Annotated in this window: 117 protein-coding genes, 5 pseudogenes and 3 riboswitches (1 of these 125 running past the window's edge); of the genes and pseudogenes, 21 read left to right on the plus strand and 101 right to left on the minus strand. The window is 37.2% G+C overall.

Annotated elements, in window-relative coordinates; translation table 11 throughout:
• On the minus strand, window positions 1-828 hold the 5' portion of the coding sequence (locus JFV29_RS16985; protein ID WP_201185391.1) for a YncE family protein. It extends 135 nt beyond the left edge of the window; only the first 828 of its 963 coding nucleotides appear in the window; the start codon lies at window positions 826-828; its stop codon lies beyond the left edge, outside the window.
• A gap of 109 nt (window positions 829-937) precedes the next feature.
• Window positions 938-1,252: a hypothetical protein gene (locus JFV29_RS16990; protein WP_242486041.1), complete on the minus strand. Its 315-nt coding sequence runs from the start codon at window positions 1,250-1,252 to the stop codon at window positions 938-940.
• A 76-nt stretch (window positions 1,253-1,328) separates the two neighbouring features.
• Here JFV29_RS16990 and JFV29_RS16995 point away from each other — a divergent pair, with 76 nt between their 5' ends.
• Entirely contained in the window at window positions 1,329-1,574 is a 246-nt protein-coding gene (locus JFV29_RS16995) for a hypothetical protein (protein WP_056520764.1), read from the plus strand.
• Between the two features lie 37 nt (window positions 1,575-1,611).
• On the opposite strand, the gene JFV29_RS17000 is transcribed toward JFV29_RS16995, so the two are convergent.
• From JFV29_RS17000 to JFV29_RS17030, 8 genes are all read right to left on the minus strand, one after another.
• A complete protein-coding gene (locus JFV29_RS17000) occupies window positions 1,612-1,779 on the minus strand; it encodes a hypothetical protein (protein WP_201188176.1) in 168 nt (55 codons plus the stop codon).
• A 63-nt stretch (window positions 1,780-1,842) separates the two neighbouring features.
• Entirely contained in the window at window positions 1,843-2,769 is a 927-nt protein-coding gene (locus JFV29_RS17005; RefSeq protein WP_201185393.1) for a CobW family GTP-binding protein, read from the minus strand.
• A 124-nt stretch (window positions 2,770-2,893) separates the two neighbouring features.
• Window positions 2,894-3,427 carry a cupin domain-containing protein gene (locus tag JFV29_RS17010; RefSeq protein ID WP_056520768.1) on the minus strand — a complete coding sequence of 178 codons (534 nt, stop codon included), beginning with the start codon at window positions 3,425-3,427 and terminating at the stop codon, window positions 2,894-2,896.
• A gap of 24 nt (window positions 3,428-3,451) precedes the next feature.
• The gene (locus JFV29_RS17015; RefSeq protein WP_201185395.1) at window positions 3,452-4,081 is read right to left on the minus strand and encodes a methylthioribulose 1-phosphate dehydratase; all 630 of its coding nucleotides are present in this window, start codon (window positions 4,079-4,081) and stop codon (window positions 3,452-3,454) included.
• Entirely contained in the window at window positions 4,078-4,737 is a 660-nt protein-coding gene (locus tag JFV29_RS17020; RefSeq protein ID WP_201185397.1) for a 2-hydroxy-3-keto-5-methylthiopentenyl-1-phosphate phosphatase, read from the minus strand. The genes JFV29_RS17015 and JFV29_RS17020 overlap by 4 nt, the downstream gene beginning before the upstream one ends.
• Before the next feature lie 6 nt (window positions 4,738-4,743).
• Window positions 4,744-5,976 carry a 2,3-diketo-5-methylthiopentyl-1-phosphate enolase gene (mtnW, locus tag JFV29_RS17025; RefSeq protein ID WP_201185399.1) on the minus strand — a complete coding sequence of 411 codons (1,233 nt, stop codon included), beginning with the start codon at window positions 5,974-5,976 and terminating at the stop codon, window positions 4,744-4,746.
• 45 nt (window positions 5,977-6,021) lie between these two features.
• Window positions 6,022-6,153, minus strand: coding sequence for a hypothetical protein (locus JFV29_RS31195; RefSeq protein WP_274607022.1), 132 nt, complete (start codon window positions 6,151-6,153; stop codon window positions 6,022-6,024).
• Window position 6,154: 1 nt separating this feature from the next.
• Window positions 6,155-6,307: riboswitch (SAM riboswitch) on the minus strand.
• 124 nt (window positions 6,308-6,431) lie between these two features.
• Window positions 6,432-7,610 carry a pyridoxal phosphate-dependent aminotransferase gene (locus JFV29_RS17030; protein ID WP_274607024.1) on the minus strand — a complete coding sequence of 393 codons (1,179 nt, stop codon included), beginning with the start codon at window positions 7,608-7,610 and terminating at the stop codon, window positions 6,432-6,434.
• 274 nt (window positions 7,611-7,884) lie between these two features.
• Here JFV29_RS17030 and JFV29_RS17035 point away from each other — a divergent pair, with 274 nt between their 5' ends.
• The 3 genes from JFV29_RS17035 to mtnA all read left to right on the plus strand — a co-directional run bounded on the left by JFV29_RS17035 (window position 7,885) and on the right by mtnA (window position 10,842).
• Window positions 7,885-8,220, plus strand: coding sequence for a nitrilase-related carbon-nitrogen hydrolase (locus JFV29_RS17035; protein WP_201185401.1), 336 nt, complete (start codon window positions 7,885-7,887; stop codon window positions 8,218-8,220).
• A gap of 123 nt (window positions 8,221-8,343) precedes the next feature.
• Window positions 8,344-8,498, plus strand: a riboswitch (SAM riboswitch).
• A gap of 80 nt (window positions 8,499-8,578) precedes the next feature.
• The gene (gene mtnK / locus JFV29_RS17040) at window positions 8,579-9,781 is read left to right on the plus strand and encodes an S-methyl-5-thioribose kinase (protein ID WP_201185403.1); all 1,203 of its coding nucleotides are present in this window, start codon (window positions 8,579-8,581) and stop codon (window positions 9,779-9,781) included.
• Between the two features lie 14 nt (window positions 9,782-9,795).
• Window positions 9,796-10,842 carry an S-methyl-5-thioribose-1-phosphate isomerase gene (mtnA, locus tag JFV29_RS17045; RefSeq protein ID WP_201185405.1) on the plus strand — a complete coding sequence of 349 codons (1,047 nt, stop codon included), beginning with the start codon at window positions 9,796-9,798 and terminating at the stop codon, window positions 10,840-10,842.
• Window positions 10,843-11,037: 195 nt separating this feature from the next.
• On the opposite strand, the gene JFV29_RS17050 is transcribed toward mtnA, so the two are convergent.
• From JFV29_RS17050 to JFV29_RS17155, 22 genes are all read right to left on the minus strand, one after another.
• Complete coding sequence (locus tag JFV29_RS17050; protein WP_201185407.1) at window positions 11,038-11,925, minus strand: LCP family protein; 888 nt, start codon at window positions 11,923-11,925, stop codon at window positions 11,038-11,040.
• A gap of 114 nt (window positions 11,926-12,039) precedes the next feature.
• Window positions 12,040-13,524 (minus strand): lmo1851 family serine protease, encoded by a 1,485-nt coding sequence (locus JFV29_RS17055; protein WP_201185409.1) that lies wholly within the window; start codon window positions 13,522-13,524, stop codon window positions 12,040-12,042.
• A 280-nt stretch (window positions 13,525-13,804) separates the two neighbouring features.
• A complete protein-coding gene (gene deoD, locus JFV29_RS17060) occupies window positions 13,805-14,509 on the minus strand; it encodes a purine-nucleoside phosphorylase (protein WP_053346597.1) in 705 nt (234 codons plus the stop codon).
• 247 nt (window positions 14,510-14,756) lie between these two features.
• Window positions 14,757-14,927 carry a YozD family protein gene (locus JFV29_RS17065; RefSeq protein WP_064505166.1) on the minus strand — a complete coding sequence of 57 codons (171 nt, stop codon included), beginning with the start codon at window positions 14,925-14,927 and terminating at the stop codon, window positions 14,757-14,759.
• A 201-nt stretch (window positions 14,928-15,128) separates the two neighbouring features.
• Window positions 15,129-15,836 (minus strand): hypothetical protein, encoded by a 708-nt coding sequence (locus JFV29_RS17070; protein ID WP_053346598.1) that lies wholly within the window; start codon window positions 15,834-15,836, stop codon window positions 15,129-15,131.
• Between the two features lie 189 nt (window positions 15,837-16,025).
• Window positions 16,026-17,792, minus strand: coding sequence for an ATP-binding protein (locus tag JFV29_RS17075; protein WP_201185411.1), 1,767 nt, complete (start codon window positions 17,790-17,792; stop codon window positions 16,026-16,028).
• A gap of 28 nt (window positions 17,793-17,820) precedes the next feature.
• Window positions 17,821-18,048, minus strand: coding sequence for a YozE family protein (locus JFV29_RS17080; protein WP_053346600.1), 228 nt, complete (start codon window positions 18,046-18,048; stop codon window positions 17,821-17,823).
• A gap of 662 nt (window positions 18,049-18,710) precedes the next feature.
• Complete coding sequence (qoxD, locus tag JFV29_RS17085; RefSeq protein WP_056520796.1) at window positions 18,711-18,998, minus strand: cytochrome aa3 quinol oxidase subunit IV; 288 nt, start codon at window positions 18,996-18,998, stop codon at window positions 18,711-18,713.
• A gap of 2 nt (window positions 18,999-19,000) precedes the next feature.
• Window positions 19,001-19,597 carry a cytochrome aa3 quinol oxidase subunit III gene (gene qoxC / locus JFV29_RS17090; RefSeq protein ID WP_056520798.1) on the minus strand — a complete coding sequence of 199 codons (597 nt, stop codon included), beginning with the start codon at window positions 19,595-19,597 and terminating at the stop codon, window positions 19,001-19,003.
• Window positions 19,588-21,543 carry a cytochrome aa3 quinol oxidase subunit I gene (gene qoxB, locus JFV29_RS17095; RefSeq protein WP_201185413.1) on the minus strand — a complete coding sequence of 652 codons (1,956 nt, stop codon included), beginning with the start codon at window positions 21,541-21,543 and terminating at the stop codon, window positions 19,588-19,590. Before qoxB ends, qoxC begins: the two co-directional genes overlap by 10 nt.
• A gap of 50 nt (window positions 21,544-21,593) precedes the next feature.
• Window positions 21,594-22,535 carry a cytochrome aa3 quinol oxidase subunit II gene (qoxA, locus tag JFV29_RS17100; RefSeq protein ID WP_201185415.1) on the minus strand — a complete coding sequence of 314 codons (942 nt, stop codon included), beginning with the start codon at window positions 22,533-22,535 and terminating at the stop codon, window positions 21,594-21,596.
• 365 nt (window positions 22,536-22,900) lie between these two features.
• Window positions 22,901-23,182 carry a YokU family protein gene (locus JFV29_RS17105; protein WP_201185418.1) on the minus strand — a complete coding sequence of 94 codons (282 nt, stop codon included), beginning with the start codon at window positions 23,180-23,182 and terminating at the stop codon, window positions 22,901-22,903.
• A gap of 1 nt (window position 23,183) precedes the next feature.
• Window positions 23,184-24,587, minus strand: a complete 1,404-nt coding sequence (kamA, locus tag JFV29_RS17110; RefSeq protein ID WP_057216788.1) for a lysine 2,3-aminomutase — start codon at window positions 24,585-24,587, stop codon at window positions 23,184-23,186.
• 120 nt (window positions 24,588-24,707) lie between these two features.
• Entirely contained in the window at window positions 24,708-26,090 is a 1,383-nt protein-coding gene (locus tag JFV29_RS17115) for a sigma-54 interaction domain-containing protein (protein WP_201185420.1), read from the minus strand.
• Between the two features lie 84 nt (window positions 26,091-26,174).
• Window positions 26,175-27,023 (minus strand): putative beta-lysine N-acetyltransferase, encoded by an 849-nt coding sequence (gene ablB, locus JFV29_RS17120; protein ID WP_201185421.1) that lies wholly within the window; start codon window positions 27,021-27,023, stop codon window positions 26,175-26,177.
• Between the two features lie 80 nt (window positions 27,024-27,103).
• Entirely contained in the window at window positions 27,104-28,369 is a 1,266-nt protein-coding gene (locus JFV29_RS17125; RefSeq protein ID WP_242486905.1) for a peptidase, read from the minus strand.
• A gap of 17 nt (window positions 28,370-28,386) precedes the next feature.
• Window positions 28,387-29,052, minus strand: coding sequence for a 3-oxoacid CoA-transferase subunit B (locus tag JFV29_RS17130; protein ID WP_201185423.1), 666 nt, complete (start codon window positions 29,050-29,052; stop codon window positions 28,387-28,389).
• A complete protein-coding gene (locus JFV29_RS17135) occupies window positions 29,019-29,732 on the minus strand; it encodes a CoA transferase subunit A (RefSeq protein WP_057216801.1) in 714 nt (237 codons plus the stop codon). The genes JFV29_RS17130 and JFV29_RS17135 overlap by 34 nt, the downstream gene beginning before the upstream one ends.
• Before the next feature lie 17 nt (window positions 29,733-29,749).
• Complete coding sequence (locus tag JFV29_RS17140) at window positions 29,750-31,102, minus strand: aspartate aminotransferase family protein (protein WP_201185425.1); 1,353 nt, start codon at window positions 31,100-31,102, stop codon at window positions 29,750-29,752.
• Window positions 31,103-31,301: 199 nt separating this feature from the next.
• On the minus strand, window positions 31,302-31,631 hold the full coding sequence (locus JFV29_RS17145; RefSeq protein ID WP_057216807.1) for a hypothetical protein: 330 nt from the start codon (window positions 31,629-31,631) through the stop codon (window positions 31,302-31,304).
• A gap of 261 nt (window positions 31,632-31,892) precedes the next feature.
• Window positions 31,893-32,867 carry a S66 family peptidase gene (locus tag JFV29_RS17150; protein ID WP_201185426.1) on the minus strand — a complete coding sequence of 325 codons (975 nt, stop codon included), beginning with the start codon at window positions 32,865-32,867 and terminating at the stop codon, window positions 31,893-31,895.
• A gap of 328 nt (window positions 32,868-33,195) precedes the next feature.
• On the minus strand, window positions 33,196-33,336 hold the full coding sequence (locus tag JFV29_RS17155; protein ID WP_082527402.1) for a YjcZ family sporulation protein: 141 nt from the start codon (window positions 33,334-33,336) through the stop codon (window positions 33,196-33,198).
• A 314-nt stretch (window positions 33,337-33,650) separates the two neighbouring features.
• On the opposite strand from JFV29_RS17155, the gene JFV29_RS17160 reads away from it, so the two are divergent.
• Complete coding sequence (locus JFV29_RS17160; RefSeq protein WP_201185429.1) at window positions 33,651-34,751, plus strand: SGNH/GDSL hydrolase family protein; 1,101 nt, start codon at window positions 33,651-33,653, stop codon at window positions 34,749-34,751.
• A gap of 46 nt (window positions 34,752-34,797) precedes the next feature.
• On the opposite strand, the gene msrB is transcribed toward JFV29_RS17160, so the two are convergent.
• Both msrB and msrA read right to left on the minus strand, forming a co-directional pair.
• Window positions 34,798-35,226, minus strand: a complete 429-nt coding sequence (gene msrB, locus JFV29_RS17165; protein ID WP_201185431.1) for a peptide-methionine (R)-S-oxide reductase MsrB — start codon at window positions 35,224-35,226, stop codon at window positions 34,798-34,800.
• A complete protein-coding gene (gene msrA, locus JFV29_RS17170) occupies window positions 35,216-35,707 on the minus strand; it encodes a peptide-methionine (S)-S-oxide reductase MsrA (RefSeq protein ID WP_397443435.1) in 492 nt (163 codons plus the stop codon). The genes msrB and msrA overlap by 11 nt, the downstream gene beginning before the upstream one ends.
• 242 nt (window positions 35,708-35,949) lie before the next feature.
• On the opposite strand from msrA, the gene JFV29_RS17175 reads away from it, so the two are divergent.
• A complete protein-coding gene (locus JFV29_RS17175; RefSeq protein ID WP_201185434.1) occupies window positions 35,950-36,693 on the plus strand; it encodes a DUF4397 domain-containing protein in 744 nt (247 codons plus the stop codon).
• Window positions 36,694-36,748: 55 nt separating this feature from the next.
• On the opposite strand, the gene JFV29_RS17180 is transcribed toward JFV29_RS17175, so the two are convergent.
• The 11 genes from JFV29_RS17180 to JFV29_RS17230 all read right to left on the minus strand — a co-directional run bounded on the left by JFV29_RS17180 (window position 36,749) and on the right by JFV29_RS17230 (window position 45,380).
• Entirely contained in the window at window positions 36,749-37,333 is a 585-nt protein-coding gene (locus tag JFV29_RS17180; protein ID WP_053346618.1) for a YpmS family protein, read from the minus strand.
• Window positions 37,330-38,172 carry an SGNH/GDSL hydrolase family protein gene (locus tag JFV29_RS17185; protein ID WP_201185436.1) on the minus strand — a complete coding sequence of 281 codons (843 nt, stop codon included), beginning with the start codon at window positions 38,170-38,172 and terminating at the stop codon, window positions 37,330-37,332. The genes JFV29_RS17180 and JFV29_RS17185 overlap by 4 nt, the downstream gene beginning before the upstream one ends.
• A 298-nt stretch (window positions 38,173-38,470) precedes the next feature.
• Window positions 38,471-39,061: an SCO family protein gene (locus tag JFV29_RS17190; protein WP_116820621.1), complete on the minus strand. Its 591-nt coding sequence runs from the start codon at window positions 39,059-39,061 to the stop codon at window positions 38,471-38,473.
• 165 nt (window positions 39,062-39,226) lie between these two features.
• Window positions 39,227-40,069 carry a DegV family protein gene (locus tag JFV29_RS17195; RefSeq protein ID WP_056520834.1) on the minus strand — a complete coding sequence of 281 codons (843 nt, stop codon included), beginning with the start codon at window positions 40,067-40,069 and terminating at the stop codon, window positions 39,227-39,229.
• 224 nt (window positions 40,070-40,293) lie between these two features.
• Window positions 40,294-40,683, minus strand: a complete 390-nt coding sequence (locus tag JFV29_RS31455; RefSeq protein WP_342366571.1) for a DUF2535 family protein — start codon at window positions 40,681-40,683, stop codon at window positions 40,294-40,296.
• An 11-nt stretch (window positions 40,684-40,694) separates the two neighbouring features.
• Window positions 40,695-41,447, minus strand: a complete 753-nt coding sequence (tatC, locus tag JFV29_RS17205) for a twin-arginine translocase subunit TatC (protein ID WP_201185438.1) — start codon at window positions 41,445-41,447, stop codon at window positions 40,695-40,697.
• 85 nt (window positions 41,448-41,532) lie between these two features.
• Window positions 41,533-41,724 carry a twin-arginine translocase TatA/TatE family subunit gene (locus tag JFV29_RS17210; RefSeq protein ID WP_053346624.1) on the minus strand — a complete coding sequence of 64 codons (192 nt, stop codon included), beginning with the start codon at window positions 41,722-41,724 and terminating at the stop codon, window positions 41,533-41,535.
• Window positions 41,725-41,917: 193 nt separating this feature from the next.
• Window positions 41,918-43,186, minus strand: coding sequence for a threonine ammonia-lyase IlvA (gene ilvA, locus JFV29_RS17215; protein ID WP_201185439.1), 1,269 nt, complete (start codon window positions 43,184-43,186; stop codon window positions 41,918-41,920).
• Between the two features lie 149 nt (window positions 43,187-43,335).
• Entirely contained in the window at window positions 43,336-43,821 is a 486-nt protein-coding gene (locus JFV29_RS17220; RefSeq protein ID WP_201185440.1) for a dihydrofolate reductase, read from the minus strand.
• Window positions 43,818-44,612: a thymidylate synthase gene (locus JFV29_RS17225; RefSeq protein ID WP_053346627.1), complete on the minus strand. Its 795-nt coding sequence runs from the start codon at window positions 44,610-44,612 to the stop codon at window positions 43,818-43,820. The genes JFV29_RS17220 and JFV29_RS17225 overlap by 4 nt, the downstream gene beginning before the upstream one ends.
• A gap of 57 nt (window positions 44,613-44,669) precedes the next feature.
• Window positions 44,670-45,380, minus strand: a complete 711-nt coding sequence (locus JFV29_RS17230; RefSeq protein ID WP_309557831.1) for an anthrax toxin lethal factor-related metalloendopeptidase — start codon at window positions 45,378-45,380, stop codon at window positions 44,670-44,672.
• A gap of 225 nt (window positions 45,381-45,605) precedes the next feature.
• On the opposite strand from JFV29_RS17230, the gene JFV29_RS17235 reads away from it, so the two are divergent.
• Entirely contained in the window at window positions 45,606-45,848 is a 243-nt protein-coding gene (locus JFV29_RS17235) for a hypothetical protein (protein WP_053346628.1), read from the plus strand.
• Window positions 45,849-46,152: 304 nt separating this feature from the next.
• Window positions 46,153-47,511, plus strand: a complete 1,359-nt coding sequence (locus tag JFV29_RS17240) for an IS1182 family transposase (RefSeq protein ID WP_201185441.1) — start codon at window positions 46,153-46,155, stop codon at window positions 47,509-47,511.
• A gap of 149 nt (window positions 47,512-47,660) precedes the next feature.
• Here the strand turns inward: JFV29_RS17240 and JFV29_RS17245 are convergent, their stop codons facing one another.
• On the minus strand, window positions 47,661-48,431 hold the full coding sequence (locus JFV29_RS17245) for a TerC family protein (protein ID WP_201185442.1): 771 nt from the start codon (window positions 48,429-48,431) through the stop codon (window positions 47,661-47,663).
• A 200-nt stretch (window positions 48,432-48,631) separates the two neighbouring features.
• Window positions 48,632-49,249 carry a YpjP family protein gene (locus JFV29_RS17250; RefSeq protein ID WP_201185443.1) on the minus strand — a complete coding sequence of 206 codons (618 nt, stop codon included), beginning with the start codon at window positions 49,247-49,249 and terminating at the stop codon, window positions 48,632-48,634.
• A gap of 438 nt (window positions 49,250-49,687) precedes the next feature.
• Here JFV29_RS17250 and ggt point away from each other — a divergent pair, with 438 nt between their 5' ends.
• Window positions 49,688-51,376, plus strand: coding sequence for a gamma-glutamyltransferase (gene ggt / locus JFV29_RS17255; protein ID WP_242486906.1), 1,689 nt, complete (start codon window positions 49,688-49,690; stop codon window positions 51,374-51,376).
• On the opposite strand, the gene JFV29_RS17260 is transcribed toward ggt, so the two are convergent.
• The 9 genes from JFV29_RS17260 to JFV29_RS17300 all read right to left on the minus strand — a co-directional run bounded on the left by JFV29_RS17260 (window position 51,377) and on the right by JFV29_RS17300 (window position 61,106).
• Window positions 51,377-52,156: a class I SAM-dependent methyltransferase gene (locus JFV29_RS17260; protein WP_201185445.1), complete on the minus strand. Its 780-nt coding sequence runs from the start codon at window positions 52,154-52,156 to the stop codon at window positions 51,377-51,379.
• 71 nt (window positions 52,157-52,227) lie between these two features.
• A complete protein-coding gene (locus JFV29_RS17265) occupies window positions 52,228-52,662 on the minus strand; it encodes a BrxA/BrxB family bacilliredoxin (RefSeq protein WP_201185447.1) in 435 nt (144 codons plus the stop codon).
• 231 nt (window positions 52,663-52,893) lie between these two features.
• Window positions 52,894-54,564: a dihydroxy-acid dehydratase gene (gene ilvD / locus JFV29_RS17270; protein ID WP_098176472.1), complete on the minus strand. Its 1,671-nt coding sequence runs from the start codon at window positions 54,562-54,564 to the stop codon at window positions 52,894-52,896.
• 553 nt (window positions 54,565-55,117) lie between these two features.
• Window positions 55,118-56,254: a conserved virulence factor C family protein gene (locus JFV29_RS17275; protein ID WP_053346633.1), complete on the minus strand. Its 1,137-nt coding sequence runs from the start codon at window positions 56,252-56,254 to the stop codon at window positions 55,118-55,120.
• A 129-nt stretch (window positions 56,255-56,383) separates the two neighbouring features.
• Entirely contained in the window at window positions 56,384-58,261 is a 1,878-nt protein-coding gene (locus tag JFV29_RS17280; protein WP_201185449.1) for an ABC-F family ATP-binding cassette domain-containing protein, read from the minus strand.
• Window positions 58,258-58,902 carry an HD domain-containing protein gene (locus JFV29_RS17285; protein ID WP_057216833.1) on the minus strand — a complete coding sequence of 215 codons (645 nt, stop codon included), beginning with the start codon at window positions 58,900-58,902 and terminating at the stop codon, window positions 58,258-58,260. Before JFV29_RS17285 ends, JFV29_RS17280 begins: the two co-directional genes overlap by 4 nt.
• Before the next feature lie 50 nt (window positions 58,903-58,952).
• Window positions 58,953-59,798 (minus strand): DegV family protein, encoded by an 846-nt coding sequence (locus tag JFV29_RS17290; protein WP_201185451.1) that lies wholly within the window; start codon window positions 59,796-59,798, stop codon window positions 58,953-58,955.
• 175 nt (window positions 59,799-59,973) lie between these two features.
• Entirely contained in the window at window positions 59,974-60,450 is a 477-nt protein-coding gene (locus JFV29_RS17295; protein ID WP_053346638.1) for a glutathione peroxidase, read from the minus strand.
• A gap of 80 nt (window positions 60,451-60,530) precedes the next feature.
• A complete protein-coding gene (locus tag JFV29_RS17300) occupies window positions 60,531-61,106 on the minus strand; it encodes a hypothetical protein (protein WP_201185453.1) in 576 nt (191 codons plus the stop codon).
• A 145-nt stretch (window positions 61,107-61,251) separates the two neighbouring features.
• Here JFV29_RS17300 and metA point away from each other — a divergent pair, with 145 nt between their 5' ends.
• Window positions 61,252-62,160: a homoserine O-acetyltransferase MetA gene (gene metA / locus JFV29_RS17305; RefSeq protein WP_201185454.1), complete on the plus strand. Its 909-nt coding sequence runs from the start codon at window positions 61,252-61,254 to the stop codon at window positions 62,158-62,160.
• Between the two features lie 176 nt (window positions 62,161-62,336).
• Here the strand turns inward: metA and JFV29_RS17310 are convergent, their stop codons facing one another.
• The 5 genes from JFV29_RS17310 to JFV29_RS17330 form a co-directional block, all read right to left on the minus strand.
• Complete coding sequence (locus JFV29_RS17310; protein ID WP_056520866.1) at window positions 62,337-63,032, minus strand: AIM24 family protein; 696 nt, start codon at window positions 63,030-63,032, stop codon at window positions 62,337-62,339.
• Entirely contained in the window at window positions 63,032-63,727 is a 696-nt protein-coding gene (locus JFV29_RS17315) for a class I SAM-dependent methyltransferase (protein ID WP_201185455.1), read from the minus strand. The genes JFV29_RS17310 and JFV29_RS17315 overlap by 1 nt, the downstream gene beginning before the upstream one ends.
• 332 nt (window positions 63,728-64,059) lie before the next feature.
• Complete coding sequence (gene mntR, locus JFV29_RS17320) at window positions 64,060-64,488, minus strand: transcriptional regulator MntR (RefSeq protein ID WP_053346643.1); 429 nt, start codon at window positions 64,486-64,488, stop codon at window positions 64,060-64,062.
• A 102-nt stretch (window positions 64,489-64,590) separates the two neighbouring features.
• Window positions 64,591-66,765 carry a DNA topoisomerase III gene (locus JFV29_RS17325; RefSeq protein ID WP_201185456.1) on the minus strand — a complete coding sequence of 725 codons (2,175 nt, stop codon included), beginning with the start codon at window positions 66,763-66,765 and terminating at the stop codon, window positions 64,591-64,593.
• Window positions 66,766-67,145: 380 nt separating this feature from the next.
• The gene (locus tag JFV29_RS17330; RefSeq protein ID WP_201185457.1) at window positions 67,146-67,283 is read right to left on the minus strand and encodes a hypothetical protein; all 138 of its coding nucleotides are present in this window, start codon (window positions 67,281-67,283) and stop codon (window positions 67,146-67,148) included.
• 112 nt (window positions 67,284-67,395) lie between these two features.
• On the opposite strand from JFV29_RS17330, the gene JFV29_RS17335 reads away from it, so the two are divergent.
• The gene (locus tag JFV29_RS17335; protein ID WP_201185458.1) at window positions 67,396-67,545 is read left to right on the plus strand and encodes a hypothetical protein; all 150 of its coding nucleotides are present in this window, start codon (window positions 67,396-67,398) and stop codon (window positions 67,543-67,545) included.
• A 108-nt stretch (window positions 67,546-67,653) separates the two neighbouring features.
• On the opposite strand, the gene JFV29_RS17340 is transcribed toward JFV29_RS17335, so the two are convergent.
• From JFV29_RS17340 to JFV29_RS17370, 7 genes and pseudogenes are all read right to left on the minus strand, one after another.
• On the minus strand, window positions 67,654-67,797 hold the full coding sequence (locus JFV29_RS17340; RefSeq protein ID WP_201188178.1) for a hypothetical protein: 144 nt from the start codon (window positions 67,795-67,797) through the stop codon (window positions 67,654-67,656).
• 481 nt (window positions 67,798-68,278) lie between these two features.
• Window positions 68,279-68,725 (minus strand): MaoC/PaaZ C-terminal domain-containing protein, encoded by a 447-nt coding sequence (locus JFV29_RS17345; RefSeq protein ID WP_201187920.1) that lies wholly within the window; start codon window positions 68,723-68,725, stop codon window positions 68,279-68,281.
• 199 nt (window positions 68,726-68,924) lie between these two features.
• Window positions 68,925-70,391, minus strand: a complete 1,467-nt coding sequence (locus JFV29_RS17350) for a GntP family permease (protein ID WP_201185459.1) — start codon at window positions 70,389-70,391, stop codon at window positions 68,925-68,927.
• A gap of 147 nt (window positions 70,392-70,538) precedes the next feature.
• Window positions 70,539-70,926: pseudogene (locus tag JFV29_RS17355) on the minus strand (CoA-transferase); the annotation flags it as partial.
• A 61-nt stretch (window positions 70,927-70,987) separates the two neighbouring features.
• Window positions 70,988-71,782 carry an enoyl-CoA hydratase/isomerase family protein gene (locus JFV29_RS17360; protein WP_201185460.1) on the minus strand — a complete coding sequence of 265 codons (795 nt, stop codon included), beginning with the start codon at window positions 71,780-71,782 and terminating at the stop codon, window positions 70,988-70,990.
• Window positions 71,783-71,979: 197 nt separating this feature from the next.
• Window positions 71,980-73,533 (minus strand): acyl-CoA synthetase, encoded by a 1,554-nt coding sequence (locus tag JFV29_RS17365; RefSeq protein ID WP_201185462.1) that lies wholly within the window; start codon window positions 73,531-73,533, stop codon window positions 71,980-71,982.
• A gap of 395 nt (window positions 73,534-73,928) precedes the next feature.
• Window positions 73,929-75,296: a sigma-54 interaction domain-containing protein gene (locus JFV29_RS17370; protein ID WP_201185464.1), complete on the minus strand. Its 1,368-nt coding sequence runs from the start codon at window positions 75,294-75,296 to the stop codon at window positions 73,929-73,931.
• A 1,529-nt stretch (window positions 75,297-76,825) separates the two neighbouring features.
• A riboswitch (cyclic di-AMP (ydaO/yuaA leader) is annotated at window positions 76,826-76,973 on the plus strand.
• Between the two features lie 168 nt (window positions 76,974-77,141).
• Between JFV29_RS17370 and JFV29_RS17375 the strand changes: the two genes are divergently transcribed.
• Window positions 77,142-78,404 carry a cation:dicarboxylate symporter family transporter gene (locus tag JFV29_RS17375; protein WP_201185466.1) on the plus strand — a complete coding sequence of 421 codons (1,263 nt, stop codon included), beginning with the start codon at window positions 77,142-77,144 and terminating at the stop codon, window positions 78,402-78,404.
• 594 nt (window positions 78,405-78,998) lie between these two features.
• Here JFV29_RS17375 and JFV29_RS17380 read toward each other — a convergent pair.
• From JFV29_RS17380 to JFV29_RS17420, 9 genes and pseudogenes are all read right to left on the minus strand, one after another.
• Window positions 78,999-79,349, minus strand: a pseudogene (locus tag JFV29_RS17380) (GyrI-like domain-containing protein); the annotation flags it as partial.
• A gap of 98 nt (window positions 79,350-79,447) precedes the next feature.
• Window positions 79,448-80,455, minus strand: coding sequence for a histidinol phosphate phosphatase domain-containing protein (locus tag JFV29_RS17385; RefSeq protein WP_201185469.1), 1,008 nt, complete (start codon window positions 80,453-80,455; stop codon window positions 79,448-79,450).
• Window positions 80,449-81,237: a DeoR/GlpR family DNA-binding transcription regulator gene (locus JFV29_RS17390; RefSeq protein WP_201185471.1), complete on the minus strand. Its 789-nt coding sequence runs from the start codon at window positions 81,235-81,237 to the stop codon at window positions 80,449-80,451. The genes JFV29_RS17385 and JFV29_RS17390 overlap by 7 nt, the downstream gene beginning before the upstream one ends.
• Complete coding sequence (locus JFV29_RS17395; protein WP_201185473.1) at window positions 81,234-82,238, minus strand: ABC transporter ATP-binding protein; 1,005 nt, start codon at window positions 82,236-82,238, stop codon at window positions 81,234-81,236. The genes JFV29_RS17390 and JFV29_RS17395 overlap by 4 nt, the downstream gene beginning before the upstream one ends.
• Entirely contained in the window at window positions 82,235-83,014 is a 780-nt protein-coding gene (locus tag JFV29_RS17400) for an ABC transporter permease (RefSeq protein ID WP_201185475.1), read from the minus strand. Before JFV29_RS17400 ends, JFV29_RS17395 begins: the two co-directional genes overlap by 4 nt.
• Window positions 83,011-83,847 (minus strand): ABC transporter permease, encoded by an 837-nt coding sequence (locus JFV29_RS17405; RefSeq protein WP_201185477.1) that lies wholly within the window; start codon window positions 83,845-83,847, stop codon window positions 83,011-83,013. The genes JFV29_RS17400 and JFV29_RS17405 overlap by 4 nt, the downstream gene beginning before the upstream one ends.
• A gap of 29 nt (window positions 83,848-83,876) precedes the next feature.
• Window positions 83,877-84,695, minus strand: a complete 819-nt coding sequence (locus JFV29_RS17410) for an alkaline phosphatase family protein (protein ID WP_201185479.1) — start codon at window positions 84,693-84,695, stop codon at window positions 83,877-83,879.
• Window positions 84,685-85,794 (minus strand): ABC transporter substrate-binding protein, encoded by a 1,110-nt coding sequence (locus tag JFV29_RS17415; protein WP_201185480.1) that lies wholly within the window; start codon window positions 85,792-85,794, stop codon window positions 84,685-84,687. Before JFV29_RS17415 ends, JFV29_RS17410 begins: the two co-directional genes overlap by 11 nt.
• A gap of 513 nt (window positions 85,795-86,307) precedes the next feature.
• Window positions 86,308-87,714: a catalase gene (locus JFV29_RS17420; RefSeq protein ID WP_201185482.1), complete on the minus strand. Its 1,407-nt coding sequence runs from the start codon at window positions 87,712-87,714 to the stop codon at window positions 86,308-86,310.
• 603 nt (window positions 87,715-88,317) lie between these two features.
• On the opposite strand from JFV29_RS17420, the gene JFV29_RS17425 reads away from it, so the two are divergent.
• On the plus strand, window positions 88,318-88,488 hold the full coding sequence (locus JFV29_RS17425) for a hypothetical protein (protein ID WP_201185484.1): 171 nt from the start codon (window positions 88,318-88,320) through the stop codon (window positions 88,486-88,488).
• Between the two features lie 360 nt (window positions 88,489-88,848).
• On the opposite strand, the gene JFV29_RS17430 is transcribed toward JFV29_RS17425, so the two are convergent.
• The 8 genes from JFV29_RS17430 to JFV29_RS17465 all read right to left on the minus strand — a co-directional run bounded on the left by JFV29_RS17430 (window position 88,849) and on the right by JFV29_RS17465 (window position 93,743).
• On the minus strand, window positions 88,849-89,358 hold the full coding sequence (locus tag JFV29_RS17430; RefSeq protein ID WP_201185486.1) for a hypothetical protein: 510 nt from the start codon (window positions 89,356-89,358) through the stop codon (window positions 88,849-88,851).
• A gap of 280 nt (window positions 89,359-89,638) precedes the next feature.
• Complete coding sequence (locus JFV29_RS17435) at window positions 89,639-90,082, minus strand: carboxymuconolactone decarboxylase family protein (protein WP_201185488.1); 444 nt, start codon at window positions 90,080-90,082, stop codon at window positions 89,639-89,641.
• Between the two features lie 511 nt (window positions 90,083-90,593).
• Entirely contained in the window at window positions 90,594-91,385 is a 792-nt protein-coding gene (locus JFV29_RS17440; RefSeq protein WP_201187922.1) for a DUF817 domain-containing protein, read from the minus strand.
• 69 nt (window positions 91,386-91,454) lie between these two features.
• Window positions 91,455-91,676: a helix-turn-helix domain-containing protein gene (locus JFV29_RS17445; RefSeq protein ID WP_201185490.1), complete on the minus strand. Its 222-nt coding sequence runs from the start codon at window positions 91,674-91,676 to the stop codon at window positions 91,455-91,457.
• 10 nt (window positions 91,677-91,686) lie between these two features.
• A complete protein-coding gene (locus JFV29_RS17450; protein ID WP_201185492.1) occupies window positions 91,687-92,169 on the minus strand; it encodes a DUF2975 domain-containing protein in 483 nt (160 codons plus the stop codon).
• A gap of 511 nt (window positions 92,170-92,680) precedes the next feature.
• Window positions 92,681-92,962, minus strand: coding sequence for a hypothetical protein (locus tag JFV29_RS17455; protein ID WP_018393056.1), 282 nt, complete (start codon window positions 92,960-92,962; stop codon window positions 92,681-92,683).
• 10 nt (window positions 92,963-92,972) lie between these two features.
• A complete protein-coding gene (locus JFV29_RS17460) occupies window positions 92,973-93,362 on the minus strand; it encodes an SHOCT-like domain-containing protein (RefSeq protein ID WP_201185493.1) in 390 nt (129 codons plus the stop codon).
• A 15-nt stretch (window positions 93,363-93,377) separates the two neighbouring features.
• Complete coding sequence (locus JFV29_RS17465; RefSeq protein WP_201185495.1) at window positions 93,378-93,743, minus strand: DUF2089 domain-containing protein; 366 nt, start codon at window positions 93,741-93,743, stop codon at window positions 93,378-93,380.
• Between the two features lie 148 nt (window positions 93,744-93,891).
• On the opposite strand from JFV29_RS17465, the gene JFV29_RS17470 reads away from it, so the two are divergent.
• On the plus strand, window positions 93,892-94,077 hold the full coding sequence (locus tag JFV29_RS17470; RefSeq protein WP_201185497.1) for a hypothetical protein: 186 nt from the start codon (window positions 93,892-93,894) through the stop codon (window positions 94,075-94,077).
• Window positions 94,078-94,645: 568 nt separating this feature from the next.
• On the opposite strand, the gene JFV29_RS31740 is transcribed toward JFV29_RS17470, so the two are convergent.
• From JFV29_RS31740 to JFV29_RS17495, 6 genes and pseudogenes are all read right to left on the minus strand, one after another.
• Window positions 94,646-95,326: a hypothetical protein gene (locus tag JFV29_RS31740; RefSeq protein WP_446728255.1), complete on the minus strand. Its 681-nt coding sequence runs from the start codon at window positions 95,324-95,326 to the stop codon at window positions 94,646-94,648.
• A gap of 9 nt (window positions 95,327-95,335) precedes the next feature.
• On the minus strand, window positions 95,336-95,551 hold the full coding sequence (locus tag JFV29_RS17480) for a hypothetical protein (protein WP_207205150.1): 216 nt from the start codon (window positions 95,549-95,551) through the stop codon (window positions 95,336-95,338).
• A gap of 8 nt (window positions 95,552-95,559) precedes the next feature.
• Window positions 95,560-95,754 (minus strand): annotated as a pseudogene (locus tag JFV29_RS17485) (GNAT family N-acetyltransferase); the annotation flags it as partial.
• A 163-nt stretch (window positions 95,755-95,917) separates the two neighbouring features.
• Window positions 95,918-96,073 carry a hypothetical protein gene (locus JFV29_RS30650; RefSeq protein WP_242486907.1) on the minus strand — a complete coding sequence of 52 codons (156 nt, stop codon included), beginning with the start codon at window positions 96,071-96,073 and terminating at the stop codon, window positions 95,918-95,920.
• Between the two features lie 131 nt (window positions 96,074-96,204).
• The gene (locus JFV29_RS30655; protein WP_242486908.1) at window positions 96,205-96,348 is read right to left on the minus strand and encodes a hypothetical protein; all 144 of its coding nucleotides are present in this window, start codon (window positions 96,346-96,348) and stop codon (window positions 96,205-96,207) included.
• A gap of 249 nt (window positions 96,349-96,597) precedes the next feature.
• The gene (locus tag JFV29_RS17495) at window positions 96,598-97,047 is read right to left on the minus strand and encodes a DinB family protein (protein ID WP_342366572.1); all 450 of its coding nucleotides are present in this window, start codon (window positions 97,045-97,047) and stop codon (window positions 96,598-96,600) included.
• Between the two features lie 336 nt (window positions 97,048-97,383).
• On the opposite strand from JFV29_RS17495, the gene JFV29_RS17500 reads away from it, so the two are divergent.
• A complete protein-coding gene (locus JFV29_RS17500; protein ID WP_201185503.1) occupies window positions 97,384-98,658 on the plus strand; it encodes an IS110 family transposase in 1,275 nt (424 codons plus the stop codon).
• A 554-nt stretch (window positions 98,659-99,212) separates the two neighbouring features.
• Here JFV29_RS17500 and JFV29_RS17505 read toward each other — a convergent pair.
• The 4 genes from JFV29_RS17505 to JFV29_RS17520 form a co-directional block, all read right to left on the minus strand.
• The gene (locus JFV29_RS17505) at window positions 99,213-100,013 is read right to left on the minus strand and encodes a nucleotidyltransferase domain-containing protein (protein WP_201185505.1); all 801 of its coding nucleotides are present in this window, start codon (window positions 100,011-100,013) and stop codon (window positions 99,213-99,215) included.
• Window positions 100,014-100,660: 647 nt separating this feature from the next.
• Complete coding sequence (locus JFV29_RS17510; protein ID WP_201185507.1) at window positions 100,661-101,935, minus strand: IS110 family transposase; 1,275 nt, start codon at window positions 101,933-101,935, stop codon at window positions 100,661-100,663.
• Between the two features lie 313 nt (window positions 101,936-102,248).
• Complete coding sequence (locus JFV29_RS17515; protein WP_201185509.1) at window positions 102,249-102,905, minus strand: uridine kinase family protein; 657 nt, start codon at window positions 102,903-102,905, stop codon at window positions 102,249-102,251.
• Between the two features lie 233 nt (window positions 102,906-103,138).
• The gene (locus JFV29_RS17520; protein ID WP_242486909.1) at window positions 103,139-103,996 is read right to left on the minus strand and encodes a GNAT family N-acetyltransferase; all 858 of its coding nucleotides are present in this window, start codon (window positions 103,994-103,996) and stop codon (window positions 103,139-103,141) included.
• A 364-nt stretch (window positions 103,997-104,360) separates the two neighbouring features.
• Between JFV29_RS17520 and JFV29_RS17525 the strand changes: the two are divergent.
• A pseudogene (locus JFV29_RS17525) lies at window positions 104,361-104,494 on the plus strand (IS6 family transposase); the annotation flags it as partial.
• Here the strand turns inward: JFV29_RS17525 and JFV29_RS17530 are convergent.
• Window positions 104,490-104,673 (minus strand): annotated as a pseudogene (locus JFV29_RS17530) (Tn3 family transposase); the annotation flags it as partial. The pseudogenes JFV29_RS17525 and JFV29_RS17530 overlap by 5 nt on opposite strands.
• Window positions 104,674-104,924: 251 nt before the next feature.
• On the opposite strand from JFV29_RS17530, the gene fmdA reads away from it, so the two are divergent.
• Both fmdA and JFV29_RS17540 read left to right on the plus strand, forming a co-directional pair.
• Window positions 104,925-106,103 carry a formamidase gene (gene fmdA, locus JFV29_RS17535; protein WP_201185513.1) on the plus strand — a complete coding sequence of 393 codons (1,179 nt, stop codon included), beginning with the start codon at window positions 104,925-104,927 and terminating at the stop codon, window positions 106,101-106,103.
• A 28-nt stretch (window positions 106,104-106,131) separates the two neighbouring features.
• Window positions 106,132-106,404, plus strand: a complete 273-nt coding sequence (locus JFV29_RS17540) for a zinc ribbon domain-containing protein (RefSeq protein WP_201185515.1) — start codon at window positions 106,132-106,134, stop codon at window positions 106,402-106,404.
• A gap of 823 nt (window positions 106,405-107,227) precedes the next feature.
• Here the strand turns inward: JFV29_RS17540 and JFV29_RS17545 are convergent.
• On the minus strand, window positions 107,228-107,728 hold the full coding sequence (locus tag JFV29_RS17545; protein WP_201185517.1) for a DinB family protein: 501 nt from the start codon (window positions 107,726-107,728) through the stop codon (window positions 107,228-107,230).
• Window positions 107,729-108,331: 603 nt separating this feature from the next.
• Window positions 108,332-109,105, minus strand: a complete 774-nt coding sequence (locus tag JFV29_RS17550) for a GNAT family N-acetyltransferase (RefSeq protein ID WP_201185519.1) — start codon at window positions 109,103-109,105, stop codon at window positions 108,332-108,334.
• Window positions 109,106-109,468: 363 nt separating this feature from the next.
• On the opposite strand from JFV29_RS17550, the gene JFV29_RS17555 reads away from it, so the two are divergent.
• The 3 genes from JFV29_RS17555 (at window position 109,469) to JFV29_RS17560 (ending at window position 111,584) form a co-directional block, all read left to right on the plus strand.
• A complete protein-coding gene (locus JFV29_RS17555) occupies window positions 109,469-110,416 on the plus strand; it encodes an IS110 family transposase (RefSeq protein ID WP_242486910.1) in 948 nt (315 codons plus the stop codon).
• A gap of 5 nt (window positions 110,417-110,421) precedes the next feature.
• Window positions 110,422-110,700 carry a hypothetical protein gene (locus JFV29_RS30660; protein WP_242486030.1) on the plus strand — a complete coding sequence of 93 codons (279 nt, stop codon included), beginning with the start codon at window positions 110,422-110,424 and terminating at the stop codon, window positions 110,698-110,700.
• Between the two features lie 353 nt (window positions 110,701-111,053).
• On the plus strand, window positions 111,054-111,584 hold the full coding sequence (locus tag JFV29_RS17560) for an NAD(P)H-dependent oxidoreductase (RefSeq protein ID WP_201185521.1): 531 nt from the start codon (window positions 111,054-111,056) through the stop codon (window positions 111,582-111,584).
• Between the two features lie 72 nt (window positions 111,585-111,656).
• Here the strand turns inward: JFV29_RS17560 and JFV29_RS17565 are convergent, their stop codons facing one another.
• From JFV29_RS17565 to JFV29_RS17575, 3 genes are all read right to left on the minus strand, one after another.
• A complete protein-coding gene (locus JFV29_RS17565) occupies window positions 111,657-112,016 on the minus strand; it encodes a winged helix-turn-helix transcriptional regulator (RefSeq protein ID WP_201185523.1) in 360 nt (119 codons plus the stop codon).
• Window positions 112,017-112,578: 562 nt separating this feature from the next.
• Complete coding sequence (gene cdiI, locus JFV29_RS17570) at window positions 112,579-112,941, minus strand: ribonuclease toxin immunity protein CdiI (RefSeq protein WP_201185525.1); 363 nt, start codon at window positions 112,939-112,941, stop codon at window positions 112,579-112,581.
• A gap of 22 nt (window positions 112,942-112,963) precedes the next feature.
• Window positions 112,964-115,126 carry a PrsW family glutamic-type intramembrane protease gene (locus JFV29_RS17575; protein ID WP_342366573.1) on the minus strand — a complete coding sequence of 721 codons (2,163 nt, stop codon included), beginning with the start codon at window positions 115,124-115,126 and terminating at the stop codon, window positions 112,964-112,966.
• Window positions 115,127-115,343 lie beyond the last annotated feature (217 nt).

Below are 115,343 nucleotides of genomic sequence, written 5' to 3' on the forward strand. Positions count from 1 at the left end.
CATTTCAAAAGGATTGACGCCGACCACTCTGCTTTTCACTTCTTCATACTGATCATTCAATTTATATAAGGAGCTAGTGCCGTGACTGAGGATAAAAATCCCTTCAGCATTCTCAATGAACTTTATCGGCATAGTTGGGGCCTTCAACTTTTGCTTCAACTCTCCCGTTTTTGCCGAATAAATATAGAGATTTTCTTCTACTTGGTCTCCAACACCATGGCCGCCTATCCAAACTTCATCCTTTTCTTCCCTTAATAAGGTGCCTGTGGAAGAACTATGTATCGGAAATTCCATATCCACCTTTTTCGTCTCCAGATTGATTACCGAACATTTGGTATCGCCAAAGTTAATGACATACAAGCGATTCGCTTTCTCTCCTTGAAGAACGGTCAATGGGCTTTTCCCAACCTTGACTATATCCTGCTCCTCACCTTTATCATTTAAAAAATAGATGGAATGATTCGACTGATTGACTGCCACGATGCTTTTTCCGTCATGAAGCAACAGCATATTGACAATCCCTTTCCCTATTTCCCAGCTGTCTATCAGTTTTCCGGCTGATAATGAAAACACCTGGATTTTCTCCATCTCTTTTCCATAAAGAAGTATAGTATCTTTATCTGCTAGGAGCAATGCTCCGGTAAATGGTTCTGAAATATCCCAATTGGCAAAAGGTTGATAGTTTTTATCTATGAATGTAAGGGACGTATCCTTAATATTGACTGTCGCCAAAAAAGATTTATCTTTGTTTATTTTTGTATATGTATCACTTCTATTACACCCACTAAGTAGTATGACGGCAAACAAAAGCGCAACACCCCACTTCATATTTTAGGCTCCTTATTCATAAAATATCTATTTTTTTTAAATTTTAACAATGAGTTGTGAAAAAAGTATGAAACAAAAAAGAATATTAACTAACATTCACTTGTGATATTTACTTCGAGGATGAGAGCCTTTCGAGTTCCGTAACATAGGCCATAACGATTGCGTTCTTTTTCTCATCAGAAAGCGAAGATTCCATCACCCGTTTAATGCTGAGGTAAAACTTTTCAAGTATTGGTTTTCGGGCACGAGGATGGGTGTTTTCATCTAAAAGTTCACGTCGGATAAGTTCTGATAACACTTTTCCCCCTTCCCCATTTGTTATCTTCCGATTATTCCAGATACTTATATATGCTTCCAATAATGCTTCATTCATGACCGTTTCTTTCATAAAATTATCCCTTCCATCCATTACTAATTTATACATATTAAGAATCATTTTCGTAAAGACTACCTTTATAATACGATTACACTTTTAAAAATTCAAAAAAGGAGTGAGTATAATGTCTCAAGTATACCGCTGTCCGAATTGCCGGACAAATAAATCTCGCTTCAATCTCATTCAGCAAATACCAACACCTGTTAAAAAGGATCCGCAATCCGGTGAGATTGTTGAACAATACTCGAACGATTCTCTTCAGCCATTCCATCTAGCTTATAATGGTCCTGAAGTTCGTGTGCAATGTGCAGCATGCGGGTTAATTGAAGATGAGAAAACATTTGCAGCCTTTGGTGGGTTGCAGCAATAAAAATGGTCAGACCCGTTTAATGGGGTCTGACCATTTTTCAATCTTTTTTGACAGCCATTTTGGCCCGGTCAATGGCAATTGGAATAGCTTTTCCATCCTTATAGCCTTCATTAAGTAAGGCATTCGCAATCTCAATTGCTTTTTCTCGGACATCTTTATCAAGATTATTCATTGAATCAGGGTAATCGTTTTTATTCCATGGCACAAATACCGCCTCCTTGAAAAGAAAGTTAACTTTCTTTTCCCCTCTTTCATCGGCAGTAATCGTTTAATGTGGTGCTTTTGCTTCCAAAGCTTTTAACTGACTAATCATCATTTCTTTATCCAATTTCTCACCGATAATAACGATATTTAGTGGCATTTTTATCATTTCATTCATATACATTGGCATTCCGTATGAGTATTGAAATAAATGAGGGTATTGTGAATGTGTGAAGGAAATGTATCCTTTCATTCGATAGACCGTTTCTGGAAGTGCCCTAAGCCAATCTTCAAAGTCGGTTTGTACCACTGCCCCTTCAAATGTATGAACAACTGCCGTTAAATGCAAATGGCTCTGGACATCCAGTTTTTGATGGACTTTATGCTGTTTCCTTTGCATCTGTTGCAAAGATATCAAGGAAACAGCTGCATACTCTGTCAATAAACATACAGCTTCAGGATTCAGACCTTGAATGGAATAAATAAGTTGGGCTGCCTCCATTTCGCTTACTAGATCCGCTTTATTTAATAAAATGAAATCCGCATGATGGATTTGCTCAACAAGCAACTGGCGTAGCTGTGGAGAAAGCTCATCTCGGTCGCGCCACCTCAACAAGTCAACAACTGTTATAATCCCTTTATATTCCAGTTTTTTCGCGAATAGCGGTGACATAATACCATCCAGCACTTCAACTGGATGCGCAGCACCTGTTGTTTCAATATAAACGGCGTCTAAATCATTTTCCGTCAACAATTCATGCAGCTGAACTTCGAGCTTATCCTGAATTGTACAACAGATACAACCGTCAAACAGCTCCTTCAGAGGTACATCATCACCAATCAAACCGCTGTCCACTGAAACACTGCCGAGCTCATTTAATAGCACGGCCACTTTTCTACCCGCTTCACTTTCCTGCTTTAATATATTTCGAAGAAGCGTTGTTTTCCCGCTACCGAGAAAACCACCTAATATGTACACTTCGGTTGTTTTCATTCGTATCTGCTCCTATAATCCAGCTAAATTTAATTCCGTTAAATTTTATCATACTTGCCCTTCTAAAGCACCCGCGAAGGCCATATAAAAAAACCAGCCCGATAGCTGGTTTTTCTCAATTGATTTATGCTTGAACTTCGTCTTTTTCGTAAATTGGAACCCAACCTGCTGCTGTTACGAAGATACGGACAGCTACAGTTTTTCTATCTTCTGCTAACGTGAAGTAATGACGCGTCGATTCTGGTACGCTGATTAAATCTCCAGGATTCAGTCGTACATCAAACCATTTTTGTTCACTGCCTTCAATAGCAAAGATACTGGTTCCACCTGCTATAAAACGTACTTCATCATCTTCATGATGATGTTCCTGCTTAAAGTTTTCAAGCATTTGATCCAAGTTTGGGTTTGCATCGGATAGTGTGATGATATCATGTGCTTTATATCCGCGTCTTTCAGAAATCTCTGCAATCTCTGATTTGAACGTTACAAGGATTTCATCTTTATCGTCATCCGTTAGATCATATTTTTCTACCAGATGGGACGGTAATTTCGATATATCCCATTGTTCGTATATAACACCTTGTGTTTCTAAAAAATTTTTTACCTGTTCACTGTTTTCAATAACCTCATTTGTTTCATGGAATCTAATTGTAGCCATTACCTATTCCTCCTCTATGAGTTTTTATCTTATCGAACCTGCAAATGCCTGTTGCTGATTGAGCAACAGTTGGTATTGAAACAAAAATTCACATGCTTCTAGAATTCTTTTTGCTTCGAGTCCACTTTTCCCCCAAACCGTGATTCCGTGATTGCGAATAAGCACCGCTCCTGAGTCTTCTTCAACATGTGGCTTGAACTTTTCAGTTAACAAAGGAATGTCAGCGTGATTGTATATTATTGGAATTCTAAACTCTGCATCTTCATTCCATCGCCCTGTCGCTTTAATAATTTCATGATTACGGAAAGTCACTTCCCCTTCATCTCCATATAATTCAGAAATCACATTATTTTCTACAGTATGGACATGGAGTACACAGTTCGCATTAGTTTTCTCGTAAATCACTGTATGAAGCAGAGTTTCAGCAGATGGCCTCAGCTCTGTTTTCTCAACTGGGATTCCTTTTAAATCCACTAGTAAAAAGTCCGCATCCGTTTGCTTCCGTTTATCCTTACCGCTTGCCGTAATATAAAAGGAACTGCTTCTAGACTCGCGAATGGATAAATTCCCACTCGTCCCCATAAACCAATCCCGTTCGGCAAGTTCAGCCTTAATTTCCGCTAATTCCTGCCACTTTTTAGTATGGTTCTTCATGCTTTTACCTCCATCTGCTGTTTTAAAATGTGCATCACATCATAAAACGTTTCAAATCCTTGATGGGGAATCTCTTCTGTTCTGCATCTCTCAAGCAGTATGTCACGGGCGATTACAAAATCAGCCTGCTTTGCCGCTTCAAAATCAGTCACCGAATCTCCAATAACAATTTTATAATCATCTGCTTCTGTAATTTCCCTCATTATAGATGGCTTACAGCAACCACAATCATTGTTACATTGTTTATCACAAGTATGCGGCCACTCAATTAAGATCTTTTCCTGATTGAAATAAGCTCTGTTGCAATAAACACGATCTGAAGGCAATATATCATTTAAAAGCGGTTCAATAAAAAAGTCCATACCGCCACTTACAATATACAAAGGTATGTTCGCTTGTTTTGTAAAATCCACAAATTCGTTGAACCCTGGGCGAATGCCGGCTGTATCCTTCACATATTGAATAATGTCTTCCTTTAGACTACTGTCAAGCAGGGAAAACATTTTCCCAACTCCTGTAGATATACTGATTTTTTGCTGAAGAACACCGTCTTTTAGCTCTTCCCATCCCGGAGGTGCAAATTTTTTCATGATAGCGATGATATTATCTGAGTTAGTAATTGTTCCGTCAAAATCACAAAAAATAATCGGTTTCATTATTCCTTACAAGCCTCCCCATAACTCAAGTGCTTTGCTTAGTGCTTCATCTTCATAAGCCGCATCAGATAATGCCTTGCCTGTAAGAACAGCCTCTACAGCAGAACGGAAAGCCTTTGCCCCGCCCTTTGCTCCGTCGGGATGTCCGTGGATTCCACCGCCTGCATTAATTACGCTGTCCTTCCCAAAATCCTTTATTAGATTAGGAACCATTCCCGGATGAATACCTGCTGAAGGAACCGGGAAGGCTTTTTTCCATGACGGCTCATCTTTCGTCAAAGCTTCAGCGATCGCTAATGTTTCCTCTTTCTCAAGTGCCACATTTCCATATGGAGAAGGGAATAGAGATAAATCCGCACCTGATAGTCTTACTAATTTTCCAAGCAATAACGCGTAGCTGACACCATAAAATGACGATGAAGCTACTGCTCCGCTATATGCAGGGTGAGCCATGATCGGTAGATTAATACGATCGTTTTCACGCAAAGCTTGAAGTACATCCAATCCATATGTATGAACGTTAAATAATAAGGCATCGGCACCTGCTTCTGCTGCACGCTCTGCCTTTTCTAATAATTCAAATGTTTTACCTGATAGATTGACAGCATATAAAGTTCGATGGCCCGTTGTTTCATAGACTTCTTTCAAAATTTGTCTGCCCGTTCTTATTCTATCAATGAATGGGGTCTGCTCCTGATCGAAGAGAATCTCATCATCTTTTACCAGGTCGACTCCTCCTAATGCTTGTTGTTTCAGCTGCTCATTATGGAATAAGAGATCCCGTCCTAATACCCCTTTAAAAATACTCATCACCAAAGGCCGGTCCAATACGTTAATCTTTTCTCTTATACCTGTAATCCCAAATTGAGGTCCTGGAAAAGCCTTGTGTATATCGCCAACAAAATCCAAGTCAATCAGTTTGATTTCCCCATCCAATGACAATTTACCGAATACTGTCGTGAGAATAGCCGGTAAATCATTAGAAAAATTTCCCGACGGGTAGGCAATTTTTATCATCGAACGGTACACCTTACGATAGAAAAAACGGTTTGCTCTATCTGCTTCAGGTAGAGGGTTGACGGAAACAACACGTCCTTTATGTTTCTCCAACTGCTTCTGGACCAAATGAGGCAGGTCCGTCCATGTTCCTACTGTCAAACCTAAGGCAATACTCTCGGCTTTTTTCTCATGTTCGCCATTGAAATCATGAATTAAATAAGTAGCGATTATCTCGCTCATCTGATCACTCCTATTAAACGTTAGTAAAGTCTTGAAGTCAGTATTCTAATATCTGGCTAATACGGTTTCTATCCATTTTCCTATTACCTCGATATATGGAGAATGGAATCTTCGACTGTTAATCCATGTTAAAACAATAAAAGCCCCTTCATAAAGAAGAGGCTTTAAAAAAGCCATCTTCTTATCTCCCAGCTTATAGCTGCAAGAATTAGCACCGTGCCTTGTGGATTCCAAAAAAATCCGGCGAAGAATTCCGCCCCATTTCGCAATGGAATTACGGTCGGTTGCTGGGCTTCATAGGGCTAGTCCCTCCACCTGCTCAAAATAAGAAAACGCTGATATATTTAAACTTCAAGTATCAAAAGATTAAGAATTTATTTTGTATTCTGACAGGTAATCCATACTTTGTCAATAAGTTTTCAACAATTTAACGGTAGCTAACTTGGAATCTTCCACTATTCTCCAAATAAATTCAATGCGCGAATCCGTTCAACTGCTTCTTGAAGCCGTTCTTCAGAAGTAAGTAACCCCACCCTAACATATCCTTCTCCAAATTCACCGAATCCATTTCCAGCAGCAACAGCTACGTGAGCATGCGTTAATAAATAATCAGCAAAACTCTCGGACGTGAAACCTTCAGGAATCTTGAGCCATGCAAAGAAAGATGCTTTAGGAGCTTGGACATCCCAGCCGATGGAACGTAATCCATCAATAAAAACATTTCTGCGCCCTTCATATTTGTTCACTAATTCTTCTACGCAGCTTTGTGAATCTAGTAACGCACTTGCCGCTGCTTCTTGAATTGCAGGGAAAAGACTTACATAAAGATGATCTTGCAACAGTTCAAGAGCTTCGATGACACTTTTATTTCCAACAGCGAAGCCCACTCTCCACCCTGCCATATTATATGTTTTAGATAAAGTATATATTTCGATACCTACATCTTTTGCCCCCTCTGCTTGAAGGAAACTAATCGGTTTTTTTCCATCAAATCCAATCGCTCCATAAGCAAAGTCGTGAACCACACAAATTGAATGTTCTTTCGCAAACGAGACGGTTTCCTCAAAAAAACCCTCAGTTGCTGATGCTCCAGTTGGATTATTCGGATAGTTCAAGAACATCATTTTGGCTCTTTCAAGGGTTTCTGTATGTATTTCTCCATAATGCGGAAGATAATCATTTTCTTCTGTCAAAGGCATGAATTCTGTTTTTGCTTGGGCTAAAACTACACCAGATAGATAATCAGGATAGCCTGGATCAGGTACCAGAATCGTATCCCCGGGATTCAATAAACATTGTGGAAGTTCGACAAGTCCTGCCTTTCCACCAAATAGAATAGCCACTTCACTATTAGGATCTAACTTGACACCATATTCACGTTCATAAAAGACAGTCGCAGCTTCTTTTAAGTATTGATGTCCTCGGAAAGGAGAATATTTATGATTTATTGTATTTTCTGCAGCAGTCTGCAAACTTTTCACAATATGCTCTGGCGTCGGCTGGTCAGGATTTCCCTGCCCTAAATTAATGACATCATGACCTTGCTCTGTAATTGCCTTAACTTTTGCAACTAGAGAAGCAAAAAACTGCTTGGGTAGTTCCTGAAGCTGTCTGGATTTTTCGAATTGCATCATTAAACACCTTCTCTGAAATTTCTTGAAATTCTAGTCACAAATGATATATGTTTATCATAGTCTTGTAAAGTGTTTTTTTACATATAGAGGTTTTAAAAAATGAAATGGAAAATCTCCTTCCACCAAATGGATATGCCTTTGGATAACCCTATATTAACTTTCATTTCGCAGTACAAATGGATAGAAAACGCCGTCTAATCTAATCCGGATATAGTTATTTTACCTGAACTTTGAACAGTTGGATACGAATTAACTAGGTTGAATGAGATTGCGGATGAAGAAGCAGAAAAAACGATTACATTCATTTGTTATAACATACGTTTACAAGGATGTCAGTGAGTCCATGCCGTTCAAGGTGCGGAAGTTCTATTCGTATCCGCCGAGTGGCCCAAACCGAGCCTCGATTATTAGGGACCGATATAGGGTCAGCCGTGCCATGGAGAACCAAGCCTACGTTTTAGCATTAAATCGTTCAGGGTCCGATTTTATTAAACTATTTGCCGAACAATCCCTGATTATAGATCCATGGGGGAATATCGTAAGTGAAGCCGGCGAAGAAAGAACTCCTAACAGGTACCCTGGACCTCTCAAAAGTAACGGAAGCATGTAACAAAACTGAATTCGAAGAACGTCGTGCGGATTATTATTAAATTACCCATTGACAAACTATTTAAAAAGTTGATATTATTTTCCCGAAGATTAAAATTTCAGAAAACATTAACATTTACATTTACTCTTATCAAGAGCAGGCTGAGGGATAAAGGCCCTATGAAGCCCAGCAACCGACTGTAATACCATTGTGAAATGGGGCGGAGTTTCCGCCGGATTATAAATCCACAGGGCACGGTGCTAATTCCACCAGAAAGCAATATTTCTGGAAGATAAGAGGTCCGAAGCTAAAACTTCTGCCTCTTTCTATATGAAAGAGGCTTTTTCATTATTATTTTAAATATTTGGAGGGGAAAATAATGACTTTAAACCATTCGAACTTTGAATTACTGTCAAATGAAACTGCAATAACCCTTGCAAAAAAACTAGGGTTGGTCAAAACAGATGCCACTTTAAAATGTAGAGAGATAGGCGATGGAAACTTAAATTATGTCTTTCATATTACAGACACAGCCACAAAAAAAGGAATTATAATCAAACAAGCGGTTCCTTATGCAAAGGTACTTGGTGAAAGTTGGCCGCTGACCTTAAAAAGGGCTGCAATTGAAGCAAATGCACTTATCCATTTCAAGAGCTATTGTCCCGAATTTGTACCGCAAGTCTATTATTCAGATGAACAGCTTGCTATCACAATCATGGAAGACCTCTCACACTTAAAAATAGCGAGAACAGGCTTAATCGATGGCGATCAATTTCCATTACTATCGAAACATATTGGTGAGTATGTTGCCAAAACGGCATTTTACACATCTGATTTGCATTTAGAACCGTCTGCGAAAAAAGAAGTGGCCCGAAACTTCACGAATCCTGAACTCTGCAAAATTACTGAAGTTTTTGTTTTCACAGATCCTTTTTTTGAAGAACTACCGGGTGAGTATGAAGTAGAATTGACGGATGCTGCCAAAAGCATTTGGAATGATCAAGAAGTAATACTTGAAGTCGCTAAGCTGAAACAAAGCTTTGAAACCGAACAGGAAGCCTTACTTCATGGAGATTTACATACGGGAAGTATATTTGCAAGTGATACAGAAACGAAGATTATTGATCCTGAATTCGCTTTTTATGGACCAGTTGGGTTTGATCTTGGCCAATACACAGCAAACATTCTATTCCAGGCAGTTACACGTAATCCCGCTGGAAAAGAGGAAATTTTCACACACCTCCAAGAATTTTGGGATACTTTTGAAGAGACATATACTAGTCTTTGGAATACCCAAAACAAAAGTCCGTTTCGTCAAGTAAATGGTTATCTATCATATGTGCTCACTAAATTCAGAAAAGATGCATATGGTTTTGCTGGCTGCGAGCTGATTCGGAGAACAATAGGCTTATCTCATGTTGCAGATTTAAATGTTATTGAAGATAAAGAAACAAGAATCGCTGCCAAAACGGCTACATTGAAAATTGGTGCTTTTTTAATTAAAAAAAGGGAACAATTGGATGTTCCAGCTGTGATTGAAGCATTGAAGCAACATACACTGCCTACCTATTCAACCCTTTAAAAGGAGAACTACATATGACGACGACAACAGCCTTACCTTATTCCGTTCAATGGGATGATACTCATATAACTTTATTAAATCAACAGGCCTTACCTACAATTACAGAATTCATTAAACTTTATTCCGTTGAGGATGTATTTGACAGCATTTTGACATTAAAGGTCCGCGGTGCCCCAGCAATTGGTCTAACTGCAGCATTCGGTGTCGCACTTGGAGCGAATCAGGATGGTTCAACTGATTTAGGGGAATTCAAACAAAATGTAACTAAACATATTAAAAAACTAGCTTCTTCACGCCCTACTGCAGTCAACCTTTTTTGGGCGTTAAAAAGGATGGAAAACATTTTGCAAGCAGCCAAGAGTATTCCAACTGCCAAAGAGGCACTTATACTGGAAGCAAAAGCAATCTTTACAGAAGATGAAGAAATGTGCCGAAAAATCGGGGAAAATGGTTTATCCTTATTTGCTGAAGGAGATTCCATATTAACGCATTGCAACGCTGGGGGAATTGCCACTGCTCGCTATGGTACAGCCTTGGCTCCCTTCCATCTAGCGAAAGAAAGAGCCTTTCCGATAAAGGTATATGCATGTGAAACAAGACCTGTCCTGCAAGGGGCACGTTTGACTGCTTGGGAACTAATGCAATCTGGAGTGGACGTCACTTTAATCTCTGACAATATGGCTGCTCATACCATTCATCATAAACAAATCAATGGTATTATAGTTGGTGCTGATAGGATTGCGGCAAACGGAGATACTGCTAATAAAATCGGGACCTTGGGATTGGCAATATTAGCTAATCATTACGGTATCCCATTCTATGTGGCCGCTCCTTCAAGCACTTTCGACCTTTCCCTTGAATCTGGCACATCCATCCCGATTGAGGAGCGGAATGGGGACGAGATTACCTTCATTCAGGGAGTAAAGATAGCCCCAGATAATGTAAAGACATTCAATCCAGCCTTTGACGTCACACCGAATCATCTAATCACGAGCATCATAACAGAAAACGGTATTATTTCACCAGACTATGTGAAAAACATTCCGCTTTTTGTCAATTGAGCCAGGTTTCATCTTTTAGATGAAACTAATCATAACGAGACGGAATCGCATATGTGATTTCGCCTCGTTCATTTTACTATGATATTTATATTTATTCTTGCGAGGTTCTTTATAAAAGATTATATATTATTAAATCAAGCTTAATTTTTCAAAAAATTGATTAAATATTAACAAATAGTGATCGATCAGCACTTCTTACCTTGAAAAAAATTCTTGAAGTGCCTCCTTATTTTTAGTGTAGTCCATTTTCAAAACTGCTCCAGATTGGGGATATATTTCATCTTTATAGCTTCCTTCAACTGGAATCCTTAAGGTTTCTACAGAATCTGGGGATTGGAAGACAACTTGAGAGCCCATTTCCATAATCGTTTTCATCCCAATATCCGTATCTAGGTAGGACATCCCTTTTTCAATAATACTAGGTAGGGCGACCATCCCTTCAAAGGATGAGATTTGATTAATAAATCCCGTTTTTAATTGAACTAATACTTCCTGTTGACGCGCGACCCGTCCAAAATCACTTTCATCATCATGTCGGAAACGGACATATTTCAATATTTCCTCACCATGTAATACATTTTTACCGCTGCTGGCTTCAATGCTCATATCATCAATAATTTCCTGATTCACATTTACCATCACACCATCTGGGGCAAGTAGGTCAACCATCTTTACGAATCCCTTAAAATCAATTACTGCAACATGATCGACTTTAACATCTAAGTTTTCTTGTATTGTTTTCTTAAGTAGTTCACTGCCACCATAATAATAAGCAGCATTTATTTTGTTATATCCGTATTTATAACCCGGTATTTTCACATAACTATCACGCATAATAGAAGCCAGTTTTAGCTTCTGCTGCTCAGGAAAGTAGCGTGCTAGTATCACAGCATCTGCCCGAGAATCCTCCTCTCCACGAGAATCGACACCAATCAATAGAAAAGTTTTCATACTTTCTTGGCTCTCTTCTTTAGAAAGGTTTTTTTCCGTATTTTTATTCTTATTTAATTGGGGAACAGGCGAATATGAACAACCAGCCAGCATTAAGACAATTAAACATATGAACAGTACCTTCTCTTTCATATCCTCACCTCATCGGTAAAAGTAACCATATTTTTCCCCTTTTATTGAAGTATTATGCAATTAACGATAAACAGCCTGTCAACGGTAATCGCTGACAGGCTGTTTATACTCAAATTATTTGATTTCCTTCTTTAAAACTTCCACTGCTTTTTTCACTTGTGTATCATTTTCAAGGATTTTCTCCCGGATGACCTGCATTAATTTTACGGTTGTATCGTCTTTGATAATACCTGTTTCTTTAACCTTTTGTTCTTTTTGGAATTCTTTAACTGCATTTGTTGTTTCTTCATCAAAGAATCCATCTATCTTACCTGGATTATAGCCTGCTGCTTTCAGCATTTTTTCAGCTGCCTTTACTTCACTGGAAGAATCAGATGCTTTCAATTCCTTATCCGGCGAAATATATGGAAGGCTGGCATAATCAGGAAGATTCACTTTAATATCCGGCTTGATCCCTTTTTTATGAATCCAATTACCTTCAGGAGTCAGCCATTTTGCTGCCGTGTATTTAAAGTTAGATCCATCATCGAAGTCTTGGGCTGTTTGTACAGTTCCTTTCCCAAATGATTTAACACCTATTAAAGGAATATCCGCTGATTCACTGACAGCCGCTGCGACAATTTCAGATGCACTTGCACTGCCATCATCAATCAATACGACTACTGGAATCTTCAACTCTCCATTATTCTTCGATTTATAGACATCTTTTTTCCCGCTACGTTCCTCAACTTGAAGAACTACTTCCCCATTTGGAATAAACAAGCTTGCCATATCTATAGCCTGGTCAAGCAATCCACCTGGGTTACCACGCAAGTCCAAGATAAGGCCTTTCATATCTTTCTTGGACATATCATTAAGTGCCGTTTCCAACTCTTTAACAGTATGCTCAGAAAAACTTGTTACTTGGATTTTGGCAACTCCATCATCTAGCATTTCGGCATATACTGTTTCAATTGGAATGGTATCCCGCTTAATCGTAAGAGCAATCGGTTCCGGCTCACCTGCTCTAGTGATGGATAAATCCACTTTCGTCCCTTTTTCGCCTCTGATTTTCAGGACAGCCTCAGAAGAGCTTAATCCTTCAATGCTTTTACCGTCCACACTTAAAATGATATCATTCGGTTTTACCCCTGCTTTTTCTGCTGGAGACCCTTTTATCGGTGAAACGACCATAATTTTCCCATCCTGCTCTTGTATCTCAGCACCGATTCCTTCAAAAGATGAAGAGATGCTCTCATGGAAACTCGATGCTTCCTTTTTATCCATATAAGTAGAATATGGGTCATCCAATGATTTGATCATTCCATTAATTGCCCCGTCAACCAGCTTGTCTTGATCAATCTCTTCATAGTAGTTATCTTTTATCGTATCGTATGTAGAATACAGCTTTTCAAATTCCGAATGTTTATCCGGTGCTAAAGACTCTACTTTTTCATCTCCAAAGGTCAAGGCTATTGTAGTAATCCCTGCGGTTAGAAATATGAGTAAGAAAATCCCCATAATGAACGTAAACTTCTTTATTTTTATGAATTTCCCTGCCTCTTTAGGCTGTTTTTGATTTTCTTCTTCCACTGAAGCCTCACCACTTTCATTCTTCATGACGATATAAACTTTTTCTCTATTTTATCAGCTTTCAGGCTAATCGGAAAATATTAGTTATCAAAAAAACAACTTTTGATCATATATATATCTTTTTTCACCATTTCGCGTAGGTAAAATCAGAAATAAAATTCTTAACCAAACCCATAATATTTCCCTGCCAATAATCTGTTAAATTACAAAAATGCGGATACCATGGAATAAATGAGTCTGTATCCTAACTATCATCGTACAGCTTCATTTATTCCTGGTAACCCGCAAGTAAATTTACTTCTTAATATCAGTCCTGTATAGCTGCTTCTAATGCTACCTCAATCATTTCGTTAAATGTTGACTGGCGCTCAGCAGACGTCGTTTCCTCACCAGTTAATATGTGATCGGAAATGGTTAAAACAGAAAGAGCTTGACGTCCAAATTTAGCAGCAAGCGTGTATAGAGCTGCTGATTCCATTTCTATAGCTAGAATCTGATATTTCGCCCATTTTTCTAATTCACTATTATCGTTATAAAAGTGATCGGCCGTAAACACGTTACCGACCTTTAATTGCAAACCTTTGGCAATACCTGCCTCATAAGCTTTTCTTAGCAAATCGAAATTTGCTGTTGGAGCAAAATCGACTCCCCCGAATGTCAGGCGGTTCATTTGTGAATCCGTAGAAGCGCTCATTGCCAGGATTACATCTCTAACTTTTACATCTTTCTGAATGGCACCAGCAGTCCCAACACGAATCAGCTTCTGCACATTATAGCTATTCATTAATTCATTTATGTAGATGGAAATGGATGGAACACCCATCCCTGTACCTTGGACAGAAATGCGTTTCCCTTTATATGTCCCCGTATATCCAAACATGTTACGTACTTCATTGTATAGTTTAGCATCTTCTAAAAATGTTTCTGCTATGTATTTTGCTCGTAACGGGTCCCCAGGAAGTAAGACCGTTTCCGCAATTTCATGTTCTTTAGCACCAATATGTACGCTCATACAACTATGTCCTCCTTAACTTTTGGTTGAAAAGATATTCAAAAACTACTATACCATATCAACCTCAAGATAGGAAAACAGAACCTTAATTTCAAGAGCTTGTAAGGGATTGAAATCTGGAATCTATTAAGAGGTCTAGAATAAGGCTCTTACATATAAAAATACAAACAAAACGGCGGTGGTCCGCCGTCTTTTAAAATATTTTTAGAATTAAGGGAAAGGAAGCTGCTAACCGTCTAATGACAGGTTACTCATCGACTTCTTCATCAATTATGCATTTTTCAAGAAGATATTCGAATGTGATGTCAGCAAGATCTTCAACTTCAGCTTCTGTTGGAAGATAGCCCCGTCTTATCAATTCTTGAAAGAAGAATTCCGCTATCTCTTCTGTATCAATAAAAACCTCAATTTCTCGCAAATCATCGCCCCCTTAATTAAAGGTGTATGAATGTATAGAGACAAATATTCCAGTAAGGCATTTCATTATATAAAAACATATGAAGTGTTCACTTTTTCATGAAAATTGCCTCCACTTATAATTATCTACTCCTGCCATTATTGAACAGAAGCTTTTGTATAGTAATTAGTTAATTGGCTTATTAGAAGGGTGGAATACCTTTCACTTTGTTTGCTTTTTTTTATGATCCGGATAAATTTCCTCTGCCGCTTTTTCAATTTTAGCAAGGGCGATTTTCATGATATGGTGATATTCATCATCGCCAAAATGTTCATAGAGCTTACAGTAATCATTATATAAATCTAACAGTCCATCGATCATTTCCTTTTTTTCATTTTTTGTCATAGTCATTTCTCGCTCACCTTTACCAGGGTTGTTTTGTTTAGCAATGATAGCAAGCTCATTATTCTTTTTAGAAAGGAGCAGCCCTAATTTTCGAATAATTGCATCTGCACGTTTGGCATCGGCTATTAAGGTCAATTCTTCTTCATGCGCTTCAAGCCATTCCCCGTCGGAGATTCGTGATAACTCATAGATCACATCCTCCCAGGCATTTTCCTTATAGCGCCATATTTCTGTTCGATAGCCGATAATCTTGAAATAATCCTGTTCATATCCATCTACCTGGACTAAGTCACCTAATAAATATTTATACTCAATATCGATCTGTTCTCTTTGATAAAGGATTTCTCCTTCGTATTCATTTATGGATTGCAATGTTTTTTCAATATAAAGACCTTCACTATAATTCACTTCATACACATAAGCACCATCGAGAAATTTTACATCGGTTATTTTCCCGACTGTCCCATACATTATTATTACGACTGTATCGCCTATTTTAAATTTCGGCTGTTTTTTCTTGCCCATAAGAGACATCCCCCAATATGGTCCTTATCGTTTGATTAGTAAATTATATGCACAAACAAACATGGAGGTTAATAGAAAGAGGGGGGCATTTTGCTCAATTAGATACAAAAGTACTCTCATTTAATAAAGGGTCATATCAATGCTAAAGTTATGTGGTGTTACTATTCATTCTTCACGTAAAAAACCGTCTCATCGAATGAGACGGTTCGTTGTAGGAATAGTCAGGATTACGTCTGTTCCTTGGCCATATGTACTTTCAATTTGAAATTTCCCTTTTAGTTCCTCCATAATTTGGATGCATGTCGCAACACCCAGACCATTCCCTTCCAATTTTGTTGTATAAAAGGGCATACCGATATTTTTTAAATTCTCGGGGCTAATTCCTATTCCATCATCACGAATGATTAATTTTATATATTGAGGAACGATTGTAAGATTTAATTCAATCTTCCCCTTAGAATCGAATGCTTCACAAGAATTATTCAAGACATTCAAGAGAACTTGCCTCAATCGGTTTCGATCAGTATAAATATATATAGATTGTGTCACTGAATTAATTAATGTTACATGAGAACTAGGATTTGAAGAAGAATAGACATCTATAATTTCATCGAGGAAATCTTTTAGATCAAGTTTCTCCCATTCAAGCTGATGAGGCTTTGCTAAATCAAGAAGTTGAGTTACAAATACATTAACCCGATTGACTTCCTCAAGCATGACATCACTATACTTTACTATTAAAGTTTTATCATAATCCTGGCTCTTCAATAGTTGGAAGAACCCCTTTATTGTAGTCAATGGGTTCCTAATTTCATGGGCAACCCCTGCAGCTAGCTGACCTACATATTTCAACTTTTCCGTACGAACGATTTCCTTTTCACGATCCTCTATCGTTTCCATCATTCTCTGAAAAGCAAGGTTCAGTTTTACCATTTCTTCAAAGCTTCTTTTATTAGAAACGACGAATTCTTTTCCTTCAATAAATTCCTCTGTTGCTTCAACAAGATCTTGAACAGGTCGTACAAGAGTCTTTGTAAATAAATAGACCACTATAATGATTGATACAAATAAAATCGTGTAAATGGTTAGATAACGTGACAAAAGATCATTCAAAGGCTGAAACACTTGTTTCTTATCAGCTCCCACAACCACAAACCATTTATTTTCCGTTTGTGCCATCGTATGAACAGCCTGAATAGAATATATTTTCTCTCCATTCTCTGCACTGTACAAGTTATCCGTTTCAGAAGCTTCTATCAGTTTTGCTTTTGTTAATCCCATTTCCTCTAAGGTAGAATTCTGTTGGACGCCATGGGGATCTTTTTTGGAAACCATGATACCTTCTTGATTAATCATGAAAATGTTCACAGGATACTTATCACTAATATCAATAGCTTTTCTCTCGATCATCTCCCAAAGGTTTTCTAAGCGGAAGGCCGAGGAGACAACACCAGCCATTTGCCCTGTACTACCATATACCGGTGCACTTAAAGTTATTATGGGTTCAGAATAAGCTCGTGTTTTATACACGTCAGAAAGAAATTCATTACCTTCTAGTGCTTCTTCAAACCAAATTCTCTCAGCTAAGTTAGCTCCAATCATTTTATTAGATGTATCTGCAATAACTTTACCTTCCAAATCCAAATACAAAGCTCCGTAATATTCCCGTTTTGCTCCAATAAACTTTTTTAGTTCATCAGACTTCTCTTCTTTTGATGAGCCAGGATTTATGATTACCGAATTTGCACTTAATAACTTCACATCACTATTCCGTTCGTTCAAATAATTATATGTTTCATTGACGATATTAAGTGAACCTGCATTCAAGGCATTTTTTGCTTCTTTTTCAAGCAAAGAGCGTTGTGATCCATAGGAAATTATTCCTAATATCAGAACAGGTAGACTTGCTATAAGTAAAGAATAAAGCAAAATTCGGGTTTGAAGGCTTTTAAGCATCCTTCGATCCCCCCTATTCCTGATCTCCCTACTGGAGTCCTTCTTCTATTTGGACATATTGTTCCCACGCACGATCAAATACAGTCATACTTTCGAGATAGTCGCCATTCAATTCTAAATAACTACTTAATTCATTATAATCATCCGATTGCTTTGGGAAACTGTGATCGTTATAAGCGTGATTAGCAAATTTAGTGATGGCATCAATTTCTTTAGGTTGTCGGAATTTCATTAAATATAAATAAAACGGTCTCATGTGACGAGCCCTCCTAAAAAGTAACTAAGATTTCAGCTTTAATATATCGGAAACTTTCCCTTCCGTCTACATTTTTAAAAACCAACATGGGTTTTTCTTCCTACAATTATAGGATAACTAACGATATTTCACCAGAAACAGAACGCAATTTATGATGAACTGTGATTGAAGAAAGAGTACAATGTCAATTTTCTTCGAAATTAATTTATATTAACCTTTCACAAAAGTGTCCAAGTCTTGCCTGTCAGGTCAGCTCTTATCCAATAAAAATAAAAGCCGATGTTTCCTTAGCGTAGGAAACATCGGCTTTCTTGTCGAAATTCTCTTTTTTCGGGCACGAACCTAACAGTACAGACGAGTTTTAATCTTTCTAAATAGTTGAATAATTAATACCAAACTAATCTATTCTTTTTACTGAGTACAAGCTAACGTTTAATGGAGCTTAAATAGGTTTGTTTACAATTATTCAACAATCATATAACTCAATGACTTACTCTTTTCTGTCTACACTAAGGGAATCATATCCTTTAAATAGAGAAATATATGTTTTTATAGAAACTGTACAATCTCTTCCTACCTAAAAATCAAAGTAATTCAGCTTCAATAATCTCTTCATCTTCAATTACTCATCATACGCCTTCTGTTTCCCAAGCTGTTTCATATCAATAACTCCAACCCCAGATCATACATAGTATTGTACCGAAGACAGTAATTAGAGCTAGGAATATAGCGCAATATAGAGTCATAAAAATTGATTTGCTATCATCAGTTTCACGAGCATGCATAAACACAACTAGTTGAACAGCTGCTTGTATGAATGCTGTCAATATAAAAATCGTCATGCCTGTTGCTTTTGACATATTGAAGAAGTAAACCAAAAGAGCTACAAACGTCAAAATCAATGAAAATACAAAACCCCATACTTGTTTAGCCGGGAATAATTCCTTCATGTTTATGTCATTCCTTTCATGTAGATAAAGGTGAAGATGAAGATCCAAACGATATCTAAGAAATGCCAGTAAAGAGAGAAAATGAAGGATTTATTGGCTGTTTCAGGTGTCAACCCGCGTTTTTTCACTTGAAGGATAATAAATAACCCCCAGAAAAGTCCTAATGTAACATGTGCTCCATGTGTCCCTAATGTTGTAAAGAGCATCGAAGTAAATGCACTAGTTTGCAGTGTAGCTCCTTCGTGATAATAGGTAATGAACTCAGTAATTTCAAATCCTAAGAATCCTAATCCAAGAAGGAGAGTGATTACGAAGAATGTCAACATGGCTTTCTTGTTGCCAAGTCGCATGGCATGAATTCCAAGCCCGATGACAAAACTGCTTGTTAAGAGCAAGAATGTTTCAGCAAGTACTGGAGTGATTTCAAAAATTTCTGCTCCAGTAGGACCGTTACCCGTCCGATCAACTAATGTAAAATATGATGCAAAGAGTGTTGCAAAAAGCATAATTTCGGCTCCAAGGAAAATCCAGAAGCCTAAAATATTTAGACGATTTTGTTCCGTACTATATTCAAGAGGTTGCGAGTGATCTATTTCCATTTATTAACACCCCCGAATTTTGCTTCTGTCTCTTTAATTTCTTCTACAGAAATGTAATGCCCATGATCTATTTCGAATGAACGATGAGCCATGCAAACAAAGATACCGATTAACCCAATAATCGCAAGAAACCATATGCTGAATACTAACGCAAATCCAAAGACAAAGAAGATACAGGACATGATAAACGGTCCGCCGCTGTTATTGGGCATATGAATTTTTTCATAGTCACCCTTGAATAATTCATGACCTTTATATTTAGCATCCCAAAAAGTTTCCCTTGAGTTCACTTGTGGAATAATAGCAAAGTTATATTCTGGTACTGGATTATGAGTAGCCCATTCAAGGGAACGTGCATCCCACGGATCCTCACTAACATCTCTTGGAGCATGGCGAATGCTATAGTAAATCGTATATACGATTAATACAAAGCTGATTGCCATTAAAGCTGCCCCGATAAACGAAATCATATTTAATGGTCCAAATCCAGTCGATTCAGAGTATGTGTATATACGACGTGCTTGACCATCTAAACCAGTGATATACATAGGGAAGAATGCTAAGCAAAAACCAATGGTTAGAAACCAGAACGCCCATTTCCCAATCCTTTCATTCAACATGAAACCAAACATTTTCGGCCAGTAGTAAGTTCCGGCACCAAGCACAGCAAATACTACACCCGGAATGATGACATTGTGGAAGTGAGCTACTAAAAACATTGTATTATGGTATTGATAATCCGCCGCTGACATCGCAAGCATAACCCCCGTAACTCCACCGATTGTGAAAAGAGGTATGAAACCTATTGAATAAAGCATAGGTACGGTAAATCTGATTCTACCTTTCCACATCGTGAACAACCAGTTAAAGATCTTGATTCCAGTCGGAATAGCAATTACCATCGTTGTAATCGAGAAAATACTATTAACATATGCTGCTTGCCCCATTGTAAAGAAATGGTGCGTCCAAACGAAGAATGAATATATAGAGATAAATACCATTGAAGCAACCATTGATCGATAGCCATATAGGTTACGTCGTGAAAAGGTTGGGATAATCTCACTAAAAAGACCAAATGCAGGCAAGATTAAGATATATACTTCAGGATGTCCCCAAACCCAGAACAGGTTAGCCCAAAGCATATCCATACCGCCCTCAGTCATTGTGAAAAACTTGGTTGCGAATAGTCGATCCATTGTTCCCATGATCAGCGCCACTGTTAATACAGGGAATGCGAAAATGATAATAATGCTTGTGACTAAAGCAGACCATGTAAACATTGGCATTTTCATTAATGTCATACCGGGTGCTCTCATTTTAAGAATAGTCGTCAAAAAGTTAATCCCCGTCATTAATGTACCTATTCCGGCTATCTGAATACCAATCATATAATAATTCGTTCCAACATGTGGGCTAAATTCATTACCTGCAAGCGGGAAATAAGATGACCACCCTGCATCAGGCGAACCACCAATTACAAAAGAGATGTTGAATAGCATCGCACCCATAAAAAATAACCAGAAACTTATGGCATTTAGACGTGGGAATGCTACATCTCGGGCTCCAATTTGTAATGGCACGACGAAATTCATTAAGGCCATAATGTACGGCATCGCCATAAAGATAATCATCACAACCCCGTGTGTTGAAAAAATTTCATTATAGTGCTGTGAATCTAATAATTTGTTATCCGGTACGGCAAGTTGCGCACGCATCATCACAGCATCTACCCCACCACGAAATAGCATCAACAAAGCAGATATTAGATACATAATACCTATTCTTTTATGATCGACTGTTGTTAACCAGCCACTCCATAAATAAAACCATTTTTTAAAGTGGGTTAAACCAACAATGATCAAGAGAACAGTAACACCAATGGCCACCATTGATGAGTAAATGACGGGACTAGGATTAGGTATAAGAAATCTAGAGAAAAAACCCATACTTTTGTGTTTCCTTTCTGAAAATATTTTTCTTGAGATAGACTAAGAAATTATTCATGATTGTGTGCTGATTTTTCTTTACTATTACTTGACTTATGATCATGCTCCATATGTTCACCTTTTGAATTCGTGTTAGAGTCACTTGAGCCATGATGATGTCCAGCATTTTCACCTTCTGGAGCTGGTGAGAAGTCTAAATGAGTTCCAGTAAACGTTAACTGTCCCTCATGACCCGGTTTTAATAATTCATTGAATCTTACTTCAGTAATAGGTTTCGCAGTTTCTTTAACTTCCTTTACCCATTCATCAAACTTATCTTGAGACATCGCTTCGACGTGGAACGTATTTTCAGCGAATCCTTTCCCACTAAAGTTTGCATTTCGTCCCATCATTTCCCCTGATTCGTCCGCTGCTAAGTGTAATGTAGTCACCATGTTAGACATGGCATATTTTTGACCGCCAAGTTGTGGAATCCAGAAACTCGTGATAGGCCCGAATGAATAAAGTTTAAATTCAAGTGGTCGATTTGTTGGAATATACAAGTAGTTTACTGTCTCGATATCGTTTTCTGGATAACTAAAATGCCACTTCCAGTCAGATGACGAAGCGTAAATAACTAATGGATCTTGACCTTTGTACCCTTCCGGAGTGGCTTCCACTTTATTGTTGGAAATTACAGAAACAACGGAGAAGAAAATGACGATTAAAATTGGCACCCCAACAATAATCGTTTCAACAACATGATTCCCTTCAATGTAGGGTGGTTCATATTCTTTAGGTAGTTTAGAGTCACGGTATTTCGTTAACACAAAGACTAAAATAGCACAAACAACAATAACAATAACCGCCATGATCGCAATTGATAGCAAAATCACATTGGCTTGCGTTTGGGCTTGAGGTCCTTTAGGATCTAAGACCGCTAATGATTCACATCCAGAAAGCACATTGACTATGGTAGAAAGAATGGCTAATAGAACCCATTTTGTTTTCATATATGTATCCTTTCTTTTAAGATTTCATTTCTAAGTTATCCCAAAAAATGTTTATTTAAGAATGGTAATTTCTCACAATCACATTTATAGGCGGGATGAATATGAATGAATTCATTTGGGGAATTCAGAGAAACAGGTAATCTAAATACCTATTTGCTATGAAAAGAAATTTGAATATGTGAGGAGATACTGCATGGATTTTTTTATTCCTATTGGTCAAAGTAAGGGTAGTGAAGATGAAAATTTAAAATGATGAAGCTACTAATGCCTTCACCGTTCGAGATGTACACCCTATAGACCACACCGCCGGGCGCACAGAAAAACCTCACCCAAAAAAGTAGATGAGGCAACTTCTAATCATTTTGTTATTTCCCAAAATCAAAGTAATTCCGCTTCAATAATCTCTTCATCTTCAATAACTCATCATACTTGGTCTGTTTTGCAAGCTGTTTCGAATCAATTAAAAATAGCTGATCTTCAATTCCTTTTACTATTTCATCACTCTGAAAAAGAGCTTTACAATTCTCACAATGGGAAGAAGGAGTTTCAGTAATTTCAACGGCTCGCGTTCCATCTGGTAATTCCCAATAGACCGTACCAGTTACCGATGTAAGTTTTCCTATCTCACACCATGGACAAGTTTCCATGCTATTCATCCCCCTTTGGAGTGCTCTTTTTTTGCTGTGCCTGGAATTTCTTTTCTTTTAACTGATCTCGCTTTTCACGTTGATTTTTTAATGAAGCATGCTCCGGGTTGGTAACGTAATTTTCACGGCGATTCATTCGTTTCAGCCCTTCAGGCACTAAATTAAATTGCTTGTCATTCATCAAACCAGCTATTCCTATATCTGACCGTTTTTCTTCCATATCAGGATATATGCCTTTGAAATAATCATCTGCAAGTCCTGGTGTGTAATGCTCAGGTTCGGGATAAGTGGTAATTACTCCTTCAAAATTACGTAGCACTGTTTTTGTCGGTGATTGTGAAAGGATATAGTTCGGTTGTAATGTAATTTTCCCTCCACCCCCTGGTGCATCTACAACGAAAGTCGGGACAGCATATCCAGACGTATGACCGCGTAAGCCTTCAATAATTTCAATCCCCTTAGATATCGGGGCTCGGAAATGACCAATTCCTTCGGATAGGTCGCACTGATAAATGTAGTAAGGACGGACACGAATCTTAACGAGGTCGTGCATCAGCTTTTTCATGATCGCAACACTATCATTTATACCGGCTAGAATAACAGCCTGGTTGCCTACCGGTACACCTGCATCTGCTAGCATCTCACACGCTTTCTTTGATTCTTCGGTAATTTCTATAGATGTATTGAAGTGCGTATTTAACCAAATTGGATGATACTTTTTTAAAATTGCACACAAATTTTCTGTGATTCGTTGAGGGAATACAACTGGAGCTCTCGTACCTATCCTGATTATTTCAACGTGGGGGATTTCCCTTAAGTTTTTTAAAATATATTCCAGGATGGTGTCATTAATCAATAATCCGTCACCGCCGGAAATAAGAACATCTCGGACTGCTGGTGTATCACGAATATAGCCGATTGCAGCGTCTAATTGTTTTTTTGGTACTCCCATACCTATTTGTCCTGAAAAGCGTCTTCTCGTACAATAGCGGCAGTACATGGAGCACTGATTCGTGACCAAAAAAAGGACGCGATCAGGATATCTGTGAGTCAATCCCGGTACTGGTGAATCTTCATCTTCATGAAGCGGGTCCTCCATGTCATATTTGGTTTTATGCATTTCTTCTGAGATTGGGACAGATTGCATTCTGATTGGACACCTTGGGTCATCCTTATTCATCAACGAAGCATAATAGGGGGTAATATTTAATGGGATGGTTTTCGTAGAGATCCTGACACCTTCCTCTTCATCAGGAGTCAAGTCTATAACTTTTTTCAAATCCTCCACAGTTCGGATAGTATTCGTAAGCTGCCACAGCCAGTTGTTCCATTGTTCATCGGTTACATCTTTCCATAGCTCTATATCTTTCCAATTACGCTCGGGCTTATATAAGTCAAATAACATGGTAATACCTCCTGAGTCTTGATAGTAGTATTTAATGCAAGAAGGATGCCAAAATTAACCAAAAACTACATATGCCCATAAAAAAATCCAGATTACATGGTCCATCCGAATTTTAAACATTCAAGTATGTTTTTTCATTTTATATTGCAGGGTCTGCCGTGGAATCTTCAATAGTTTCGAGGCCTGAAAGACATTGCCTCCTGTTTGAAGAAGAGCCTCGGTGATCAATTTCGTCTCCATTTCCATCATTGCCTGACGCAGTGGAAGTATTTTTTCTTTTGAAGTGGGACGTTTTTTTAAAAACTGCGGCAAATCTTCAAGTGTTAATCTATCTTTTTCTGTATGATTCATCATGAATTCAATCGTATGCTTAAGCTCTCTAACATTCCCTGGCCAATGATAATTCTGTAAGAAAACCTTTGTCTTCTCATCAATTCCCTCTATGGAAAGTCCTAATTTCTTGTTATAGAATAAAATAAAATGATTAGTAAGGAATAATATATCTTCAGGGCGCTCTCTTAGCGGAGGCAGCTCATAGCTTAATACATGTAATCGGTAAAATAAATCTGCTCGTAACTTGTTTTCCGTTACGGCTTTTTTCGGATCTATATTCATCGCTGCCATAATTCTTACATCCACTTGGACATTCTTTGCGGCACCTATCCTCCTAATAAACCCATCTTCAAGCACCCGCAGCAACTTTGCCTGCAGGTCAATCGGCATAGATTGTAATTCATCCAAAAACAAGGTGCCACCATTGGCCAATTCAAATAAGCCCTGGCGATCCACTGCACCTGTGTAACTGCCTTTAGCGGTACCGAATAAAAGAGATTCTAATAAATTTTCTGGTAAGGCCGCACAATTTTGTGCGATGAACGGTTCTTTTCGGCGGTTAGAATCCTTATGGATACTTTGAACAAAAAGTTCTTTTCCTACACCGCTTTCTCCATAAACTAATACAGAGGAAGAGGAACGGGCAGCCTTTTTCCCTAGTGAAATTATGTTTCTGAATTCAGTATCACTGGTTAAAATATCGTTAAACGTATATAAATTACCATTCACTTCCGCTTTTTTTTCAGGACCTTTCATTGTCTTGAGCGAGCTTTCCAGGTCAGCTAACCGTTCAGATAACTGCTTCAAACTCGAATAATCCTTCGCTATTTCTATGGCACCAACTATAAACCCATCTACATAAATGGGGAGCGTTGTATTTAACGTTTCAATGATCCTACCATGTGCATTTACATACGATTGACTGTAATTATAAATGGGCTTTTCAGACTTAATAACTCTCAGTAATGTAGAAGATTTGTGATTTAACGAAGGGAAGGCTTCAAGTAATGGTTTCCCGAGTACTTCCCCTACTTTCATTCCATCATGATTGGCTGCCACTCCATTATAAAAGATGGTTTGTCCCTTTGGATCAATCACATGAATGCCCTCATCAATGGTTTCAAGTATCGCTTCTAATACTTCACTTGTATTAAAAAATTCACTAGGCAAGGTCCACCTCCTCTAATACGTCCTTACTTAATATATATGAGGAAATGCCAAAAACTTGTCATAAACCTGCCTGAAAATGAGCACTCATGTATAATTTTTCACCCACAGATTCATGTCCTCAAGTTTATCGAAGATGTAACAGTTATTGGCTAATCGCCCGCGGTATGCGTAATCATGCTGGTGCAGGGCCGCATTCATACCGAATGACAGTGATCGGGCAATGGAATAGATACAATAAATTTCATGTGAGACAAGGTGGTCTTCAAGTTTAGCGATCAAATGCTTCATTAAGCCGTACTGCCGGTGTTCGGGCAGTGTCGCACAATCAGTGATTTCAGCGTTATGGTAGAAGGCATCGATTTCTGCTGAGGCAGCACTAACGATTTTATCATTATGGGCGTAAATATAAAAAACTGTTCCGCTTTTCATGCACTTTTTCACATATTCCGGATCATTCATCGGAGTGGGGTATATTTCAAACACCTTTCCATACAATTGTGCCAGCTGAATAGCATCGGATTCATCTGCTTTACGACAATGGTAGGCTGCTGGCGGAGCATCTAAAGCGGCTTTTAACGGGAGAGTCTGTACACCGGCAAGGATTTGATCCTCCTTTTCCCAGTTTTCACTGTTTCTACGTTCATTCTTGTTATATTTAACAAGGAAGAAGCAATCGCTTCCTAAAAAGTACTTATCTATACTTCCTTCATATAAAAAGCCTTGAACTAGTAATTCTTGAACGTTTTCCTTTCGTGTCTTAAAAATGATTTTCTCTGCTGATATGTTCTCAGCCACCTTCAAAGATTCTTCTACGCAATCTTGAAAGTGACCGAGATAATCTTCCACACGGACCCGCTTATTAAACCGGTCGATTGTAATATGTAATGTGCAACGCGGTTTTTGAATTTTTTTTTCAATAATTCCTGTCTCCATCTAACTTGCTCCTTTCCTATCAATCAAATTATTGTAACAAAAGGCCTGACCCTATGAGAATCAGACCCGTGAGAAACTTATTATTCCTCTTCCACTCCACACCATTCGATTATAGTTAAAGCGATGATTTTTGCAACGTCCATCATTTTATCCACTTCTATATATTCATTAGAATCATGAGCCAACTTCGTTTCCCCCGGTCCGAAGACAACTACAGGAGTCGATCCCACTGATGAAAGATACCCTCCATCCGTAGCCCAGGGGGAGGCTTCAACAGACGGCTGTTCACCCATCACTTTTTCATAGTATTCACCTAGTGTTTTCATCAATGGATGCTCAAGTTCGAGACTGCCAGGCAACCATCTAGCCCCAAACCATTCTAATTCAATGGGCTTCTCTTTGAACCATGCATCAGTCTCGTTTAAAGCCTCAATACACTGCATCAGCGAGCGTTGTGCCGCTTCCATTGTTTCCGTGGGGGCAATCCCAAACCGGCCTTCTAGTACAGCTGTATCCGGCACAGAAGAAGGCCAATTCCCACTTTGAATACTCCCAATATTAATCGGAATTGGAATTTTTACATTTTTATAGAGAGAATGACGAAGTGACTCGTTTCGTTCTTGTTCAAGCTTCTTGATTTCTAGCATTACACTAATTGCTTTATCTATTGCACTTACCCCTTCATATCTTGTACCTCCATGTGCCGACTTACCTTTGACTATAAGCCGAAACCACATCGATCCTTGTTGAAGTGGAAATAGTTTCATATTAGTTGGCTCAGGAATGATTGCCCCATCAGCCCGGTATCCTCGCAAGACGGCCGCAAGTGTACCTGCACCTCCGCTTTCTTCTTCAATCACACTTTGAAAAATAACATCCCCCTTCAATTGTATACCAGATTCAATAATTGCCTCGAGTGCTAATAATAAAGAAACATTGCCACCTTTCATATCGGTCGTTCCACGCCCAAACACTTTTCCGTCTTTTGCCATGCCGCTATATGGGTCATCGTGCCATGCAGCATGATCTCCCTCGGGAACCACATCAATATGACCATTTAAAATGAGAGATTTGCCGTTGCCGATTCCTCTTTTAATCGCAACAAGGTTGGGGTTTCCTTTAAAATCTTTACGATCACAATAAAAATGGGGATGATTTCTTAATTTTTCATCCCCAATCTCCCATAAATCTATTTCGAGACCAAGCTGTCTGCACTTTTCAACTACAATAGCTTGCGCACTCCCCTCTTGGCCTCGCTTGCTCGGTTCCTGTACCAGTTTTTGTAACAGCCTAATTCCATTCGTTCGATGTTCATTCAACCAAGTGCTGATTTTCTCTTCATACATATCACCATTCTCCTCTCTCATTCTTTTAAAATATGGATATTTTTAGAGACTGTAAACGAGGCTTCGGTTTGATTCCTGATTTCCTCGATACTAGAATTTTCAAATAAATCAGTTAATAAGAGACCTTCGGGCGTCACAGAAAATACGCCAAGCTCCGTGATAATCATATGTACGCATTCTTTAGCCGTTAATGGTAACGTACATTCTTTTACTAATTTAGATATGCCTATTTTATCAGTATGCTCCATTAATACGATGACCTTTTTGGCCTTTGCCGCAAGTTCCATCGCCCCACCCATCCCTGGTACTCTCTTTCCTGGCACATTCCAATTAGCCAAGTCGCCTAATTCGCTTACTTGTAGTGCTCCAAGAATCGTGATATCTACCCTGCCCCGGCGAATCATTCCAAATGCGATCGTACTGTCGCAGTATGAAGCTCCTTCTCTAATGGTAATGGGAAGACCTCCAGCATTACAGAGATGCGGATCTTCCTTCCCCTTTTTTGGGGAACTCCCGATTCCAACAAGCCCATTTTCAGCATGAAACATAACTCGATGATCATTCAAAAGATGATTCGGCACAAGGGATGGTATGCCAATTCCCAAATTGACCAGCATGCCATTGCTTATTTCTTCTGCGGCTCGTTTCGCTAATCGATTTCTGACTTTGGTTCCCAAACCCATTTCCAATCGACTCCTTTTGATGGAATGATATAATCCACAAATGCACCCGGTACAATAATGTCTTCCGGATTCAAAGCGCCAAGTGGGACGATTTGCACTGCTTCGACTATGGTGATTTGTCCGGCAGTTGCTACGAGCGGATTCGTATTCCGAGCACTTTTATCAAATATTAGATTTCCATAAGGATCTGCCTTTTCTGCATAAACAATTGCGATATCTGCAGTCAACGCAGGTTCCACTAGATAATTTTTCTCACCCAGCCTTATGGTTTGTTTTCCGTCACGGACTATATCGGCGTCCAGGCCAATGTCGGTCAATATCCCACCAAGACCCATCCCACCTGCCCGGATACGTTCGACAAGCGTCCCTTGCGGTGAGAACTCTACTTCCAGCTCTCCATTGTTCATAAATAGGCCCGCATTTGGGTTAGAACCAATATGAGAAACGATGATTTTTTTCGCACGCCGCTGTGTGACCAGTTTCCCGACCCCTATATCTGGAAAACCAGTATCATTTCCGATTAAGGTTAAATTTTTAATACCTGACTCTAAGATTAAATTGATCAATCCCGGCGGGGTACCGATGCCACCGAACCCTCCGAAAAGAATAGACTGATTATCTTTAAAGAGATGTAGAACATCCTCAAAACGGCAAATTTTCTGGAATGAATTTTCTAACATACTAACTCACTTCCTTGTTAGGATGACAGATGACCCGGTAGGATCTGCTCATTAAATTGTCGAAGTGTTATATCGAGCCTCATTAACAATTCTGCACACTCATCCTCCGAAATCGTTAAAGGAGGAGATATGATAATTGCAGCCCCGGTTACACCATCTAGACCCGCTGCTGCAGGGTACAATAGGATTCCATTTTTCATTCCCAATTTAATGATTTCATTAGTCACGTCGACACCCTTTGGAAGCGGAGACTTTGTCGATTTATCCTGGACAAATTCCATACCAATCAATAAACCCCTTCCACGGATGTCTCCGATAAAGGAATACTTCTCTCCTAACCTCTTCAGTCCTCTAATTAAGTTTTTCCCTCTGTCGGCTGATTTTTCAACGAGATTGTTTTTTTCTACATATTCTAACACCGCTAACGATACCGCACATGATAATGGATTGGCGCTAAGTGTATGCCCTCCGATAATCGACTGAGAGCCACTCATGATTGGCTCCATCACTTTTCTCGTCATTACAGCGGCAGCTATAGGGGTATACCCCCCACTCATTCCCTTTCCGAATGTTACGATATCAGGTTCTACATCCCAATATTCGGAAGCAAGCATCTTACCGGTCCGACCGAATCCAGTCATAACTTCATCGGCAATGAATAAAATGTCATGTTCTTCACAAATTTTCTTGAGTTTTTGAAAATAACCATCCGGTGGAACAATAGCTCCCCCGGCTGCGCCAATGACAGGCTCAGCAATAAAAGCGGCAATATTGTCACCACCAATGCGTCTTATTGTTGCTTCCAATTCCTTAGCACAGGCCATTCCGCACGTATGGGGATCAAGTTGAAGTGGGCAGCGATAGCAATATGGAGGAGAAACGGAAGGATATGATTCAAGCATAGCAGTAAACCGTTCACGGCGAATCGGATGGCCCGACATCGAAAGAGCCCCCATCGTGATGCCGTGGTAGCTCATCCATCTGGATATAATTTTATGTTTCTTAGGTTTCCCTTTTTCCTGCCAATGCTGAATGGCAATTTTCAAGGCAGTTTCGGTCGCTTCAGATCCGCTATTTACAAAAAAGCTATAATTCAGTTCCCCTTTTGTTAGTTCAGCAATTTTTTTGGCGAGTTTCTCCGCTGGTTCACTCGTAAACTGTGAACGATACACAAATGAAACCTGATTAGCCTGTTTTTTCATCGCATCAATAATTTCCTGAACACCATGACCGATGTTAGCAGTAACAGCACCGGATGAAGCATCCAGGTAGTTCTTTCCTTCTTTATCGTATAAAAATACTCCCTCACCATGACTGATAGTCGGGTAGGCTCCTCCTAGGACCGGCTTGATCAATGAAGACTGCTCCATATGCCCACACTCTCCTTCTCTGGAAACAAACTAGCATTATAGTAAAGTGTATGTCCTGATTCAGGGAATCTTGCTAAGGAAATTGACCTAAGCTTGTAAACATCAAAAAATTCTTTTAGATTTTTGAGATGGGTCATTATAAGGAGTGACTTAAAAGGGTACAAAAAAAAAGTGTATCCACAAGAGATACACTTTTTTCTTACAATGCGCTATTTAGCTTTTCTTGACGAATTGACTCTAAAAAATTTTCATCCTTTAAAACAGCCAGCACATTTTTATAAAAAGCAGTTTTATCAATAACTGAGGTATGTACATATTCATACTCTTTTAAAGATGGATGACGCAAAACATGTTTCATGCATGAATGACAAACTTTTTTAGTACCTAACTTATAGTAGTTCAAGTTACTTGCATCCCCATTTGAAGTGTCTTCGTTACAAACGAAACAAGTATGGCTTACACGGCCTTTTTTATTATATTCGGCCAAAGCCCCTTCTAAACGAATGGATGCGGGAATTGTTAATAACACATAATCACCTTTTCTATTTTAAATCTCTTAGTATTATATCAGAAAAACATAGAATTTGAACAATTAGCCTCATATTCCCTAATAATGCTTGTAAAATAATAAAATATTCAGCGCTGACAAGAGATATTACTCCTAAAATCAACCAGAAAACATAGCTTCAGGCAAGTAGAAATATATTCATATTATAGGGAATTACCAGACCACATCCAAAATAACTTAAAACACCGTCCACTTTTGAACGGCGTCTTATCTCTAGTTTTTTTATGAAAGGACATTAACAGTTACTTTTCCGTTTTTCACATTCATCACTGCTTTTGCACCTACCGGGACCGTTACAAATGGATGAACATGTCCAAAGTTAGCATTCGCGATGACAGGTATACCATTTATTTCTTTCTTTGTTGAAATAATTTCCTGCAACGCATAATCAGTCATCCCGGATTCCTTTTGGAAACGGCCTATGACAATTCCTTTTATTCCGCTTGCATCTGGCAATTGAAGCAATGACTGTAAATCTCGGTCAAAACTGAATGGATGGCTTTCTTCATCATCTTCTATAAACAGGATACTATCCTTTAAAGAAGGCATATACTCTGTACCCTGTAAAAGATTGATTGTACAAAGGTTGCCTCCAATGATTGTCCCTGTCGCTTCCCCTTCCTGAATGACCATATATCCTGAATTTGTATGGAAAGTGCGATCATCCTGTTCTAAATGCCATGAATCATCACTCCACGTTTCACTTGGTTCAAGATAAAAGTCATCAACCTGGAGAACTGCTTTTTTAAAGTATTCCATTGTATATTCCAGCCCAGCCTTCATGCCGAACGTCGAGAAATGAGGACCAGGGTATGTAGTTAAGCCTGTTTTTTTATAAATTGCCAATAAGATAGCCGTTATATCACTATATCCCATCAACACTTTTGGATTTTCTTTAATCAAATCGTAGTCAATATATCGTAGTAATTGATTGGCATTATAACCGCCAATAGCCGTAAAGATTCCCTTTACATTTGGGTCCCGAAACGCATCATGTAAATCCTCAATTCGATCTTCAATTGAATTCGAGAAAAAGTCGTCATGGACCAAAGCCGTATTACCATATGTCACTTTAAATCCAAGCTCCATTAATCTTTCTTCTGCCAGCCTGCGTTGTTCCCCTTTGACAATCGCCAGACTTCTCGAAGGTGCAATAATCCGGATTTCATCGCCAGCTTTTAAACGAGAAGGTTTCATATCTTTTTTTCCCCCTAAAATAATTATATCTTTCGTTATTTTAGCAGATATGCTGAATAAAGAAAAACCAGGACACTTAAGAACATGCATTCGTATTATTTCATAGTTTATTCCAAAGAAAAATAACTAGGATTCCTGGTTATTTTCTTTCACCAGCTAAAAACCGGTTCTTCGATATTTTTCAGTTGGTTTTTTTCGATAATTTTACGGGCAATCCAGCCCCCAGACACTGGTCTGAGAAAGTAAGTATTTAAATAGGATTTATTCCTTTAAATTACTAACATAAAGAAAAGACCAGCATTTACTGGTCTTTTAGTTTTTTCTTTTGTTAGCAACAGAATGAAGCACCGATGATAATCAGCAGAATGAACAATACAACGATTAACGCGAAACCTGAACCAAAACCGCAACCGCCACCGCAGCCACCACCATAACCATATCCTCCGCCATATCCACCATATCCGTACATTAAGTTTCACTCCTTCTTGATTTCTGATTTCTCTTTACACCTTACCATATGTCATTAAGCCCGCCTTGGTCTGTGCATTAGCCTATTTTTCTAGATTTAAGAAAAAACTTTCCAATTATTGCTTTCATCTTTATAAATCATATTAGGTGAACAGCCAAGGGCAACCGCAAAAAATGTCAAAAAATCGCCTAGTACTTATTGTGTAAGTTTCAAATTGGGATATAATAAGGAAAAAACCATTCTTAGCCTCTTTAAGTCTTTAAGCTATCTCTTACCTATTTAGATAAATAAAATGTTAATTCGGGGGAACTACATTGAAAAAGAACGCAAAACCCTTCATCCCTTTCGCTGCAATTGCCACGATTCTTCTTATCAGCTATATCCTTCAAAAAGTTCCTAAAACCTATGGATCAGATGATTCATTAAATGTTTATCAAAAATTTCAATCCGGCCAGCCGATTCAATACCTTGTTGTTGGTGACAGTATTGGAAGAGGCTCTGGAGCCGAAAATCCTAATTTAACATGGTTCAAACAGCTAGAAAACAAGATGAATGACGTCAACGATATTCCTTTTCACGGGGATTATGTGGTCCAAAGCGGCTCCACTGCTTTTGAAGGCCTCTTTAAGCTCTCCCAAAGAAAGAAACATGACCATCAAGATTTAATTTTTATCGTATTCGGCGAGAATGACCGCAAATACATGAAGGTAGACGATTTCATCATGACGTATGAGGCGTTAATCAGGAAGGCGAAGCGTCTCCATCCTAATGCAGAAATGTTTACAATAACGGAAAGTAGCTTGAAATATGAGGAATTTGCATCAGCTATCGAACTATTATCTAAACATTATGGGGCTACTAATGTAGATATGCGGCCAATTTTTCAGACTTCAGGCTATACTGAAAAACAGCTGACTAAAGACTTAATACATCCAAATGGACTAGGCTATCAATTTTATGCTAATGCAATTTATGAACAATTTCTTGATAATTTAAAACAGGAGAAGCCAATAGCAAGCCTTCCCTCCAAGCTTCACGCCGGTTCTGAATTAGATTTATCAGAAGTTGACAACTATGAAAAGATGATCGGTTTCCGTCCAAGAGGAGACTACTTTACAAGTAATGCAAAAGGGAGCCTGATTGAATACAATTTCAAAGGGAGTATTCTTGGTGTGAAACTACTTAGAAGCCCTGATGGCGGGGAAGTGGCTGTAATTATCGATGGAAATAATATCACATCTTTAAATACATGGTGGCCCTTTGCACGAGAAAGATATTTGTTTATCACCAATGGACTTTCTCCCGGTTCACACACGGTCCGTTTTGAAGTAACCGGAAGAACAATGGCAAGCGATCCGACCGCATTACCATATGTACGTATATCATCGATCATCACCGATGATATAAACCACTAGTAAAGCAGATAAAAAAACCCTATCATCCAGTGATAGGGTTTTCTAATTAATCAAACAACTTCTTATATTCCCCGTATCCTTCTTTTTCAAGATCTTGGACCGGAATGAACTTTAACGAGGCAGAATTGATGCAATAACGTAATCCAGATGGTCCGGGTCCATCATTGAAAACATGACCAAGATGAGAATCGGCAGTTTTTGAGCGCACTTCAATCCTTCTCATACCGTAGCTAGTATCTAGATTTTCTACCACTTCTTCTTCCACTAGCGGTTTAGTGAAGCTTGGCCATCCACAGCTAGAATCAAACTTTTCCTTTGAAGTAAATAGAGGGTTGCCGGAAACTACGTCTACATATAGTCCCGCTTCCTTCAAGTTCCAATATTCATTATGAAAAGCTGGTTCTGTCCCATTATTTTGAGTGACTTCATATTGAATTGGTGAAAGTTTCTGCTTTAATTCTTCTTTACTGTTCATCTTTTTCCCCCCAATGATGTTGTAAAAATGATTTACGTCCTGACCCAATCGAATACCTTTCGTAATGCTCAGGTTGCTTTCTATAATAATGCTGGTGATACGTCTCAGCCTGATAAAACGTTTGGGCAGGAATAATCGGAGTAACAATTGATTTGGAAAATTTGCCGCTCTCCTGCAGTTTTACTTTGGAAGCTTCAGCAATTTCGCGTTGATTTTCGTCATGATAAAAAATCGCCGTTTGATAGGAACTGCCACGGTCATAAAATTGTCCTCCTGGATCAGTTGGGTCAATTTGCTGCCAAAACAATTCGATTAATTTTTCATAAGGATATACACTCGGATCAAAAGTAATCTGAACAGCCTCATAATGTCCCGTGGTTTCAGAACAAACCTCTTTGTAAGTAGGATTTTCCTTTGTACCCCCTGTATAGCCTGAGATAACTGATTCGATACCAGGCTGCTCATCGAATGGCTTTACCATACACCAGAAACAGCCGCCTGCGAATGTTGCTTTCTCTAATTGCTTAGTCAAATGAAATATCCTCCTTTTATGCAAACGTTCCATTGAATGCATTTTAACGCTTTTATCTTGCCCTGTAAAATATTTTGCCGTTCAAAATGATTAATATATGCTGTCTCACCACTTCAAGTTAGGTTTGACACATGCCCAAGCATACTTCCATATGATGGGTTCATAATGAATAAAATGAGAGGTGAAGGAATTTGAGCGATAAACAATCATTTTTACAAAAAGCCGTAGCTTATGATTTACTATCCTCTTACTATAAATACAGCAATCCACATCTGCATGATTATTATTATCATAAGCACTTAAAAAGTCTCGAAAAAGCAACACAACCCATGAGATATGAACAAAGAAATACAGTAGCACCCTCATATGTAAGAATTCTACACGCTGCCCCAAAGTCTCCAGCTATCGATGTATATGTAAATGAAATGCGCATTCTCAAGAACTTTGTATATAAAGGTAACAGTGGTTATTTATCATTACCCCCTGGAATGTATCAAATCGATATATACCCTACTGGGCAAACCACTTCAACCATATTGAGCCGGAAGGTCGGGCTCGAAAGTGGAAAATCATTTACAGTCGCTGCCGCTGGGGCAAATGAATCGTTGAAAATGTTAACTTTAGAAGATAATCCATTTGTTCCTCAAAATGAAGCCAAGGTACGATTTATCCATCTATCATATGATACACCTTCAGTCGATATTGCCGTAAAAGATGGAGATGTCGTGTTTGCAAACCTTCCGTTTCGTAAAGTAAGCGAATATTTAAATCTATACCCTATGAAAGTTGATTTTGAAGTGAGAACCGCTGGTACAAAAGATGTTGCACTCTCATTACCCAACACAGATTTTCAAGCAGATACCTCCTCAACTATTTATATAATCGGATTGAATCAAGATCAACCTGCATTAGAAACACTTACATTAACTCCATAAATGGGTAAAAAACCAGGATACCTTGATCCTGGTTTTTTACCCATTTATTCTTTATTCACTGCAGCGAAGACGGGATGGTCAATAAAAATGAAATATCATCATTTTTCAAATCAAATTCTTTTGCCTTTACCCTAATGTCGCTTTTAAGTTCCATATCCTGCAGTGATACATAAATACTTTCGTCGTTGGGGCGAATACTGACCCACTCCGGCATATTATACCGATCGTTAATTAAACTCATGACATATGAAACCGGAAGATTCATCTGTCCAACAGCAACAGACTTTTGCTTTAAGATCAAATCACCATTCTTTTGAGCAATTGGTTCAAACGTTAATTTCATTTCAACTTCACGATTAAAAAATGGCATTGTTCCATAAAGCTCGACTTCATCCGTTAAAAAAACTTCATAATGAATGGATCCTGTCAATCCTTCTTTATCAAGATACTGGTTGATTAATCGAGTCAGGTCTTCCCGATTCGTATGAATCTGAAATTGTATATCCTCTTCGTAACTTACTTTTGGTATCAGCTCTTTATCTTTAGCCGGAAGATTAACTAAAATCAGGACGAACAGGATGACCAGGATGTTTAGGGCTAATAAAGAAATAAACAAAGCCTTCCATTTGACTTTTGTCATTCTTGGTCATCATCTCCTTTGGCACTAGCTTCTAACGTGTCCTTTCCAATAGTGGTAATTTCCATGTTATTATAGATTCTTGTTGCAATTAGCTCATACCCGCGATCATTCGGATGAAAATAATCCTCAGCATACAGCAAGTCTTCTTCAGAGTTTTTAAAAATATCATCTATCTCGATAAAATATGCTGAATCATATTCCTTGATAATCTCTTTCCCGCTTTCATTCCAATCATTCATGATCATATCAAGTTCATAAAAATCGGCAAACCATTTTGAAAATGGATTATATACACCCACAAGGTAAATCTGGGCGTGATCATTTTCAGAGCGCACCTTATCAAGTATCTGTCTTAATCTTTTTTCATATCCTATTTTTGCTGAATCAAACTGATTCAGTTCCAAGTTGGAAAAATTCTGTTTAAATACCTTCATGATATCATTTCCACCGATTGTGACAACTATGGAGTCGGCTTGTTCAATGTCGTCTTGAATTTCTGCCTTATCCAATCTTTTTAAAAGTTGATCGGTCCGATTTCCCCGAATGCCATGATTAATCATCTCTACAGAAATAATGGATGGTTCTTTTTCCAGCTTATTTTGTAAATAAGGCAGATAGCCGCCATTATCTTTGCTATCCCCGACACCTTGGGTCAAGGAATCACCGATGGAAACAATTTGAACAGGATCCGGAAAAAAGCTGGCTGGAATGGTTTCCTTTTCACTCAGTTCAATGACGCTCTTTTGCTGAACTGATGACTGATTTGAAACAGTTTCACTTTGACTGCAACCTGAAATCCAAACTAGGCATATGAAAAGACAGGTGATTTTGTACCACATGATCCTCACCTTCCTACCCATATATTATATCATGTAGAAAACGAAAGATTGCAAACAATATACCCTCTTTCTATTCTACTCTTTGCTAAAGCAATAGTTACTATATACTATGAAAAAAAGCAGGGATTAAAAGCTAGTCCTATAAATTTTAGCATGTACTTAGCATGTAAAATCATTCTTCACTTCTGCTGTTTCGTTCATAAACGATTTACAACTATTTGACTATAGGATAATGGACTTTTCCCTTTATTTTCATTTTAAAACTATAAAAACAGAAAGAACAGGTAATTTAACCTGTTCAATAATTCTGTAAAATTTTAATATGTTTGATGATTTCATCAAATGGAATATCCTGCAAACCTGTGTATTCTTGAATAATCTTCCCATCCTGATCCACTAGAAAAAAGCTAGTCTGATGGATAACCTGGTCCTCATTTTCAGGTTTCTTAACAAGTGTTTTAAAGTTCTCCAATGCAAACTGCTCGATTTCTTCTTGACCATAGCCAGTTAGGAAGTGCCAGTTTCCGTAGTCTACATTAAATTGATCTCCAAACTTTTTTAATACATCGGGTTTGTCAATCTCTGGATCCACTGAAAAGGAAACAAACTCTACATCTGAGATGCCTTCGTCCTTCAACATTTGTTGAAGTTTAGACATATTTGAAGTCATTGGCAAACATACATCCTCACAACTTGTAAAGATAAAGTCCGTGACCCAAACCTTTCCTTTAAGGTCACTTTTTGAAAAGGGTTCCCCTTCCTGATCTATGTAACTGAAATTTTCAAGGTCCCAGTTTTTCGCATCAGGTACTCCGCTTGAACCGCATGCTGTTAACAGCAATAATACCGTTGTGCCTATAGCTGCCTTAAGCAAATGCAGCATTCTCATCCCTACCCCGTCCTTTATGTATAAAATATTCTGTTACTTCATTTATTCTACCAGACCAAGTGGTGTGAGAAAAGTAACTCTTTCTACAATCTAAAGACAATTTATTGAACAATGAAATAGCTCAAATCATACACATAACTTCGGTAACTGCTTTTCTATAAGAAATCAGTCCCAATAATACATAATAGCCATGGCGCCTTCACCTGTATGGGTACTGACTACAGCAGTAGTTGCCTCTATCTTTATATCGTGAAAACCTGATAATTCTGATATGGATTTACGAACTTTATCCGCAATTTCAAAACCGTTTGCATGAACAAACCCAATGCTTTTAATTGTTTTTCCGTGTGTATCTTCCTTGAATTTCTTGACAATATATTTCACAACCTGTGACTGGCTTCTAGCTTTGGACACAGGATTCAGTACACCATCGTCAAGAAGAGCAATCGGCTTGATGTGCAATAGGGAACCGATAAACGCAGAAACTTTACCAATTCTTCCACCCTTCACAAGGTTATCAAGAGTTTCAATGACAATGATTAAACTTGACTGCTTTTTAATGTTTTCTAGGCGTTCAATTATCTCTTCAGAAGATTTCCCTTCTTTCGCCATTTTTGCTGCCTCAATAACCTGAAATGACATGGCCTTTGAAATGAATTTAGAGTCTAAAACGGTAACTTTTGCATCAGACATACTAGCCGCGCTCTCCGCTGAGCGGACTGTTCCACTCATACCACCAGTCATATGAATAGAAATAATCTCACTACCGTCTTTCCCAAGTTCATCATATACCTCCACAAAGGTTCCTACTGCTGGTTGAGAGCTTTTTGGAAGTTCTTTAGACAGATTCATTCTTATCAAGAATTCTTCCTGTTCTATTTCAACCTTATCCAAAAAAGTCTCTCCATCAATATAGATTGATAGAGGAACCATTGTTATATCATAATATTCTAGTTCTTCTGGTGTCATATCTACTGTTGAGTCTGTTACTATCTTTACTTTATTCATCATTACACATCCCTAAATTAACATATCTATTGTATTATACCTACTCAAAGAACGCATTCAAACTAAACTATTCATTTTCTATGTTAAAGAATACATTTAATTCTAAATGATTACACAAAAAAAAGACCATCCCATAAGCCAACTAACACACGCCGCTTATTCGATATTACATGGAATTAGAGGCATCTCTTTTATAGGAGAAGTTAGCTATGGAACAGTCCACATTAAGCATTATTAAGTAAATTCTCATAAAAAATCTTGTGATAAACAGGCCGTTTAAGTACTGATGCTAAATAATGCTTAAATGAGTAATTTTCTTTATGATCTTTATTATCAAAAACTCGTTTTACAAACACTTCCAAACGCACGGTCAACATAAAAAAATTCGGATCACTAGGCAATAAAACAGGAATTTCTGAAATTGTGACCTTATGTCCAAAACAATCTTTGAATTCCAAGCATTTGAACATCAAATTATCAATCCTCATTTTTAACCGATTGCTTATATTATACACAATAAACCCAAAAGTATAAATATTCATATGTATAAAAAACTGACAAGCCCCAGCATTTTTTAAATTACAAAATGACCCACAAGGGCATAATGCCTTCATGGGTCATTTTTTTATAAATCTTCCTCGTTATTAAAGGTTTCTTCAAGTAAACTTTCTCGCTTCACCTTACGTTTATACACTATTTTAGATAGTGAAATACTGATTTCATATAATAACAATAGAGGAACCATAACCAAAAAGTCTGACATAAAATCAGGTGGCGTAATACAAACCGCTATAACCACAAGTACAAAATAAGCATACTTCCTTAATTTTTGAAGCACGTATGGGTTAATTACACCAATTGAGGTCAAAAACATGGTAACTACAGGGAGCTCAAATAAAACAGCAAAAGGAAGTGTCATATTCAAGACGAATGAAAAATACTTATCCGCTGTAAAGTTGGTTATGAACATATCATCGCCCAATTCAATCAAAAATTGAAGAACGGTTGGGAAGATGACAAAATAACCAAAAGCAAGTCCTCCGATAAAAAGTATGAAGAGAGCAGGTATATAGGCAAGCGTGGCTCTTACTTCATTTGGCATCAAAGCCGGTTTAACAAATAACCAGATTTGCAGAGCAATTATCGGAATCGTTGTGGCAATGGCTACAACTCCTGAAAGCATAAAGTAAATCCAGATAATATCACTCGGTCCTAATACCATTAAGTCGAAATCAAGATCCTTCACAAACCAATTATAGATATCTTTAACATAAATAAAACTGACGATAAAAAAGATGAAAAAAGCAACAGCCGTAATGATAAGCCGTTTTCTCAATTCATCGAGATGATCGATGATATTTAATTCTTTATCTTCCAAAGTTGATCACGCCTTCATCTGAAAATCCGTATCTTTGTTTCAGCATAAAGGCGCAAGACGGTACCATCTTACGCCCAGCATTTAATTATTCATGATTTTTTTGTTGTGTTTTCTTTTCTTCTTCATAATCACCTTTTGTTAATTCACTCGTAGATTTTTTAAATTCACGCAGTGTTTGTCCAAAAGCACGACCTATCTCGGGAAGTTTCTTCGGACCGAAAATAATTAATGCTAATATTAAGATGAGAATTAGACCAGGTACTCCAATGTTCGACATTGATACATCCCCTTTGGTGTTGTAATTCGACCTACTCTGATTATAATACCATTTCCAACCAATTGAAAGTAAACTGGCATTTCTTCATAAAATGGTAACAATTATCGACAGATTATTTATAACAAATGTGCGGGTAGAATAAAATGTAAAAACATATTTATTATTCTATCCTAATTTACCATTTTGTCTATAATTAAATTAATAAGTGAAATAAATTACTGTCTTTATTGACTTCAACAAAGGAGAATCCTTTTTTATTCATTCTTTGAATCAGTCCATTATAATCATTTTTGTCTTTTAACTCCACACCAACAAGGGCCGGCCCGCTTTCTTTATTGTTTTTCTTCGTATATTCAAAACGGCTAATATCATCATTCGGTCCTAACACCTCATCAAGGAATTCCCTTAGTGCTCCCGCCCGTTGTGGGAAATTTACGATAAAGTAATAAAGCAGACCTTCAAATAATAAAGACTTTTCCTTAATTTCCTGCATACGGCCAATATCGTTGTTACCCCCACTGACAAGACAAACAACTGTTTTTCCTTTGATTTGTTCTTTATATAAATCCAGTGCAGCTACTGATAACGCCCCAGCCGGTTCAGCCACAATCGCATGCTGATTATATAAATCCAGTATCGTGGTACAGATTTTCCCTTCAGGAACGACAACGATATCTTCCAAGTTTTCCTTACAAATCTGATATGTCATCTCTCCTACATGCTTAACAGCCGCACCATCAACAAAGGTATCTATGTTTTCAAGTTCAGTCGCTTTTCCTTCTTTGAACGAATATTCCATTGAAGCAGCACCAAGTGGCTCTACTCCAATACATTTCGTTTTCGGCGAGACCGATTTGAAATAACTTGAAACACCAGCCATTAGTCCCCCACCACCGATTGCTGCGAATATATAGTCAATTTCATCTTCACAATCATTTAGGATTTCAACAGCTGTTGTACCTTGCCCGGCGATTACCTTTTCATCATTGAAAGGATGGATAAAGGAACGGTCTTCTTTTTCACAGCACTCCATCGCCATGGCAAATGCATCATCAAATGTATCACCAATTAAGACTATTTCAACATTTTCCCTGCCAAATAACTGAACTTGATCGACTTTTTGCCTTGGTGTTGTAGCAGGCATGTAAATTTTCCCATGAATTCCTAATTGACTACAGGAAAAGGCCACTCCTTGTGCATGATTTCCTGCACTGGCGCATACGACTCCGTTCTTCGTCTCTTCCTGGGTCAAGCTTTTCATTTTATAGTAAGCTCCTCTTAATTTAAAGGAACGTACATGTTGAAGGTCCTCTCGTTTTAAATAAACATTACATTCATATTTTTCAGAGAGCCTCTGATTTTTTTGTAAAGGAGTATGTAAAACAATCTCTTTCAGTTCTCTATAGGCAATTAGAATATCTTCCAATTGAATCCCCCTATTCATAGATACAGTCTGGTTCATAACAATCCCTCATTTCCTTCCTAATCAATTCAATTATTATAGCACTTTACTGTTATTAATGTAATTGATTTTTCTAAAAATTCTATCTTTTGTTTGTTTTAAACCAAAAAATCCGATTATGGCTAATGTTCCATAATCGGATTTCACTCTTATTTTTTTTGCAGGATAATATATTCATGCGGATAGAGATTTTTTTCATCCATGATACCCGGGAGTGATGAGATCTTTTCCCATTCTTCATCATTAATTTCCGGAAAATAAGTGTCACCTTCAAAGTTCTCATGAATTTCCGTAATATATAAGCGGTCTGTAAAAGGAAGAATTTCTTTGAAGATTTCCGCTCCACCAATCACGAAGACTTCCTTGTCACTTTTATCCGCAAACGTCTTAATTTCTGAAATATCATGTAATACAGTGCAGCCCTCTGCTGTAAATTCAAGATTTCGGGTAACGATGACATTTTCCCTACCAGGCAGCACCCTCCCGATTGATTCAAATGTTTTACGGCCCATCACAATTGGATGACCTAACGTCACTTTTTTAAAATACTGGAGATCTGCTGGTAAATACCACGGTAGTTGATTGTTTTTCCCTATCACTCGATTTTGACCCATGGCCACTATCAACGATATCATATGCTAACCTCACCTTTTATATGGGGATGGGCTTCGTAGTTTTCCAGAACAAAGTCCTCGAAATTAAAATCAAAGATATTTTTCACTTCCGGATTTATTTTCATGATTGGCAGTGGTTTGGGATCTCTTGTCAACTGCAGTTCCACTTGGTCAAGGTGATTCGAATAGATATGAACGTCCCCAAATGTATGTACAAATTCACCAACTTCTAAATCACATACTTGGGCAATCATCATCGTTAATAGCGCATATGAAGCTATATTAAACGGAACACCTAAAAATACATCGGCAGAACGCTGATAAAGCTGGCACGAAAGCTTGCCATCAGCCACATAGAATTGAAAGAAAGCATGGCAAGGCGGCAATGCCATTTCGTCCAGTTCTCCCACATTCCAAGCACTTACTATCAATCTTCTTGAATTTGGATTGGTTTTAATTTGTTCAATCACTTCACTGATTTGGTCGATTTGTCTTCCATCCGCTGCTCCCCAAGAACGCCATTGATGACCATAAATCGGGCCTAATTCTCCCTTTTCATCAGCCCATTCATTCCAAATGCGCACGCTATTTTCCTGAAGGTAGCCGACATTTGTGTCACCCTTTAAAAACCATAATAATTCATGAATAATCGCTTTTAAACTAACTTTTTTCGTTGTAAGGACAGGGAACCCATCCTTTAAATTGAATCTCATTTGATATCCAAAGGTACTTATCGTTCCTGTTCCCGTACGATCACCTTTTTGAGTTCCATTTTCAAGTACATGCTTACATAAATCTAAATATTGCTTCATGGTAAACCACCTTTTCTACATTCATCCTTCTTATTTTAACGTATTTCAGCTCAATGTTTAATCTAATTGTTTAATAAAATTATAAGTCTCAGGTGCTTTTTGTCTAAGTAGTTGATTTTGTTCAAAGTTTACATAAAACATGGCAAATGTTTCTGCAAAGTATTCTTCAGGATAATTTAAAAAATAAGACTGTCCTGGAAACAGTACATCTACTTCCTTTCCCCAAATTCTCAAATAATCTATGTCCTCACGGATGCCATCATAAACAATATTATCAATGGAATGCGCAAGCTCATGTAGCTCCAAATTTACAGACCCATGTCCTTTTCCCTTATCGCTTGCACCGATTTTAACTAATACGGTATATGAACCACCCATGCCTGGAACGGAATCCCATGTTGTATCTTTATTCAAATAACCACGTGGAGCTTTCCCTTTTAAATAGGCCGCTGATTGATTTTCTGTCAAATTTCCGTTGAATAGCTTCATTCTCACTCCATGGTCTACAGTTTTCAACAGTAGGGAATGAGGAAGTGCATCAATAGTTTCTACAATCCTTAAGGCTTCCTGTTCATCGAAATCCTCTTCAGGAAATAAAAATAAACTTTGCAGTTCTTTATTATCCTGCAATATTTCCGCCTGCCTTAAAGGATTATCTTTCGTCAAATTCCGCCATTTCACTCCTTCCGCTTTAGCTAAGGATAGGGAAAGCATTGAAAGGAAACAAGCAAATAATACAAGTATTGCTATCCAATTTTTATATTTCACCTTCAACCCTTCCTTTCCTTAAATCCAATGTATATTGCGAAAATATATGTATATTAAACTACAAAAAAATCCCTATACTATTATATTAGTATAGCATATTAAGACAATATATTAACTTTATGTTTTTCTGGTAAATTTGGCTGAAGATTTCTCCCACTAAGCACCAATTCTCCGGATTTTTCATATATCAACAGTATCTAATCGTAAAAGGTTTAAGGTGATTACATGAAATCGATTAATAAAAAGGTCATCCTGCATGAGCACCGTGAACTTGCCGAAGAAGTTCTTGATATCTACAGTTTAAAAGTGTTTATCATTCTCGACCTTTTGCTGTTCTCTATTTTCTTCGGTATATTGCTACATCCTTTACTCACTTCACTCTGGCTTAACTTTTTTTTACCTTTTCTTTTTTTCACAACATTTACTGTCATTCTTCAACTATTTGATATTTTCCAAAGAAAAAGCTGACATCATTTTGATGTCAGCTCAGACTGTAGACAAACTCGATGAAAATCGAGTTTGTCTACAGTTTTTTTGAGGGGTTGTAAAAATTCGAACGTTGATTTCCACTCCAGGCACTCGCTTTCCGCGGGCGGTCAGGGAGCCTCCTCGGCGCCTTTGCGCCTGTGGGGTCTCCCTTGGACATGCTTTTCCCGCAGGAGTCTCGCACCTTCCGTTCCAATCAACTTTGTTTTAACAATTAGAAATAAACACTTTTTCCTACAGTCTTTTTTGTTTTAATATAGGAGTATTAAAACTTGAGGTGATGACGATGCTTTCGAAACATAATTCTATTCAGCGAGATCAACTTGAAATGATTACTTTGGATCAACTGGTGCCAGCGAACCATTTGGTTCGTAAAATTGAGGGGGCCATTGACTTCACTTTCATTTATGACTTGGTGAAAGAGATGTATTCAGAGATAGGCCGCCCAAGTATTGATCCAGTTATTTTAGTTAAATTGACATTCATTCAATATACCTTCGGTATTCGTTCGATGCGTAAAACGATTGAAGAAGTTGAAACGAATATGGCTTACCGTTGGTTTTTAGGTTACGGTTTCCATGATAAAGTACCTCACTTCTCAACGTTCGGGAAAAATTATGAGCGTCGCTTTAAAGATACAGACCTGTTTGAACAGATTTTTTATCGTATCTTAATGACAGCCTCAGAAAGAAAGTTAATTAGTGCAGAGCACGTATTCGTTGATTCAACACATGTGAAAGCCAGTGCGAATAAGCGGAAATTCGAAAAGAAAATCGTTCGTAAGGAAACACGAGCATATCAAGGACGCCTTCAAGAAGAAATAAATCAAGATCGTGAAAACAATGGAAAGAAGCCTTTTCCACCGGATAAATTTGATAAAGAAGAAACCAAAGAAATTAAAGAAAGTTCAACTGACCCTGAGAGTGGCTACTATGTAAAAGATGAACGAACAAAACAGTTTGCCTATTCATTTCATGCGGCTGCAGACCGCAACGGTTTTGTGCTGGGGACGATTGTAACACCAGGAAATACGCATGATAGTCATACCTTAGAGCCTCTTGTTGAACAAGTGATTGAGAAAGTTGGAAAACCTGAAGCTGTTGCCGCAGATGCAGCTTACAAAACACCAGCCATTACAAGCTACCTTTTTGGGAAAGAAATCACACCAGCTTTACCCTATACACGTCCACGAACAAAAGAAGGGTTCTTTCGCAAGCATGACTATGTTTACGATGAACATTTTGATTGTTATCTCTGCCCATCGGGCGAGATTTTAAAGTACTCAACAACAAATAAAGAGGGCTATCGCGAGTACAAATCACCCAAACACACTTGTGCGACATGCTCATTTTTATCACAGTGTACAGTAAGCAAAGACCATCAAAAAGTGGTGACACGCCATATCTGGCAAAATTATATGAAAGAAGCAGATCATCTGCGTCACCACAAGGATGTAAAATCTATATATGCGAAACGCAAAGAAACAATAGAGCGTGTATTCGCAGATGCAAAAGAAAAGCATGGTATGCGTTGGACTACTTTAAGGGGATTTGAAAAATTGTCGATGCAGGCGATGCTTACATTCGCTGCCATGAATTTAAAGAAGATTGCCAATTGGACATGGCAAGGTCCAATAATGGCTTAATAAAGTGGGCTCGTAGAGGCCCAATCTCTTAATCTTGATCAAAATTCAAAGGGAATTTCAAAAGGGGTCCAGAATTAAAACATTCTGGACCCCTTTTGTCTACAAACTGAGCTGACATCATTTTGATGTCAGCTTTTATTATTGAGTGTTTAACCGTGTTCTTTAACCCTTTTTTCTTTCTTAAAATGAAATACGATCGTAGTGCCGAAAATAATGAAAATAAAGGCAAAGAAAATAGCATGAGGAATTTCAATCCCTGCAACAGCAATAAGCATTTTTATAGCAATGAACCCTATTAAAACATATGCTGCAGTTTCTAATTCTGGAATCTTATCAATCAGCTTTAAAAATAACCCAGCCACGCCTCGCATCATCAAGACACCAATCATCCCACCGGTTAAGAGGACCCAGACTTTTTCACTTACCCCAAAGGCGGCCAATACGCTATCGACGGAAAATGCAATATCCATCAATTCTACAGCAGCAACCGTTCCCCATAAGGTACCAAACATACGGATCAGCAAGCTGTTTTTGCTCATTCCCTGAATATCTTCATCGTTTCCAGCTTGTTTTTTTCTTTTATCTCTAAAGTATTTGAACGAGAGCCAACCAAGGTAGGCGGCTCCAATGACCTTCACCCACAAAAGTTTAATGAGGAAAACACCTATTCCAATTGCTACAAACCGGAAAGCATAAGCACCTAACAAACCATAAAAAAGAGCTTTTTTCCGTTGTCTTTCCGGCAGGTGCCTGACCATTACCGCCAAAACCAAAGCGTTATCCGCTGACAGTAGTCCTTCCATTAATACGAGCGTACCAATCAATCCCCAGCTAACCGGGTCGGTTAAAACCTCACCCCACATATTCCAGTCAAAAAATTGAGCATATGTATTAATGACGTTATTTAACAACTCTGACATGATGAAGACTCCTCTGCTACTGTAACTATAAAAGTAGAAACCCAATTGAAAAAGATCATCTTACTTATCTAGCTTTAAAATATCTAATCTTGTACTTTGTTTAACACAAAATAAATACGTTGCATAACAACGTATCATTTAATACTTATATAACAATTATCATACTCTTACATGTGCTTAAAATCAATGGAACCAAGCTACTAAGAGAGTCTTTGTTTACTTGTCCACTCTGGGGGTGTATTTTTATCCCAATATATTTTTCCTAAATCATAATGGGTAGCATATGAATCATGATAGGTATGATAATGAAAATCAAACCAATATCCCTCTAATGGCGGATTCTCCTGCCTGACATGGAACCGCATGATATCCTTGCCGCTTATCGAATCAAATATATGAAAAATTTTCTCCGCTCTACCCGCACTTGGCTGCTCTGTAATCGTTAATTGCTGTAATTTTTCATCAGGAAATTGGGCCGTTATTTCTGTAATAGCATCTTCCATTTTTGGTAATATGGCTATTTTGAATTCATCACCAATTTTAGGATTGATTTTCTCGCCAAATTTCATAAATGCGTTTTCCTCAGCTTTATTCAGAATGCCTGATAAGAACTCTTCCCGATTAAATTCCTCTTCTATATCAGTAGGTTTTTGAGAAGAAAGATAGGATAAATGTTCTTCTTCTACTAACCCTTTTTTAGTATCCTTTAACGAATCGGCTTCAGCCAGCCACGATAGATCTGAAGGGGTGACAAGCCCAAATGTCAAAACGGATACTAAAATGACGAGACTTTTCCTGAACCAAACCGCTGCTTTCAAATTTCACACTCCCCCTTCTTCTTATTATTTTCTTTATATTTAGTATACTTTTATTTTTTAGTAATTACGAATAAATAGTTACCCAGGTTTCAAAAATCTTTAAAATGGATAAATACCTATATAAAGTTCATGAACCCAAACTTTTTTACTAAATATCCACTATTCAATTTGTAAATGAAGGATTTTGACGATATTTGGAGAACTTAATAAGATTCAAGTCTTTTTAAGGAGGGGTCTTATATGGCTTTGACTACGACTGCCATGGTGGCTTTATGTCTTGTAACGTTAGCATTTTTCGTATATTTATCATTTGCTGATTAAGAATAAATAAATACCTACGAAAAATCTCCTTGTCATTCATCAGTAATGACAAGGTTTTCTTTTAAAAAAGGCGTTACGACTTGGCAGATAAAAGGACTGAATACTGGAGGAATTACTTTGGAAAACAACAATGGAAACACTAAAGATGATTACAAGAGGGAAACAGCCACAGGGAAGGCCGGAATGGTCGTTACCGCTCATCCCGTAGCTACTTCCATTGGGGAAAAAATATTACGTGAAGGTGGAAATGCGGTTGATGCGGCTGTTGCCATCCAATTTGCTCTGAATATTGTAGAACCTATGATGACTGGTATCGGTGGCAGTGGTTTTCTTATGGTATATAACGAAAAGAATAATGAAACTAAAATATTCGATGGCCATGTAAGAGCACCTAAAGCCGCGCATCCAAACATGTTTCTTGATGAAAAAGGGGAAGTCATCCCATTTAAAAAACGTTCGATTAAAGCTACAGCAGTTGGTATTCCAGGAATTCTTAAGGCTATGGATGAAGCTCTCTCCGAATACGGTAGTAAGACATTAGCAGAACTTATTGAGCCCTCTATTGAATTCGCTGAAAAAGGAGTTCCTGTCAATTGGGTATTTTGTGATGCCCTTGAAAATTTTGAGTATCGGTTAGGTGAAGAAGCCCGTAAATTCTTCATTCCAAACGGTAAACCATACAAAGCTGGTGACCTCCTAATAAAAGAAAAATTGGCTAATACCTATCGAATATTACAGCGTGATGGAATTTCCGCTTTTTATGAAGGTGAAATCGGAGAAGGAATCATTTCCTGTATTCAGGAACTTGGAGGTTCTATGGAACTTTCTGATTTACAGGACTATAAAGCAACCATTGATGAACCAATGTTTGGTACTTATAAGGATTACCAAATTGCTTCATCGATGGCCCCAAGTGCAGGAGGATTCACTGTCATTCAAATTCTAAAAATATTGGAGAGCTTCCACTTAGAACAATATGATGTGCATTCATGGGAAAAATATTACTTAATTGCCGAAGCAATGCGTCTAGCATTTACTGACAAAAAGGCTTTTCTAGCCGATCCCGAATTTGCCGAATTACCATTAAAGGGTCTTTTGCATGATGAATATATAGCTAAACGACGCTCATTCATTAATTTTAAGGCAAGAAATAATGCAATTGACTTTGGAAATCCTTGGATATATGATTCTGTGAAACAAAGGGATGTCATCCCACAACCAAATGACGAAGAACGTAGTGAAACGACTCATTTTACTGTCCGTGACAGATGGGGAAATATTGCCGCATGTACATCAACTGTCGAACATCCATTCGGTTCCGGTATCATGGTTCCCGACTATGGCTTCATGCTGAATAACGAACTGACGGATTTCGATTCCATTCCAGGCGGTATGAATGAAGTACAGCCAAATAAACGTCCTGTCAGCTGTAAAAGCCCAACCATCATCTTTAAAGACGGTGAGCCTATTTTGACGCTAGGTTCTCCAGGAGGACCGACCATCATCAGTTCAGTCGTACAAACGATCATAAATGTACTTGATTTAAAAATGGACTTAAAAGCAGCCATTGAAGAACCTAGAATTTTCACTCCTATGGGCCCTCATATTGAATGGGAATCAGGTATTGATATGATTAGCAAAGGCCACTTAGAAGCAATGGGCTTTGCATTTAATGAAGTGCCCCATTCTATAGGGAATGTTCAGGCAATACAAATCAACCCGGCTGACGGGTCAAGCTATGGTGCTGCAGATTCAAGCCGTGAGGGCTGTGCGGTAGGTCTAAATGAGTTAGATTACAAAGCTTAATCACAGTACAGAAATGTAGCCATAATGAAATTTGGATGTTTTTCTCTTTAATACTTCAAATCCAAATTCCTCAAAGCGGGAGCTACGAAAATGGTCCTTCAACACGACTCTCTTTCGCGCAACCCGCTTGGCTTCTTTCATTATTTCCATTGTTAAGTCGTGACCTTCCGCAAAATGAGCCAACCCCCTAATCCCATTTGATTCTTGAATCGTTTCCTCAAACATTGGATCGAAATATACCACATCGAAATGATTATCCGGTAATGTTTTCAATAACTCGTAATGATCAGTATGAATGACCTTAATTCTTCTCATCGCTTGAATCATCTTTTCATCTGCATTCTCCCATGTTTTCAAACCATGGTCAACGAGCAAGGCCAAGTATTGATTTTCTTCCAAAGCACTAATCTGTCCATTTTCTCCAGCAGCAAAACTTGAGACAATCGCATCTGAGCCCAAGCCCATTGTACAATCAAGCACAGTACTTCCTTCCTTTATATCTCCAGCAACGAGAAAAGGATCACTTTCTCCTTGTTTTATTCTTTTTATTCGGATCATAGCAAGGTTTGGATGAAAAAAGAATGGCTCTTTTTCTTCAAACCGATATAGCTCCATTCTCATTTTTCCAAAAACAAGGCAATCATCTTCACCATTTTCTGATTGAATCGCCCTAACCGAGCGTTTTCTTCGGGCAATAAAAGGAATATGTAATTTTCCTGCTAACTTTTTGGCCATCATTATTGTCTCATTATCGGCTCTTCCTGCTGTTGTGATAAACATCGTCCTACCCCTTTAAACTGTTAAAAATTTGAAAAAGAATGCCCTGTTTCCAGGACATTCTACTTTATCACTTATTTCACTTGACTAAATGCTGCTAACAAGTTATCCATAATAGCTTCCATCGGCTGGCCTTCAATTTCATGACGTGGAATGAAATGTAAGACTTCTTTGCCTTTTAAAAGTGCCATGGATGGCGAAGAAGGTTCAATTCCGTCAAAATACTCACGCATTTTGGCTGTTGCTTCTTTATCTTGACCAGCAAATACGGTTACAAGATGCTTTGGTTTATCCTCTGCTTGGAGAACAGCTTGAGTAGCAGCTGGACGAGCTAACCCGGCAGCACAGCCACAAACTGAATTCACTACAACCAATGTTGTACCCTCGACAGCTTCCATAAAGTTTTCAACAGCTTCAGCGGTTTCTAACTCCTCAAAACCTGCTTGAACTAATTCAGCACGCATAGGCTTCACCATTTGTTTCATATATTCATCATATGCCATAGACATAAAAAAACCTCCTTGGTTACAATTCTTCAATTAGTATAATCATACTATATTCTTAAGTCCATATGCAAAAATGACGCTTACAACTTTTGTTAAAGTATTTATGAAACCGTGTTTGCACACAAACTGGTCAAATATCAAATATTAAACACTATAAAAATAGTCTTCTCAAAGAAACACGGTAAAAGAATTGATTTAATTCTTCTACCGTGTTTTTATTTCGCATGATCTAAATTAAACTTTCATTACGCCGCCTGAACTAGCATTAGTTACAAGTTTAGAGTAACGGGCTAAATAGCCTGTTTTAACTTTTGACTCGAAACCTTTCCAGTTAGCTTTGCGTTTTTCAAATTCTTCATCGGAAATTTCTAATTCGATTTTACGATTATTCAAATCTAACTCGATGATATCTCCATCTTCTACAAATGCGATTGGACCACCTTCAGCTGCTTCTGGGGAGATATGACCGATACTGATGCCTCGAGATGCACCTGAAAAACGTCCATCAGTAATTAATCCCACTTTAGCACCAAGACCTCGGCCAACGATTTGGGAAGTAGGCGCCAGCATTTCCGGCATGCCCGGCCCGCCTTTTGGACCTTCGTACCGGATGACAACAACATTACCTTCTTTTACTTTGCCAGTAATAATTCCAGATAATGCATCTTCTTGTGAATCGAAGCAGATCGCTGGCCCTCTGTGGTATCCACCAACAGATTCGTCAACAGCACCCACTTTAATAATTGAGCCTTGAGGAGCAAGGTTACCAAACAATACAGCAAGACCACCACGTTCAGAATGCGGGTTATCCAACGGATGAATAACATCCTTGTCCAATATTTCACAACCCTCAACATTTTCGCGTAGCGTTTTACCTGAAACAGAAAGACAATCACCGTTAAAGGCACCTGGTTTTTTAAGTAACTCATGTATAATTGCGCTCACACCACCAGCATTGTGTACATCTTCAATATGATAATCAGATGCTGGGGCAATCTTCGCAAGATGTGGTACGCGGTTTGCTATTTCATTGATGCGTTCCATAGGATATTCAAAACCTGCTTCATGTGCCAATGCAAGTGTATGAAGCACTGTGTTAGTCGAACCACCCATCGCCATATCCAAAGCAAATGCGTTATCAATTGCATCAATCGTTACGATATCACGAGGTTTAATATCTTGTTTGATTATTTCCATCAATTGTTTGGCAGATTTTTTAACAAAATCCTTACGTTCTTCGGCTACAGCCAAAATTGTACCATTACCTGGAAGTGCAAGACCTAAACCTTCGGCCAAACAGTTCATGGAATTTGCTGTAAACATCCCTGAACAAGAACCGCACGTAGGACATGCAACTTGCTCAAGTTCTTGCAAATCTTCTTCATTTATATTACCCGCTTGGTATGCTCCTACACCTTCAAAAACAGACGTTAAAGAAAGAGATTTACCGTTTTTGTCTTTCCCTGCCTTCATAGGCCCGCCACTTACAAATATTGTAGGAATATTAACACGAAGAGCTGCCATCATCATCCCCGGTGTAATCTTGTCACAGTTTGGAATACAAACCATACCGTCAAACCAATGTGCAGATACAACCGTTTCTACAGAATCCGCAATAATCTCACGGCTTGGTAAAGAATAGCGCATACCAATATGGCCCATGGCAATTCCATCGTCTACCCCAATTGTATTAAATTCAAAAGGAACACCGCCAGCTTCACGAATGGCTTCCTTCACTATTTTACCGAATTCCTGAAGGTGAACATGACCTGGAACGATATCAATGTATGAATTACAAACCGCGATAAATGGTTTTCCGAAATCTTCTTCTTTAACACCTGCTGCACGCAAAAGGCTTCTGTGTGGAGCACGGTCGATTCCTTTTGTAATCATATCACTTCTCATATTTGATGTAGACATTTGTTGTAACCCCCAATTTTCACTTCTCTAATAATTTAATATAATCTAATTTTTAGTATACTCTAAAAATTCTAACATATTTACATACAAATGCAACCATTCAACTCTTAAATATCCATAAAAAAGTTTTACTAAAATAATAGAAAAGATATTTTTCTCCTATAAGAAATGGTTTCATGTAGAAAACATACTATTTCGCATGTTTTTGACTGTTAATAAATCAAAAACACATGATTGGTCAGTAAAAACTGTACTCGTTCAATCGACAAGCATAATTTTCACTAAAATTACCCAAGTCAAAAGTTGTTATGGTATCAATACACCAAGGCATATAAAAAAATCATTTCTGCAGAGGATGCTCTCTGTGAATCTGACTAACTGAAAACCTGGTTACAAAATATGCCCTAAAGCGGGACATTTTTAGAGCATAAAAATAACAAAAAGGCATCCGGAATTAAGTCCATCCGAATACCTTTTGCCTACAAAATAGAAACATGCAATTTGTATGATTTGTTGATAAAACGATTTTTAATCAAAGTCACTTGTCATTTGTTTGCCTTGATTCTGTCATTTGCTTCCAAACTGAACCCTTTGCTTCTTCTCCGTTTTCTATTCGGTCAATAGCCATTTTAACCTGTAGAGCCACTTCGAACTCTGGATCCTGTTCAGCTTGTTTTAAATAGGGTAGGACTGTTTCATTTCCCACTTCATATAAGAACATCGCAGCCCTCCACCTTACTAGTTTATTTTTATCTGATAAGGATTGCGACATTTCTCCCATTGCTTCTTCAAAACCTAGATCAGATAAACAGTCACCCGCTGTTCGTCTTACTGCCACACTTGAATCTTTCAATGCTTTGTACAAGCTCGGAAGTACTTTTGTATCCTCGATCATCCCTAAGTAAACAACAGCAAGTCGACGAATAGAGACTTTACTATCAGACAAGGCTATATCCAATACTGGAATCTCTTCAACCGTCGGATCTTCCATTTGTTCTAACGCTTGATAACGTTTTTCCCAATTTTCATCATTCAACATTTCTGCGGTTAGTTTTATTTTGGGACGCTTCACGAATGCCTCTTTTTTATCAACGGTTTCTTGAGCAGCAGCTACTAGCTGGTTAATTCGTTCTTCCGGAAAAGCGGCAACCAACTCATCCGCTACTTCTTTCACGATATCATCCATATCCCCGTAACGGATACCATAATCCTTCCATTTTCGGAGCAAGACTACATTATCGTCTTCTTTTTGAGCAGCAGCAATACCTTTAATAAAATATTCTGGTAAAGCAAAGCGTTTTTCATGTTGGCTATCACTTGCTTTAATTTGCATCGGAATTCCTTTGAATTGTTGAATAGCAACTGTTACTTCACCATAATGTTCATTTATTACCGTTTGTTGATTTTGTTCTTCAGTTTTCTCACCAAACACTTGACGAATTTGGACCAAGATATCTTTCCAATCATATTTCGCATTACGCTCAACTGCTAAAAAGTCGGCAACATGATATACGCCTTTCACCCCTTCAATCGTAAATAAATCTTTAATAAGCTGAGGTGCTTGATCGGCTTGATTTTTTTTATAATTATTACTTTTACCCGCTAAGAGCTCTTCTGTTAGATTAATTTTCATTGTATTTGGACTTGGTGTAGGTTCTATTGATTTTATTTTCAATACTTTTCTCTCCTTTTACAAGACGTACTCATGTACTAGATTTTATCACAATGGCCACAGATTCTCATGCAATTGAGATAGACAAAAAAAGACTGGACCAAGCATACTTCCCCTGGACCAGTCTCTCACTTATTCCTCTTCTAATTTTTCCGCTAAATACGTCCATCTTTCCATCATATACTCTAATTTATCTGTTAGTTCTTTTTCCTCTTCAAGAAGCAGACGAACTTTTTCAAAGTCGCTCCCCGCTGCTGACATTTCTGTTGTGATGTCTGTCAGACGCTGCTCGACATGTTCCATGTTACCTTCGATTTCTTCCCATTCCTTACTTTCCGCATAGGTTAGTTTTTTCTTTTTCTTTTCTGTGCGGTTTATCTGAGGCTCTGGCTTTTTTTCAAGAACGGTCTCTTCTGTTTTTTCCTCTAAGAACTCTGAATAGTTGCCATAATAAAAATCAATTTCACCTTTATTTTTGAAGACAAGGAGCTGATGACAGGTTTTATCAAGAAAATAACGATCATGTGATACGGTAATAACTACACCTGAAAACGTTTCTAAATAATCCTCGAGAACTGTCAAAGTTTGCGTGTCCAAGTCATTCGTCGGTTCATCCAAAAGCAGGACATTAGGTGCTCCCATTAAGATGTTAAGCAGATACAAACGTCTTTTTTCTCCTCCGGACAGCTTGCGTATTGGGGTACCATGAGAACCCATTGGGAATAAAAATCTCTCAAGCATCTGTGCAGCAGTAATAAAACTGCCATCCTTAAGAGCGATTGAATCAGCTGTTTCCCGGATATATTCTATCATGCGAAGATTCTCATCCATATCAACGCTTTCTTGCGTATAATAACCAATTTTCACTGTTTGTCCTATTTCAAGATTTCCTTCATCTATCGATTCTCGCCCAGCCAAAATGTTCAATAACGTAGACTTTCCGCTGCCATTATTACCTACGATTCCAATGCGGTCACCTGGCTTGAATAGGAAGGAAAAATGTTTGATGATAGACTGATCACCAAAAGATTTAGAAATATCTTGCATCTCCAGAACTTTTTTCCCAAGGCGGGCACCACTTAATTCCATTTCAAGACTTTCAGTTTTTTGCTTATCTTTCACACCCGTTTCTAATGTTTCAAAACGTTGAATCCGTGCCTTTTGTTTAGTGGTACGTGCCTTTGCACCTTTACGAATCCACGCTAATTCTTTTTTAAATAGACTTTCCTTTTTCGTTCGTTCGGTCGATTCGTTTTCTTCCCGAATAGCTCTTGATTCTAAATAGTCAGCATAGTTTCCTTTATATTCGAAAAGCTGTGACTGTGCGATTTCCCAAATTTTATTGGAAACCCGATCAAGAAAATAACGATCATGGGTCACAAATAAAACGGACTTCTGATATTTAGCCAAATATTCTTCGAGCCAGGTAATGCTTTCAAAATCAAGATGATTCGTAGGTTCATCCAAAATAAGCAGATCAGGAGTTTCAATCAAAGTCTTTGCCAGAGCGGCACGTTTTTTTTGGCCACCTGACAGTTCACCCAATTTCCTTGAATGATCTGGAAGACCAAGCTTTGTCAATATAGTTCGTGCGTTCGCACTTGTATCCCAGGCACTAAGGGCATCCATTTCCTGTTGTTGCTTTAACAACCGGTCTTGAGTTGTGCTATTCTGTGGATCTAATTGCAGCTGAACGAGTGTTTTTTCATATTCCTTAATTAACGAAAATACTGGAGTTGAACTTTCATACATATACTCCATAATCGTTAATTTTTCATCAAAATAAGGATCTTGAGATAAATAGGAAATCGTATAATCATTTGGATGATCCTTCGTTCCCAAATCACTATCTTCTAAACCTGCAATAATATTCAAAAGTGTGGATTTTCCAGTTCCGTTTATACCAACGATCCCAATCTTTTCGCCTTCGGTAATGGAAAAAGAAACATCTTTAAATAATAGCTTTTCCCCTTGTGTTTTCATTACATGTTCCATGCTAAAAACTTTCATAATCGTACATCCCATTCCTTGTAAAATTCCTCTAAAAAGCTAACCATATACTCATGCCTTTCACTTGCAATCTTCTTAGCTGTACAGGTGTTAAGCATGTCTTGTAACCGTAATAATTTTTCATAGAAGTGATGAACGGAAGAGCTTTTACCCATCCGATATTCCTGTTTTGTCATCTTCTCACGTACAATAAGTGACGGATCATACATTGGTTGCCCCTTTTTTCCGCCATATGCAAATGTCCTGGCAATCCCAATGGCACCAATCGCATCCAAACGGTCCGCATCCTGAACTATTTCCGCCTCAATAGAAGGAAGTTGTACGTGTCCAGAACTATAAGAAATTGTGGTGATAATCTGTTTAATATCCTTAACAGTATCTACATCCAAGTTAATTTCCCTAAACCAGTCATCCAGCTTTCTCCAACCTGCATCGACATCCTGATTTAATTTATCATCCGGAATATCATGAAGGAGAGCCGCCAATTCAATGATAAATTCATTTCCTTTTTTTTCTTCTCTTGCAATATGTAAAGCCAGCTTTCGAACGCGATCGATATGGAACCAATCATGACCACTGGCATCAGAATTCAATTGGTTATATACATACTTTTCCGTAAGTTCAATTATAGTTTGTTTCATTTCACCACTCCAAGTCCATTCTATTTTACCATGGTTCTTATTAATGTGCCTTAATCTTCATTGAACCAACTGATTCCAATCGTTTGTTCACCGGTATGCACCCCTATCGCACTGCCGAGTGGAGATACATGCGTCTTTACATTAGGAAATTCTCCAGAAATCATTGCTTTCCACTTCTGGGTCTGCTCCGACAGCGCCCCATATAATATAGTGCATTCTTTCACTTTTCCTGTTGCAAATGATTTGCGAAAATCGCTGAAAATTTGTTTTTCCGCTTTTTTTAGGTTTCGAGGTTTCGATTTAGTATGAAGCAACCCATCTTCAATTGAAATGATGGGTTTAAAACTTAATAGACTTCCGAGAAAATATTGAGCATTTGTTAACCTACCACTGCGGTACAGCTGATCTAAAGAACCTATTAACACATAGGTTTCATGGCTATCTGCATATTTTCTTGTTTTAACGAAAGCTTCATCAATGGAGTGACCATTTTCAACATAATGCATGAGCCGTTTCAGTATTAATAGCATCGGAAAAGAAATTAGTAAAGAATCAAAAACATCTACAGGTATCGTAACCATCTGTGCAGCCTGCTGACTAGCGGAAACTGTACCGCTTAACTTACTGGAAAGATGAACTGATATGATTCTATCATAGCGTTTTTCAAGCATCTTATATAACTCATAAAATCTACCCACAGACGGCTGGGAAGTAGTCGGGTTTATCTTTTCTTCATTCATCCTGCGATATAATTCCTCAGATAATAGGTCAACACCATCTTCATATTCCTTGCCATCAATGATGACAATCATCGGAACTACATATACATGTTCATTTAGTGATAATTCTTCGTCTAATAATCCTGTACTGTCCGTTACCCATGCAATTCGTTCCATAGTTTACCTCCTGAGTAAAATAGTTGTTCTTTATTATATTCAACTTTTTCCTCATCTTTCCCCTCTTGAAATCGAATGTATTTGGTATATTTCGAACAAAAGAAAAAACCATATTAACGTTACAGAAAAAGAGCTCACCAGGAAAACTTCTTCTGATGAACTCATTTTTCATTTTTTATAATAATTCTTTTAAATCGTCTTCTATTTCCAATGGTTTTGTTCGAGGCGCATATCGACTAACAATATTTCCTTCACGGTCAATCAGGAATTTGGTAAAATTCCATTTTATCGATTTTGAACCCATCACTCCAGGCGCATTTTCGGTAATATAACTGAATAATGGATGTGCATCCTTCCCATTAACATTCACTTTTGCAAACATTGGGAAAGTTACGCCATGATTCAATTTACAGTAAGAATCGATTTCCAGGTCATCACCAGGCTCCTGGTTAAGAAATTGATTACATGGAAAACCAAGGATGACTAAACCATCTTCTTTATATTGTACATATAAGCTTTGCAAATCATCATACTGTGGCGAAAAACCGCATTTACTTGCGGTATTTACAATAATCATTACTTTCCCTTTGTATTCCTCAAGCGAAACGGTCTCGCCATTGATTTTTTTCACTTCAAATTCATAAATGGACATGTATGATCTCTCCCTAAAGTATGATGCTGTCATTTTACCGTATTTAAAGATCACTTTTCCAACTTTAATATTCTTTCTTTTTAATTTTTCTCTATCCCCTTGGCTACTTTTAGAGATTGGATCAAATACTCTACCATATCTTCCAAATCTTCCATTTGCTCTTCTTTTACAAGCCTACCAAATGAAACTTTAAACGTAGAAGAATTTACTGGCCGATCTATTTTACTGATCGTTTCGGTGGTCGTCACAGTAATGATTCTTTGCTTCCCCCAAATTTTCTCCAGCCCGATTAAGATATCTTCAACTTCTCCTGCCCCAAGTTTTTCATGAAATGAAATGAATATATTAACCGTACATCCTGCATATGTTTCATTATTATTGAATTCGAGCAACTCCGAACTTAAATTCTCGAGTGAAGCATGTAACTCAATTCCACCAACAACAGAACTAGGTACGATAGGTTCCTTCAATTCCATCTCAATCTTATATGTTCTTGACATTGTTGAGAGATTAACGATCTCATCACGGGCTATGACCAATATATCTCCAACAAAGTCACGATCATAAACTGCCCCTTCTAACACTACTTTCATATTCTCAAATGCTGTGGGATCAAACAATCTCCATACACCTCTCCAACCTCTTAAGTTTTTCAAAAAGAACTATGTATATATCTCCTCCCCATTTTACCATTCTCGAGAATTCGTTAGAGGATTTACAAGAAATTATTAAAATAGCTTTTCTATTTGGAAATTTTCTATATAATTAAAATATTATGATTTTTGAAGAAGGAGGCTAATTATGCCAATCAGAATACCTGAAAAACTGCCAGCTAAGGAAATTTTAGAACAGGAAAATATCTTTGTAATGGATGAGGAAAGGGCAACCAGGCAAGAAATTCGCCCATTAAATATATTGATTTTAAACCTTATGCCTGAGAAAGTAAAAACAGAGGCTCAACTGCTACGCTTTCTTGGCAATACTCCTATTCAGGTAAACATATCATTTCTACGCTTAAGCACACATGAATCGAAAAACACAAGTAAATTTCATTTAGATCAATTTTATAAATCATTTGATGAAATCCGTTCTAAAAAATATGATGGCTTGATTATCACAGGAGCTCCAGTTGAAAAATTGGAATTCGCAGATGTTAATTATTGGAAAGAACTTCAAGATATTATGAACTGGTCAGCCGAAAACGTCACATCTACACTACATATCTGTTGGGGAGCTCAAGCCGCGCTTTACCATCATTATGGAATAGGCAAATACGAACTACCTGAGAAATGCTTTGGCATTTATAAGCATGAAGTACTCGAACCAAATGAAAATCTAGTCCGTGGCTTCGATGACAATTTTATGGCACCTCATTCGCGCCATACTGACATTGACTATCAAAAATTAGTTAATCATCCAGAATTGAAGATTTTAGCTCAGTCCGATCAGGCCGGAGTATTGATTGCCGCCTCTGTTGATGGAAGAAGAATAATGGTTACAGGTCATTTCGAGTATGATGCCGAAACACTCGGTGAAGAGTATAAACGTGATAGGGAACGTGGAATTGATACACAGCTTCCTGAAAACTACTATCCTGACAACGACCCAACTAAAGTACCGCTTCACCGATGGAAAAGTCACTGTAGCCTCATGTTCTCCAACTGGCTGAATTATTATGTCTACCAATTGACCCCTTATGAGTGGGATTGAAAGGGAAAGAAAAAATGAAACTCTCTCATTAAGTGAAGTACTTTTTTTCGGGGAAACCTGCTGAATCTAGTATGGATGAAAAAACCTGAGTCCTTGACTCAGGTTTTTTCATTTTGAAGTTTTTCTGGAATTCTAGTTTAAAAAATTTCTTGTATTTGCTTTATGGTGTTTTTTTATCAAGACTCTTTATTACCAAAATACACCTCTTCAAAAGGTTGGACTACTACAAATCCCTGTCCTTCAAATTTCATCTGAACCGATTCCCCACTTCCTCTTCCAAAAAACGACTTTAATGACACATCGGTTACAAACTCAGGTTGTAGGTCTCCAGACCAAGCGACGGTTGCATTTGGATCCGTATAGACTGGGTTCCCCCTTTCTACCATTAATGTGAGAGGTTCATAATGAGAAGTGAATGCCACCATCCCTTTCCCTTCAAGTCTAACATTGAACAATCCCCCCGCTAGCAAACCGGCAATACGCCGCATCATTTTAATATCCCATTGTATGCTCGGCTCAAAGGCAAGTAAATCGTTACCGTTTACACTAATTGATTCCCCATTCAAATGTAAGATGGAAATCTTCTTCCCTTGATCTGCCACATACAACTTTCCACTTCCAGTCGCTTTCATCAAAGATGCACCCTCACCTGTAAAGGCCTTTTTAAAGAGTTTGCCAAATCCGTGTTCTAATATTCCTTCTCGTTCGAATTTAATATTGCCCCGATAAGAAATCATTGTTCCCATTTTCGCCCAGATTTGTTGTTCAAGATTAATTTCCAAAATTCTTTCCGTTTCAAGTTCAAACAAACCTTGCCCCTTATCCTGCTGTTTCGTTTTTTCTACGAATTGATTGATTTGATATTTTTCCATCACTGATTACCCTCTTTTTGAAGGAGAAACAACCACATAAAAGATACGGCTTGCTTTAAATCCTTTGAAAAGTGACCTAGTTTTGTAAAGTCTACCCCTCTCTTGGCGACGCCGGTATCAGCGACTGCTTTCCATCCGCTTTCCACTGCTATTTTCTCAAACTCCCACGGCTGCATCGTGTTCATGATCACTTTGTCGCCTAATAAACGTTGGAAACTAAACTTTTTACGTGGTTCCGCAGTCGGACCAAGTATTCCAAAACAGGCATAGCCGCCAGGCTTTATTATACGGTGAATTTCCTTCACCACAGTTAATGGTTCACCTGTGTATTCAAGGGAATTAATTACCAATGCCGCATCCATTTCTTCGTCCTTAAATGGAAGACTATAAAAATCACCTTGAATAAATGAAAGTTTAGGCTGATGTACGGTCTTTTCCATTGCAAATTCAATCATGACGTTAGAAAGATCAATTCCAGTTACTTCATAACCCGCTTCAGCAAGTTTAAGAGAACCAACTCCATCTCCACAGCCTATATCAGCTACCTTACTTCCCGTAGGCACATATTGAGAAAAAAACGGGATTATATTTTTTCGACTTCCTGTTTCCCACATTTCTTGCGAATTCTCCACCCACTTAGAAGCAAAGTCATCCCATTTCTTTTCCGATTCTTTATGCCAAGTATGTAAATCCATCCGGCATTCCCCCATTCCATTTAAATCTTTGTTTCATATGAACACATAGAATTGTTAAAGAAATAACAAGGATATACTAACCTCGTTTCTTAACTTTTTTATTACATTACCTAGTATTTAAAAACCCATATCTAACCGTGACTGCTGAGGCTTATTTATAGCTATTCTGCTCTGACTCTAAAAATCCCTTTTTTACCTTTTCCTATTATCCACTTATTGAACATCATTTGTTTAATTAATAGTTAGATTGTTTATTCCGTACAATAATAGCTGACTGTTTTATAAGTAATTTAATTTATAAAAGTCAACAAAAAAAAACTGCCAGTGGCAGCTTATTTTGAGTTCTCTTCGTTTCTTTTTTGTATATTTCTTAAATCCTCGACACGACTAGGAGATTCCTCAAAGAATTCGACAAGATCTCCAATTCGATCGATAGCATTCCAACTAAGGTGATGTTCAATACCTTCAACATCCTGATAGATATTTTCTTCTTTGACCCCAATCAATCTTAGCATCTGTTCTAATAGTTCATGTCGGTATACGAGCCTTTTACCCACTTTTTTCCCATTTGCAGTCAAAACGAGACCACGGTACTTTTCATATATTAAATATTTTTCATGATCTAGTTTTTGAACCATTTTTGTAACTGAAGAGGGATGGACGGAAAGATTTTCTGCAATATCGGAAACCCTGGCATATCCTTTTTCTTCAATAAGTAAATAAATTTGTTCTATGTAATCCTCCATGCTCGGTGTAGGCATTCGGAATCCTCCCATTCAAACGCATATCTAAAAATTTTACTATATAAACGACCCCGAAACAAGAAGATATCGTCTCAGGACGTCTTTTAAAGAAGTTTATTATTAAGTTTGCTTGACGGCTTGTTCTGTTGGAAATGTAAAACTAATCTTCTTTTCAGAATCGGACCAAGATAAAATTGCGTCAAAGGTCTTCTCTCCTTTTTTAAAGCCACTTATTAAATCCGTTTCGCCGCTTGCCAACAACTTTTTTATATTTGCTTGACTGATCTTTTTATTCAGGATTTTTTTGGAGATAGTGAAGTTACACTTGGTTTTCTGATAACTCACACATCCATAAAATTCACCTTTATCGACAATCTTCGAACCGCATAACTTGCAGCTGCCTACAGATGCAGTATTTCTTTTTTTAGAACCGCTCCGTTGAATTGATTCAGTATCCAGTCCTTGGAAATCCCAGTTTTCCGATGATTCAACTGCATCACTGATAATTTTAGCCGACATCTTCTTAACAGCTTCCATAAATTCACCAGCGGAAGCCTTTCCTTCCCCGATTTCCCTTAAGCGCTGTTCCCATTTAGCCGTCATTTCAGGTGAAGCCAGAATTTTTTCTCCGATGGCAGTAATCAGTACTTTCCCTTTATCTGTCGCAAATACCTGATTTTTTTTAACATCAATATATTTACGGTCTTTCAGCATAGTTATAATGCCTGCACGAGTAGCTTCAGTTCCAAGTCCTTCTGCTTTCATCAAAACCTTTTCTAGCTCTTCATTATCCAGATGTTTTCCGGCAGTTTTCATCAATGTAATCAACTGACCCTCTGTATAGCGCTTAGGAGGCTGGGTTTTTCCTTCTTTCACTTTTACACTGGCTACCTGTCCAGAATCCCCTTTTTTGACGGGGGGCAAAATGATATCGTCATCATCCTTATCATTTTGGAAAATCACCTTGCGCCATCCCTCTTGGATTTGCTGCTTGCCTTTCGAAATGAACTCGGCCCGCTTATCGACAAGCGTTTTAATTGTTGTATAATCGAAAATCGCCTTCTCATAATGAGCCGCAATCAGGCGGCGTACCACCAAGTCATAGATATTGCGTTCTTCAGCGGAAAGGCGCTTTGGATCTGTGACCTGCTCAGTTGGGATAATTGCATAGTGATCAGTCACTTTTTTTTCATTTACAAACCGTTTATTATTTATGATGCTTGATTGAGGCAACGGAAACAGGGATTCATACTCTGAAAACCTGCTTATTTTTTGCAAAATATCGGGAAATGTCTCGGCTTCCCCCTCTGTAACATAATTGGAGTCAGAACGCGGGTAAGAAACAATCCCTTTTTGATATAGACTTTGAACAATATCCAGCGTCATTTTCGGTGAATATTTATAAATCTTATTCACGGTTGCCTGTAAAGAAGATAGATTAAATAATAAAGGTGGCTGAAATTCTTTTCTTTCTGTATCCATTTCTGCAATTTCAGCTTCTTTACCCTTGCAAAAGGCGGCAATTTTTTCAGCAAGTTCTTTTGTTTTAATCCTCGGATCGTTGTTCTGCTGCCACTTTCCTTGATATTTATTTCCATCCATCTTGAAGTCAGCAAATACTTCCCAAAACGGTTCAGATTTGAACTGTTCAATTTCCATTTCCCTTTTTACTATCAAAGCGAGGGTAGGCGTCTGAACCCTGCCAGCTGAAAATACATCCGACACCCCTCTTTGTTTCAATAAAATGCTATAAGCTCTAGAAGCATTCATACCAACAACCCAGTCTGCACAAGCTCTCGTATATGCTTCATAATAAAGTGGCCTTGTTTTTTCTTCGCTAATCAGATTTTGGAAACCTTCATAAATGGCTTTCGGAGTCAAAGAGGAAATCCATAAACGTTTCATCGGTTTTTTGACGCTGCATAGATTGACGATATTGCGTACAATCAATTCTCCTTCACGACCGGCATCGCCAGCATGAATAATTTCATCCACATCCGACTTCCTAAGCAAAGTTTTCACAACATTGAATTGCTTTGCCTTTTGTCGAGTCACTTCATATTGGAATTTCTCAGGAATCATCGGCAATGTATCAATCGACCATTTTTTCCATTTTGAATGATACGTTTCCGGTGAAACTAGTTGACATAAATGCCCGACTGCCCATGTTACATAAGCACCATCCGGAAAAAGTTCATTCGGCAAAATTTCTATATAGCCTTGCTGTTTCTTCGTTTTAAATTGACCTGCTAACGTTGAACCTTGATCTGGTTTCTCCGCAATGATTAGCTTCATATTTTCGTCACCTAATCCGTTAAAAAATATCTTTCTTTATTATTATACCTTAAATATATATATCGGCTAGATTTGAGTTAGTTTTTACAGAACTGCTCCTGTGACGGGATAGAATAATTACTTAACGCCGGTGGAGAATGGGATTTTCATGCATATGATAAGGCCCGTCCAAATATAAGCAGATTAATATGCAAAAAAAAGCTACACTAGATGATTAGTTTTTCTTTTGACAATTCAGCTAAACTAGAATTTCTTGTCCATATTTTTTAAAAATTATGGATGTTTTGTAGTGTGATATGCTTTTCTTTATTTCTCTTTCCAATAAGAGTCCCCTTCTTGTAGAATGGGTTATCCGGATTTAATATAAGTTGAGTCGCAATTCAAAAAGAGCAGCCGTCAACGGTTCTGCTCTTTTTGAACCATTCGCAAACCGATAGAAATGGTTTCTTAGCTTCTTCTGTTTTCATTTTGCCTTTATTCAGATCCCCTATTTCTAATCCATACCATCCTTTTTCCATAAAACCGCCTCATACTATGTAAAATATGGTATAATTCCCTTATGTAACTAACCGGGTGGGAGGTTGCCTTCCCCCTATCTCTTTTATCTAAGAGAGAAGGGAGGTGACCGCAATGGATCTTCTAATAGACGTACTAGTGGAAGTTGCCAATTCGACAGTTGTATATTTATTTAGCTTCCTTCCTGCTAAAAAAGTCAAAAAGAAAACCACCCGTTCTACATCCAAACAGCACGGGAGGCCTTCTAAGAAGCGTAAGATTTAGGAGCAACCGACCACTTTGGATTGGTTACTAAGCGAGATGTTAGCGCATCTCGTCTTTTTTATATATTCCACATTATAACATAAATATACTAAAAAGATAAAAAAGAAACTACTTTCCCTTCGATAGTTCTTGCTTTATTTTACTCCGGTTATATGATCCTTTGCCTTTCTTATTCAAAATCACACGAGTTGAGGCATCAAATCCCCAACTTAATCTACTATTGGTCATTTCACCGATTGTTTTCTTTCTCATATACATACCTGCTTTCTTTGAGACTTTCTTAGACCGCTACATTATTTCACAAGGAGAAGTGTTTTGGTTTTGGCCTATTTACACAGCTGTAACAAAGAGAATAGATAAAGAGCGATTGCTAATTAAATGCAGTCGCTCTTATTTTGATTATTATGTTATTCCCGTTTCTTCTGCCTACCGCCACGTTTAATTTCTGTGCTAAGTTTTGGGGTAATACTTTTACTTCGAATTTCCTCTTATAACCATAAGCTAATTCGATAGATTTGATCAATGATAGTGATTGTATTCCAAAGCACGTTTTAAGTATTAATTACAGCTACTTCAACGGCTCCCTAATTTGAGCAAGAATTATTTAAATGGCTCTTAAATCTATAAACTATGTCATCTAGACATACTTTTTAGAACAAACGCCATCTGGATTCAGGTTTGATTTGCACCTGCTCAAATATTTAATTTTGTCGCATTATAAATTAAGTGATTACTATATTTTTACATGGGTATTAGAATTGACCATAATTTTCATATTGGCTATGGCTACAGTTTCTCCGTTTTGTTTTTTTATTTCTTGGGTGACTGTTACAACACCTTGATAGCCTTTTTCAAAAAGGTCAATCACCTTTAATTCTACATGTATCGTGTCCCCAATAAAGGTAGGGTTTGTAAATCGAACCTTCTCCAATCCATAAAATGCAACGACGATTCCTGGTTCAAATTGAAATAAGCCGGTTGCAGCCGAAAGTATAAGCATTCCGTGTGCTATCCGCTGCTTATACTGTGTATTTGCTGCATACTCCTTATCAGTATGGAGGGGAAACCAGTCACCGCTAAATGCAGAAAACATTACTAGATCTGCCTCGGTTATAGTACGTCCTTTCGACACCCATGTTTCTCCGATTTCATATTGATGGAAATATTTATTAAACATTATTTCATTCTCCTTTTTTTAGGCTTGAAAAAAGTAGGCAGAAATTTCAGATATTTAATACTATAGACTAAATAATTTAGTGATAGTTCTTAAAATCAACACCTATAAAAAATGTTTTTCATATAGAAGACGTACTATTCCATGTAAATAGCGTTTAAAGCTAGAAATCGAAATGTATTTTCCTATGCTCACCGGCAAATATTTAAACGATAGCAAACAAGCTGAATATACCAATTACAAAGAATACAGCAAGTGTCTTTATAATGGTAATAACAAAAATGTCTTTATATGCCTGGCGATGAGTGAGTCCCGTAACTGCTAGAAGAGTTATTATAGCTCCGTTATGTGGCAAAGTATCAAATCCACCTGCAGACATAGCAATGACACGATGTAAAACTTCCAACGGAATGTCAAAATGAGCAGCTGTTTGTATATACGTATCCGCCATTAAGCTCAACGTAATGCTCATCCCACCAGATCCTGAACCAGTAATGCCGCACAAAACATTTGTCATGATCGCCCCATTAATTAAAGGGTTCGAAAACATTCCAGTAAGATAATCTTGTATCACAGTAAAGCCGGGTAAAGCTGCAATCACACCCCCAAAACCATATTCGGTTGCCGTATTCATGGTTGCAAGCAATGCCCCACTAATCCCTATATTAATACTTGATTGGAAATTTAATTTGACAGCTTTAAAGTTTAATAAGACGGTTGCTATTATCCCGAGAATAAGAGCCATCTCTACAGACCAAACACCAATAACTTTAGACATATCAACATTTCCATAATCTTTTAACCCAATAGTAGCAAAATCGAATCCTTTGGCATACCAAAGAGGAAAAGACTCAGTAAAAAACTTATTCATCACTCCAACTAACACCAACGGAATAAAAGCAAGCCAGTCTTTTCTACTTATGGCTTTTTCAGAATCCATTCCCAACTTATTAGTCGTTTCCACCGATATAGCAGAACTAGCTGCCATTTCTGCTTCAGCAGCTTCCCTATCAATAGCTTTATCACCAATTCCAAAATACCCTTCACCATTTCTAGCTGCCTTATGTCGACAATGATTTAAGTATAAAAGGCTCAAGGAAATGATAAATATTGCCCCAATAATTCCTAGTGTCGGTGCAGCATAGATGTCAGTTTTAAAGAATCCCGTTGGAATGACATTCTGAATTTGTGGAGACCCTGGAAGTGAATCCATGGAAAAGGTAAAAGCACTAACTGCAATTGTCGCAGGAATTAAACGCTTTGGAATATTAGCTTCGCGAAATAGCTGAGCAGCAAATGGATAAATGGCAAACACTGCAACAAACAAACTAACTCCGCTATAAGTCAGGATTGCGCCCATTATCACAATGGCTAGAATGGCTTGTTTAGCCCCGATAAAACGGACAATAATTTTAGCTATGCTCTTTGCAACACCGCTTATTTCAACCAATTTCCCAAAAATAGCACCTAGTAGAAAAACCGGGAAATATAATTTAACAAATTCAACCAACTTAACCATAAATATATTAGAGAAGAAAGGTAAAACATGTCCAGGATCCGTTAAAAATACAGCAAACAAAGCACACAATGGTGCAAAAAGTATAACAGAAAATCCTCGATATGCTAGAAACATAAGTAATCCTAGTGAAATAATAATAATCATTACATCCATATTGATTCCCCCTTTTTCTCAAAGTATAATATGTTATCATTTGTTGCTGGTTTGAATCCATTGCCCCCAAGACTTCTTCGGCATTAAAGTTCACTTTTCTTGTCTACAGAACTCTAATTATTTTCCCGAATAAATCCATTGTTTCTTTTAAACGTCATTTCTTTGAGTTTTGTGTGTACATCTAAAGATTTGTTCGACTGTGAATCCTTTTGCGACTTCTATTAGTTTCAAGCCCTTTTCTGTAACGTCCTTTACCGCAAGATCCGTGATGATATGTTCAACCACGCTTTTTCCTGTGAGCGTAGGGTGCACTCTTTCAGAATTTTGGATTCGCCATGTTTATTAACGTGTTCCATAATCACAATTGTTTTGCGTGCACCATGGACAAGGTCCTTCGCTCCGCCCATTCCTTTCACCATTTTCCCTGGAATCACCCAGTTAGCCAAATCACCATTATGGGGCACTTCCATTCCTCCTAAAATGCAACATCAATATGCCCTCCGCGAATCATGGCGAAAGATTCAGCACTATAGAACTAGACGGACCCCGAGGAACTTTTTCAAAAATTGACTTGACTCTGGTTTTGTCATGAGCGATTACTGATCAACGAAATTTGGCTCTCTTTTATTAATAAAGGCTTCAACGCCTTCCTTAACGTCCTTAGTCTGAAAAACATGACCAAAATTTTCAGCTTCAATCACGAGTCCATCTTCAAGTGTTTGTTCATAACCATAATCAATAGAATGCTTTGCAAAAGTTAAAGATTGTAAAGAATAATTGCAAATACATTTTGCAATTTCCATTGCTTTTTCTAAAGATTCCCCCTTTGGCACAACATGATTAACAAGCCCTATTTGTTTTGCCTCTTCTGCATTCAGTGGCTCTCCAGTAAAGATCATTTCTTTTGCTTTGGCTTTACCTATCAGTCTAGGAAGTCTTTGAGTTCCCCCTGCCCCTGGAAACAAACCCAATTTAATTTCAGGAAGCCCAATCCTAATTTGTTCCTCTGCAATTCGAATATCACAACTTAAGGCAAGTTCACATCCTCCACCTAATGCTAATCCGTTGATTGCAGCAATAGTTGGTCGAGATAAACGTTCAATTTTATTAAGTGGTTCCTGAAGCCAAAGTGATTTCCCCTTTCCTTCTTCCACTCCTTTTCCAATCCATGCTGGAAATTCTTTAATATCCCCTCCAGCAACAAAAGCTCTTTCGCCTTCACCAGTAAGGATAATGACCTTAACCTTGTAATCGCTTTCAATTTCATCTACCACAAGATTCAATTGTTCTATAACATCTGCGCTTAATACATTAACAGGTGGATTATCAATAATAATCGTTGCAATATTACTCTGTTTTGACCATGAAACAACTTGATCCTTATTCTTCATCGGCTTTCCTCCTCAACCTAAAGTGTACTTGTGGGTTCCAGATGCTCTGGCATTATTGAAAAACGTGCATCAGTGAGTAAACCCAGATATCTATGTTAGAATCCTTTATGGTTATGTGCATGTTTAAAACAAAGTGAAATAATGTATTCACAAAACCTTTTTATAGTACCTTTTTTAACCTTCGAGAAATTCCTTATTTATTCCATACCACTAAACTGTTTTCGAAGAATAAACTTTTGAACCTTACCGGATGGGGTACGTGGTATTTCATCAACAAATGTGACCTTTCTAGGTTTTTTGTAGCTAGCAAGATGTTCCTTACAGTAATTAACAACATCTTCCTCCGTAAGTTTGGCTCCTTCTTTTTTAACAATAACAGCACATACAGCCTCAATGTATTTCGGATCAGGAATACCAATTATAGAAACTTCCTTCACTTCATCATGGCGGTATAAGACATCTTCAATTTCCGCAGAGTAAATGTTTTCACCACCGCTCCGAATCATATCTTTTTTTCTGCCTGCAATTGATAGATACCCATCATGATCGAATTTTCCCATGTCTCCTGTTTTACACCACCCATTCACAAATGTTTCCATTGTGGCATCAGGTTTTCTCCAATAACCCTCAGAAACCGCTGGACTTTTAATAGCGATTTCACCAATTTCACCAACAGGCAAAGGCGTTCCATCCTCATCGATAATATTAATTTCTGTAAGTGGCATTGGCTTTCCAACGGTATGGCCTTTTGTAAAAGCATCCTGTGGTTCAAGCGAAGCCGCAATTGGTTGTCCTTCAGTTAACCCGTAAACTTGAACAACTCCAATTTGAGGAAACCTCTTTTTTAATTGTTCCAGTGCCCATGGCATTAGCGGGTCACCACCTGTATAAATAGTTTTTAAAGATTTTAGCTGATACTCTTCAATTTCAGGCAGATTTAGCATTTCATAAATCATAAAAGGGAATAAAAAAGAATCGGTCACACTTTCCTGTTCAATAACGGAAAGAATTCTTCCAATCTCGAATTCTTGGCTTTTTGTAATTATTACGCTTCCACCCATCATAAGAGTAGGAAGTGCGATATCTTCCATCGCTCCAACATGGTATAGTGGTCCTGTCGTCATGGCAACTTCTCGCCCTGTAAATTTCCATTTCAGCGCTTGTATCGTGGAAAACCAGAAAGTTGTATCATGAGTCCAAATTGCACCTTTAGGTCTTCCCGTTGTGCCTGATGTGTACATCAGCATGACCGGATCGTTTAATTTAATGTTATCGACTTTGACCTCATCTACCGAACCACTTTCTAAAACACTCCATGACTCAGACCAACCTGGGATTGAGCCATTTCTATGAGGTAGACAAAAATAACGCTCAACAGAAACATGATTACAAACTGATTCCAGATGATTGGCTAAGTTCGAATGGAAGCACAATATTCTTGTCTGTGAATCATTTAATGCATACTCAAGCTCAGCACTTGAAAGCCTAAAATTAAGTCGAACTGCAATTGCACCGATTTTCGCAATGGCAAAATATAGACTAAAATATTCGAGGCAGTTGTAAAGTAAAATACCGACACGATCCCCTTTTCGAACGCCAAATTCGTAAAGCTTGTTTGCATACGCATTTGATAAATGGTGGAGATCGATGTACGTCAATGACCTTCCTACTTCTTCTTTTATTGCTATTTTTCTAGGATTTATATTATTTAAATCATTTGCCATTTTTCTTGTGATAAAACCAACATCCAATGAAAATCCTCCTTTTCAAGGTAAGCAGATTCAAAATTCAATACTGTTCAAAATAATTCTCAATCTTTCTAAACAAGGCCCAATTTCTTTCCTCCTTTCTTCTAATTTTGGTTGCAAGATTCATTCCAAAACGGAAAAACCCTATACTGACTTACTTTTCTTAATTATCGAGGAATATCCAAATATTTATTTTCTGATTTTTCAGAAAATAAATAAAAAAATCAACTTATGTTAGATCAGTTGATTTTTTATTCTTCAGTTTTCATAATTTATATAATAATTAATCTGTTCTATAGCCTTTTTTCTCCTTTAATGTGAACTATATCTACACTAATACGGAAATTATAATATAAATCCGGGATTTCGGAATGCATTCTGAAATCCCGGATTTATATTTATTGGTCAGAAATTTGATATTTTTTAATTTTATCGTAAAGGGTAGAATTCCCTATTCCAAGAGCTTCCGCAACCCGTTTTTTATCAAACTTAAACCTCCTTAACGCTCTTTCTATTGTCTTCTTTTCTGTTTCCTCTACACTATCCTTTAAACTTACTTCTTTCCTATTCACCTTATGACGTTTTAGATAATCAGGTAAAGCATCTTTTCCCATTACCTCGTCATTTGATAGGTGAACACCTGCATCAATTACATTCTCTAGTTCTCTGACATTCCCTGGCCAGTTATATTGCTCTATTAATGAAAGCACCTCAGGGTGTATAGAGGTTACTCGTTTTCCTATTCGGGCTGTGACTTTTTTTAAAAAATAATCTACAAGTAAAGAGATATCTTCGATTCTATCACTTAAAGGAGGAACAAATAATTGGACAGCATTAATTCTATAAAATAGGTCTTCACGAAATAGCTTTTCTTCAACCAATTTTTCTAAAGGGCGATTTGTTGCAGCAATCACTCGAACATTAAGTTTTTTTGGGTAAAGCGAACCTACAGGCTCAAATTCTTTCTCCTGAAGGACCCTTAATAACTTGACTTGCATTTGCTGAGGCATATCACCAATTTCGTCAAGGAAAACAGTTCCACCATCAGCAAATTGAAACTTTCCAATTTTACCTCCCTTTTTTGCCCCTGTAAAGGCACCATCTTCATACCCGAAAAGTTCAGATTCTAACAAGTGTTCCGGAATTGAACTACAATTTATTTTCACTAGTGGTTTGTCGCTTCTCCCACTTAACTGATGAATGCTATGTGCTATTATTTCCTTGCCTGTACCGCTTTCTCCTCTAATTAGTACAGAGATATCACCTCTAGCCACCCTTTTCACACGTTCTTTTAACTGTTGTATTTTTTGTGAATTTCCAATTAAATTGTGTAAGGAATACTTTACTCCATTTGTAACATCACTTTCATTTCTGTAAAAATTATGTTTTGTCAGTATCTCCTTAATGTGGCTATTCATTTTATTCCAGTCATCAAGATCACGAAACATTATTGTCCCAATCGCACCAATTATTTCCTCATTTTCGATGATAGGAATGCGATTAGCGATAACAAAATCACCACGAAGAAAATGTATATCAGCGATTTCCGATTTACCTATTTGCACTACTAGGTGTAGCCTTGTATTTTCAATTATATTCGTCACATGTTCACCAATCACTGAGTCGCGTTCAACATTTAAAAATTCACAATATTTATTGCTAATATATTGAATTTCCCCATTACTATCGACAATTACAATTCCATAATATGTACTTTCAAATACCATATCTAATAGTTTATTATTGGAGAATTGTCCAGTCTTCATCATAAGTCTCCTTTACCTAGAATCCTTTACCATATAATACCACGCATTATATTCAATACATATTTACGAAGTGAAAATGTTTCAAAAAAGACTGCGAAATAAAGTCTTCATTAAAAAGAAATCGATGGAGATATTTTATACCCTCACTAGCGTAATCAATCGGATTATAACGATCTGAGTATGCCATTTCCGAAAAATAAATAAGTATACTAAAAGACTTTAATCCTTCCAGTTTATATTTTAGGGAAGCCATACTCTAATATGTTTGTCAAATAGGTTTGGAAAATGAGATCACATACGTAAATAATCAAAAGACCTATTTAGTATTTGAAACAGAGTAATAAGCCAAAAAAAGGATAATGGTAAAAAACTATTCTTTTTTTTCGTGGTTATCCTCTGCTTTCTCTCATAAATGAAAGTTTACGCTGCTGTCCCGATACTTGAATAGAAAAAAGCTCTGTAAAGGTTCCTCTTAACAGAGCTTACCGACATATTAAAGTATTTTTACCAAGTCTTTTCTAGCACTCAAGCAAATACTCTCACCTAGATAATCCATTTGCTCCTCATCAGATAGGTTAACAACAATCTCCTGAGAGCCTGATACACACTATACCACTCTTTTTGAACCAACAAAATGGACCTTTTTTAATTTAGCCTCAAACGTAATTCTATTAGGCTGAAAGCGACTTTGGGTAATGTTTAAGTGTCGAAGATGATACTCAGTTACTCCCTTGTTTTGAAAAAACTTTAGAGCATACTCATGTAAATTCCTCCCTAAATCAGCTCGACGTTTTTCAGGAATTAGATAATAGATTTAGATAATAGATTTACATAACCAATCTCATTGCCTCTGACTGTCGTATTGTAAGCTTCAATTGACCAATTGGTATGCCATTTTCTACCACTATCACAAAATCATCGGGTATTTTCCAAGGAATAAACTTTAACACACTGTAAGTCTAAATTACACGATAGAAGAAAAAAATGAAAAAAGGGAACTGTTATGGCTGAAAATCAATCAAGTTTACCTTGAAAAATGTAGGAACTATCCGATATATAAAAATAATTAAGTGTTTATATTGAGAACAATAATGGTGGTGTGTACTCAGTATAGAAATTATCGAAAAATGTCGAAAAAAGTCTTATACTCCCGAATTTCCTTTAAATAATTATTGTAAGCGCTTCATTTTAATGTTACATTATTGATTCATCCCTTAAAAATAAGGAAGAAAGGAAGTATTTTATAATCACTGAATAGAACTACATAGATTAAAAAAGGAGGATGAAATTGGTAAAAGAGGAAGCGTAAATGGGGATTTACACCACATACATATCTCAAAGATTACCAAACTTTATATCAAACTTGCGATTTTAAAAAGATTTTAAATGTCTCATGTATTAATATCATTTGAATCATCGTATTTTCAATGAGCCCACTCTAAAAAAGAGGATGAATTTTTATAATCGTAGAGAAAGATGGCGTGCCCCTAAATCCTATAATAAATATTTACAGATTAATATTTTTATTATAAGTTGGTTCTCTTAATCTTATTAATAGAACGGGGAAACCATTTTGCTGATATTTTCCGCTAGGGGTGAATTCAGAGATGATAGGGTATTTGTGTTTCCAATTCCTAACCCGACAGCTAACCTCGTCAGAGTCTAAAGGGAACATGTATGAATAGTCAAGCCAATAGGAATCGACAAATGAAGTGTCTTTTCTTTCGGTATAAAGACAGAATTTTCAAAAAAATAAAATTCACTTTCTTTCTATTTAATAACTTGTATCCCTTACGAGACAAAATGTTTTTACATCAAAGAACTTATGGAATGTGAGGAAAGTAAATGAAGAAAATTAAATTAAGTTTAGCTAGCCAAATATTCATTGGATTAATTCTAGGGATTATTGTTGGTGCCATTTTTTATGGTAATGAGACTGCCCAAGGCTATTTACAACCATTGGGAGATATGTTCTTACGCATGATTAAAATGATTGTTGTACCAATCATTGTTTCAAGTCTGATTGTTGCCGTTGCAGGGGTAGGCGATTTGAAATCAGTAGGTAAAATTGGTGCCAAATCACTTTTATACTTTGTGGTAGTAACGCAAATAGCAATTCTTGTTGGTCTGGTTTCCGCTAATTTACTTCAGCCGGGCGCTGGTATAAACATGAACCAGCTTGAACAAACAGATATATCCAGTTATGTAGATACAGCAGAAACTAAGCAGCATGAATCTTTTGTAGATACAATTGTTCACATCGTACCATCGAATCCGATTAAAGCGATGGTAGAAGGCGATATGCTAGCCATTATTTTCTTCTCTGTATTATTTGGCGTTAGTATTGCCGCAATTGGAGAAAAAGGTAAACCGGTATTTCGATTCTTCCAAGGTACGGCAGAAGGGATGTTCTACTTAACCAACTTGATTATGAAATTCGCTCCAGTCGGTGTATTTGCACTAATAGGGGTAACAATCTCTAAATTCGGTTTGGCGTCATTAATTCCTTTAGGTAAGTTAGCGCTTTCAGTATATGGAACAATGCTTTTCTTTGTACTTGTCGTTCTTGGAATTATTGCTAAAGTAGTAGGGTTTGGTATTTTTAAATTGATTAAGCTTCTAAAAGAAGAGTTAATTTTAGCATTTTCAACAGCTAGTTCGGAATCCGTCCTCCCAAAAATCATGGAAAAAATGGAGAAGGCCGGATGTCCAAAACATATTGCATCATTCGTAATTCCGACAGGCTACTCTTTCAACCTTGATGGTTCTACGTTATATCAAGCATTAGCAGCCATTTTCATTGCTCAAATGTATGGAATTGATTTGAGCATCATGCAGCAAATTACCTTAATGCTAGTGTTGATGATTACATCTAAAGGAATTGCAGGTGTACCAGGTGTCTCCTTCGTCGTCCTTTTGGCAACACTAGGCACCGTCGGTATTCCAATTGAAGGCTTAGCATTTATTGCTGGTATTGACCGTATTCTTGATATGGGTCGTACGGCAGTGAATGTTGTAGGTAATGCACTTGCAGCAATCGTTATTTCTAAATGGGAAGGTCAATTCCACCCTCCTGCCAATAATAAAAATCTAGAACAAGTATCTTAATATTAAAATCCAGAGTAGTGTGTCACTCTGGATTTTTTTGGTGTAGTTTTCTGTTTACCTTCACGTCAGATCATTCCTTCCTGCTTCCAAATTTAGTGACTTTCATTTTGTCTCAGTCAGAAGTCTTAAACATGAAAATGCCAGATTGCCAGATGTTCAATTACCATTTACTTTCTTTTAAGGCTTTACTTCCTTCGTTAATCTCGTATGAAAAAATTCAATAAAGGTATTATCGTAAAGGAAACCTTTTCTTTAAATGGATGAGATGAGAGTGATATTGTTTCTTCCTCACAGGACTAATACTTGCCTTGCTCATTAAGTATTAGGTGATTTTGTTTGTCTTGCATTTTAAACTTCATATTAGGGCTTCCTCCTTAAGGTTTTGAGTTAGAATGGTATCTACACTCATATCTTACTGAGGAGCTCTATTTTTTTCAAAATCAAAAAATAGCTATCTACAGGAATGCTAACCTGCCCCGATAGTTCCATAATAAAAAAGATTACCTTAGCCATTATTGAAGTAAAGTAACTGGTAGTTGAGTAAAAAAATAAGAGCTGTTGAAACAGCTCTTCGCATAAATCTTTCGCCTATGCTTACTTTTTCAAAACAGGGATCCATATTTCACTTCTAAATGTTGGTGAGGTTACATCTTTTTTTTCGTTCCAAAGGATTTCTGGACCTTCTATTTGTTCATAGTTAGAGGATTGAAACCATTCGGAATAAATACGTCCCCATACATTTTGCAGTGTTTCAGGAAAAGGTCCGACTGCTTCGAATACCGCCCATATATATGCATCAACTTCAAGCAGTGTTAAGTTATCTGGGCACTCCCTCGTTGAGGCTACGCCTATATAATGATCAAGCTCCCCTTTTTCCTCCAACCTGCCTTCGGAAAAGTTCGCAGATACACTAAGCAGTCCTAATGGGCTGAAATTCGATAGTTTTTGTTGCAATTTGTAGCTGAAGTCGCTGGATCTTCACCCATTCGGCATGTGCAAAATTCGTGCATCTCGCTCCAGGGGGCGGCAAAAAAAGACCCATTTTACCGGATCTGCACTAAGTTTCTTTCTCTTTGATGGAAGGTTGCTAGATGTGAGGCACCTAATTGCTGCAACATTTTCTTGTTCTCTGCAACATATTTTCCAAGATCATCTGGATAGTGTGAATCTGAAGAAAGGGTAATCGGAATACCTTCGTTAACAATTGTCGTTAGAAAATCAATGGATGGGCACATATCTTTGGCCGGATAGCGATAGTATAAACCCGCATTCACCTCTGTGGCGGTATTCGTTTCCTTTAGTGCGACAGCAATGCGTTCATACCATTTTTGATTAAAAGATTCATTGTTTACTTTGAAATTAAATACTTTTAAATTATCTAAATGTGCAACAAAATCAAACATGTTTGAACGGATCATTTTTTCAACTGTTTCATAAAAACGAGTGTACAGCTCTTCTAAATCATATTCTTCAAAGTGAGATGCGGTTTGTGGGTTATCAAATCCCCAGCCATCCATATAATGAATAGAACCAATCACATAGTCCCACGGTTTTCCTTCTAAGAGTGCTTCTAGTTCCTCTTCTTGCCCGACAAAATAATCCGCTTCAATTCCTAACTTTAATGAGACACCTTCTTTTTCCCAGCGTTTTTTTGCTGCTACAATCGCTTCAACGAACTCATCCATTTTTTCTGTCATGACATTTTTTATCCAATACGATTGTAATACACCAATTGAATCGCTCGGATCAAGATTTAACGCCTTTTCAAAATAATTTTTTGTTTCTTTAAAACGATACAAATGATCGACAATACCTACTTCTTTCAATCCGATTTGTTTCGCTTTTTTTAAATATAAATCAAGCCACTCTTCGCCGTAACAACCACCATTCAGTCGCTTTTGCAACTGATTCACTTGATACTCAATTTTTTCTTTCGAGCCGTATTCTTGCACTTCGTTTGGCTGAAAATGTCCAAGGGCTTTTGCCGTACGTTCAAGCCAATTAAACGAATACGGGCCTTCTTCTAGATGTACATGATAATCGATTAACATTCTGATCCACTCCTTTTTGCGATAATCCAACGTTTATACCATTCTTTCCATTCCTTCGGACAAGGCTGATTACTAATGACTTCATCAAAATGGCTCGCATCACCAAATGAAAAGAAAGACGGAATACCTATTTTTGATGAATCTACAAGTAAAATATTCTTCTTGCTTCTTGCCATCATTTTAGCTGAAACGAGTGACTCATCTAAATCATAATCATAGATTGTATCTCCAACAATTCCACCGCAGGATATAAACGCTTTATCCATATGCATATGACTTAACCATTCTAGCGTCATTGCACCCGAGACAGAGGATTGCGCAGGGTTCGTAAATCCACCTAACAAAATAACCTTGCCCGTCACACGCTTCTCTTCAATCGCTTGGTTAAAGCGATCTGCTGCTGCAATTGAATTTGTCACAACAGTTAAATTTTGAACATTTTGAATTAAATCGGCAATATGAAATGTTGTCGTTCCAACATCGATGCCAATCGTATCACCATCTTCAATACGTGATATCGCTTCGAATGCAATTTGTTCTTTTTCTGCACGATTGATATCAAGCTTCCGTAAGTAAGCTTGTTCTTTTTCTAATGTTGTATATAGAACTGCTCCTCCATGCACTCGAGTTATCTGCTCCAGTTCTTCTAACTCGGTCAAGTCTCGACGAATCGTTTCTGGTGTAACAGAAAACTTCTTTGCCATTTTTGCAACTGATACGCGTTTCTCCTCATTCACCCATTGAATAATTAAACGATGGCGTTCTTCCTTTAATTGATTCATGATAAGGCGATTACATCCTCTGGTTCTACGAATAATTGATATTCCATACCTTTTTCAAATACAGAGGCACGATGATGCAATTGTTCAGTTCTAAATTGCTTATTGTCCGCATGAAAAGTTGTACGGATCACATTTCCATTCATAATAGAATCGCCAGCAATTGCGCTTAATTTGTAAGAGGAGACCTGAGCTTGTAAATGAATAGATTCTGGACGTATCGCATATTTATCTGCGGATAACGCTACATTTTTTCCAATTAATTTTCCTATCTGCTCTTTTGAAAAAACATTGTATCGTCCTATAAAATTGGCAACAAATTCGGTTTTAGGATGCGTGTAGATTTCAGATGGTGTTCCTTCTTGTGCAATCTTTCCATTATTCATGACGAAAATACGATCGGAAACAGACATCGCTTCTTCTTGGTCATGTGTAACAAGAATCATCGTCATATCCAGTTCACGTTGAATCGCTCGAAGTTCGACTTGTAGATGTTTACGAATTTGTGCATCAAGCGCACTTAACGGTTCATCAAGTAACAATACTTTCGGACGAACAACGAGAGAACGAGCAAGCGCGACACGTTGCTGCTGACCACCGGAAAGTTCATGCGGATACGCCTCTTTCTTCTCTTGTAAACCAACGAGGTTTAACATTTTCCCTACTAGCTCTCCCACTTCATTTTCTGGTTTTTTGAGCATCTTTATTCCAAACGCAACATTTTCATATACGGTCATATTCGGAAATAATGCGTATGATTGAAATACCATACCTACTCTGCGGTTTTTCGGCGAAATTTTCTTCATATCTTTCCCATCAATCATCACTTGACCGCCAGTCGCATCTGTTAGTCCAGATAATATACGCAAGATTGTACTTTTCCCACAACCACTTGGTCCAAGTAACGTGACAAATTCGCCATCTCTAATGTTCATATCAATTCCAGAAAGAACTTTTGTATCTTGATATTGTTTATAAACGTCTTTTAACACTACGTAACTCATGCGCGTGTCATTCCTTTCGCTCTTTTCGTTAATGTCGCCATTACTAGCGTCAAAATACCCATCAACACGATGTATACGAACACAATCGCACTCGCAACATGACCACTTGTACTTAATTTTGACATTAAATAAATTTGAACCGTTTCAAAACGAGAACCTACAACGAGGTTTATCAAAACAAATTCGCCAAATAAAACAGAGAATGATAATAGCGCTGAAACAAATAATCCTGGATAAACTGATGGAAGCAACACTTTACGGAAAGCTTCCATTTTTGAAGCGCCTAGTAATTCCGCTGCATCCATTAATTGACGGCCTTGAACATTCCGTAAGCTATTTCGTGTTCCTTGGTACATATATGGAAGCACGCTAATGACATATACCCCGAGCACAGCGAGGATCATCGGTAAACTAGTTCCTGAATAAAACCGAATTAAACCAACTGCTAAAATAACACCAGGGAAAGCATATACCATCACAACACTTGCCTGGAACCACTTTTCTAACGATGGAAAGTATAATACGATCACGAAAATCGCCGGCACAATAAATAATATAGAAATGAAAACTGCACTACCTGAAAGAAGAACAGATCGTCCGAACGCTTCTATAAATCTTGCATCTTGAAATAAAGTCTTAATCCATTCCAACGTTAATCCTTCCGGTAAAATGGTTTTATTCCATTCCGTTGAAAATGCATACAAAGCGGTCGCTAGAATTGGTAGGGCTAAATATACACCGATCAGAATGAGCATGACGATTGTAAATTTTTTCATCGTTCTGACAAATCCTTTCTCGTTTTCTTGGTGAGCCATTCACTAAGTAACATCCCGATAATCATGATCACACCAAGTAAAACGGCAATGGCACTCGCCAATTCTGGTTGAGCAAAAATATCCCCCGTAATGAGTGCCCCGATACGAATTGCCGCTAAGTTAAAATTACTCCCTGTTAAGGCGTAAGCAGATGCATATGCACCTATCGCATTAGCGAACAATATAGTGAACGTGCCCGCAATACCAGGAAATAAAATAGGCAGTCCGATTTTTTTCCAAAATGTAAATTTAGAAGCTCCTAATAACGCAGCGGCATCTTTCCATTGTTGCTGAATACCGTAATAAATCGGATATAAAAGCATGATTGAAAGCGGGAGTTGAAAGTAAATATAAATGAGCAACAGCCCTGACCAACTATAAAGAGAAAAAGATAAATCCCAGCCGAACGAATCAAGCGCTAATGTAAAAATACCGCTATTTCCAAGTAAGACGATAAATGCAAAAGCGAGTGGTACACCCGCGAAGTTGGACGTCAAGTTGGACAAAATCAATAACCGTTCACGGACCGGTTCAGGAAAATACGTCATCGCATACACACCTAACAAGGAAACGACTAACGCGACGAATGCTGAAACGACTGACAAAGCTAAACTGTTTTTAAACCCTTGTAAAATATAAGAACTTGTTAACACTTCTTGATAATGTTCTAACGTAAACCCTTCACTATTTGAAAAACTACTCATCAACATGTAAAAGAGTGGTACGAGAAAAAAAAACGTCATCAACAAAGCGAACGGGACTAGTATGAAAAGTACTCTTTTTTTTCCATTCATAATCATGATGTCTCCCTTTATTTAATTGACTAGACCCCAGGTATTATGAGAGGGACCATCGCTTCTGATGGATCGATTCCGAGTAAATGGCAAGCAAGTGGCGCCACTTGTAGTTGAGAGATAATTTGATCCTGAACAACCGGCTTCACTTTATTCGAAGCAATAAATAACGGAACATGGCGATCATTAGTTGTATTCCCACCGTGATTTCCATCGCTTGTCATTCCGTGATCGGCTGTCACGATAATGTTGTATCCAAGTTCCATCCATTCTGGCAACGAAAGTGCCAATAAGGCATCTGTAGCTAAAACGCGATTTCGATATTGAACAGAATCTGCTGTAAATTTATGTCCATCATCATCTACATTCATCGGGTGAATATAGAGGAAATCTGGTTTCTTTTCTGAAACGAGCCACCTAGCTTCTGCGAATAAATGGTTATCTGGATAATGATCTTCAAAGTAGAACAGACCATTTTCAATCGGGGCATCTTTATCTAATTGAATTCGATCCATTCCAGGACGAAATGGCGCATGATTATATAGCTCACTTACCCAATGATAAGCAGCTGCAGCGGTTTTCTTCCCGCTGCGTCTTGCTAAATGAAACAGACTTTCTTGTGTTGATAAGCGGACGACTCCATTGCCAACAATTCCATGGACTAAAGGTGGCGTTCCAGTCAAAATCGTTTCATATAGTGGCCGAGATAAAGAAGGGACTTCCGATTTCACTTCATAACGCGCGACCTTTCCTTGTTCAACGAGATGTTGCATAAAACCCATATGAGAACACGCTGTATCAAAACGCAACGCATCCACAACGATCATAATTAAACGATTATTTGACATGGATTAACACCTTCTCTTGCCACATTTGAGGAATTTGTTTCGTTGTTTCTTCCCAAGCCTTTTGATCGCCAACTGGTTGGGCATTTTTATACATGTTATCCGGTAATAGAAGAGATTGAACTTCTTCTGATAATTCAACATTTTCACGAATTGGACGTGCATACCCTTTTGCTAAATTTTCTTGACCCTCATCTGAAAGAATGTATTCACGAGTCAACATAGCAGCATGCGGTTTTTTTGAATATTTATTAATGATTGTGGCATAACCAGATGTAACAGATGCCTCTTCTGGAATCGTTACGTCAAATCGTGCTTCATCAACTTGTTTACGATAACCCAGTGCATTAAAGTCCCAAAGTAAAGCAACATCAATTTCACCTTTTTCTAGATTAGCAACACTAGGATCACCAGCAGATAAACGACCTTGTTTCGCTAATTCTGCAAAGAAGTCAATACCCGGTTGAATATTCTTTTCGTCTCCACCGAAAGCATAAGCAGCTGCTAATATAGCAAATTGTGCTTGGTTTGCTGTTAACGCATCACCAATACTAACTGTGTAATTACCATTTTTTATATCTTCCCAAGAAGTCGGGACCGTTTTTACGTTATTCTTATCTGTAATAATTGCCATCGTTCCTGTATAGCCAACTACCCAGTCTCCGTTATCATCTTTCGCCCAATCTGGAATGTCATCCCAATAGGACGTTTTATAGGGAATCGTTAAGTCTTGTTCCTCTGCAATAGGTCCAAAGGCAATTCCAACATCACCAATATCAGCTGTTGCATCATTTTTTTCAGCTGCAAATTTTGCTAACTCTTCTGCACTCGACATATCTGTATCAGTATGTTGCACATTATATTTTTCGCCCAACTCATCCCAAGTTTCCACCCAGTTTGCCCAAGTATCCGGCATCCCAACTGAATTAACTTTGCCTTCTTCTTTTGCCTTGTCTTCTATTTGTGTCAATGTCAATTTGTTATAATCTGCTTCTTCTCCTGCGCTTGATTCTTTAATATTATTATTTGATGAACATGCTGCTAACATTGAAATAGTCATTGCACCGATTATTCCTGTTTTCCACTTACGGTTCCAAGACATTGTCGTTTCCCCCCTAAATATGTTTGTTTTTATTTTGTTTCACACTATGAATATACAAAACAAATATTAAGCAAACATAATTCCCACACTAAGCTTTTGTAAATCTCAATTTACAGAAGCTTTACATCCAACATTCTATTTAAGATGACTAAAGTAATAAGTACCAGAGCCGCCCGTCACCACGCTAAGGTAAGAAATTAGAAAAACTTAAAATCGGTGCCTGTCACTCCCGATATTTACTAGATTTTGTCGACAGAATACTAGAGAGGGAGAGTTCGTGATGATTGATGAATTCTGTTTTCTTTCAAAAACACCACAAAAACTCAGTCCTAAGACTGAGCCTAATTTAGCAGTATTCATAAGTGTGGCGCCTTGAAAGGCATCCGTGTTTTGTAGATCATTGTCGAAGTGCAGGGCACCCCAATCTATAGGGCAGTTTAATTAACGGCAAAGCTTCTTTTTTCTTTCTATTTAAAAATTAATATTATTTTTTAAATTTTAATTTTTATATCTTTATTGTTTTTTTTGTTGTATCTCAATTCTTTTTGCCAAGTCAGATGATACCTTATTTAAATACTCCATAACTTTCTTTCTAATATCATCGGATATGATTATCAAGTCGCTAGCCAAATTTTCTACAAGATGTTCTTTTTCTATAGGAGTTAACTTCATATAGAATTCACCAGCCTGCATAAAATCATCATGCTTTGTTATAGAAGTTCTTTCTAGTTTTCCTTCAACATATCTTCCATCACCACTTGTAATTTGGTTAGCCGTTGTCCAGTGTTGCTGTTGATTGACTGGTACTTTTCGAAATTCAGGCCCAATTCTTCTTCTTTGAGAATCATTATAAATATTGGCTCGGCCCTGCAGTATTTTATCATCAGATAATTCTGCACCGTCAAGTAAATTTGAAGGGGAGAAGGCGACTTTTTCTACTTGTTCCATATAATTATCAGGATTTTTACTTAATACCATTTTCCCTACTGGTATAAGAGGGTATTCTTTCTCATCCCATACTTTTGTATCGTCTAAAGGATCATAAGAAAGATGGGCTTCATCTGCAGGATCCATGAGCTGAACGTATAAGCCATATTCCACTGATTTACCACCCGCAATAGCATCGAATAGATCTTTACCAGCATAATCAGGGTTTTCAGCGGCTAGTCTATTTGCTTCCTTGCGACCAATGTATTGTACACCTTCAAATGGATACCAATGGTATTTAACATACTTTCTAATACCTTGAGCATTTCTCCAAACATATGTATTCACACTATGTCCTGGTATGTGACGAAGACTTTTTACTGTACCTGCGTCAGAGTAGAGACGTACAATAAAATGAATAGATTCGGGTGCTCTTGCTACAAAGCTCCAAAATCTATCAGGGTCAATTAAGTTATTTTTGGGTGAAGGTAAGAATGCTTTAATAAATTCTGGGAAACGTATCGCATCACGAACAGAAAAGACGGGGATATGATTACATAAAAGATCAAAAACACCTTCTTCTGTATAAAATTTTGTAGCGAAACCACGTACATTTCTGGAAGTATCAGGTGTTCCTTTCGTACTGACAGCTAATGAAAAGCGAACCATAACAGGTACCTTATGATCAGGATTTTGTAAAAAGTTCAGTTTTGTGTATTCGGACATCGAATATATCGTTTGAAAATAACCAAATGCACCAAATCCTTTCACATGAACCGGTCTTTCTAATATTTTTTCATGAATAAACTCTTGTAAGGACTCGTGGAGTACATTATCTTGTTCCAGTACAGGTCCTCTAGAGCCGACTGTCTGTGAATGAAGTTTAGCTGACTCATCATTAGTTCGTTTGGAGAGGTCTCTATATAACTTTTTTCTTTCATTAGAGTCTTCTTCTGATAAAGCTTGCCTCTGTTTAGAATCTTTTTCATTCATTATAATGGCCTCCAAAATTCATTTTCCTTCAATCGTTACTAAATATGATTATTAAGCCTCGAATATGTATCTTCTACTTTTATTTTCAACATTTATTAGAAATATAGTTTTTTAAAGTTATCAACTTTTTTCAGGACAATACAAAAAAGTCAAATTAAATCAGTGTTTGAACATACCGCTAGGTAAAGAAAACTCATATGCCGTGGGCCTGTTGGAATAGGTGGAATTATGAAAAAATGAAAATGACGAAGGGAAATTACATGTGCAATAAAAAAGTATTACTTTTCTTAGTTTGAAAAAACATAAGTAAGCTATATAAACCAATAACAGCAGTAATAAATAATAGTGTCATTAACATCTGTACTGTATTTACAGTGTTTGATAAATGACGTTTCCACATTTTCATAATATTTCCTTTTAAAACTAAAATGTCCCTTTAGCTCAATAAGAAAAGCTAACCTTATTAAATAATCGCTCTGTAGAAGAACTCAATATAATAAATGATCGTGTATTCATAAGACTAATAAAATAAAATGCATTTTTTTAAAATGTATATATATGTTAAAATCATAATAACAAATATTGGATAAGGCGGATGCATATATGAGTAAAAATGAAGAGGAAAAACATAAAATAAAAAAAACTGCATTGGATAGAGCAGGTCTAAGAGCTTTTATGGGAAACCCTGAGGACTTTGAACTTTCTTTTTACGGAGTATTTATGGCTTGCGTCCCAATCTTCATATTAGGAGTTGTAGTTTGGTACAATTGGTAATTAACCAACATTTATTTATAAAAAAATGAAGATAATTAAGTTAACCACATAATAACCCAGTATTGCTAATATCGCTGAACCCACTTTTAACCACATTTTTGTATCCCCTATTGTTGTTTTAATTCCACTCAGGTGGTCAGTAGTTATATTTAGTTATAGCTGTCTTTTTAAGGACATAGTTTTAAAGATAGAACTGAGGTCTAAATACTTTCGGTGTGGGTTCGACTCCTACTGTCCTTGCTAATATAGCGGCATAGCCAAGTGGTAAGGTACAGGTCTGTAAAACCTTTATCATCGGTTCCCGATTCACACCTCCTATGGTTCCGGAGGTGTCTTTTTATTTTTCGTTATACTGTGGTTTCATTCTTCCCACTCATAATCGGGATTAAATTCTTGCGGCTCTATTTCTGCTTCTTTATATGTAACGGGTTTTTCATTTGGCAACGTGACAGTTATTTCGGTTTTTTCTTTATTTAATTCTAGCGTTAGAAAAGAAGTCTTGTTTGATTCTTTGCTTGATATTATACCGGTTAGTTTTGATCCAGTAGATTCTGATAACTGGAAATGCTTTATGATTTTATCTTTTCCCGTTTTAGTGAATTTTTCTAATGTGAACTTGGATCTACCCTCGCTACCGTCACCATCACTTTTGATTAGTATATAAGATCCACCGTTCATCCAGCCACCATATATATGATACTTGGGTGCTTCGTAAGAGGGTACATCCTCTTGTTGTGTAGAATCTTTTACCTCATTTTTTTGCTCTACGTCTACCTTTTCATTTTTTATGACTTGTTCTTGTTCGTTGTCACAAGCAGCAAGACTCCATATAACCAGGAGTCCTACGGAGATTTTTTTAAAAGTAAACAAAGGCCTGTCCTCCTAAAAGTTGAATGTAAATTTCGAACCATTAAATTATCCACCCTAACATTGAGTGTTGAAGACAATAATCTAAAAATTATACCATAATAAACCAATTTCTTATAGAACTAACCTGCCCCTTTAGTGCCATAAGAAAGGGAGCTGCCAAAGCAACTCCCTTATTGAAGTAAAGCACCGGTTAGTTCTATATGACCTATTGTAGAGTTGACACAAATTGTGCAACAAAATAAATGAAAAAACGAACACCATAGGATGTTCGTTAAGAAAATTAACTCTTAGTTGCTGTATTGCCCATTGCAATTGAGATTCTATTCCAACTGTTTATTTGATTAATAATAAGAACTAGATCAACATATTGTTTCTCATTATAATGTCCTCGGACACGCTTGTATAAGTCATCAGGAACTCGTTTTGTTGGTATCAAGGTAATATGCTCAGTAAGTTCCAAAGCAACTTTTTCTTCAGGTGAATAAAAATCGCATTCTTCCCAGGTATTTAAACAATAAATTCTTTGTTCAGTTTCACCCATCTTACGAGCATCGGATGTATGCATATTGATGCAGAAGGCACAACCGTTAATTTGAGAAGCTCTAATTTTGATCAACTCTCTAGTAGTTCGATTAATAGAAGAGTTTTTAGTGTACTTCTCCATATCCATCATAATTTTCATACCATCGGGTGCAACATCATTATAGGAGATTCGTTGACTCATAAGGCACAACCCCTTTGCTTTAAGATAATTTTATTATACCTGCCGACGACCGTTTATACCAATATTTTACTTTAGGGATATTTATAATCAAGAGAAATTTTAGCTGGAATAGAACATTTAGTTGCTTCGCAGTACGTTTAAACAGAGAGACTGTACTGCACATATCCATACAGTCATACTGTGAAAACAAACGTCATTAACTGTGCGTTTACATTTAGCTTCTTCAACTAAACTACCTCTCTAATTCCATAAGAAAAGGGCTGCCGCAGAAACCTCCCTTATTTAAGCACCCTATAGTTTAAGTGAAATTTTTTCACAAGAACCCCCAATAAAATGGATTCCAGCAGTATTATCAAAAGCTATTTATAAAGAAAAAAGCAACAATTCGAAAGTTGCTTTTTCCAATTTATCTTATTCAGAATTTTGTACGCTAGGAGAACTTCAACCTAAAAAAAGTCGAATTCCTTACTATGCTAAGGATCCAACTTTTTTAAAAGAGGGTTCTTAACAGTTATAAAAATTGACTAGCATCGGTTCTAGTGGAATTTTTCCCCTTAACCTGCTTTAACATCGCTACTATAAGGAAACTAACAATGACTAATAAGAGCCATGAACTTACCTTTCCTAGATGAACGAGACTCCATGCATCGGTTTGGTTTGGATATTCCCAAGCTCCAAAGAACGTTGCGATATTTTCGGCTATCCATATAAAAAATCCGATGAGCACAAAAGAAAGTGCGATTGGCATACGATAACGAGTTCCAGCAACCTCGTATATGACCCATGATCGCCAAAAGACGATAATGACAAGTCCAGACAACCACCAACGAATATCAATCCAATAATGGTGGGTGAAAAAATTCAAATAAATCGCAGCTGCAAGAGGTACAACTACCAAAAACGGTGGCCACTTAACCAATTCAACCTTTAACCTTCTCCACGCCTGGCAAAGATAACTCGCTACACTTGCGTACATGAATCCGCTATACAAAGGCACTCCAAAAATTTTGAAATATCCTTCCTCTGGATAAGACCATGAGCCCATATGTACCTTGAAAAGTTCAAGAGCAAGACCAATAAGGTGGAACAATGTGATAACTTTTAGTTCGTCCCGTGTTTCAAGCCCAGAACGCACCATCCACCACTGCATCAGAAGGCAGATGATGAGCAGCCAGTCATACCGTGGCAGAAAGGGAAGCGGCATAAGTTTTGTAAAAGCCAACGAGGCAAAAATAACGGCAGGAAACAAACATGATAGGGCCTGCTCCCAACCAAAACGAACGAGTTGTTTTAGTGCTCTCATGATTAGTGCCTCCATTTTTTTAATGGTTAAATTCATGAGTAACTCCCCTTTTCTTTTTGTTCCTCTTTTTTAATCTTGGGTGTCGTCATCATTTCGATATTCTAAAATATCTCCAGGCTGACATTCTAAAGCCTTACAAATCGCCTCTAAAGTTGATAATCGAATCGCTTTTGCCTTGCCGTTTTTCAATATAGAAAGGTTAGCCATCGTTATTCCAACCCTCTCAGAAAGTTCTGTAACACTCATTTTCCTTTTAGCCAGCATCACATCAATATTGATTATAATTGCCATATTATTCACCTCAGACTATTAAGTCATTCTCTGATTTTATATCGATGGCTTCTTGTAAAAGCCTTTGAAGAACAGCAGCAAAGACTGCAATCACCATTGAAGAAAAAATAATGACCAATCCGATTAATATGATACCTGGGGCGTCGTCCAGCTCCGCTATGAGATAAAAGAGCGGCATACCTACCACATACAAGATACTGATTGTGATTGCACAGTATTTTATTTTTGTTAGAGCACTTACAGATAATTCCGAGAAAGCTTTGTTCTTGTCAATATAGCTTAAAAGTTTAAAAGCTTGATATAGAGCAAAGTAAAATGGTATCGCCGATGCATACAAATCGATTAATACGAGATATTTGATATAAGTCATATCCGGATACAATTCTGCTGCAAACTTCGCTATCTCAGGCACCAAAAATATGCACAAAGCAAGAACTGGAATTCCAATAAGAATAACAGCTATCTTTAAAAAGAGTGTTGTTCCTCGTTTCATAAAAAGCACCTCACTTATTTATTGTCAATTTAATTTAACACGCTTTTTATCGTTTTACAATAAAACATTGTTGTTTTTTATTATATAATTATTGTTACCGAAATATCCTTTCATTTTAAAAAAAGATAAAAAAGCATTCCTCATTACGAAGAAATGCTCTATAACTTTAAACTATTCAATTTATAACTTGTTCAACTAACCTGCCCCGTTAGTGCCATAAGAAAAAGGCTGCCGCAGCAACCCTTGTTATTGAAGTAAAGCACCCGTTTGTTTAAGTACAATTTATCACAATGTGAGTCGGTATAATTCATTTATAAGTGAATTATACTTTCAGTTCTGATTATAAAGTCTATTTCGTTAAGTAGAAGTGACACTTCACTAATTTAGTGAAGAATAGTTCTTTTAAAATTAAATAACTTTATTGTTTTTTTATAATTTTCTCGGTATTGTAGCGAGAAATTAGGCTTTTTCTTCAAAATGCCAGTCAGTGGTCGGTGTATTCTATAATAAATTATAGTCTAACCTTAACCTCAGTACCGTCCTTAGCTTTGACATCTACTAGCACGATCCCCTTATAATTTTTCAGTTCCTTGACGATAGGCTTTAGCGTTTTTTTGTCTATTAGCGGAAAGGTAAAGTCCAGTTTTTTTCTTTCGAAGTGCTCTTTTGTCCATTTGTTTGCATTTTGCTGAAAAAATTTTGAAGACAAAATTGAAATAACAATGTTTAAAATAGCATATGGAATTGGGATGGTAAACCGAACGTCTTTTGCTTTCACTTTTACATGCATCATAAGCAAATCACTAATCAATGATGACCGAAACGGTATCCCCGTTTGCCGATTTAATATCAACAATTTGGCCATCTAATTCGTTTTCGATTGCTTCAATAATAAGGCTTATGTCTATATCTTTAATGTATTTTTCCGATTGAGGAATACTCGCTGCGATGCTGTGTCCAGCCATTAATACTACCTTGACAAGTTTTATAGGCAAATTGACCGTGACGTTATCATTTTCGGCTGATACAACACGAATTTTTAATTTTTTATCTAAATATTTAGTCGGTTTTTCAAAAAGCTTATTACCTGTTTCTTCTTTCTCTTTTAATACTTGGATCAGTTCTGATCCCTTATCTGCATCAATCTTCCCTTCTTGAACCATTGTTAACACTCTTGTAATTTCCTCTTTCATATGATAAATACCTCCCTATTCCTCTTTTAAGAGCTTAATGGCTTCTTCTGGTGTGATTTCGCCATTTTCCAACATGGTGACAACTTTTTTCTCGTCTACTTCATTTTTCTTCTTATGCACATATCCAAGGGATGAAATGATGTCTGTTAGCTTGCCTCGAACCGTTGGATACGAAATCCCCAGTTCCTTTTCAACTTCTTTGATATTCCCTCTGCATGTTAAAAATACTTCCACAAAATGAAGCTGATCCTTTGATAAGGATGCCAGCTTAGATAATTCAAACTCATTTTCAATCGTAGTGTGACAATGAGAGCACTGCAACTTTGTAATTTTCAATGTTTTACTGCAGACAGGGCAATTTGTGATTACTTTATAAGCCATAATGAAATTCCTTCCTTTTAGTTGATTCGATTATATAACAAGTAATTAAAAATATAAATAATAAAATTTAAATTTTTTAATCCAAAAAATCAATAATATTAATTTATTATTTAATATTATTAATTATCCATTTTCATTATTTACCATAATGGTTGAAATTGTAGACATTCATCTTGGTGAAAATACCCAGTTACATAATGAGCACGATTACTTAGTCTTTGAGATGCTGATTAATAATCCATGGATATTTGATATTAATATTCCAACTGATGATGATTCAGCAGTCGTTAGCATTGATGTATTATTTAATGATTTAAAACTTGAAAATTATTAAGCTTACGGGTTGATTAATCTCAGATTATGCAGTGGTTTGAGGACTTAGTCTATATTTTAGTTATTCCAGAATATGGCGCTATAGTTGAATAAAACTTAGATTTTTAAACGACTTTATTGTTATATTTTTAAGTACAGTGAAGTATCTTATATCGAAAATTAAACAACTATATTTTAACCCCGTCCTAAATTTAGAAAGGGGTTATGCTTGTTTTAGGTTTTTTAAATTAAATAACTTTATTGTCTTTTTACACTAAGAAGAACTTTATATTGTTATACATTGCAATTTTTTCTTATTCAACTATCCTGCCCCTTTAGTTGCATAACAAAAAGGTTGCTTCAGCAACCTCCCTTATTGAACTAAAGCACCCGTTAGTTTAAGAGTAATTATTCACATACTCCAACCTTGATCTATATGTGTTAACTGTATTATATCTAATTGGATGCTTTTTTTCTTTTTGCTTCACCGCACTCATGGGAGATTAATCCTTTTTCTGGTTGTTGTTCTACAATACGGATCTATTGTTAAAAGACGCATTCCTATTATAGAAATGCGTCTTATTATGGATTTATAAGTTAGTGACTTTTTTCAATTCTGCATCGATTCCACTCATAATCTCAAAAGCTCCCTCCGACTTGTTGGAGCAGACCACAACTTTTGCAGATGTTTTTGGATAATAAGCAGAATGAAAGCTGACTCCTGGGTCGTAACCCTTTTCAACCTCTTCTTTATCTAGGTTGAAACGTCCATTATTCATATTAATCACACTATATTCACCATATGTGTTTTTGTTTAAATAAAGAACATAATTATCTTTTTCCAATTCTTTATAATGTTCTGTTGTTAGAATACGTTTTCCATTTTCATCATCAATTAAAGAAATAGGTTCAATAATCATTAACTCACTATTTTCTCCAAGATTAGAACCTTCTGGTGTTTTTAAAACTTTTTTAATTGTAATTGGTGCTTTTGTGTAATAATCTTCAATTTCGTTTATTTCATGAGCTGTTTCTGATTGAAAATACGTAACAAAATGTTCTCTCTCTTCAAAATCTGTATTCACTTCTGCAATAACAACAAGTTCAGTTTCTTTGAATAAACTTGATTCTTCATCATATTCTAAGTAATTTGCACCTACACTAATTGTTTCGGTCTCATCTGTTTTTTCACCAAATTCTTTTGCTTCATTTGAACATGCACTAGAAAATAATATCCCTATTAATACTGTACTCAATAATATCTTTTTCATAAGTTTCCCCTAAAATGGCCATTTTTTAGTGACTTCACCTGAATCATAGCTTGTTAGACTTGAAGGTATTGCTCTCCACCCTTGTGGCATAACAGAATTATAGGCTTTCGCTACATGTGCCATTTTAATAGAATGACCAATCTCATGTGCAGCATTCATTCGAATATAAGAGGCCGTATAATTTGATTGGGCTCTCATTTGATTATCATACATTGTAACAGTCACATAGGACTTTTTCCTTCCTCGTTTTCTGCTACAAATACATCGCTATTAGTAATGTTCTCTTTCCATAATTGCTCTTGTCCTTCATAAATCAAATTATTTAAGTATTCGTCTGGAATGATATTCGCATATGTAGTTTTCCAACTATCAACGTGTACTTTTGCTATACCTTCAGCATCAGCCAACGTTGCCTCTCTGATTATCATATTAGTTTCCCCTTTCAATCTTTCTCATATATATCAATATTCGGTTACGAACATAGAACATCCTTGTTCAACTAAACTGACCCGATAGTTCCATAAAAAAGAGCTGCCAAAGCAACTCACTTATTGAAGTAAAGAACCTGTTAGTTCTTTAAGGAATAGCAGTTTAATGGTATTGAAACCAAACAAACCATCCTTTTTCCTTACTTTTAGCTAAAAATATTTGACCTTGGCCTAAGCTAGCTCCAGGTGCTTTGGGGAAATCTAAACGTACAAGCCATGATTTTTCAGCAATTTCTTTGCCACAAAAGGTCTTTGCCATTCCAAAATAGTCTTCTTCATCTTTATTGCCAACTGTTTCGGGAAAAGGTTTGGCAGTTACTACATCCCACTTAGTATATATGTCAGGAAAATCATCTATTCCAGTTCCATAAGTTCTTGGTATTAAAGTATTTAACGCTTTACCTCTTTTTTATCCTTAATCGATGTTTTCTCTAATTCACTTAACACAGGACATTCTTTAGGTTGCGCGTATCCTTGAATTGAACAAAAAAACAACATCGGAATGGTAATAATCAATATATATAGCATTTTCATAAAACTCACCTCAGAAGTTATCTTTCCTAATTTCAAGAAAAATAGTCCAGTTTTTGAGGTGTAATAGCTCAATTGTTATTCAACTAATCTGCCCCTTTAGTTCCATACAAAAAAGAGCTGCCAAAGCAACTCCTTTATTGAAGTAAATTACCAATAGTAAAAGAAGATTTGAAGCTTTATAAAAAAGTTTTATCATTTCTGTGATCTTTCTTCCATCGAAGTGCTTTTTACTGGCGAGAACACAAAAAGTTATATTTTAAAGAGAAAAAATACAAAATCCGTTGGTATTCCTTGTTCACCTTGTTGATGAAGCATCGCCGTCACATTTCCGCGATGGTAGGTTCCATGATTTACTACATGGTGAATGAGGTCGGCAAGTATGAACTCCATACGCCCATATTGAGGGTGCTCAGTAATGAGGATTTGTTCTAGATTCTTTTGCTCTGCAAAAAAACTGTGAAATTCCTCTGAAAGACTATCATAGAACGCTTCGAGTTCATCTATCGACACTCCCGATACTATTGACTTTCGACGCTCAACTTCTCTTACAGTATCATGGAAGCTGCTTCCTTTCATCGTCTCCAACCAGGTAATATCTGTTGCATAAAGATGCATCAGAACATTTGAAATAGATGAGAAAACACTTTTAACAGTCTCGTTATAAACCTTATCAGGTAGTTGCTTCAAGTGCTGGAACACTTGTTGGTTAGCCCAACATGGTAATCGTACATTTTCTTTACTCGGTTATTTTCCATTATCATACTCCTCTCTGTTTTAAAATTGAGGAAATTATTAGTACTACCAGGAATATTTAATTTTTTTCTTTTGTTCAGTTTGCTTCCTACATCTATATTCGACTATAGAAAGAATCATACTCTAAAAATGCCGCCAATTGGCGGCCATCTTATGGCACTAACGCACCCGTTAGCATTCCTGTAGATCGTTAAATATCAGGTTTGAAAAAAATAGAGCCCCTCAGTAAGATACGAGTATAGTGTCCAATCTAACTCAAAGTCTTAAGGAGGAAGCCCTACTATGAATTTTAAAATGCAAAACAAACAAAATCAACTGATTGAAAGAATTACGGATCAACATCTAGTTGTTGGTGTGGATATCGCCCAACACGTACACGTGGCCCGTGCTGTAAACTATCGGGGCATTGTGATCGGGAAACTTTTGTCTTTTGAAAATAACGAAGAGGGTTTTACTAGATTACTAAACTGGATCAAGGAACTAAAACACATGAAAAACCTAGACACCACGATAGTTGGAATGGAACCTACCGGTCATTATTGGATGAACCTTTCAAAGTGGCTAGTCAAACAAAACATTGATGTCGTTACGGTCAATCCTCACCATGTCAAAAGAAACAAAGAAAATCGTGATAATACGCAATCCAAAAGTGATAAAAAAGATGCCCTTGTCATCGCTGATATGGTGAAGAATGGCTATTATGCCTTCGTTCGTTCCACTTCAGAATCATTTGAAAAACTTCGTGTCCTTATGGCTAACCGAGATGTGATCGTTAAGCGTCTTGTTAGCTCCATCAACCAAATTAATCGCTGGGTGGATGTTGTCTTTCCCGAGCTCCGGCAAGTGTTTAAAGACGTATCATGTAAAGGGGCAATCGCAACCCTACGCCTCTTTCCTACCCCAGCTGAATTAAGTTCCTTACAGCCTCAAGATATCGTAACCGGGTGGAAATCATGTATGAAGCGACATTCCGGGCATAAAAAAGCCCGTTCCCTGCTTACATTGGCCAAGCGTTCAATTGGTACGAAACAAGCCCTTGATGCATATAAACTTCACTTGGAACAGTTATTAGAGGAATATGATCTCGCTTCATCCCAACTCGAAAGAGTGACGCAAGAAGTCACAAACGTCTTGGAACAGATTCCATTCGTTAAGCAAATACTTGCCATTAAAGGAATCAGCGTAATTTCACTGGCGGGCATCTTAGGAGAAGCTGGAGATCTGAGTGGGTTCGCTCACGGGAATGCGCTCCTTCGTCATGCAGGATTGCATCTCGCTGAGGCAAGCTCTGGGAAGTGGAAAGGCCAAATTGTTCTTTCCAAACGTGGAAGATCACGCCTGCGGCGTCACCTCTTCCTTGCGACCATGAGTCTGGTGATGAATAACCCTGAGTTTAAAGCCCTACACTCGAACAATGTTAAGGTGAAGAAGATTAAGAAAATGAAATCCATCATGAAACTATGTGGAAAACTCGCCCGTGTCCTAGTAGGGATTGCTCGTAATGGCTCTGCCTATAAACCGGAAATGGTCTTCCCTCTTGAACAACTAGCAGCGTAAATTTACATTCACATTGTTATTTAACGAAAGTTGGCTTATTCGTAGGATTTCAAAGAAAGCACGAAGTACTGGATGTAATGAACAAAAGGGCAATGACCCGTTCCGTTAGCAAAACCAGCCTCCACCCCTTGGATAGGCATGACGAAGGAATGAAAGGGCATATGATTATGACCCGTTGAGACATGGGAGGGAAAGCCTCCAGGGGCAGCGTGGAAAATGCGTGCAGCATATGTAATAATATGGGATTCTCAATAGATCCTCTATTTCAATCTGCCCTCATCTTATCAAAACGGTCCTATCTCTTTCGTTCATCTAAAGCAACCTATACCATGTGGTTTGAAATCCTGCGAATAAGCGAGTATTCGTGAGCATTATCTATTAAACTGAGGGAGTTCTATAAGAAAAGCGATTCTTATTAAAGAATCGCGCCCGATAATGGAATAACTATGAAGCTTCTATTAGCTGGCTTTAAACTCAATCGATTCTCGGTTTTAACAGCCAGGTTGTTTTCTTTGTATTGATTATTTATGGACTGGAACTTCAGCTGGATAAGGTTATAAGTTATTACTTTTTAACAAATCATCTAAATTGTCAACCAGATCATTTATATCACTTAATAGTGTTATGGTATTGTTGCTAAGAATCATGATTATGTTTTCTTCCATCTTGTCTGGGAGATATTTGCATGTTTTTTGTGCGATCTTAATTAACTTCTTTTCTCCAGGGTGTGGCAACTCGTTAATCGCAAATAAGATATCGAAGTAACTTGCAAGTAACGCAGCAACCCTATGATTGACACTTATGTAGTCTTCTCTTTTTAGAGCTTTCTCGATTTGACAATAGTAGGATGTAACACTGTCTCGTAATAAAGGGTAATTTTTGTTAAGGATATTTTCTTTTAATTCTTTTGGAAAGGCTACGTTAATTTTATCCTGTAATTTCTTTAATTGACCATTTTGATCATATAGTATTTTGGAATTTAAATAATTACTCCAAAAGCATGTAGTGTAACCGACCTGAGCCTGGAAATTCACTACCGTTTTCATAAGTTCGTTTTCAATCCAAGCATAATTTCTATATATAATTTCTATACCAATATTGGGTTCATTTAGCGTTCCATCATCTTCTGTTTCCCAATACTGGTTATTAATCTCCATATAATCCGAAAACGGTTCTAACAATTTTTTGCGAGTGCTGGTAGGGATTTCTTGATCACTATAAATATACAAATCTATATCAGAATGTTCATCTTGGGTATTTGTTGAAAGAGAGCCAGAGAGTACAACACCTTCCACTTCTTCTAACTGAGAAAATACAGACGAAATCTTCATAATCATGTCATTAATAGTATTCATTTTGGATTTCTTCCCATCTATTTTTTATTTTTCGTATTGCCCCAATTATAGGGTATTTATGGGATGTAAACCATTTTTATATTGGTAAATTGCTACCCTTAAAACAAAAATGAGGAGTTTAAAAAATTGCATTACCCTTATTCAAGAATATGGCCCAATTGTTGAACAAAGGTCAAACAGCACTCTTGAACTCCCTCAGTATGATAGCTATATCTCTCGAATGCTCACTTATTCGCAGGATTTCATAACCCTTGAAAATACATTAACGGTTAAAAGCAATGAGCTCAGATCATTTTGGTTTCATGGAGGCATAGTGAAATAAAGGAGCAATAGGAAACTCCATATTCTACCATATAATGCACATAATCTCCACGCCGCCCCTGGAGGCTTTCCCTCCCATGTCTCAACGGGTCATCGAAAAATATGCCCTCTCATTCCTTCGTCATGCCTATCCAAGGGGTGGAGGCCAGTTATGCTAACCTAATGGGTCGGTGCCCTTTTGTTCAAGAAATCTGGTACTCCGTGCATCTTTGAAATCCTACGAATAAGAAAACATTCGACAAAAAATAAGCTGAAAATAAAGTGTTAATTATTTTCAAGTGAGGTTCCCTTCGAGAACCTGTAAAGCATGATTTATTCAATAAAAACTAGGCTGCTAGAGCTGAAAAAGGTTGTAATTTTTCTGGGGAATAAGATTCATTTCGTTTGGCTATGCCTACAAATACTCGAGCCAGTTTACCAACCAATTTCATAATGGATTTCATTTTCTTTATTTTTTTCACCTTAACATTATTAGCGTGCAACGCTTTAAACTCAGGGTTATTCATGACAAGGCACATCGTCGCTAGGTATAAGAAACGCCGCAGTCTGGATCTCCCACGTTTAGAAATGACAATCTGACCTTTCCATTTACCAGAGCTCGCCTCGGAAAGATGTAACCCTGCATGACGAAGTAGAGAATTACCGTGGGCGAATCCACTTAAATCTCCAGCTTCCCCTAAAATTCCAGCTAAAGAGATTTCACTGATCCCTTTAATAGCCAACAGTTTCTTTGCGAAAGGAATTTGTTGAAGCACGTTAGTGACTTCTTGTTCCACTCTTTCGAGTTGCGTTGTAGCTAGATCATACTCTTCCAGTAGTTGTTCTAAATGTAGCTTGTAAGCATCATGTGCTTGGTGGGATCCGATAGAGCGTTTAGCTAAATCTATAAGTTGATAAGCTTTTTTCAACCCAGGCTGACGCTTCATTACCGATTTCCATTTGGCTACAATATCTTGAGGTTGCATCGATCTTAACTCGATTGGTGTCGGAAACAAACGTAGAGTTGCGATTGCCCCTTTTCCTTTCACATCTTTAAACACTTGTCGTAGCTCAGGAAAGACAACATCTACCCATCGATTTAATTGATTAATAGAACTAACGAGACGTTTTACGATTACGTCACGGTTGGACATAAGAACTCGAAGTTTTTCGAAAGACTCTGAAGCCACATGAACAAAAGAATAGTATCCATTCTTGACCATATCCGCAATCACGAGAGCGTCTTTTTTATCACTTTTGGACTGAGTGTTATCTCGATTTTCTTTATTTCTTTTTACAAGGTGAGGATTGACTGTTACGACATCAATCTTTTCGTTAGATAACCATTTCGATAGATTAATCCAGTAATGACCTGTAGGTTCCATACCGACAATAGTTGTGTCTAAGCTGTTTTTACCTTTTAGTTTATTAATCCATTCTAGAAATCTGTTAAAGCCTTCTTCGTTATTTTCAAAAGTAAGAGGATCACCTACCACGATTCCTCGATAATTTACAGCTCGAGCAACGTGAAATTGTTGGGCGATATCCACGCCAACAACGAGATGTCGATCAGAAATTCGTTCAATGAGTTGATTTTGTTTGTCCTGCATTTTAAAATTCATATTAGGGTTCCTCCTAAGGTTTTGAGTTAGAGTGATGTCTTACTCATATCTTACTGAGGAGCCCTATTTTTTTCAAAGTTAATAATTAACGCTCTACAGGAATGCTAACCTGCCCCTTTAGTTCCATAAAGAAAAAGCTGTCTTAAAGACAGCTCCGACTTCAGCTCTTCTTTGAGCTAAAGCTTTGTTGAAAAAAGAATAAACTCTAGCTTTGAAAATAAAGATTGTTTACAGCGATAATAAAGTTGTTTAATTTAATTAGAGAGCTAATAATCTGCATTAGCCCCCTATAATAAACACAACAAATATTTGTTTATTTGCATTTAAAATCAAATGTATTTATTTCTAGACATATTTGTTCATGAGAAGTTTTGATAATAATATCAAAATGCTGACTGTACGGATGCATAAACAGTTCGTACTGAATCCGGCGTTCTTCATGGGACTGCCTTAAATATTTAATATCGGTTCCCCTTTCAACAATATCACGGCCCGACCTTCTCATTAATTCCGTTTCACCATCTGTATAGAAGTAAATTTTCAAATCAAATAAATCTGGATTAATAAACGCTACACTCATCCCTTCTACAATCGTTACTTTGTTTTTAGAAGAAATTAACTCACTTTTCATATAATGCGTATCTATGGTATATAAATCTAAACCATCTCTAACCATCTGAACATCCCTTTCCAAAGAAGGTAAATGATGAGCTGATGGATGGCAAGCCGTCATTTTATAACGATGATTTTCGTTTTGATATGTATAGTCGATAATTGTATGTTTTCGTATATTTGAACTAATAATATATGGATCTGAATTAATATAATTTACTTCATTTTGATTTAGTAGGTTTACGAACCTATTGGCAAACGTTGTTTTTCCAGCAGCTCCATGTCCTGACAAGCCAATAACAATCTGTTTATCCGTCATTCTGACCCAATCTATGATTTCTTGTATTAACTTATCCATCATTTTCTCCCTTTTTACTATATTATCTGCATTTAATTTAATGAAACGAATTCATACCATCACTATCTTTTAAACAATTTTGTTATCACCCTTCAGATTGTTCAAAAGGTCCAAAACAGTTTGATTATTTTTAGTGATCCTTTTAGAGCTAACGCACCCGTTAGTTTAAGTACAATACTTCACAATTTAATTGCTTAACTTCATTTTACAACCAATTATAATCCTTTTTATATTTATATCTTCTTGGTAAAAAAGCATAAGTCATGGATATGCTGAAAGCCAACTTTCTTGTATAAACTAATAGCATTATCATTGCCTGTGTTAACGCAAAGTGTTGTAGAATCAATGGTCTCAAATGTAAATAACCATTTTAGAGCAATCGTCAACAAATGCCTTCCAATCCCTTTTCCTCTCTCCGATTCTTTTACAGCAAAAAATTCGATACTCCCTTCACCAAACTCAGGTTCAGCTTCAACATATATATATCCAGATAAACCATTGTTATCATTAAGCATAAATACTTTTCTATGCTTATCTAAACGGTCAATAATTTGTTGTCCACTATAATAAGTGCCAGGAAATGCTTGATTGTGCAACTGTTTCATGTCTATAAAATACTCTGGAGTTAATTCTATAGTCTCAACATCTTTCAAGTCACTTCTATTATCACGATGAAACGTTAGTATTGTTTGCTTACTATGTTCAATAAAGCTAAGATTATAAGCCAATTTTAGTACACTACAGTTTTTCATATTTGGGAACATACTTATTGAATGAATTTCAATTGGAAGTAATTTAATCATCTCACTCCACATGCTATAAGCAACACCCCATTTATTTTCTTTAATAAATGGTCCCCAAATTTCAGCACTGTTAACACCAAGATCTGCATCAAACCCCAAAACACCAATCAATTGATTTTGTTCATAAGCCGTAACAAAACTTTCACTGTATTTAATATCTGAAATATCTTCTACTAATGAATGAGCAATTTCCTTACTATCTTTACCACAATAACCGATATGCGACTCTTCAATAATATTTAGCTCTGAAATAAAATTCGATACACTTTCAACATCAGCCTTATTCATTACTCTAATCTGCACCAATTGTAATTTTCCCTTGTGGTATTTCTCTATACTACTATATAAATTCTATTTTTATTTCTCATTCTCCTGGTTTGATAATTCATCATCAACTAAACTGCCCCTTTAGTTTAAGTACATCATTTCACAAGTTCTTCTCTACCTTAACATAAATATCCATTTATCTTTTCATAAAAATCCCCATAAACGACCGTTTTCGGTTACTTTTTAAAGCAATAATACGGTCAGTAATTCGGGTTAATAACCCCTATCTAAAAGCTATACCAAAATCAAATTACTAAAATGAAGAGTTTAAACCGTTTTTAGTGAATCATTTTACAATATCTGTCTTAGCGTATAATAAGTGCGTTTTGACGGCTGTACCCCTATATTGAGTGGTGTTGAAGCCATGCATATAATAAAAAGGGACAGATTGATTTACGGAATCAGTCTGTCCAAAATCAGAAAGAATTCATTGACCAAGTGTTTGGACTTATAGCATAAAATACGATTCCGCTAAGAATCTACTAGTACTAGAACCGTAATAACCAATCCCTCCATAGCCCCCATAGAAAATATGATTTTCAGAAAATAGATTTTGCTCATACAAATCCCATTTTGCCCCATCGATGGGATGCGCTGTTTCCCGTTCCCCAATACTTTGGCAAATTGAATTTGTTATAGGGGTAAAGGTAGGATCCGTTGATTTTACCGCCATTCAGTCTTCCTGGAAACAGCCGCGTTCCCCTGCCGACCGTTTGCGAGTAGACAATGCGGCTTTTAGTCGGGCGTGTCATCAAGATTACGCTCGTCGGGGGGGCGTCGTATCCATCTGTTAAAATATGAATAATTTGACTATTTTTGTTAAAATAGTTAATATAAAAACGTATACATAGTCTAACTTCATAGATCAATAGATTGAAGGAGGAGTAACATGCCTAAAACTTTGTTTAAACTTGATCTCAGTAAGCCAATGGAGCAACAAGCACACCCGGGGCATAATCGCTGGCATCCGGATATTCCCGCTGCTTTTTCGGTGGAGCTGGGCCAATCTTTCCGCATGGAGTGTAAAGATTGGACGGATGGACAAATTAGCAACAATGACGATCCTAGCGACATTAGGGATGTTATTTTGCCGCGAGTTCATGTGCTAAGCGGACCGGTTTATGTAAATGGAGTGGAACCGGGAGATTTATTAGTTGTTGATATTTTGGATATCGGTGCGTTTGCCGAGTCTGAATGGGGTTTTAATGGGATTTTTGCGAAGGAAAATGGAGGAAGTTTTTTAACGGAACATTATCCGAAAGCAGCGAAATCTATCTGGGACTTTGAAGGAATTTATACGACTTCAAGGCATGTGCCGGGTGTTAAGTTTGCCGGGCTCATCCATCCGGGGTTAATTGGGGTGGCGCCTTCAATGGAGCTTCTGCAAGAGTGGAATAAACGTGAAAATGAATTGAAGATGACAGATCCTGACCGCGTACCTGAACTAGCAACTTCTCCTCAAGCAGAGCATGCAGTGCTCGGCACGTTAAAAGGAGCAGAATTTGACCGGGTGGTCAAAGAGGGAGCGAGAACTGTTCCTCCAAGGGAAAATGGAGGAAACTGTGACATCAAAAATTTATCAAAAGGTTCAAGAATCTTCTTCCCAGTGTTTGTGGATGGGGCAAAACTTTCGGTAGGTGACCTTCATTTTTCACAAGGGGATGGCGAAATCACATTTTGTGGTGGAATTGAAATGGCGGGATGGATTGATCTTCGTGTCGACGTGATCAAGGGCGGGATGGAGAAATATAAAATTAAAGACAATCCTGTCTTCAAACCTGGTCCGGTTGAACCGAATTATTCCGATTATTTAGTGTTCGAAGGCATTTCAGTAGATGAGTTTACAGGAAAACAACATTATTTGGATGCGCATATTGCTTACCGCCGGGCTTGCCTGAATGCGATTGAATATTTGAAAACACTCGGTTATACAGGGGAGCAGGCTTATATGCTATTAGGTACAGCGCCTATTGAAGGCCGGATAAATGGAATCGTCGATATCCCGAATGCGTGTTGTACGGTGGCCATCCCGACCCAAATATTTGATAAAAATATTGATCCGAAGTAATAAATAGATGGATGAAGGGGGACTTTCCTTGCCTAGTTACACCTTTAACTGCAGTCATTGCGGTGAGTTCACACTATTCTTTAAGTCAATGGCAGGCTATAAAGGAACAGCGCAATGTCCGGACTGCCAGCAGGGGGCTTCCCGTGTCTACCAACCACCCAATTTGTTTTCTTATTCGAAGGAAATACGTACCCGTGTTGAACGAGGGATGGAGCCTCGTAGAATGACAAAAGAAGAATTAGGGCCAAAACAAAGAAAACGGAAACCACAAGTCAGCCGTCCATGGCAAGTAGGGCAGTAAGCAAAGACGATTTCTTCTATAAACACTAAAAAAAGCACAAAAAGGAGGATTAAATTCCTTTTCGTGCTTTTTGTTTTTATTCAAAGGGGTAAAGGGTAGCATCTAAGATTTTACCGCTATCTGTTCAGAAAGTCGTCCTTTTCTGAACACGCTCAAATACCCGTTGAAATGAATGTTTGTTACTTTAGGTGATAATTTGCACTTATTTTAAGTGCTATTTTGCACGTATATTATTACTGTTACTTTTCATTTGTTTTGTCGTTTTTTGTCATAGAAAAAGGCGTATAGAAGGGGTAGCGCCAACATTTCGGAATTTGTACGCTAAGCAAATCCCAGCAAAAAAAGGCCGTTTCCTGTACGTTAGGAAATGACTTTTATTTCTCTTATAGTGCTAAAGCATCTGTTGAAAAAAGAATCAACTGTAACTTTGAAATAAAGATTGATCAAAATGGATTCTTTTCTAGTAATTTAGTAAACAATTTTTATAAAATAGTTTGATTATTTTTAGTGATCCTTCTTGTAGAACTAACGCACTCGTTAGTTCATTAAGAAAAAGCGATTCTTATTAAAGAATCGCGCCCTTTTCTTGAATAAACAAGAAGCTCATATTAGCCGGTATTGTGGAGGCAATTAACTTATTCTTGCTGGTAATGTTAAATATCGTAGAAGAGTGAGATTACTTTGGATCAACAATTGTTTGATTAAAGTTATTCGTTAGCTCAAAGAAAGATCTGTGTAAACATCTCTCGATCCTCAACTAACGTCACCTTTTTGAAGAAAAAATGGATTACTCTTCTCTTGCCTATTTATAATGAATAACATTTCAAGAATACCAATAAAAAGCATAATCAGTCATAACTGAAGAATCACCCAACTGATGTAACATAGCTGAAATATTCCCTCTATGATAGGTTCCATGATTCACAACGTGTAAGACCATTTCAGATATACTTGTTTCTCTTAATCCTGCCCATGGATTATCCAACATTATTCTCTTTTCCATATCTTCCTGTCTGTTCAAAAAGGATTTAAACCGAGATGTTAAAGTGTGAAATTCCGTTTCTAAGTCTTCAATGGGCAGTTTCTCAATCTTTTCTTGAATTTGAAATGAAGATTGCATTGCTTCATTCATACTCTGACCCTCGAGGGTATTAAGCCATCCATATTCCACCAAATAGAGATGAGATAAAACCTTTGAAACAGAAGAAAAGACACTTTTCATTTCCTTTTGATAATTCTCAGGAGAAAGTGTCTTAAGATGATCAATAATCCGTTGATTTGCCCATACATGATAGTTATATAGATTTTCTACATGATTTGCCATACAATCGCCTCCTTATCATCACGTTTTTTAATATTCTTTATCAGAATGAATTATTCCTTTAAATATTATTACTTATCTTATGAGATCTTCAACTAAATGGCCCAATTGTTGAACAAAGGTCAAAGCAATCTTCAACTAAACTGCCCCTTTAGTTGCATAAAGAAAAAGCTGCCATAATGACAGCTCTGATCTTCAGCTAACGCTCTGTCTTTGCCTTAAATAATATAAACCACGAGCTAAGTTGAAAAGGGAATAAGTACCAAAAAGGATTGGGAAAGCTTTAGAATTTTGAAAAACTCTAAAAGAAACTAAAGCCAAAATAAGAAAAAATAGAGTGAAGATAAAACTTTGTGTATACCTGGGAAGCTTTTTCAAAAGTAAATCACCTCTTTCTTACTTTACCAATAAATGAAAGATTAGTGAATCTCATAATACAGTGCTTCTAAACTCTATATTCACAAAAATTACTTATTAATTTATTACGTCACAGTTCGAACACACTACGCTTAATGAACAAACCTGCCCCTTTAGTTGCATAACAAAAAGGTTACTTCACCAATCTCTATTCTTGGAGTAAAACACCCGTTAACGAAATAAGAATTTTTACCTTCTAACAAATATCGAATATTCTATTGGATTTTCGAACCCTAATCTTTCAGCCAGCTTTATCGATGCAAAATTGTTAACATCACAGTCCCAATTGGGTTTCAAATTTCTTTCAATACAATGTTCAATGAATATTTCTGCAACATTTTGAGCTAAGCCCATTCCTCTATACCTATTTTGAGTTGCAATATCAATTTCAGCAAATTGTGATGAACTAAATATAGAGGTACACTCACTTACAACGGTATTATTATGTAGCAAACAATAACCAAAACCATTCTCAAGAAAATTTGATACTGAACCCCAATATTCATTATAATAAGATTCATTAAATTCCAGACTTTCAGTAATTATTTTTTCATCTATTCTCTTTAATATAAAATTTTTAGAGACTTTTTCCTTTTTTATTGTTGAATATGTATCCTTATTAAAATGAAAAGAATATCTATGCATTTGTCTTAGCTCTTTTCCAAACAACTTATCTATAACTTGATCCCATTCTTTTGATGGAGAAAACAAAGTGAAACGCTTTTTATCATTTTTTCTACTTCTATAAATTTCTAAAAATATGCTGCCAAGTCCATTGTTCATTTTGTCTCCACCAACAACAAAAATACCTGAATCAGTTCCAATTAAAACTGTTTTCTTTAATTCATCCATATATACCTGTCCTGGAATATAATTATTTAATACAGAGTAAGCAAATGTCGGAAAAGTTTCTTTATCATTTTTTTTCAGTAAATTTATTACCTTTTCAAATTCATTATTCATACACTGGTTCCCCCTTTTTTTTGCTATTCCTCATACTTATTGTACTTTCCTTTTCACTAACCTGCCCCGATAGCTCCATAAGAAACTCCTATGGCGGCGCTCCTCGCCGCCACCATCTACCACGAAAACCTGCTCTTTACCCAAAATAAAGTCTAACCCATTAAACCCTTGACAATAATGGATGATAACAATACAACCAGGCTGAACTTTTTTTGGTGGATCTTAAGGAAGATACCCTGTATAAGAAACTGGTTGTGACAGTATTGAAGAACCATTTAGTGTACTACAAGTACGTATACAAAAATTTTTGTAACAAATCTCCTGTCATATGTATTGTTAATCTTTTATTGAGGTGATTCTCCTATGGAAGCAATGATTGAACGGTGTGCTGGCCTAGATGTACACCAAGAAACAGTAGTAGCCTGTGTATTATTTGGTCCATTAAATAAAAAGCCAAAAACCTCTATTGAAACGTTTTCAACTACAACAACGGGACTCTTGGCTTTAAGTGATTGGTTAACTACCCTTCAGGTATCCGATGTTGTGATGGAAAGTACCGGAGTCTACTGGAAACCAATATGGAATATTCTCGAAGATTCTTTTCACCTTGTTCTTGCCAATGCCAGGCATGTCAAAAATGTTCCAGGGCGTAAAACTGATGTGAAAGATGCCGAATGGCTTGCCAAGCTTCTAAGATGCGGACTTATTGAAAGCAATTTTGTTCCACCGGAGGATATTCGTGATTTACGGGATCTTACTCGTTATCGAAAAAAATTGATTCATCATCGCACATCCGAGCAGAATCGCATTCACAAAATTCTTCAAGATGCTAATATCAAGCTAACATCCGTACTATCAGACATTTTTGGTGTATCGGGACGCCGTATCCTTGAAGCGATTCTAAACGGTGAAAAAATAGAGACCGATGGTCTTCGAAAAATGGTGGATTGGCGAACAAAAGCTAGTATTACGGACATTGCCAGTGCAATTAATGGACGTATTCGCCGTCATCATCGTGATATGTTGCGTTACCATTGGGAGCATATGAGTTATTTAGAAAAAGCCATAGAAGAATTGGAAAAACAAATCGATCAACTCCTGTCCCCCTATCGTAAGGAAGTAGAATTATTGGATGGAATACCTGGTGTGAACAAAGCTGCCGCAGCTACTTTTATTGCAGAGATGGGCGTGGATATGTCCGTATTTAAGTCAGCTAAACATCTTGCCTCTTGGGCTGGTGTGAGTCCTGGAAATTACGAAAGTGCTGGTAAAAAAAAACGAGTAAAACCACACAAGGTAACAAAGCTTTGAAAACGATGGCTGTAGAATGTGTACTAGCGACATCAAGACAAAATAATCGAATTGCTTCACATCGAAAAAGGATTACCAAACGGCAGGGAAAAATGAAGGGACGAATCGCTTCTGCTCATTTACTACTAACGATTGCTTACAACATCTTAAAAACAGGGGAACCCTATCAAGAACTAGGCTCAAATTATCTTGAAGAAAAACAAAATAACAAAGAATTAAAAATGATCGAATACCTAAAAAAGAAAGGCTATACAATCGATCCATCTGAACAACAAACTGCATAACCAGTTAAAATAACGACATAGTACATTTACGTCCTTCAAAAAAATTAGAATATGGTGGGGCTTATTTAAGTATGGCCTTTCACTAAAGTGTTTTCATACAAAAAATGGTGTTTTTATATTGGAACAGCCCCCAGCTCAGTTGACCGATTCGGTTCTTTACACCATCATTGATGAGTGCTGGTACGTATTATATCGTGGCGTATAGTATCACGCATAATTTAATATAGACAAGATATTTTTTGCCTAATTTAACACTCTCCTTTAGGTAAGTACCTATACTAAAAGTGCATACTTACATATTTGCAGTGTGCACTTTATACTTAAGATAAATTATACTTAAGGAGGACAAATCTTTGAAAACTCTTGTTATCGTAACACACCCAAGTCTAGAAACATCCGTCTTAAATAAGCGATGGGTAGAAGAACTCAAGAAATACCCGGAAAAGTATACTGTACACGAATTGAATAAGGTTTACCCTGACGGAAACATTGATGTGGAAAAAGAACAGTTATTAATTGAATCGCATAGTAATCTTGTTTTACAGTTCCCTGTTTATTGGTTTAATTGTCCGCCTCTCCTAAAAAAATGGCTTGACGATGTTTTTGCTTATGGTTGGGCTTATGGTTCAAATGGAGGTGATAAATTAAAGAATCGCAAAGCTGCTTTAGCTGTATCTGCCGGAATTAAAAAAGAAGATTATAGTAAAGAGGGAAGATATCGCTATACACTTGAACATTTATTATCTCCCTTTGAAACTACCTTCCTATACTGCAATGCAGATTATCGTTCATTCTTTGCGTTTTATGGTACAGAAAATAAGTCGTCTGCAAGCGAATTGGAAAAAAGCGCACAAGATTATTTGAATTTTGTTGACAACCTGTAATAGATGGCTTTATTAAAGAAGTATTTCCTTGTTTAGGAGATACTTCTTTTGATTTAAACAAAATAGCTACGCCTACGGCTGTACAGCCTCCTGAGCCGGCAAACTGTTTTTCTCTCCCCAATCGCACATCATATTTAACAATGGAATGAGAGAAAGACCTCGTTCAGTTAATGAATATTCTACTTTTGGAGGTATTTGGGGAAATTCCTTGCGTATAATAAGGCCGTCTGCCTCCAGCTCTTTTAACATAATGCTTAGCGTTTTAAAGGAAATGGTACCGATACTTCGCTTCAGCTGATTATGCCGCATAACCTTATTTTCAGACAGCCAATACATAATGATCATTTTATATTTACCGCCTATTAAGGACAACGTATATCCAAAGCCAGTGTCATTTAGTTTCACGCCAGTCGGAACACAGGTTTCGCGCATAAGTTACACTCTCCTTTAGATAAGTATATGAAATAAATGTTCATACTTTACAATAGATCATTATCAATCTTATTGAAAGGATGTAAAGTAAGATCTCTATAAAACTTTGCTATATGGGGTCAGTTCACGTTAGGAATTGACTTTTTTATCTTCTCTTATCGTGCTAAAGCATCTGTTGTAGCTTTGAAATAAAGAGGGATCAAAAGGTCCTCCTGTCCCCCATATTAGCGTAAATAAAAAGACTCCATTTTGAAAAAAGATTGATCTAAATGGAGTCTTTTCTTGTAAATTATTATACATTTTTTATAAAAAAGTTTGATTATTTTTAGTGATCCTTAATGAACTAACGCACCTGTTAGTTCAACAAGCGACATAATACCATTGGATTTTTTTAGTTAGAATGTACGATAAAAACTTTTACCATCAGATATAAAGAAAAACCCTTGGAATTTAGAACCTCGCTAGAAATAATGTAAGTTATGCGACAACACTTGGTTGCGCATGTAATCCTCCATTTAAAATCTTGACCTAACTTTCTTTTTTAGTAGTAGGATAAAGCTAATCAAGGTTCTTGTATATTAAATCTTTCTTTAATCCTTTCTAATTGTTCTTCTACTTCTGATTTATCTTGGGGATAGTCTCCAAGATAACTAACGCAATCTTCTCTTAGATATCTATAGAATGTCAGATAATCTAAAATAATTTCTTCGTCTTCCTCTACTGCAGGACGATCAATGTAATAGGCTATTCCTTCTTTACCAAAATACTCTTCTTCCCACTCTTCATAATAGTCGGCAAACACAAACCTTGCATATTCGGTTCCATATCCTTCACCATCCGCATAACTTCTTAAGATTCTTAAAAATTTACCGTCTCCCATATGGTGATAGAAGTACCTTATCAATTTTCTCTTTTTATCTTCCACGATGCTTCCAACTCCTTAATAATTAATCTAGTGTAGGGAAGAAATTTGATATTTCTCCGGATTCATTAATAAATCCTCTAAATTGTAGTCCGTTAGGGGAAACACCTGTTATCTCTCTCCCAACGATCTTCCCATTTTTCATAGCTTCTTCTCCCCATTTTAGTATCTGTTTGTCTGATATTATGTTAGGATCGTAAACTGTTTTTGGATGGGAAACTTTCTTAAGCTCTCCAGGTATTAACTTCCCCTCCATGTCTAGTTTAGGTAAGCCATATTCTATTTCATATACTCCCTCTATAGATGGGTGCTTTCTTTTTGATATGATACATGCCTCTAAATCCCACCCCTTCTCTTTAAATGCCTTTTCGAAATTATTGAGATTATGTCCTCCAACTACACCCTTGCCTTTTTTCCTAACAATATCTACTACTTGCGCTAAATGTTTTTCATATCCTGGTTTAAACGTAATATTTTTATTCAGTTCCTTAGTTTCTTTAGAATCGTCTTTACTATTATCGTTCTTATTCTGAGGATCTTCTTCCTGGTGAGCTTTTTTCCCAGAGGAATTCTGGTCATGGTGTTGTTTGTTACTATTACTTTTCTTTCCAGTGAACGATTCCAAGATCCTTTTTAGATAGGGTTTTATTCTCGGTGAAACGGAGTCACCTAGTTTTACAAGGGCTTTCCCAAACGGAATTCGACTTACCAGTGCACTAATTCCCAGTGCAAGGGCCGTTTCTGGCGTAAGTAATTTTTTAGGATTGCGGATGATGTCTGCAGTCTGCCGACCACCTGCAGCAATTCCGATTCCAGTCGATACAGCACCTATTGCCGACCAGAATCCTAATAACGGGAACGTTAAGGCAAATGCTCCAAGTACAATCAACCCTTTTTCCCAAGCAGATAAACCATCCCACCAGTTTTGCAGATTATCAAATAAACAGGCAATACAAGCCTCGGGGCCATTGGCTGTAACTCCCCAGTTAGATAGAAACATAGATGTGAATAATGCTACAAACACAACGATTAAAGCTTTGTAGTACTTCTGAATATTGGCTTCTAAGCCTGATAAAAGTTCCCTGGCTTCTGTTTTACTGTGTAACAGTGTAAATCCTAGTTCTCTCCGTTCTCGATAAAATAGTAGCAAGTATCCAAAACGCTGTCTTTCCTCAAAAACACTTCTGAATAGATTCCACAATTCAGAAACAGGATTGATAATGGTTTCCCCATCCAGTAGAAGAATCTTCTCTCTTACTCGGTTCAATTCCCAATAATCGATGATTACCGCAGCACCGAGCATCATTAAAAACACCGGTTTTGCGGCATAGCCGCTTCCTAATAAATCATGAATTCCAGTTAACCAATCCGGAGCTCGGTAACTAGCATTCCATATTGAGTGATCAAAAATGGCCCAAACTAAAAGGATAACAGGAAAAATATAAAAAGATCTCTTTAATTTACTTTTAAACTTCACTGCTAACCCGATTCCTAACGTTACCATAGCGGTTAGCAACGAATGCCCAGCAGACATTTTGTCAGGTAAAAAGCCCTCCTCAAAGTAGCCAGGAAATAGTGTGAATAAATCCCAATGGAGCACTTTCCCTCCAAATAGTGTCACACCATAATCGAAAATACCTCCAGAAACCAATCGACGTGTGGTTTCCTCCAAAAATTGAAAACCAGCTCCCGTTGCCGCACCAATAAGGGCATAATCGCTTAAACTTAAACTGGATGCACGTCGTGACAAAAATAGATAAACACCAATTGGGATCAGTTTTAACACTTCTTCAGCAATCGGAGTTATAAATGCTTGACTCCATACATCTTGTTCCATCCCACCGAAAATAGCCGTAATGAAACTAACGATAAAAGAATTCAACGGTACGATTATCCATGCCCCCACCAAAAAGAAATAGGTGTACTTCTTCCATGTTAAAGTTTTACTACGACATAAAAACCAAAATTGCAAAATGACGTAAAATGACCACAAAAACTGGACGAACATTTTTCGGGAGTCTTCCATAAAAATTAAGCTTAATACCAAGGCACATAGCGATATCCAAGAAAAAATCGTAAAGATTCTTAAAATGTATGGATGGTTCTGAATCCATACATTCCAAAGGTGAAAGATAGACTCGAGCTTCTCCCTTAAAGTAACTCTAAACTTTTCAACCTGACTCGTCATATTGCACCACTCCGATGCAGTTATTTTTCATTCCTACATGATTTAAATAAAGTTTATGATGATAACCGCTTCTTACGATTTCATACTATACTCCAATTTACTAAAAATTGGAATAGGTCGAATTTTACAAATATTTTAATTCATTATTCCTATGTTAATATCTAGAAAAGGACATATACATAATTGGATGGTAAGAATAGGAACTCAAAAAACCTAA

This window comes from Peribacillus sp. TH16 (genome assembly GCF_016651095.1).
Lineage (GTDB): Bacteria > Bacillota > Bacilli > Bacillales > DSM-1321 > Peribacillus > Peribacillus butanolivorans.

Excerpts from the sequence above, each read along its gene's own strand:
- JFV29_RS16990 (WP_242486041.1), bottom strand. The coding sequence starts at position 1,252 with ATGTATAAATTAGTAATGGATGGAAGGGATAATTTTATGAAAGAAACG.
- JFV29_RS16995 (WP_056520764.1), top strand. The coding sequence starts at position 1,329 with ATGTCTCAAGTATACCGCTGTCCGAATTGCCGGACAAATAAATCTCGC.
- JFV29_RS17005 (WP_201185393.1), bottom strand. The coding sequence starts at position 2,769 with ATGAAAACAACCGAAGTGTACATATTAGGTGGTTTTCTCGGTAGCGGG.
- JFV29_RS17010 (WP_056520768.1), bottom strand. The coding sequence starts at position 3,427 with ATGGCTACAATTAGATTCCATGAAACAAATGAGGTTATTGAAAACAGT.
- JFV29_RS17015 (WP_201185395.1), bottom strand. The coding sequence starts at position 4,081 with ATGAAGAACCATACTAAAAAGTGGCAGGAATTAGCGGAAATTAAGGCT.
- JFV29_RS17020 (WP_201185397.1), bottom strand. The coding sequence starts at position 4,737 with ATGAAACCGATTATTTTTTGTGATTTTGACGGAACAATTACTAACTCA.
- mtnW (WP_201185399.1), bottom strand. The coding sequence starts at position 5,976 with ATGAGCGAGATAATCGCTACTTATTTAATTCATGATTTCAATGGCGAA.
- JFV29_RS31195 (WP_274607022.1), bottom strand. The coding sequence starts at position 6,153 with ATGGCTTTTTTAAAGCCTCTTCTTTATGAAGGGGCTTTTATTGTTTTA.
- JFV29_RS17030 (WP_274607024.1), bottom strand. The coding sequence starts at position 7,610 with ATGATGCAATTCGAAAAATCCAGACAGCTTCAGGAACTACCCAAGCAG.
- JFV29_RS17035 (WP_201185401.1), top strand. The coding sequence starts at position 7,885 with ATGAAGAAGCAGAAAAAACGATTACATTCATTTGTTATAACATACGTT.
- mtnK (WP_201185403.1), top strand. The coding sequence starts at position 8,579 with ATGACTTTAAACCATTCGAACTTTGAATTACTGTCAAATGAAACTGCA.
- mtnA (WP_201185405.1), top strand. The coding sequence starts at position 9,796 with ATGACGACGACAACAGCCTTACCTTATTCCGTTCAATGGGATGATACT.
- JFV29_RS17050 (WP_201185407.1), bottom strand. The coding sequence starts at position 11,925 with ATGAAAGAGAAGGTACTGTTCATATGTTTAATTGTCTTAATGCTGGCT.
- JFV29_RS17055 (WP_201185409.1), bottom strand. The coding sequence starts at position 13,524 with ATGAAGAATGAAAGTGGTGAGGCTTCAGTGGAAGAAGAAAATCAAAAA.
- deoD (WP_053346597.1), bottom strand. The coding sequence starts at position 14,509 with ATGAGCGTACATATTGGTGCTAAAGAACATGAAATTGCGGAAACGGTC.
- JFV29_RS17070 (WP_053346598.1), bottom strand. The coding sequence starts at position 15,836 with ATGGGCAAGAAAAAACAGCCGAAATTTAAAATAGGCGATACAGTCGTA.
- JFV29_RS17075 (WP_201185411.1), bottom strand. The coding sequence starts at position 17,792 with ATGCTTAAAAGCCTTCAAACCCGAATTTTGCTTTATTCTTTACTTATA.
- JFV29_RS17080 (WP_053346600.1), bottom strand. The coding sequence starts at position 18,048 with ATGAGACCGTTTTATTTATATTTAATGAAATTCCGACAACCTAAAGAA.
- qoxD (WP_056520796.1), bottom strand. The coding sequence starts at position 18,998 with ATGAAGGAATTATTCCCGGCTAAACAAGTATGGGGTTTTGTATTTTCA.
- qoxC (WP_056520798.1), bottom strand. The coding sequence starts at position 19,597 with ATGGAAATAGATCACTCGCAACCTCTTGAATATAGTACGGAACAAAAT.
- qoxB (WP_201185413.1), bottom strand. The coding sequence starts at position 21,543 with ATGGGTTTTTTCTCTAGATTTCTTATACCTAATCCTAGTCCCGTCATT.
- qoxA (WP_201185415.1), bottom strand. The coding sequence starts at position 22,535 with ATGAAAACAAAATGGGTTCTATTAGCCATTCTTTCTACCATAGTCAAT.
- JFV29_RS17105 (WP_201185418.1), bottom strand. The coding sequence starts at position 23,182 with ATGGAAACTTGTCCATGGTGTGAGATAGGAAAACTTACATCGGTAACT.
- kamA (WP_057216788.1), bottom strand. The coding sequence starts at position 24,587 with ATGTTATTTGACTTATATAAGCCCGAGCGTAATTGGAAAGATATAGAG.
- ablB (WP_201185421.1), bottom strand. The coding sequence starts at position 27,023 with ATGGAGACAGGAATTATTGAAAAAAAAATTCAAAAACCGCGTTGCACA.
- JFV29_RS17125 (WP_242486905.1), bottom strand. The coding sequence starts at position 28,369 with ATGTATGAAGAGAAAATCAGCACTTGGTTGAATGAACATCGAACGAAT.
- JFV29_RS17130 (WP_201185423.1), bottom strand. The coding sequence starts at position 29,052 with ATGGGTTTGGGAACCAAAGTCAGAAATCGATTAGCGAAACGAGCCGCA.
- JFV29_RS17135 (WP_057216801.1), bottom strand. The coding sequence starts at position 29,732 with ATGTTAGAAAATTCATTCCAGAAAATTTGCCGTTTTGAGGATGTTCTA.
- JFV29_RS17140 (WP_201185425.1), bottom strand. The coding sequence starts at position 31,102 with ATGGAGCAGTCTTCATTGATCAAGCCGGTCCTAGGAGGAGCCTACCCG.
- JFV29_RS17150 (WP_201185426.1), bottom strand. The coding sequence starts at position 32,867 with ATGAAACCTTCTCGTTTAAAAGCTGGCGATGAAATCCGGATTATTGCA.
- JFV29_RS17155 (WP_082527402.1), bottom strand. The coding sequence starts at position 33,336 with ATGTACGGATATGGTGGATATGGCGGAGGATATGGTTATGGTGGTGGC.
- msrB (WP_201185431.1), bottom strand. The coding sequence starts at position 35,226 with ATGAACAGTAAAGAAGAATTAAAGCAGAAACTTTCACCAATTCAATAT.
- msrA (WP_397443435.1), bottom strand. The coding sequence starts at position 35,707 with ATGGTAAAGCCATTCGATGAGCAGCCTGGTATCGAATCAGTTATCTCA.
- JFV29_RS17180 (WP_053346618.1), bottom strand. The coding sequence starts at position 37,333 with ATGACAAAAGTCAAATGGAAGGCTTTGTTTATTTCTTTATTAGCCCTA.
- JFV29_RS17185 (WP_201185436.1), bottom strand. The coding sequence starts at position 38,172 with ATGTGGTACAAAATCACCTGTCTTTTCATATGCCTAGTTTGGATTTCA.
- JFV29_RS17190 (WP_116820621.1), bottom strand. The coding sequence starts at position 39,061 with ATGAGAATGCTGCATTTGCTTAAGGCAGCTATAGGCACAACGGTATTA.
- JFV29_RS17195 (WP_056520834.1), bottom strand. The coding sequence starts at position 40,069 with ATGAATAAAGTAAAGATAGTAACAGACTCAACAGTAGATATGACACCA.
- JFV29_RS31455 (WP_342366571.1), bottom strand. The coding sequence starts at position 40,683 with ATGAAGGCATTATGCCCTTGTGGGTCATTTTGTAATTTAAAAAATGCT.
- JFV29_RS17210 (WP_053346624.1), bottom strand. The coding sequence starts at position 41,724 with ATGTCGAACATTGGAGTACCTGGTCTAATTCTCATCTTAATATTAGCA.
- ilvA (WP_201185439.1), bottom strand. The coding sequence starts at position 43,186 with ATGAACCAGACTGTATCTATGAATAGGGGGATTCAATTGGAAGATATT.
- JFV29_RS17220 (WP_201185440.1), bottom strand. The coding sequence starts at position 43,821 with ATGATATCGTTGATAGTGGCCATGGGTCAAAATCGAGTGATAGGGAAA.
- JFV29_RS17225 (WP_053346627.1), bottom strand. The coding sequence starts at position 44,612 with ATGAAGCAATATTTAGATTTATGTAAGCATGTACTTGAAAATGGAACT.
- JFV29_RS17235 (WP_053346628.1), top strand. The coding sequence starts at position 45,606 with ATGAAATCGATTAATAAAAAGGTCATCCTGCATGAGCACCGTGAACTT.
- JFV29_RS17240 (WP_201185441.1), top strand. The coding sequence starts at position 46,153 with ATGCTTTCGAAACATAATTCTATTCAGCGAGATCAACTTGAAATGATT.
- JFV29_RS17245 (WP_201185442.1), bottom strand. The coding sequence starts at position 48,431 with ATGTCAGAGTTGTTAAATAACGTCATTAATACATATGCTCAATTTTTT.
- JFV29_RS17260 (WP_201185445.1), bottom strand. The coding sequence starts at position 52,156 with ATGTTTATCACAACAGCAGGAAGAGCCGATAATGAGACAATAATGATG.
- JFV29_RS17265 (WP_201185447.1), bottom strand. The coding sequence starts at position 52,662 with ATGTCTATGGCATATGATGAATATATGAAACAAATGGTGAAGCCTATG.
- ilvD (WP_098176472.1), bottom strand. The coding sequence starts at position 54,564 with ATGAGAAGTGATATGATTACAAAAGGAATCGACCGTGCTCCACACAGA.
- JFV29_RS17280 (WP_201185449.1), bottom strand. The coding sequence starts at position 58,261 with ATGAAAGTTTTTAGCATGGAACATGTAATGAAAACACAAGGGGAAAAG.
- JFV29_RS17285 (WP_057216833.1), bottom strand. The coding sequence starts at position 58,902 with ATGAAACAAACTATAATTGAACTTACGGAAAAGTATGTATATAACCAA.
- JFV29_RS17290 (WP_201185451.1), bottom strand. The coding sequence starts at position 59,798 with ATGGAACGAATTGCATGGGTAACGGACAGTACAGGATTATTAGACGAA.
- JFV29_RS17295 (WP_053346638.1), bottom strand. The coding sequence starts at position 60,450 with ATGTCCATTTATGAATTTGAAGTGAAAAAAATCAATGGCGAGACCGTT.
- metA (WP_201185454.1), top strand. The coding sequence starts at position 61,252 with ATGCCAATCAGAATACCTGAAAAACTGCCAGCTAAGGAAATTTTAGAA.
- JFV29_RS17310 (WP_056520866.1), bottom strand. The coding sequence starts at position 63,032 with ATGGAAAAATATCAAATCAATCAATTCGTAGAAAAAACGAAACAGCAG.
- JFV29_RS17315 (WP_201185455.1), bottom strand. The coding sequence starts at position 63,727 with ATGGATTTACATACTTGGCATAAAGAATCGGAAAAGAAATGGGATGAC.
- mntR (WP_053346643.1), bottom strand. The coding sequence starts at position 64,488 with ATGCCTACACCGAGCATGGAGGATTACATAGAACAAATTTATTTACTT.
- JFV29_RS17325 (WP_201185456.1), bottom strand. The coding sequence starts at position 66,765 with ATGAAGCTAATCATTGCGGAGAAACCAGATCAAGGTTCAACGTTAGCA.
- JFV29_RS17330 (WP_201185457.1), bottom strand. The coding sequence starts at position 67,283 with ATGGAAAAAGGATGGTATGGATTAGAAATAGGGGATCTGAATAAAGGC.
- JFV29_RS17335 (WP_201185458.1), top strand. The coding sequence starts at position 67,396 with ATGGATCTTCTAATAGACGTACTAGTGGAAGTTGCCAATTCGACAGTT.
- JFV29_RS17340 (WP_201188178.1), bottom strand. The coding sequence starts at position 67,797 with ATGAGAAAGAAAACAATCGGTGAAATGACCAATAGTAGATTAAGTTGG.
- JFV29_RS17350 (WP_201185459.1), bottom strand. The coding sequence starts at position 70,391 with ATGGATGTAATGATTATTATTATTTCACTAGGATTACTTATGTTTCTA.
- JFV29_RS17360 (WP_201185460.1), bottom strand. The coding sequence starts at position 71,782 with ATGAAGAATAAGGATCAAGTTGTTTCATGGTCAAAACAGAGTAATATT.
- JFV29_RS17370 (WP_201185464.1), bottom strand. The coding sequence starts at position 75,296 with ATGAAGACTGGACAATTCTCCAATAATAAACTATTAGATATGGTATTT.
- JFV29_RS17375 (WP_201185466.1), top strand. The coding sequence starts at position 77,142 with ATGAAGAAAATTAAATTAAGTTTAGCTAGCCAAATATTCATTGGATTA.
- JFV29_RS17385 (WP_201185469.1), bottom strand. The coding sequence starts at position 80,455 with ATGTTAATCGATTATCATGTACATCTAGAAGAAGGCCCGTATTCGTTT.
- JFV29_RS17390 (WP_201185471.1), bottom strand. The coding sequence starts at position 81,237 with ATGAATCAATTAAAGGAAGAACGCCATCGTTTAATTATTCAATGGGTG.
- JFV29_RS17395 (WP_201185473.1), bottom strand. The coding sequence starts at position 82,238 with ATGAGTTACGTAGTGTTAAAAGACGTTTATAAACAATATCAAGATACA.
- JFV29_RS17400 (WP_201185475.1), bottom strand. The coding sequence starts at position 83,014 with ATGAAAAAATTTACAATCGTCATGCTCATTCTGATCGGTGTATATTTA.
- JFV29_RS17405 (WP_201185477.1), bottom strand. The coding sequence starts at position 83,847 with ATGAATGGAAAAAAAAGAGTACTTTTCATACTAGTCCCGTTCGCTTTG.
- JFV29_RS17410 (WP_201185479.1), bottom strand. The coding sequence starts at position 84,695 with ATGTCAAATAATCGTTTAATTATGATCGTTGTGGATGCGTTGCGTTTT.
- JFV29_RS17415 (WP_201185480.1), bottom strand. The coding sequence starts at position 85,794 with ATGTCTTGGAACCGTAAGTGGAAAACAGGAATAATCGGTGCAATGACT.
- JFV29_RS17420 (WP_201185482.1), bottom strand. The coding sequence starts at position 87,714 with ATGAATGAAAAAGATTCTAAACAGAGGCAAGCTTTATCAGAAGAAGAC.
- JFV29_RS17425 (WP_201185484.1), top strand. The coding sequence starts at position 88,318 with ATGAGTAAAAATGAAGAGGAAAAACATAAAATAAAAAAAACTGCATTG.
- JFV29_RS17435 (WP_201185488.1), bottom strand. The coding sequence starts at position 90,082 with ATGAGTCAACGAATCTCCTATAATGATGTTGCACCCGATGGTATGAAA.
- JFV29_RS17440 (WP_201187922.1), bottom strand. The coding sequence starts at position 91,385 with ATGAGAGCACTAAAACAACTCGTTCGTTTTGGTTGGGAGCAGGCCCTA.
- JFV29_RS17445 (WP_201185490.1), bottom strand. The coding sequence starts at position 91,676 with ATGGCAATTATAATCAATATTGATGTGATGCTGGCTAAAAGGAAAATG.
- JFV29_RS17450 (WP_201185492.1), bottom strand. The coding sequence starts at position 92,169 with ATGAAACGAGGAACAACACTCTTTTTAAAGATAGCTGTTATTCTTATT.
- JFV29_RS17455 (WP_018393056.1), bottom strand. The coding sequence starts at position 92,962 with ATGATGCATGTAAAAGTGAAAGCAAAAGACGTTCGGTTTACCATCCCA.
- JFV29_RS17460 (WP_201185493.1), bottom strand. The coding sequence starts at position 93,362 with ATGAAAGAGGAAATTACAAGAGTGTTAACAATGGTTCAAGAAGGGAAG.
- JFV29_RS17465 (WP_201185495.1), bottom strand. The coding sequence starts at position 93,743 with ATGGCTTATAAAGTAATCACAAATTGCCCTGTCTGCAGTAAAACATTG.
- JFV29_RS17470 (WP_201185497.1), top strand. The coding sequence starts at position 93,892 with ATGGTTGAAATTGTAGACATTCATCTTGGTGAAAATACCCAGTTACAT.
- JFV29_RS31740 (WP_446728255.1), bottom strand. The coding sequence starts at position 95,326 with ATGAAAAAGATATTATTGAGTACAGTATTAATAGGGATATTATTTTCT.
- JFV29_RS30650 (WP_242486907.1), bottom strand. The coding sequence starts at position 96,073 with ATGGCAAAGACCTTTTGTGGCAAAGAAATTGCTGAAAAATCATGGCTT.
- JFV29_RS30655 (WP_242486908.1), bottom strand. The coding sequence starts at position 96,348 with ATGAAAATGCTATATATATTGATTATTACCATTCCGATGTTGTTTTTT.
- JFV29_RS17500 (WP_201185503.1), top strand. The coding sequence starts at position 97,384 with ATGAATTTTAAAATGCAAAACAAACAAAATCAACTGATTGAAAGAATT.
- JFV29_RS17505 (WP_201185505.1), bottom strand. The coding sequence starts at position 100,013 with ATGAATACTATTAATGACATGATTATGAAGATTTCGTCTGTATTTTCT.
- JFV29_RS17510 (WP_201185507.1), bottom strand. The coding sequence starts at position 101,935 with ATGAATTTTAAAATGCAGGACAAACAAAATCAACTCATTGAACGAATT.
- JFV29_RS17515 (WP_201185509.1), bottom strand. The coding sequence starts at position 102,905 with ATGGATAAGTTAATACAAGAAATCATAGATTGGGTCAGAATGACGGAT.
- JFV29_RS17520 (WP_242486909.1), bottom strand. The coding sequence starts at position 103,996 with ATGAATAAGGCTGATGTTGAAAGTGTATCGAATTTTATTTCAGAGCTA.
- fmdA (WP_201185513.1), top strand. The coding sequence starts at position 104,925 with ATGCCTAAAACTTTGTTTAAACTTGATCTCAGTAAGCCAATGGAGCAA.
- JFV29_RS17545 (WP_201185517.1), bottom strand. The coding sequence starts at position 107,728 with ATGGCAAATCATGTAGAAAATCTATATAACTATCATGTATGGGCAAAT.
- JFV29_RS17550 (WP_201185519.1), bottom strand. The coding sequence starts at position 109,105 with ATGAATAATGAATTTGAAAAGGTAATAAATTTACTGAAAAAAAATGAT.
- JFV29_RS17555 (WP_242486910.1), top strand. The coding sequence starts at position 109,469 with ATGGAAGCAATGATTGAACGGTGTGCTGGCCTAGATGTACACCAAGAA.
- JFV29_RS30660 (WP_242486030.1), top strand. The coding sequence starts at position 110,422 with ATGGCTGTAGAATGTGTACTAGCGACATCAAGACAAAATAATCGAATT.
- JFV29_RS17565 (WP_201185523.1), bottom strand. The coding sequence starts at position 112,016 with ATGCGCGAAACCTGTGTTCCGACTGGCGTGAAACTAAATGACACTGGC.
- JFV29_RS17575 (WP_342366573.1), bottom strand. The coding sequence starts at position 115,126 with ATGACGAGTCAGGTTGAAAAGTTTAGAGTTACTTTAAGGGAGAAGCTC.